This window comes from Nocardioides sp., assembly GCF_035576065.1.
GTDB lineage: Bacteria > Actinomycetota > Actinomycetes > Propionibacteriales > Nocardioidaceae > Nocardioides.
Genome location: NZ_DATLWX010000024.1, coordinates 1 through 115,021, shown reverse-complemented (window position 1 = coordinate 115,021; position 115,021 = coordinate 1). Strand labels below are relative to the sequence as shown.

At 68.5% G+C, this 115,021-nt stretch carries 103 protein-coding genes, 4 tRNA genes and 1 pseudogene (1 of these 108 cut by a window edge); 75 read left to right on the top strand and 33 right to left on the bottom strand.

The genetic code is table 11. From position 1 onward, the window contains the following. The 5 genes in view from VNJ48_RS12385 to VNJ48_RS12365 are tightly spaced (at most 6 nt apart) and all read left to right on the top strand, a layout consistent with a single transcriptional unit that may run on beyond the window. On the top strand, positions 1-935 hold the 3' portion of the coding sequence (locus VNJ48_RS12385; RefSeq protein WP_325602505.1) for a radical SAM protein. The gene continues 178 nt to the left of window position 1, outside the view; the window shows 935 of its 1,113 coding nt (coding positions 179-1,113); its start codon lies beyond the left edge, outside the window; its stop codon occupies positions 933-935. Beyond that, positions 928-1,944 carry an Rv1678 family membrane protein gene (locus tag VNJ48_RS12380; RefSeq protein WP_325602504.1) on the top strand — a complete coding sequence of 339 codons (1,017 nt, stop codon included), beginning with the start codon at positions 928-930 and terminating at the stop codon, positions 1,942-1,944. The genes VNJ48_RS12385 and VNJ48_RS12380 overlap by 8 nt, the downstream gene beginning before the upstream one ends. Then, positions 1,941-2,909 carry a putative selenate ABC transporter substrate-binding protein gene (locus tag VNJ48_RS12375; protein ID WP_325602502.1) on the top strand — a complete coding sequence of 323 codons (969 nt, stop codon included), beginning with the start codon at positions 1,941-1,943 and terminating at the stop codon, positions 2,907-2,909. Before VNJ48_RS12380 ends, VNJ48_RS12375 begins: the two co-directional genes overlap by 4 nt. Next, the gene (locus tag VNJ48_RS12370) at positions 2,906-3,652 is read left to right on the top strand and encodes a phosphonate ABC transporter ATP-binding protein (protein ID WP_325602500.1); all 747 of its coding nucleotides are present in this window, start codon (positions 2,906-2,908) and stop codon (positions 3,650-3,652) included. Before VNJ48_RS12375 ends, VNJ48_RS12370 begins: the two co-directional genes overlap by 4 nt. Positions 3,653-3,658: 6 nt before the next feature. Then, positions 3,659-5,350: a PhnE/PtxC family ABC transporter permease gene (locus VNJ48_RS12365; protein ID WP_325602498.1), complete on the top strand. Its 1,692-nt coding sequence runs from the start codon at positions 3,659-3,661 to the stop codon at positions 5,348-5,350. Between the two features lie 203 nt (positions 5,351-5,553). Here the strand turns inward: VNJ48_RS12365 and VNJ48_RS12360 are convergent, their stop codons facing one another. Continuing rightward, a complete protein-coding gene (locus VNJ48_RS12360) occupies positions 5,554-5,784 on the bottom strand; it encodes a helix-turn-helix domain-containing protein (protein WP_325602497.1) in 231 nt (76 codons plus the stop codon). Positions 5,785-5,892: 108 nt separating this feature from the next. On the opposite strand from VNJ48_RS12360, the gene VNJ48_RS12355 reads away from it, so the two are divergent. Beyond that, positions 5,893-6,540 carry a helix-turn-helix transcriptional regulator gene (locus VNJ48_RS12355; RefSeq protein ID WP_325602495.1) on the top strand — a complete coding sequence of 216 codons (648 nt, stop codon included), beginning with the start codon at positions 5,893-5,895 and terminating at the stop codon, positions 6,538-6,540. On the opposite strand, the gene mobF is transcribed toward VNJ48_RS12355, so the two are convergent. Next, on the bottom strand, positions 6,505-9,099 hold the full coding sequence (mobF, locus tag VNJ48_RS12350; protein WP_325602493.1) for a MobF family relaxase: 2,595 nt from the start codon (positions 9,097-9,099) through the stop codon (positions 6,505-6,507). The two genes, VNJ48_RS12355 and mobF, sit on opposite strands and share 36 nt — an antisense overlap. Before the next feature lie 552 nt (positions 9,100-9,651). Between mobF and VNJ48_RS12345 the strand changes: the two genes are divergently transcribed. Both VNJ48_RS12345 and VNJ48_RS12340 read left to right on the top strand, forming a co-directional pair. Then, entirely contained in the window at positions 9,652-10,755 is a 1,104-nt protein-coding gene (locus tag VNJ48_RS12345) for a radical SAM protein (RefSeq protein ID WP_325602491.1), read from the top strand. After that, positions 10,748-11,689, top strand: coding sequence for an Rv1678 family membrane protein (locus tag VNJ48_RS12340; RefSeq protein ID WP_325602489.1), 942 nt, complete (start codon positions 10,748-10,750; stop codon positions 11,687-11,689). The genes VNJ48_RS12345 and VNJ48_RS12340 overlap by 8 nt, the downstream gene beginning before the upstream one ends. Positions 11,690-11,937: 248 nt before the next feature. On the opposite strand, the gene VNJ48_RS12335 is transcribed toward VNJ48_RS12340, so the two are convergent. Next, on the bottom strand, positions 11,938-12,297 hold the full coding sequence (locus VNJ48_RS12335; protein ID WP_325602487.1) for a DsrE family protein: 360 nt from the start codon (positions 12,295-12,297) through the stop codon (positions 11,938-11,940). 155 nt (positions 12,298-12,452) lie between these two features. Between VNJ48_RS12335 and VNJ48_RS12330 the strand changes: the two genes are divergently transcribed. Together VNJ48_RS12330 and VNJ48_RS12325 are read left to right on the top strand one after the other, a co-directional pair. After that, on the top strand, positions 12,453-12,617 hold the full coding sequence (locus VNJ48_RS12330; RefSeq protein ID WP_325602485.1) for a hypothetical protein: 165 nt from the start codon (positions 12,453-12,455) through the stop codon (positions 12,615-12,617). A gap of 649 nt (positions 12,618-13,266) precedes the next feature. Further along, the gene (locus VNJ48_RS12325; RefSeq protein WP_325602483.1) at positions 13,267-14,505 is read left to right on the top strand and encodes an IS256 family transposase; all 1,239 of its coding nucleotides are present in this window, start codon (positions 13,267-13,269) and stop codon (positions 14,503-14,505) included. 226 nt (positions 14,506-14,731) lie between these two features. Here VNJ48_RS12325 and VNJ48_RS12320 read toward each other — a convergent pair whose 3' ends face one another. The 5 genes from VNJ48_RS12320 to VNJ48_RS12300 all read right to left on the bottom strand — a co-directional run bounded on the left by VNJ48_RS12320 (position 14,732) and on the right by VNJ48_RS12300 (position 18,445). After that, positions 14,732-14,905 (bottom strand): hypothetical protein, encoded by a 174-nt coding sequence (locus VNJ48_RS12320; RefSeq protein WP_325602481.1) that lies wholly within the window; start codon positions 14,903-14,905, stop codon positions 14,732-14,734. Between the two features lie 313 nt (positions 14,906-15,218). Next, a complete protein-coding gene (locus VNJ48_RS12315) occupies positions 15,219-15,695 on the bottom strand; it encodes a helix-turn-helix transcriptional regulator (RefSeq protein ID WP_325602515.1) in 477 nt (158 codons plus the stop codon). Between the two features lie 154 nt (positions 15,696-15,849). Further along, complete coding sequence (locus VNJ48_RS12310) at positions 15,850-16,614, bottom strand: GAF and ANTAR domain-containing protein (protein WP_325602479.1); 765 nt, start codon at positions 16,612-16,614, stop codon at positions 15,850-15,852. After that, positions 16,611-17,372, bottom strand: coding sequence for a GAF and ANTAR domain-containing protein (locus VNJ48_RS12305; protein WP_325602477.1), 762 nt, complete (start codon positions 17,370-17,372; stop codon positions 16,611-16,613). The genes VNJ48_RS12310 and VNJ48_RS12305 overlap by 4 nt, the downstream gene beginning before the upstream one ends. Positions 17,373-17,512: 140 nt before the next feature. After that, on the bottom strand, positions 17,513-18,445 hold the full coding sequence (locus VNJ48_RS12300) for an STAS domain-containing protein (protein ID WP_325602475.1): 933 nt from the start codon (positions 18,443-18,445) through the stop codon (positions 17,513-17,515). A 534-nt stretch (positions 18,446-18,979) separates the two neighbouring features. On the opposite strand from VNJ48_RS12300, the gene VNJ48_RS12295 reads away from it, so the two are divergent. Then, positions 18,980-20,152 (top strand): site-specific integrase, encoded by a 1,173-nt coding sequence (locus VNJ48_RS12295; protein ID WP_325602473.1) that lies wholly within the window; start codon positions 18,980-18,982, stop codon positions 20,150-20,152. 7 nt (positions 20,153-20,159) lie between these two features. On the opposite strand, the gene VNJ48_RS12290 is transcribed toward VNJ48_RS12295, so the two are convergent. Next, complete coding sequence (locus tag VNJ48_RS12290; protein WP_325602471.1) at positions 20,160-20,651, bottom strand: YajQ family cyclic di-GMP-binding protein; 492 nt, start codon at positions 20,649-20,651, stop codon at positions 20,160-20,162. Positions 20,652-20,754: 103 nt separating this feature from the next. On the opposite strand from VNJ48_RS12290, the gene VNJ48_RS12285 reads away from it, so the two are divergent. Further along, a tRNA-Tyr gene (locus VNJ48_RS12285) sits at positions 20,755-20,837 on the top strand. Positions 20,838-20,888: 51 nt separating this feature from the next. Here VNJ48_RS12285 and VNJ48_RS12280 read toward each other — a convergent pair. Further along, positions 20,889-22,298 (bottom strand): tannase/feruloyl esterase family alpha/beta hydrolase, encoded by a 1,410-nt coding sequence (locus tag VNJ48_RS12280; protein ID WP_325602469.1) that lies wholly within the window; start codon positions 22,296-22,298, stop codon positions 20,889-20,891. Positions 22,299-22,402: 104 nt separating this feature from the next. On the opposite strand from VNJ48_RS12280, the gene VNJ48_RS12275 reads away from it, so the two are divergent. Continuing rightward, the gene (locus VNJ48_RS12275; RefSeq protein WP_325602467.1) at positions 22,403-23,743 is read left to right on the top strand and encodes an MFS transporter; all 1,341 of its coding nucleotides are present in this window, start codon (positions 22,403-22,405) and stop codon (positions 23,741-23,743) included. A gap of 83 nt (positions 23,744-23,826) precedes the next feature. Further along, the gene (locus tag VNJ48_RS12270; RefSeq protein ID WP_325602465.1) at positions 23,827-24,570 is read left to right on the top strand and encodes a hypothetical protein; all 744 of its coding nucleotides are present in this window, start codon (positions 23,827-23,829) and stop codon (positions 24,568-24,570) included. Between the two features lie 50 nt (positions 24,571-24,620). Here the strand turns inward: VNJ48_RS12270 and VNJ48_RS12265 are convergent, their stop codons facing one another. Genes VNJ48_RS12265 through VNJ48_RS12255 form a run of 3 tightly spaced genes read right to left on the bottom strand, consistent with a single transcriptional unit; the run spans position 24,621 to position 27,640 of the window. After that, positions 24,621-25,550, bottom strand: a complete 930-nt coding sequence (locus VNJ48_RS12265; protein ID WP_325602463.1) for a phosphodiesterase — start codon at positions 25,548-25,550, stop codon at positions 24,621-24,623. A 9-nt stretch (positions 25,551-25,559) separates the two neighbouring features. Further along, the gene (gene fahA / locus VNJ48_RS12260; protein WP_325602462.1) at positions 25,560-26,777 is read right to left on the bottom strand and encodes a fumarylacetoacetase; all 1,218 of its coding nucleotides are present in this window, start codon (positions 26,775-26,777) and stop codon (positions 25,560-25,562) included. Further along, on the bottom strand, positions 26,774-27,640 hold the full coding sequence (locus VNJ48_RS12255) for a hypothetical protein (RefSeq protein ID WP_325602460.1): 867 nt from the start codon (positions 27,638-27,640) through the stop codon (positions 26,774-26,776). Before VNJ48_RS12255 ends, fahA begins: the two co-directional genes overlap by 4 nt. A gap of 71 nt (positions 27,641-27,711) precedes the next feature. On the opposite strand from VNJ48_RS12255, the gene VNJ48_RS12250 reads away from it, so the two are divergent. Both VNJ48_RS12250 and VNJ48_RS12245 read left to right on the top strand, forming a co-directional pair. Continuing rightward, positions 27,712-28,944 (top strand): homogentisate 1,2-dioxygenase, encoded by a 1,233-nt coding sequence (locus VNJ48_RS12250; RefSeq protein WP_325602458.1) that lies wholly within the window; start codon positions 27,712-27,714, stop codon positions 28,942-28,944. Between the two features lie 22 nt (positions 28,945-28,966). Continuing rightward, the gene (locus VNJ48_RS12245; RefSeq protein ID WP_325602456.1) at positions 28,967-29,509 is read left to right on the top strand and encodes an NUDIX hydrolase; all 543 of its coding nucleotides are present in this window, start codon (positions 28,967-28,969) and stop codon (positions 29,507-29,509) included. Between the two features lie 36 nt (positions 29,510-29,545). On the opposite strand, the gene VNJ48_RS12240 is transcribed toward VNJ48_RS12245, so the two are convergent. From VNJ48_RS12240 to VNJ48_RS12230, 3 genes are all read right to left on the bottom strand, one after another. Further along, positions 29,546-31,465, bottom strand: coding sequence for an ABC transporter ATP-binding protein (locus VNJ48_RS12240; protein WP_325602454.1), 1,920 nt, complete (start codon positions 31,463-31,465; stop codon positions 29,546-29,548). Continuing rightward, entirely contained in the window at positions 31,462-33,351 is a 1,890-nt protein-coding gene (locus VNJ48_RS12235) for an ABC transporter ATP-binding protein (protein WP_325602452.1), read from the bottom strand. Before VNJ48_RS12235 ends, VNJ48_RS12240 begins: the two co-directional genes overlap by 4 nt. Before the next feature lie 67 nt (positions 33,352-33,418). Further along, positions 33,419-34,273: an SDR family NAD(P)-dependent oxidoreductase gene (locus VNJ48_RS12230; RefSeq protein ID WP_325602451.1), complete on the bottom strand. Its 855-nt coding sequence runs from the start codon at positions 34,271-34,273 to the stop codon at positions 33,419-33,421. Positions 34,274-34,356: 83 nt separating this feature from the next. Between VNJ48_RS12230 and VNJ48_RS12225 the strand changes: the two genes are divergently transcribed. Together VNJ48_RS12225 and VNJ48_RS12220 are read left to right on the top strand one after the other, a co-directional pair. Then, the gene (locus VNJ48_RS12225) at positions 34,357-34,950 is read left to right on the top strand and encodes a CGNR zinc finger domain-containing protein (RefSeq protein ID WP_325602448.1); all 594 of its coding nucleotides are present in this window, start codon (positions 34,357-34,359) and stop codon (positions 34,948-34,950) included. Positions 34,951-35,001: 51 nt separating this feature from the next. After that, positions 35,002-36,249: a multidrug effflux MFS transporter gene (locus tag VNJ48_RS12220; protein ID WP_325602446.1), complete on the top strand. Its 1,248-nt coding sequence runs from the start codon at positions 35,002-35,004 to the stop codon at positions 36,247-36,249. Here VNJ48_RS12220 and nemA read toward each other — a convergent pair. Then, positions 36,231-37,331 (bottom strand): N-ethylmaleimide reductase, encoded by a 1,101-nt coding sequence (nemA, locus tag VNJ48_RS12215; RefSeq protein ID WP_325602444.1) that lies wholly within the window; start codon positions 37,329-37,331, stop codon positions 36,231-36,233. The genes VNJ48_RS12220 and nemA overlap by 19 nt on opposite strands. Before the next feature lie 89 nt (positions 37,332-37,420). On the opposite strand from nemA, the gene VNJ48_RS12210 reads away from it, so the two are divergent. Both VNJ48_RS12210 and VNJ48_RS12205 read left to right on the top strand, forming a co-directional pair. Beyond that, positions 37,421-39,823, top strand: coding sequence for an FdhF/YdeP family oxidoreductase (locus tag VNJ48_RS12210; protein ID WP_325602442.1), 2,403 nt, complete (start codon positions 37,421-37,423; stop codon positions 39,821-39,823). Between the two features lie 43 nt (positions 39,824-39,866). Beyond that, complete coding sequence (locus tag VNJ48_RS12205; RefSeq protein ID WP_325602440.1) at positions 39,867-40,580, top strand: flavodoxin family protein; 714 nt, start codon at positions 39,867-39,869, stop codon at positions 40,578-40,580. Between the two features lies 1 nt (position 40,581). Here the strand turns inward: VNJ48_RS12205 and VNJ48_RS12200 are convergent, their stop codons facing one another. Further along, the gene (locus VNJ48_RS12200) at positions 40,582-41,148 is read right to left on the bottom strand and encodes a TerD family protein (protein ID WP_325602438.1); all 567 of its coding nucleotides are present in this window, start codon (positions 41,146-41,148) and stop codon (positions 40,582-40,584) included. Positions 41,149-41,220: 72 nt separating this feature from the next. Here VNJ48_RS12200 and VNJ48_RS12195 point away from each other — a divergent pair, with 72 nt between their 5' ends. Then, positions 41,221-42,708: a GGDEF domain-containing protein gene (locus tag VNJ48_RS12195; RefSeq protein WP_325602437.1), complete on the top strand. Its 1,488-nt coding sequence runs from the start codon at positions 41,221-41,223 to the stop codon at positions 42,706-42,708. 20 nt (positions 42,709-42,728) lie between these two features. On the opposite strand, the gene VNJ48_RS12190 is transcribed toward VNJ48_RS12195, so the two are convergent. Continuing rightward, on the bottom strand, positions 42,729-43,628 hold the full coding sequence (locus VNJ48_RS12190; protein ID WP_325602435.1) for an alcohol dehydrogenase catalytic domain-containing protein: 900 nt from the start codon (positions 43,626-43,628) through the stop codon (positions 42,729-42,731). A 127-nt stretch (positions 43,629-43,755) separates the two neighbouring features. Here VNJ48_RS12190 and VNJ48_RS12185 point away from each other — a divergent pair, with 127 nt between their 5' ends. From VNJ48_RS12185 to VNJ48_RS12140, 10 genes are all read left to right on the top strand, one after another. Next, positions 43,756-44,172: a helix-turn-helix domain-containing protein gene (locus VNJ48_RS12185; protein ID WP_325602433.1), complete on the top strand. Its 417-nt coding sequence runs from the start codon at positions 43,756-43,758 to the stop codon at positions 44,170-44,172. 44 nt (positions 44,173-44,216) lie between these two features. After that, the gene (locus VNJ48_RS12180) at positions 44,217-44,810 is read left to right on the top strand and encodes a DNA-3-methyladenine glycosylase I (RefSeq protein ID WP_325602431.1); all 594 of its coding nucleotides are present in this window, start codon (positions 44,217-44,219) and stop codon (positions 44,808-44,810) included. A 183-nt stretch (positions 44,811-44,993) separates the two neighbouring features. Continuing rightward, complete coding sequence (locus VNJ48_RS12175) at positions 44,994-46,403, top strand: amidase (RefSeq protein WP_325602430.1); 1,410 nt, start codon at positions 44,994-44,996, stop codon at positions 46,401-46,403. Positions 46,404-46,463: 60 nt separating this feature from the next. Beyond that, a tRNA-Thr gene (locus tag VNJ48_RS12170) sits at positions 46,464-46,536 on the top strand. Between the two features lie 43 nt (positions 46,537-46,579). Beyond that, a tRNA-Met gene (locus VNJ48_RS12165) sits at positions 46,580-46,653 on the top strand. Between the two features lie 42 nt (positions 46,654-46,695). Continuing rightward, entirely contained in the window at positions 46,696-46,866 is a 171-nt protein-coding gene (gene rpmG / locus VNJ48_RS12160) for a 50S ribosomal protein L33 (RefSeq protein WP_325602428.1), read from the top strand. Between the two features lie 69 nt (positions 46,867-46,935). After that, positions 46,936-47,400 carry a group II truncated hemoglobin gene (locus VNJ48_RS12155; protein WP_325602426.1) on the top strand — a complete coding sequence of 155 codons (465 nt, stop codon included), beginning with the start codon at positions 46,936-46,938 and terminating at the stop codon, positions 47,398-47,400. 25 nt (positions 47,401-47,425) lie between these two features. Beyond that, a complete protein-coding gene (locus VNJ48_RS12150; protein WP_325602424.1) occupies positions 47,426-47,824 on the top strand; it encodes an FAS1-like dehydratase domain-containing protein in 399 nt (132 codons plus the stop codon). After that, on the top strand, positions 47,821-48,210 hold the full coding sequence (locus VNJ48_RS12145) for a MaoC/PaaZ C-terminal domain-containing protein (protein ID WP_325602422.1): 390 nt from the start codon (positions 47,821-47,823) through the stop codon (positions 48,208-48,210). The genes VNJ48_RS12150 and VNJ48_RS12145 overlap by 4 nt, the downstream gene beginning before the upstream one ends. After that, on the top strand, positions 48,203-49,276 hold the full coding sequence (locus tag VNJ48_RS12140) for a UDP-N-acetylmuramate dehydrogenase (protein ID WP_325602420.1): 1,074 nt from the start codon (positions 48,203-48,205) through the stop codon (positions 49,274-49,276). Before VNJ48_RS12145 ends, VNJ48_RS12140 begins: the two co-directional genes overlap by 8 nt. Here the strand turns inward: VNJ48_RS12140 and VNJ48_RS12135 are convergent, their stop codons facing one another. The 3 genes from VNJ48_RS12135 to VNJ48_RS12125 are packed head-to-tail and all read right to left on the bottom strand — an operon-like array spanning position 49,277 to position 51,425. After that, the gene (locus VNJ48_RS12135; protein ID WP_325602418.1) at positions 49,277-49,750 is read right to left on the bottom strand and encodes a hypothetical protein; all 474 of its coding nucleotides are present in this window, start codon (positions 49,748-49,750) and stop codon (positions 49,277-49,279) included. 8 nt (positions 49,751-49,758) lie between these two features. Continuing rightward, a complete protein-coding gene (locus VNJ48_RS12130) occupies positions 49,759-50,391 on the bottom strand; it encodes a DUF4190 domain-containing protein (RefSeq protein WP_325602416.1) in 633 nt (210 codons plus the stop codon). After that, the gene (locus VNJ48_RS12125; RefSeq protein ID WP_325602414.1) at positions 50,388-51,425 is read right to left on the bottom strand and encodes an adenosine deaminase; all 1,038 of its coding nucleotides are present in this window, start codon (positions 51,423-51,425) and stop codon (positions 50,388-50,390) included. Before VNJ48_RS12125 ends, VNJ48_RS12130 begins: the two co-directional genes overlap by 4 nt. A gap of 127 nt (positions 51,426-51,552) precedes the next feature. Between VNJ48_RS12125 and VNJ48_RS12120 the strand changes: the two genes are divergently transcribed. The 6 genes from VNJ48_RS12120 (at position 51,553) to VNJ48_RS12095 (ending at position 55,164) form a co-directional block, all read left to right on the top strand. Further along, positions 51,553-51,625 (top strand) — tRNA-Trp (locus VNJ48_RS12120). Between the two features lie 44 nt (positions 51,626-51,669). Beyond that, positions 51,670-51,927, top strand: coding sequence for a preprotein translocase subunit SecE (gene secE, locus VNJ48_RS12115; protein WP_325602412.1), 258 nt, complete (start codon positions 51,670-51,672; stop codon positions 51,925-51,927). A gap of 186 nt (positions 51,928-52,113) precedes the next feature. Further along, on the top strand, positions 52,114-52,866 hold the full coding sequence (gene nusG / locus VNJ48_RS12110; protein WP_325602411.1) for a transcription termination/antitermination protein NusG: 753 nt from the start codon (positions 52,114-52,116) through the stop codon (positions 52,864-52,866). Positions 52,867-52,939: 73 nt separating this feature from the next. Continuing rightward, entirely contained in the window at positions 52,940-53,368 is a 429-nt protein-coding gene (rplK, locus tag VNJ48_RS12105; RefSeq protein WP_325602409.1) for a 50S ribosomal protein L11, read from the top strand. A gap of 78 nt (positions 53,369-53,446) precedes the next feature. After that, positions 53,447-54,166: a 50S ribosomal protein L1 gene (rplA, locus tag VNJ48_RS12100; protein ID WP_325602407.1), complete on the top strand. Its 720-nt coding sequence runs from the start codon at positions 53,447-53,449 to the stop codon at positions 54,164-54,166. An 83-nt stretch (positions 54,167-54,249) separates the two neighbouring features. Then, entirely contained in the window at positions 54,250-55,164 is a 915-nt protein-coding gene (locus tag VNJ48_RS12095; protein WP_325602405.1) for a hypothetical protein, read from the top strand. Between the two features lie 4 nt (positions 55,165-55,168). Here the strand turns inward: VNJ48_RS12095 and VNJ48_RS12090 are convergent, their stop codons facing one another. Then, positions 55,169-56,167 (bottom strand): DnaB-like helicase C-terminal domain-containing protein, encoded by a 999-nt coding sequence (locus VNJ48_RS12090; RefSeq protein WP_325602403.1) that lies wholly within the window; start codon positions 56,165-56,167, stop codon positions 55,169-55,171. A gap of 270 nt (positions 56,168-56,437) precedes the next feature. Between VNJ48_RS12090 and rplJ the strand changes: the two genes are divergently transcribed. The 3 genes from rplJ (at position 56,438) to VNJ48_RS12075 (ending at position 58,512) form a co-directional block, all read left to right on the top strand. Then, positions 56,438-57,073 (top strand): 50S ribosomal protein L10, encoded by a 636-nt coding sequence (gene rplJ / locus VNJ48_RS12085; protein ID WP_325602401.1) that lies wholly within the window; start codon positions 56,438-56,440, stop codon positions 57,071-57,073. 74 nt (positions 57,074-57,147) lie between these two features. Beyond that, on the top strand, positions 57,148-57,534 hold the full coding sequence (gene rplL / locus VNJ48_RS12080) for a 50S ribosomal protein L7/L12 (protein WP_325602400.1): 387 nt from the start codon (positions 57,148-57,150) through the stop codon (positions 57,532-57,534). A 132-nt stretch (positions 57,535-57,666) separates the two neighbouring features. Next, the gene (locus tag VNJ48_RS12075; protein ID WP_325602398.1) at positions 57,667-58,512 is read left to right on the top strand and encodes a methylenetetrahydrofolate reductase; all 846 of its coding nucleotides are present in this window, start codon (positions 57,667-57,669) and stop codon (positions 58,510-58,512) included. Here the strand turns inward: VNJ48_RS12075 and VNJ48_RS12070 are convergent. Genes VNJ48_RS12070 through VNJ48_RS12050 form a run of 5 tightly spaced genes read right to left on the bottom strand, consistent with a single transcriptional unit; the run spans position 58,509 to position 63,441 of the window. Beyond that, positions 58,509-59,093 (bottom strand): DUF1638 domain-containing protein, encoded by a 585-nt coding sequence (locus tag VNJ48_RS12070; protein ID WP_325602395.1) that lies wholly within the window; start codon positions 59,091-59,093, stop codon positions 58,509-58,511. The genes VNJ48_RS12075 and VNJ48_RS12070 overlap by 4 nt on opposite strands. 13 nt (positions 59,094-59,106) lie before the next feature. After that, positions 59,107-61,077 (bottom strand): ASKHA domain-containing protein, encoded by a 1,971-nt coding sequence (locus tag VNJ48_RS12065; RefSeq protein WP_325602394.1) that lies wholly within the window; start codon positions 61,075-61,077, stop codon positions 59,107-59,109. Continuing rightward, positions 61,074-61,961, bottom strand: a complete 888-nt coding sequence (locus VNJ48_RS12060; protein ID WP_325602392.1) for a dihydropteroate synthase — start codon at positions 61,959-61,961, stop codon at positions 61,074-61,076. Before VNJ48_RS12060 ends, VNJ48_RS12065 begins: the two co-directional genes overlap by 4 nt. Next, the gene (locus VNJ48_RS12055; protein WP_325602390.1) at positions 61,961-62,626 is read right to left on the bottom strand and encodes a corrinoid protein; all 666 of its coding nucleotides are present in this window, start codon (positions 62,624-62,626) and stop codon (positions 61,961-61,963) included. Before VNJ48_RS12055 ends, VNJ48_RS12060 begins: the two co-directional genes overlap by 1 nt. Further along, positions 62,623-63,441, bottom strand: coding sequence for an IclR family transcriptional regulator (locus tag VNJ48_RS12050; protein WP_325602388.1), 819 nt, complete (start codon positions 63,439-63,441; stop codon positions 62,623-62,625). The genes VNJ48_RS12055 and VNJ48_RS12050 overlap by 4 nt, the downstream gene beginning before the upstream one ends. 80 nt (positions 63,442-63,521) lie before the next feature. Between VNJ48_RS12050 and VNJ48_RS12045 the strand changes: the two genes are divergently transcribed. Then, on the top strand, positions 63,522-65,000 hold the full coding sequence (locus VNJ48_RS12045) for a trimethylamine methyltransferase family protein (protein WP_325602386.1): 1,479 nt from the start codon (positions 63,522-63,524) through the stop codon (positions 64,998-65,000). Between the two features lie 30 nt (positions 65,001-65,030). On the opposite strand, the gene VNJ48_RS12040 is transcribed toward VNJ48_RS12045, so the two are convergent. Beyond that, positions 65,031-65,369, bottom strand: a complete 339-nt coding sequence (locus VNJ48_RS12040) for a rhodanese-like domain-containing protein (protein WP_325602384.1) — start codon at positions 65,367-65,369, stop codon at positions 65,031-65,033. A gap of 84 nt (positions 65,370-65,453) precedes the next feature. Here VNJ48_RS12040 and VNJ48_RS12035 point away from each other — a divergent pair, with 84 nt between their 5' ends. Both VNJ48_RS12035 and VNJ48_RS12030 read left to right on the top strand, forming a co-directional pair. Then, positions 65,454-65,909, top strand: coding sequence for a MarR family winged helix-turn-helix transcriptional regulator (locus tag VNJ48_RS12035; protein WP_325602382.1), 456 nt, complete (start codon positions 65,454-65,456; stop codon positions 65,907-65,909). 14 nt (positions 65,910-65,923) lie between these two features. Then, on the top strand, positions 65,924-66,700 hold the full coding sequence (locus tag VNJ48_RS12030) for a VOC family protein (RefSeq protein ID WP_325602380.1): 777 nt from the start codon (positions 65,924-65,926) through the stop codon (positions 66,698-66,700). Between the two features lie 52 nt (positions 66,701-66,752). Here VNJ48_RS12030 and VNJ48_RS12025 read toward each other — a convergent pair whose 3' ends face one another. Together VNJ48_RS12025 and purU are read right to left on the bottom strand one after the other, a co-directional pair. After that, positions 66,753-68,432 carry a formate--tetrahydrofolate ligase gene (locus VNJ48_RS12025; protein WP_325602513.1) on the bottom strand — a complete coding sequence of 560 codons (1,680 nt, stop codon included), beginning with the start codon at positions 68,430-68,432 and terminating at the stop codon, positions 66,753-66,755. An 8-nt stretch (positions 68,433-68,440) separates the two neighbouring features. Further along, positions 68,441-69,331 (bottom strand): formyltetrahydrofolate deformylase, encoded by an 891-nt coding sequence (gene purU, locus VNJ48_RS12020; RefSeq protein ID WP_325602378.1) that lies wholly within the window; start codon positions 69,329-69,331, stop codon positions 68,441-68,443. A gap of 88 nt (positions 69,332-69,419) precedes the next feature. On the opposite strand from purU, the gene VNJ48_RS12015 reads away from it, so the two are divergent. The 25 genes and pseudogenes from VNJ48_RS12015 to VNJ48_RS22675 all read left to right on the top strand — a co-directional run. Further along, positions 69,420-70,229: an IclR family transcriptional regulator gene (locus VNJ48_RS12015; RefSeq protein ID WP_325602377.1), complete on the top strand. Its 810-nt coding sequence runs from the start codon at positions 69,420-69,422 to the stop codon at positions 70,227-70,229. Positions 70,230-70,356: 127 nt separating this feature from the next. Continuing rightward, positions 70,357-71,832, top strand: coding sequence for an aldehyde dehydrogenase family protein (locus VNJ48_RS12010; RefSeq protein WP_325602375.1), 1,476 nt, complete (start codon positions 70,357-70,359; stop codon positions 71,830-71,832). A 2-nt stretch (positions 71,833-71,834) separates the two neighbouring features. Next, on the top strand, positions 71,835-73,553 hold the full coding sequence (gene betA, locus VNJ48_RS12005) for a choline dehydrogenase (protein ID WP_325602373.1): 1,719 nt from the start codon (positions 71,835-71,837) through the stop codon (positions 73,551-73,553). Further along, the gene (locus tag VNJ48_RS12000; protein WP_325602371.1) at positions 73,550-74,611 is read left to right on the top strand and encodes a glycine betaine/L-proline ABC transporter ATP-binding protein; all 1,062 of its coding nucleotides are present in this window, start codon (positions 73,550-73,552) and stop codon (positions 74,609-74,611) included. Before betA ends, VNJ48_RS12000 begins: the two co-directional genes overlap by 4 nt. Beyond that, positions 74,608-76,719: an ABC transporter permease gene (locus VNJ48_RS11995; protein WP_325602369.1), complete on the top strand. Its 2,112-nt coding sequence runs from the start codon at positions 74,608-74,610 to the stop codon at positions 76,717-76,719. Before VNJ48_RS12000 ends, VNJ48_RS11995 begins: the two co-directional genes overlap by 4 nt. A 46-nt stretch (positions 76,720-76,765) precedes the next feature. Then, a complete protein-coding gene (locus VNJ48_RS11990) occupies positions 76,766-77,770 on the top strand; it encodes an ABC transporter substrate-binding protein (protein ID WP_325602367.1) in 1,005 nt (334 codons plus the stop codon). Between the two features lie 136 nt (positions 77,771-77,906). Next, positions 77,907-80,432 carry an FAD-dependent oxidoreductase gene (locus VNJ48_RS11985; protein ID WP_325602365.1) on the top strand — a complete coding sequence of 842 codons (2,526 nt, stop codon included), beginning with the start codon at positions 77,907-77,909 and terminating at the stop codon, positions 80,430-80,432. Next, positions 80,429-81,232, top strand: a complete 804-nt coding sequence (locus tag VNJ48_RS11980; protein ID WP_325602363.1) for a hypothetical protein — start codon at positions 80,429-80,431, stop codon at positions 81,230-81,232. The genes VNJ48_RS11985 and VNJ48_RS11980 overlap by 4 nt, the downstream gene beginning before the upstream one ends. Beyond that, positions 81,229-82,212 carry an electron transfer flavoprotein subunit alpha/FixB family protein gene (locus tag VNJ48_RS11975; RefSeq protein WP_325602361.1) on the top strand — a complete coding sequence of 328 codons (984 nt, stop codon included), beginning with the start codon at positions 81,229-81,231 and terminating at the stop codon, positions 82,210-82,212. Before VNJ48_RS11980 ends, VNJ48_RS11975 begins: the two co-directional genes overlap by 4 nt. Positions 82,213-82,374: 162 nt before the next feature. After that, a complete protein-coding gene (locus VNJ48_RS11970; RefSeq protein WP_325602359.1) occupies positions 82,375-83,331 on the top strand; it encodes an ABC transporter ATP-binding protein in 957 nt (318 codons plus the stop codon). A gap of 7 nt (positions 83,332-83,338) precedes the next feature. Next, a complete protein-coding gene (locus tag VNJ48_RS11965; protein WP_325602357.1) occupies positions 83,339-84,124 on the top strand; it encodes an ABC transporter permease in 786 nt (261 codons plus the stop codon). Between the two features lie 4 nt (positions 84,125-84,128). Then, complete coding sequence (locus VNJ48_RS11960) at positions 84,129-84,956, top strand: ABC transporter permease (protein ID WP_325602356.1); 828 nt, start codon at positions 84,129-84,131, stop codon at positions 84,954-84,956. Between the two features lie 6 nt (positions 84,957-84,962). Next, positions 84,963-86,249 carry an MCE family protein gene (locus VNJ48_RS11955; protein WP_325602354.1) on the top strand — a complete coding sequence of 429 codons (1,287 nt, stop codon included), beginning with the start codon at positions 84,963-84,965 and terminating at the stop codon, positions 86,247-86,249. Continuing rightward, on the top strand, positions 86,249-87,289 hold the full coding sequence (locus tag VNJ48_RS11950) for an MlaD family protein (protein WP_325602352.1): 1,041 nt from the start codon (positions 86,249-86,251) through the stop codon (positions 87,287-87,289). The genes VNJ48_RS11955 and VNJ48_RS11950 overlap by 1 nt, the downstream gene beginning before the upstream one ends. Next, positions 87,286-88,248 (top strand): MCE family protein, encoded by a 963-nt coding sequence (locus VNJ48_RS11945; protein ID WP_325602350.1) that lies wholly within the window; start codon positions 87,286-87,288, stop codon positions 88,246-88,248. The genes VNJ48_RS11950 and VNJ48_RS11945 overlap by 4 nt, the downstream gene beginning before the upstream one ends. A gap of 1 nt (position 88,249) precedes the next feature. Continuing rightward, positions 88,250-89,410 carry an MCE family protein gene (locus tag VNJ48_RS11940; protein WP_325602348.1) on the top strand — a complete coding sequence of 387 codons (1,161 nt, stop codon included), beginning with the start codon at positions 88,250-88,252 and terminating at the stop codon, positions 89,408-89,410. Further along, positions 89,407-90,900 (top strand): MCE family protein, encoded by a 1,494-nt coding sequence (locus VNJ48_RS11935; RefSeq protein WP_325602346.1) that lies wholly within the window; start codon positions 89,407-89,409, stop codon positions 90,898-90,900. The genes VNJ48_RS11940 and VNJ48_RS11935 overlap by 4 nt, the downstream gene beginning before the upstream one ends. Further along, positions 90,897-92,180 (top strand): MlaD family protein, encoded by a 1,284-nt coding sequence (locus VNJ48_RS11930; protein ID WP_325602344.1) that lies wholly within the window; start codon positions 90,897-90,899, stop codon positions 92,178-92,180. The genes VNJ48_RS11935 and VNJ48_RS11930 overlap by 4 nt, the downstream gene beginning before the upstream one ends. A 23-nt stretch (positions 92,181-92,203) precedes the next feature. Next, entirely contained in the window at positions 92,204-92,764 is a 561-nt protein-coding gene (locus tag VNJ48_RS11925; RefSeq protein WP_325602342.1) for a hypothetical protein, read from the top strand. Continuing rightward, entirely contained in the window at positions 92,761-93,618 is an 858-nt protein-coding gene (locus VNJ48_RS11920) for a J domain-containing protein (RefSeq protein ID WP_325602340.1), read from the top strand. The genes VNJ48_RS11925 and VNJ48_RS11920 overlap by 4 nt, the downstream gene beginning before the upstream one ends. A gap of 233 nt (positions 93,619-93,851) precedes the next feature. Next, the gene (gene rpoB / locus VNJ48_RS11915; RefSeq protein ID WP_325602338.1) at positions 93,852-97,358 is read left to right on the top strand and encodes a DNA-directed RNA polymerase subunit beta; all 3,507 of its coding nucleotides are present in this window, start codon (positions 93,852-93,854) and stop codon (positions 97,356-97,358) included. A 110-nt stretch (positions 97,359-97,468) separates the two neighbouring features. Beyond that, positions 97,469-101,344, top strand: coding sequence for a DNA-directed RNA polymerase subunit beta' (locus tag VNJ48_RS11910; RefSeq protein ID WP_325602336.1), 3,876 nt, complete (start codon positions 97,469-97,471; stop codon positions 101,342-101,344). Positions 101,345-101,472: 128 nt separating this feature from the next. After that, positions 101,473-102,948, top strand: a complete 1,476-nt coding sequence (locus VNJ48_RS11905) for a virginiamycin B lyase family protein (RefSeq protein ID WP_325602334.1) — start codon at positions 101,473-101,475, stop codon at positions 102,946-102,948. Between the two features lie 45 nt (positions 102,949-102,993). Next, positions 102,994-104,238: a geranylgeranyl reductase family protein gene (locus VNJ48_RS11900; RefSeq protein ID WP_325602332.1), complete on the top strand. Its 1,245-nt coding sequence runs from the start codon at positions 102,994-102,996 to the stop codon at positions 104,236-104,238. Between the two features lie 16 nt (positions 104,239-104,254). Continuing rightward, positions 104,255-104,692 (top strand): annotated as a pseudogene (locus VNJ48_RS22675) (lysophospholipid acyltransferase family protein); the annotation flags it as partial. Positions 104,693-104,810: 118 nt separating this feature from the next. Here VNJ48_RS22675 and VNJ48_RS11895 read toward each other — a convergent pair. Beyond that, positions 104,811-106,031 (bottom strand): acyltransferase family protein, encoded by a 1,221-nt coding sequence (locus VNJ48_RS11895; RefSeq protein ID WP_325602330.1) that lies wholly within the window; start codon positions 106,029-106,031, stop codon positions 104,811-104,813. A gap of 63 nt (positions 106,032-106,094) precedes the next feature. Between VNJ48_RS11895 and VNJ48_RS11890 the strand changes: the two genes are divergently transcribed. Together VNJ48_RS11890 and VNJ48_RS11885 are read left to right on the top strand one after the other, a co-directional pair. Further along, positions 106,095-106,667: a hypothetical protein gene (locus VNJ48_RS11890; RefSeq protein ID WP_325602328.1), complete on the top strand. Its 573-nt coding sequence runs from the start codon at positions 106,095-106,097 to the stop codon at positions 106,665-106,667. A 17-nt stretch (positions 106,668-106,684) separates the two neighbouring features. After that, the gene (locus VNJ48_RS11885) at positions 106,685-107,575 is read left to right on the top strand and encodes an NUDIX hydrolase (protein ID WP_325602326.1); all 891 of its coding nucleotides are present in this window, start codon (positions 106,685-106,687) and stop codon (positions 107,573-107,575) included. Here VNJ48_RS11885 and VNJ48_RS11880 read toward each other — a convergent pair. Further along, positions 107,565-107,705, bottom strand: a complete 141-nt coding sequence (locus VNJ48_RS11880) for a hypothetical protein (protein ID WP_325602324.1) — start codon at positions 107,703-107,705, stop codon at positions 107,565-107,567. The two genes, VNJ48_RS11885 and VNJ48_RS11880, sit on opposite strands and share 11 nt — an antisense overlap. 194 nt (positions 107,706-107,899) lie before the next feature. On the opposite strand from VNJ48_RS11880, the gene VNJ48_RS11875 reads away from it, so the two are divergent. The 5 genes from VNJ48_RS11875 to VNJ48_RS11855 all read left to right on the top strand — a co-directional run bounded on the left by VNJ48_RS11875 (position 107,900) and on the right by VNJ48_RS11855 (position 114,327). Next, positions 107,900-109,174 carry a hydroxyacid-oxoacid transhydrogenase gene (locus VNJ48_RS11875; protein WP_325602322.1) on the top strand — a complete coding sequence of 425 codons (1,275 nt, stop codon included), beginning with the start codon at positions 107,900-107,902 and terminating at the stop codon, positions 109,172-109,174. Positions 109,175-109,275: 101 nt separating this feature from the next. Then, entirely contained in the window at positions 109,276-110,511 is a 1,236-nt protein-coding gene (locus tag VNJ48_RS11870; RefSeq protein WP_325602319.1) for an SAM-dependent methyltransferase, read from the top strand. After that, positions 110,504-111,517 (top strand): hypothetical protein, encoded by a 1,014-nt coding sequence (locus VNJ48_RS11865; protein WP_325602317.1) that lies wholly within the window; start codon positions 110,504-110,506, stop codon positions 111,515-111,517. Before VNJ48_RS11870 ends, VNJ48_RS11865 begins: the two co-directional genes overlap by 8 nt. A 47-nt stretch (positions 111,518-111,564) precedes the next feature. Next, a complete protein-coding gene (locus tag VNJ48_RS11860; protein WP_325602315.1) occupies positions 111,565-112,569 on the top strand; it encodes a DNA topoisomerase IB in 1,005 nt (334 codons plus the stop codon). A gap of 603 nt (positions 112,570-113,172) precedes the next feature. Continuing rightward, positions 113,173-114,327, top strand: a complete 1,155-nt coding sequence (locus tag VNJ48_RS11855) for a GDSL-type esterase/lipase family protein (RefSeq protein ID WP_325602313.1) — start codon at positions 113,173-113,175, stop codon at positions 114,325-114,327. Positions 114,328-115,021 lie beyond the last annotated feature (694 nt).

Genomic DNA, 115,021 nt, shown 5'->3' with positions numbered 1-115,021 from the left:
ACCTGCCGGTGTGGGCCGAGCTGGTCGGGCACGCGATCGCCGGCGAGCTGGCCGAGACCGGGGCCGGGCCCTGGTGGTTCGTGGTGCGCAAGGACGGCACCGGCGCCGACGGGGTGGTCGCACTCGAGGCCGGCACCGTTTTCAGCACCGGGGGTAGGACCCCTGTGGGGGAGCGACTGTGGGCCTACACCAACTTCGACTGCAACCTTGCCTGCCTCTACTGCTGCGCCGAGTCCTCTCCGCAGGCTGCCGCCCGACGCCTGGATCCCGAGGTCGTCGGCCCACTGTTCGCGCAGTTCCGGGAGCAGGGGGGTCGGGAGTTGCTGTTCACCGGCGGCGAGCCCTTCATGCACCCCCAGCTCGGGGAGCTGGTCGATGCGGCTGCCGGCCTCGAGCGAACGATCCTCACCAACGCGATGATCTTCGGGCGTGGGCGTCGGCGCGAACTGCTCGAGTCGATCGACCGCGACGTGGTGATGCAGGTCAGCCTGGACTCGGCGACACCGGAGATCCACGACAAGATGCGCGGCTCCGGGTCGTGGGCTCGAGCGCTCGACGGGATTGGATTGGCCCACTCACTGGGTTTCCGGGTCAAGATCGCAGCCACGCGTCTCGACGAGGATCCCGAAGGGGTGCGTCAATTGCACGAACGTCTCGATGCCGAGGGGATCGCCCAGGAGGATCGGGTCATCCGGCCGGTCGCGGCCGAAGGCTTTGCCGAGGGCGGCATCCATGTCTCCATCGACTCCTTGGAGCCTGAGCCGGTGATCACCGCTGACGGCGCGTGGTGGCACCCGGTCGCCGTGACCAACCCACACATGCGCATCGCCGAAGCGCCGCTCGAGTTGGAGGAGATCTTCGGGGTCGTACGCGACACGTTGAGGGTGCAGGATGCCGCCTCAGCGGCTGGTCGGGAGGTGTTCCGCTGTGCTTGAGTCCTTCACGACCAGTGCCCGGGCCAGACTGGGCTGGGCTCTGGACCCCACCCCTCACGAGGACGCTCGGGCCCAGCCCATCGCCTTCGCCGTGATGCGAATCCTGCTCGGCCTCATGTGGCTCTACAACGTGTCGTGGAAGCGGGCGCCGGACTTCGGGCAGGACGCCGGCAACGGGCTCTACAAGTTCACGTCGTACGCAGTCGACTACCCGGTCCTCCCACCGTACGCCTGGCTCACCGACCACCTGATCCTGCCGGTGTTCCCCGTCTTCGGCTGGGTGGTGCTCATCGCCGAGACCGCCCTCGCGGTGATGTTGTTGACGGGCACCCGTGTCCGCCTTGCCGCGCTCATCGGGCTCGCCCAGTCGCTGGCGATCGGGTTGTCAGTCGCCTACGCGCCCCACGAGTGGCCGTGGTCCTACTTCCTCATGATCGGTGCCCACCTCGTGCTGGTCTTCGCCGCCGCCGGGCGCGTCCTGGGCACCGACGGGGTCAGGGCAGGCAGCACATCAGCTCGAACCCTCGGTCAGGTCTGGGCCGGCGTGGCCCTCCTCGCAGGGGTGGTCTCGCTGGTCCGATCCTTCAGCGACCCGCTTGCGGCCCGCGGCGCGACCCTGGGTTCCAGCGATCCGTCAGTGTCGCTGGGCTCCTACAACCTCGTGGGGTCCCTCGTGCTCGTCGTCCTCGGCGTGCTGATGCTGGTGGGTGTGCGCTCCGCGACACCCAGGGCCCTCCAGGCAGCGGCCGCCCTGGGCGTGCTGGCCGCGCTCTCGCTTCATGCCCAACTGGGGTTCACCGACCCGATCCTCGGCGGCAACCCGACATCGGCTGCGGTCTTCATCTCCCTCGCGCTGGTCGCCTTCCACGTGGGACGCGCCCCGTCACGAGCGGCGGGCACCGGCACCGCCGATCCCACCGCCGATCCCACCGCCGCTCCCACCGCCGCTCCCACCGCCGCTCCCACCGCCGATCCCACCGCCGCCCCCACAGAGAGCAACAGCCCATGACCCGCACCCAGTGGCCGCACCCGTCGATCCCCAGCCTCGTCACGAGTCGACGGGCCCTGTTCGTCGGCGCCTCCGGCCTCGTGCTGCTCGCCGCCTGCGGCAACGACGACTCCCCGTCGGGTCGAAGCGGGGGTGCGGGCCAGTCGAGCGCGGGACCGCTTCGGATCTCGGCGATCCCGGACCAGGACCCCGAGGTGCTGAACCGGTTGTACGGCGACGTGGCCGCTCGCTTCGCCGAGGCCACCGGGATGGAGGTCACCTACACGCCGGTGACGGAGTATCCCGCGGTCGTGCGAGGGTTCGAGGTCGGCGACATCGCGATCGCGTGGATGGGGGGACTCACCGGCGTCCAGGCCGCGCAGCGCGTCGACGGCGCTACGGCGTTCGCCCAGCGCGACATCGACGCCGAGTTCACCAGCCTGTTCATCGCGACGAAGAAGTCTGGCCTGGCTGCGTTCGACGCCATCGACGGATTGAGCGAGCTCGCCGGCCACTCGCTCACCTTCGGTTCGGAGACCTCGACCTCCGGGCGGCTGATGCCGCAGTACTTCATGGATCAGGCTGGCCTGTCGATCGAGGACCTGAAGGGCCAGCCGGGCTACTCCGGCTCTCACGACGCGACCATCGAGGCCGTTGCTTCTGGCAGTTTCGAGGTGGGGGCCGTCAACGAGCAGGTCTGGACCGCGACGGTTGAGGCCGGTGAGGTCGACCTCTCCGACGTGGTCGTGCTCTTTCGGACCCCTGCCTACTACGACTACCACTGGCTGGCCCGCCCCGACATCGATGACGCCTACGGCGCTGGCACGCTCGACAAGGTCAAAGACATGCTCTTCGGCCTCGACCCCTCAGTCCCGGACGACGCCGCCATCCTCGACCTCTTCGGCGCGGCTTCGTTCGTGCCCACCGAGAACGACAACTACGACCAGATCCGCAAGGTCGCCGAGGAGTTGGGCCTGCTGGCGTGAACAAGGACGTCCTACGCCTGACCAGGGTCGGTCGCAGCTTCGGCAGCAACGTGGCGCTGAGGGGAGTCGATCTGTCGATCCGGGCCGGCGAGCGCGTAGCCGTGCTCGGCCCGAGCGGGGCCGGCAAGTCCACGCTCCTGGCGCTGCTCAACGGCTCGCTCCAGCCCTCGGAGGGCAGCGTGGAGCTCTTCGGGGTCGACACCGCCCACCTGTCGTCGCGGACCCGGCGTGAGTTGCAACGCCGCGTCGGAACGATCTCGCAGGGCCTGGACCTCATCGAGCAGGTGCGTGTGATGCACAACGTCAACGCCGGGCGACTCGCGGAGTGGGGCGCGCCCCGTTCCTTGGCCTCGCTCGTCTGGCCACGCCCCGACGCGCGATTGCTCACCGCCCTCGAGGCGGTAGGCATCGAGTGGGCAGTGCACGAACGCACCGAACGACTGTCGGGGGGCGAGCGTCAGCGCGTCGCGATCGCGCGACTGCTGATCCAGCGACCCGACCTGGTGCTGGCCGATGAGCCCGTCGCGAGCCTCGACCCCACCCGCGCCGCAGAGGTCATGGAACTGCTGGGTCGCGTGACGGACGCGGCCAGCACGGTCGTGGTGACCCTCCACCAACCTCAGCTGGCCAGAGACCACTGCACGCGAGCCATCGGGCTGCGCGAAGGTCGAGTCGTGTTCGACACCGCGGTCGCCGATCTCGCCCATGACAGTCTCGTCGAGCTCTACGCCGGCCGAGCCTGAGCTGCTGTGACTGACCTCCGGCACCTGCCGGCGCGTCGCGTGACCGGACGACAGATCGCCCTTCGTCGCGGTACGGGGGCGCTGATCGTGGTCCTGCCTCTCCTCTGGGCGCTCCAGCGCGCCCTTCCCCGGGGCGGCGAGATGGTCAACACAGGTGGGGTCCCGCTCATCGGCGACCTGCTGGGCACGGCATTGAGTCCCCGCCTCGACATCGAGTTCCTGCAGATCGTGCTCGAGGCCGCCGGCACCACCCTCGCTTTCGCAGCACTGGGCACCGCAGGTGCCCTCGTGATCGGTCTGCTGGGCGGGCTGGTGCTCAGTGACGTGGCCTGGTCGCGTCGTCCTCCGTGGATGTTGCGCCTGCTGCGGGCCGGGCTCCGCGCGATCCTGGTAGCCACCCGCTCGATCCACGAGGTGGTCTGGGCACTGCTGCTCGTCAGTGTGCTCGGCCTGGATCCGCTGGTGGCTGTGCTGGCCATCGCGTTGCCCTTCGGCGCTCAGACCGCACAGGTCTTCGGGGACATCTTCGACGCCCTGCCCACGCGCGCGTTGAGGGCATTGCGCGGTGCTGGCGCCCCGGCGCTGCCGGCGGTCGTGTACGCGCTGCTGCCTCCTGCCGGGCCGCTGATGCTGTCGTACTCCTTCTACCGCTTCGAGTGCGCGGTGCGTTCGACCGTGCTACTGGGCGCCGTCGGCGTGGGCGGACTCGGCCAGGAACTGGTGGTCAGTCTCAGCTCGCGCAACTGGAACGAGGTCTGGACCCTTGTCGCGGCGGTGATCATGCTGTCCGCGTTGGTGGATGCGTGGAGCGGGCGCCTGCGGAGCAACATGGCCATCGCCAGTTGCTCGGAGTGGTCGGCCGGCGACGCCCAACAGACTGGTGTACGGCGCACCGGCTCGAGGTGGGCTCGATGGTCAGTGGCTGCCGTGGTTCCCGGTCTGCTCCTGGCGTGGATCACGTCGGGGGTGTCACTCTCCGGCCTGACCAACGACCGCACCCGGGTGCTGGCCAGCCGGCTCCTCGACGACCTGATCCCGCCGGCGCTGCCCCGCGGCGGCGCCGGCGAGGTCGCCACTGCGGTGCTGGACACGATGGCCATGGCAGTGCTGGCCATGGCCATCGCAGTGCTCATCACCGTCGTCGTCTCCCCCTGGGCGGTAGGAGCTCGTCCTGGCGTCGGCCCACCCGCGACATTCCCCGTCCGCGCGGCACGGTGGGGCGCCTGGGGGCTCGCGCGGATCGTCCTGCTCGTGCTGCGCTCAGTGCCGCCCACAGTCTGGGCAGTCATCGCCCTGCTCGCCCTGTTCCCAGGCGTGCTGCCCGGGGCGCTCGCCCTCGGGGTCTACACGGGCGGGGTGCTGGGTCGGCTCGTCGCGGAGTCGTGGGAGAGCGTGAACGCCGGGCCGCGTGAGGCACTCGTGCGCGCTGGAGTGTCGGGCCCCGTCGCCACCGCCGCTGCTGTGGTCCCCGCCTCGGCCCAGCAACTGGTGACCTACACGCTCTACCGGTTCGAGATCTGCGTGCGAGAGACGGCGGTCGTCGGAATCGTCGGTGCCGCCGGGCTCGGCCGCCTGCTCGCGGAGAACCTCACCTTCTTCCGCTTCCCCGTCGTGACGACCCTGTTGATCGCATCGTTCGCAGTGAGTGCCGCCAGCGAGATGCTCAGCCGCCGCCTACGGCGTGCGATCCGGGCCTGACGAGGTCACGCGTCGGCCCGTACCGCTGCGGGATCGGACTCAGCGGTAGTTGGTGAATCGCACCCGCGTGGACGGCCATCGTTGGTAAAGAACGGAAATGCGGTCTGACCTGCGGGAATGCGTTGACAACGATTGGGCGTGGTCGAGCGTCTTGCGGACTTTTTGCGGACTCGCAAGACCTCACTTGGCGACGACCGGAGCCTCTACTGGTGGCTGCTGCCCCGCTTGGTCTGCTCGGCGAGCCAGAGGATGAGGTCGGTGCGCCAGTAGCGCACGTGGCGGCCGACCTTGAAGCTATGGGGTCCGCAGCCGAGGTGGCGCCAGTAGCGCAGGGTGCCTTCGGGGACGCGGAGGAAGGCGCAGGCTTCTTGCAGGGTGAGCATCTCGTCGCCGGGGTTGCGGCGCGGGGTCGGGATGGTGGGTTGTGCGGTCATGGGATGACTCCTGGTGATCGCGACCGAGAGGGTCGGGAAGCAGGACGGCCCTGCCTCACCAGGCAGGTGTGCATGGCGCCCCAATCGATGATGGGCGATAATTCAGGGGTGGCCGATGCGAAGACGGTGATCGAGGTGGCCCGCAAGGCGGCGGGTATGTCGCAGCGTCAGTTGGCGTACTGGGCCAGAACTCAGCAGTCGTCGGTCTCGGAGTACGAGTCGCGTCGAAAGTCGCCGACGCTGGCGGTGGTCGAACGGCTTCTCGATGGTGCCGACCACGACCTCATCGCGAAGCCCCGGGTCTTCTTCGAGTACGTGGAGGATCCGGTCGTGGGCGGGTACTTGGTTCCGGACCGGCTCTGGCAGGTCCCGATCCCAGACTGCTACTCACGCGTGGTGGTGTTCTACCTCCGAGGGATCACCGGCTACGACGTCTGGGACCTCGCGGTCCTCGAAGAGCGCATCGAGTTCTACGGGCTGGCGGTGCACCACGGCAACGATGAGATTTTGCTCAACGCCGTCGATGGGGCGCTGTTGATCGAAGCGTGGCCAAGCCTGGACCTCCCTGAGGTCATCCGAGCTGCGTGGCAACCACTGATCGATGCCGCCAAGGGTGTTGGTCCCAAGCGGAGACGACCGCGTGATCCGGGTGGCGTCTCTGCGAGGCTGGCCGCCGAGATGGGCATGCGCTGGCCGGTGCCCACCAAGTCCCGTCCTCGCTCACAGGCCCAGCGGGACGCCCTTCGCCGGCGTTGACGGGCGCTGCCCCGGCACTGGGCGGCGCTGCTGTGGGCCGTACACCTCGATCGCGTCGATGGCCTGGCGTCGAGCATGTGCCGGTCCGAGGTCTGCGCGGTCGTGGCTGAACACGTCGATCCACTGCTTGCGGGCGTCCTCGACGGACTCGGCGACGACGTGGGCAGTGTTGGATTCACGGCCTCGGGTCATGGCGACGTACGCCGCTGCGGCACCGGTGTGTTCACCGATGACGACGTGCGCGGAGTCGACGGTCTCGCCCTGGGCGCCGTGCACGGTGGTGGCGTACGCGAGTTCAAGGAACCGTGCCGCGTAGTCGGGCGTTATCTCTCGATCTCGTCCATGGCCGCGCAAGACGAGGCTGCCGTCCTGCCCGATCTCCGCGACGGTCCAGGTCTGCCGGTTCGCGACCTGAAGGTCGCGATTGTTGCGGCGGGTGGCGACGTGGTCACCGAGCCCGATCTGTTCACCACGAGCGGTCGTGACGACCTGTTCACCATGGGCGGTCGACTGCGAGGCGTGGCGATGGTCGCGGATGGCGGCGTTGAGATCGGCGACTTGTTCGCGGGTGTCCGCGATGACGATAGCGCCCGCCGCGCCGGCTTCGGCGAGGGCTGCTGTGCGTTCGACCTCGCTGGGGTGAATCACGATGTGATCGCGCCGTGAGAGTTCGTCGAACACGTCGGCGGGGTTGCTGCCTGTGCGCATGCGCAGGCTGAGGGCCGCGTAGTCAGCATCGGCGAACCGGTGGACAGTATCCAGCGACACCACTGCGCTGGGGTGTGCCCAGGCGATCGCGTGGTCCAGGACGCCACCGCGTCCGACGGCCGGCAACTGGTGCCGGTCTCCAACTAACGCCACCCGAGCACCGGCCTTGTCGGCGATCGTGAGCAGGGCGCGGGCGGTGTCCTGGTCGAGCATCCCTGCCTCGTCGACCAGCAGCAGGTCACCGGGCCGCAGTTGGGCACCTGTTGCGGGTGTTGGGTCGGGTCGACGGATCCAGTGGCCCTCGTTGTCCCACCGCCAGCCGTGCTGGTGGATCAGCCACGCGGCCGAGTGCCCTTCGGCTCCGGTCTCGACGGAGGCGACCTCGGCGGCCTTCAACGTCGGGGTCACCACCACCATCCGGCGTCCTTGCCGTGCGAGCAGCGTCTGAACGGAACGCAGGGCGGTGGTCTTGCCGGCTCCGGCCGCGCCTTCGACGACGAGCAGTTGTCCGTCGCCGCACAGGGTGCCGACCACAGCAGCCTGTGTGGGGTCGATCCGCACCAGTCCGCGACCAACGATGCGAACGCGTCGAGCCGGCCGGTCTGCACGCCCTGCCATCCGAGCGATGATCTCGGCCTCGACGTCCAACACGTGTGGCGAGGTGTACGCGCGGACATGTTCGGGCACATCCGGTCGCAGCAGCAGCGGGGCGCATTGCTCGAGGGCGCGGGCGGTGATGTCTTCGGCGAGCTCGATCCGGGCGGCGGGCTCAGCCACGAGTCCGGTCTCGGCGAGCAGGACTTCGACGTGGCCTCGGATGTCGGCGGTGTTCCACGCCGACCGCTTCGCACCCAACTGCGAGATCACCCAGTCCGCCGCACCGTCACGATCGATCCAGCCCACCCGCGTCGCGTCCAGGAGCACCGGGTGGTCGGGGTCCCGGTAGCCGAGGTCGCGCAGTTCTTCGGTCCAGCGGGCGACTAGCTCGGCGCCATCGCGAGGGACGATCTTGTCGGGACGGGCATCGGCCCACGCACGTTGATCCCAGGCCTCGCGGAGCCGTGGCCCGGGCTCCTCGCCCGGGTGCTCGGACCGCCATCCGGCCTCGTAGCGGTCGACATTGCGGCGGATCTGCGCGGTCCGGGCACTGAAGGCACCAGCGTAGGGAGCGAGTTCGCGGATCTCCCCGGACTCCGGGTCGAGGGTGAAGCCATGCGCGGCAAGCACGGACCGAAACTCCGGGTTGGCAGCGACCGCGGCGTGCCCGATGCCGTTGATCGCCTCGATCGAGTCGCGGATCCCGACGGAGTGCAGTCCCCGCCAGGCGCCGGCGGCCCAGACGCGGGCGTTGATCTGGAGGTGAAGATGCCGGTGCGGGTCGCCGGCCCGAGAGGTGTAGTGCCGGATCACAGCGGCCTCTATCCGCTCCACCGGCACCTGCACTTGACGGTCCCTTGGTCCGACCCGGGTGGTGGCGTGCTGGGCGACCCAGCCGACGATCTCGGCGGCCGCTCTGTCCTGCGCGGCGTCCAGCGCCGCTGAGATCTCGGGGTGCAGGGCGGCGGCCAGCGACCAGGTCTTGGGTCCGTTGATGGTGACCTCGACGAACCGCAGCGCATTCGGGTCCTTGCGGAGTCGGCCCTTCGGTTTACCAGTTTCGATGTCGATTCCGGCAACCCATTTCTCGTAGGTGTCGCCGTCCATGGCGCCCACCCGCGCGACGCCGTCGGGCGACGCGACCAGGCGCTCGGCGATGCCGCTGCCCTCGGTGAGGTAGTAGTCATCGGCGCGCGACCGGTCGCGCTCGACATAGGCGCGTGCCGCGTTCGCTGCGCCGCGGTAGAACTTCACCCCACCGTGCACCCCGGATCACCCGCCTCAACGGTGTCCGCCGCCAACCAACGGACCCCTAGAAATGCCGCGTGGGCCGCCCGACCACGGGCAACCCATCTACGAACATTCGTAGCATGCGTGCCGCTCGAAAAGGGAGGGGTTGAGAGAGCAGGACGGCAGGTATCGGGATGGGAATCTGGGGACCGTCGATGGTCAACGAGAGTCGATCATTCGAGGAAACGGGCGGCGATGTCGGGGATCGGCGGCATCAGATAAATGGCAGCGAACCTGAGGTTCCGTAGAAGGCGCCCGTCCCGGTTAGGTGACCGGGCGGGTCATACGGAACGAGCGTGTTCCCACACACCGTCCCCGGTCTCCCAGTTCCGAGAGCGGTTCGGCTGTTGGGACAGTCGGCGGCCTTCGGTGCCCTGTGGACGGACCGGGGCTTCAGTGGGTTCTGTGCTCGCGTCCCTAGCCCGGTGACCACCCGGTGCCGGCCCTGAGCAGGTTTCGTGTTGCTTCGTCATTGTTGAGGTGGGTTGCCGGGGCCAAGGCGCGTACGTTTCTAGGATGGCCATAACGAGCACGCCCCCGACCAGCACGCCGCTCGGAGATGTCGCCCACCTCATCGACGGTGGCGACATGGACTGTGGCAGCGGTCTGTTGCTCCTCATCACCCGCGCCATGCGCCGCCTCGAGGCCGGCGACCTGCTCGCGCTCCGCAGCACCGAAGCCAGCGTCGTCACCGATCTGCCGGTCTGGGCCGAGCTGGTCGGCCACGAGGTGGCCGCTGAGCTCGCCGAGACCGAGTCGGGGCCGTGGTGGTTCTCGGTCCGCAAGGACGGCGCCGAGCTGGCCGCACCGGACGCAGGCACCGTCTTCAGCATCGGGGACCGCACACCGGTCGGTCACCGGCTCTGGGCCTACACGAACTTCGACTGCAACCTCGCCTGCCTCTACTGCTGCGCCGAGTCGTCCCCGAAGGCCGATGCCCGGCGCCTCGATCCGGCTGTCGTGGGTCCGCTCCTCGACCAGTTCCGCGAGCAGGGCGGCAAGGAACTGCTGCTCACCGGCGGTGAGCCCTTCATGCACCCCCAGCTCGGCGAGCTGGTCGACGCCGCCGCCGGCCTTGAACGCACCATCTTGACCAACGCGATGATCTTCGGCCGTGGTCGTCGCCGTGAGCTCTTGGAGTCGATCGATCGTGACGTGGTGATGCAGGTGAGCCTCGATTCGGCGACACCTGAGATCCACGACAAGATGCGCGGCGCCGGATCGTGGGCCAAGGCCCTCGACGGGATTGCCTTGGCTAGCTCGCTGGGTTTCCGAGTGAAGATCGCGGCCACGCGCTTCGACGAGGATCCGAACGGGGTGCGGGAGCTGCACGAACGACTCGACGCGGAAGGCATCGCCGCCGAGGACCGGGTGATCCGCCCGGTCGCGGCCGAGGGTTTCGCCGACGGCGGCATTCACGTCTCCCTCGACTCCCTCGAGCCCGAACCCGTCATCACCGCCGACGGCGCCTGGTGGCATCCGGTCGCGGTGACCAACCCGCACATGAGGATCGCCGACGCGCCCCTCGACCTCGAGGAGATCTTCGGGGTCGTGCGCGACACGCTGAAGGTCCAGGACGCCGCCTCCGCGGCCGGAAGAGAGGTGTTTCGCTGTGCCTAGCTCCATCGGCACCATCGCCCGCGACAAGCTGGGTTGGGCGCTCGAGCCCACGCCCGGCGACAACGCGCGCGCCCAGGCGGTCGCCTTCGCCGTGCTGCGCATCCTCCTGGGCCTCATGTGGCTCTACAACGTCGCTTGGAAGCGGGCGCCGAACTTCGGGCAGGACGCCGGCAACGGGCTCTTCAAGTTCACTTCGTACGCCGTGGAGTACCCCGTCCTGGCGCCGTACGCCTGGATCACCGACCACCTCATCCTCCCCGTTTTCCCGGTCTTCGGCTGGGTCGTGCTCATCGCCGAGACCGCGCTCGCAGTGCTGCTGCTGACCGGCACCTACGTGCGCCTCGCCGCCTTGATCGGGCTGGCCCAGTCAGTGGCGATCGGACTCTCGGTCGCCTACGCACCCGAGGAGTGGCCCTGGGCGTACTTCCTGATGGCCGGCGCCCACATGGTGCTGATCTTCGCCGCGGCCGGTCGGATCCTTGGCACCGACGGAGTGCGTGCCGGCACGACCTCGCCCCGCACACTGGGTCAGGTGTGGGCCGCACTGACCATCCTCGTCGGCGCGGTCTCGCTGGTCCGCTCTCTCAGCGACCCTTTCGCAGCCAGGGGCCCGTTGCTGGGCGACAGCGACCCGTCGCTGTCGCTCGGGGCCTACAACCTCATCGGGTCCGTGGTGCTGATCGCTGTCGGTGTTCTACTCCTGGTGGGCGTGCGCTCCACGATGTCCCGCCCCCTGCAGGCCGCTGCTGTGCTCGGCGTGCTTGCCGCTGTCTCGTTGCACGCCCAGCTGGGCTTCACCGACCCGATCCTCGGGGGCAACCCGACCTCGGCCGCAGTCTTCCTCTGCGCCGCGGTCGTCGCCCTCATCGTGGGCCGTGCGCCATCGCAAGCCGCGCGCCTCGACGCCTCTGCCCGTAACGAGAGCGATCACTGACGAGGCGCGCCACCCGGACACGCCATCCCCAGACTCTCGAGCCTCGTGACGAGTACGCGGGGCTTTTCCCAAGCGCCACCTGCCCGAATGATCCTCACCTCGGGCGGCACCGTCGCTGTCACCGGATGCGCAAGCACCTTGGCCGACGCGGCAACGGCGTACCGGGGAACGAACCGGCAGAGATCTCGGCCATCCCCCACCAGGACCTCGAGGTGCTCAGCGGGCTGTGCGGCGAAGCAACCCGGTCCTCAAAACGACAGCGAAGAGGCACCGTCGACGAGGAGCTTCACCAGCGAGGCTCCGCCAACAATGCTAGCCCCCTCAATGAGGTCTGCCTCGCCGATGCCGCGCTTCTTGGCACACGGGCTGCACACGAGGAAAGTCCCCCCTGCCTCGACATAGTCAGCGACCAACTGCGAGAGGGGGGCGAAACCCTCCTCATGGAGGTCGTCGGCAACACCGCGGGCGGCCAGTCTGGTCCCCTCGGAGGACAGGAACACGGTGGTCGTCTGATTCGAGGCGACCGAGGCGCCAGCCACGACCATGGCGACGCTGGTGCGGTCGACGTCATCGATGGAATGCGTCAGGTTGATCACGATGCCGGTCATGCGTGTTCCTCTCACTGATGTGTACCTGCTGCCTCGGAGTCGAGGCGCCAGGGGTGGATCTGGTCGGTCGGGACGGCTTGAGCCGCCATCTCGATGTCGTAGTAGACGCGTCCGGAGGCGTCGCTACCACGACCCCGGTAATAGTGCCCGGTCAGGTGACACCACGCAGGGAGGTCGAGTGGTGCGGCGGGGTCGCTCGCCAGGAGCCGTATCCGACTACCCGGCGCGAGTCGCCGCGCCTGAGCCGCAAGAACGAGGAGCAGTTCCCCGCAGGCGCGATCGCCACCGTCGATCACCTGAAGACCCAGCCCGTCACCTGATACCAGGGATCTTTGCCCGTCCACCTCGGCAGTCTCGCACGACAAACGCCTGCGGGCCCTCGTCAGCAAGTCAGACACTTCGTCCCGTGACCGTGGCGTCGCCGCAACGGGATCCTGCACTGGCGAGCTCCGCTAGCCGATCCTGCACTGGCGAGCTCCGCTAGCCGATCGTCACGCGGAGCGTGACCGTGCGGGGATCGTCACGCGGAGCGTGACATCTGATCTGCGTCGATGTGTCGGCGCTGGAAGAATGTGCGCCTATGCCGAAGGCGTTTCCCAAGGAGTTCCGCGGCGATCGGGGTCCGGGAAACCGGTTACAGATCACGAGCTTGTGGTGGGTGAGGCGTCATGAGTGGATGAAGGATGGGACCAGAGGAGCAAGGGCCGGACGTGGCGCGAGACGTTTCGCCCCCAGGTCGCGGCCGTTCAACCTGGAAGCGGCGCGACCGCCTCCAGGTTTGTGGACCCACCCCTTCGGCTAGGCAATCGTTCCCACCACACCCGTTCGGCGCTTACCGTGGCAGTTCTAAGGAGAGTCCCGTGGAGTGGTGGGGTTTGAGGTCAATCGGCGGGGCTGCGTGAAGTAGGCGGCCATCGGCGGGATCTTCGGTGTGAAACGACCAAGTCACGCACTGAAGGAGACCCACCGATGGCCTTGTCCCAGTCTGCCCTGTCCGAGTTGCTCGAGGCGTTCCGCACCGGCGACGGCGTCGACATGATCCGTGAATCTGTCCGCACCGTCTTGCAGGAACTCGTCGAGTTCGAAGCAGCCGGTGTGATCGGCGCGGAGCGCTACGAACGCACCGAGGACCGCGTCACCGAACGCAACGGCACCCGTCCCAAGCTGCTGGCAACCAAGGCCGGCGACGTCGAAGTCCGGATCCCGAAGCTCCGCAAAGGATCGTTCTTTCCCTCGATCCTGGAGCCCCGCCGACGCATCGACCAAGCGTTGTACGCGGTCGTGATGGAGGCCTACGTCCACGGCATCTCGACCCGCAGCGTCGACGACCTCGTCGTCGCGCTCGGCGCGGACTCCGGGATCTCCAAGTCCGAGGTCTCACGGATCTGCGAAGGCCTCGATGAGGTCGTCGGTGCGTTCCGCACCCGACCTCTGGACCACACCGCCTTCCCCTACGTCTACCTGGATGCGACCTACCTCCACGTCCGTAACAAGCCCGGCAAGGGCGGCCAGGTCGTCTCGATGGCCGTCGTGGTCGCGACCGGGATCGCCGCTGACGGCACGCGTGAAGTCCTCGGGCTCGACGTCGGGGACAGTGAGGACGAGACGTTCTGGCGGGCCTTCCTGCTCAGCCTCAAACAGCGCGGCCTGGGCGGGGTGCAGCTGGTCATCTCAGACCAGCACTCAGGGCTCGTGAAGGCACTCAGGCGGTCCTTCCAGGGCTCTGCCCACCAACGCTGCCGGGTCCACTTCGCCCGCAACCTGCTCGCGCACGTGCCCAGGACGCACGCGGACATGGTCGCGGCGGTGTTCCGCACGATCTTCGCCCAGCCCGACCCTGAAGCGGTCAGCAAGGCCTGGGACGAGGTCCGCGACCAGCTCGTGGGCTCGTTCCCGAAGATCGGTCCGCTCATGGACGAAGCCAAGGCCGAGGTCCTCGCGTTCACCGCCTTCCCCAAGGCCCACTGGCGCAAGATCTGGTCGACCAACCCACTCGAGCGCGTCAACAAGGAGATCAAGCGCCGCAGCCGCGTCGTAGGGATCTTCCCCAACCCCGCCGCGGTCATCCGACTCGTCGGCGCGGTCCTCATCGACATGCACGACGAATGGATCGCCGGCGACCGCCGCTACCTCTCAGAGGAGTCCATGGCGATGCTCAACGAGACCATGGATACTGGTGATCACGCCGCGATCGAGAGCGGCGAGTAGGGCACCGAGAACCACCTCAAAGCCCACCACCCCGCGGGGCTCTGTCCAGTTCTACCTCCGATCGCGGGAGGGCCGTGCCTTCAGTTTGATGGCCGGTATGGAGGATGGCGAGTTTTGGGTGGCCAAGGCCCGACCCTTTACCCCGGCCACGAGGGTCGCGACTCGCCACGTCAGCAGTGACCCGTGTGGGGCGCCGCTGGCGTGGTCCCTCGCGTAGCCGGCGGGGCTAGGGCAGCTGGGTGCTGTCTGTCCCTCGGTCCTCGTTGGTCTCGCAGACGGCGTTCAGGCAGACCCGCGTGGCGATCTCTCGGAGGATGCGGACTGGGCCACCGTAGATGTGACAGGAGTCGACCATGTCGTCGCCCTCCCAACCGTTGGCGTGATCGTGGAGGTCGCTCATCCCTGGGGTCAGGTAGCGGGTCTGCCAATCCGAAGCCGGGTCGAAGCGCGCGACGGCGGTCTCGGTCTGCTGGACGCGCGAGCGAGACGCCTGAGAGTGTCTGTCGCGGGACTTCCGGTGGCCTCCACCAACTGCGCGATGCGATGTGCCCGTGCAGCGTGCCTGTACTCCCGCCCTCAACGCATGTCGGAGCTCGACTTGCTCCGGGACGAGAAGTCACTGCCTACGCCCGATCCGCAAGCGCTCAGTATCGCAACTCACCACAGCGAGCGCGATTAGGGCCAGCTCATAGCCCTTCGTCGTAGCGACAAGGCTATGAATGCTCGACGCCGAAACCCTGTTCGAGGCCCCACAAGACCGCTTGCGAGCGGCTGCTCACGCCAATCTTGCGGTAGATCGACCGTATGTAGCTCTTCACGGAGTTTGGGCTCAGACAGAGAAGGTTGCCGACCTCGCGATTGCTCGCAGCGGAAACGATCAGGCCCAGGACCTCCGACTCGCGGCGAGTCAGCCCCTCGTCATAGGCGACCCAGCCGGCCGGCCGCGCTACGCGAGGTGCCGATGTGAATCCCACGGAATGACCGCTAGCTGCCGCTCCCCGAACCACGCTCCACGTAACCGCCCGATCGTCCAGCCCCAGGAGTCCGGCGCGAATCCGCGCATGCGAAGAATCGGAGTCACCAAGCCCGTCGGTGACAGGTACTCGCCCCGCTCCAGTCGCAGCGTTGGACGAGATCGCCCGCCACGTCTTGGCCCCGTTGAAAATTCGGTCAACCTTCAACTGTGGCATGAACACCCCTAACTGCATGGGTTGCCGGGTCCGGGGCAACGATGACGGCCTCAAACGGAGACCTGTTGACAATGGATAGCCGGCGCCAAGCTACCCCTCGCTCGAGCCAGCGAGGATCACTCCAAAATTGTGATCGACGAACGAGCCCGAGCGATCAGCGAGCGTTGTTTGCCGCTCGAGAGTGCTTCAGGAGCGTCTCCGCGCGGAGCCTGCGGCTGACCACGTCGGCGGCCACCGCTCCGAGCTTCAACCCGTGCTCTCGGGCATAGCGTCGAAGCACGGTGAAAGCCTCGTCGATCTCCAGGTTGCCAGAGTGCGCGATGACGCCCTTGGCTTGCTCCAGGACGATTCGGCTCGTGAGCGCATGTTGAAGTTGGGTGTTGACTGTCGTGCGGTCCGCTGCTGACTTCTCGTTGACGATGGCGACGCAGGCAACGTGCGCCAATGCTTGCGCGAGATCGAGGTCGTCGTCCTCAAGCGTTCCTACGCTGTCGCCGAACAGCCCGAGACCGCCAAGGCTATCGCCGCGGAGGAGCATGGGAACGGCATGAACGGACTTGAATCCTGCGTCGAGGGCCGCCCTCGAGAACTGGGGCCAACGCTCCTGCTCCGCCTCAAGGTCCGGGACTGAGACGGCCGCGCCGTCCCGGTAACAGTCCAGGCACGGGCCCTCGTCTCGCTGCAGCTGGAACAGCTCCAACTGCTGGGTGCGCTCAGAGGACGCAGCAGCCAATTGCAGCACGCCCCGGTCATCGGCCAGCAGTAGGCCCGCTGACCCGACATCTAGAAGGGAGACACAGTGAGTCGTAAGGTTCGCGAGCATCTCCAGCATGTCGTAGTCGTTGACCAGCTCGGTGGACAGGTCGACGAACGCTCGAACCACATCGCGTTCTCTTCGATCAGCGCGGTCGGTTGTCATCGACTACTCCTGTTGATTCCATCGTGGTCGTCTCGCTCCAGCATCAGTATGCGCTCCAGGATGGCAACCGCGACTTGGCGAGCGGTCTGGTTGGTGGCAATGGCGTGAGCTCGTAGGCGAACCAGCGCTTCGGCGGGCCCCACGTCGAGCTGGGAGATCAGCATGCCTGTCGCTTGGTAGACCTCGATCCGGTCCATGTCGGCAAGCAGCCCGAATGCGTCCTCGTCGCCGGACGTCACGTCGTCGCTGTTCGGGGATGAGGGGCTTGAGTCAGAGGCATCGTTTGCGATGAGGTCGAGCAGGGTCAGCGAAGCCAGTTGAGCGGCTATGGCGGCCCCCGCAAGTTCGTCCTTGCCCAGGGGTCCGGGCGTGTCGCGGAACAGGTCGAGCGCACCGACACAGACGGAGCTGATCATGATCGGCAGCGCGAAGACGCTCCGAACCCCTTCGTCCAGGGCCGCTTCAGCGAAGGCGGGCCACCTACGTTCCTCGGACGAATCAAGGTCGGTCACCAATACCGCCTCGTGGGTGGCCACCGCGTCGAGGCACGGCCCTTCGCCAAAGGTGAACTGGTATTCGTCAAGTCGACGGCTGGCCTCGCTGCTCGAGCCGAAAGTCCCGCGCGAAGACCCTTCATAGATCACGGACACCGCGGCGCCGTCCACCCCAAACAGCTCGACGCTGGCAAGGCATAGCTCGTTCGCCGCCGGGACACCAGCGACGGAACCCACCACTGCGGCGTTGAGCTGCTTCCTCATCTCTTGAGGCGACACCGTCATTGGACCCTCACATTCAAGATTCGCTTTGGTGGACCGGGACGTTATGCGTTCCTGTGGAATCGGGAGGTGGGCCGCAGCGCCGATGCTCTGGGCGGGATCCCAACGAAACAACTCGCAGATCATGTTGGGGCTCCCTCCATGCCCGGGGTCTGCAGGGGCCTTCTCAGATCGCCGAGCGCCATGAGGGCCTCGCGGATCTGAGTCCCCCCGTCCCCGATAGGCAGATCGAGCATCTCCTCGGCCTCCGTGTGGGTGTACCCCCCGAAGTAGACCAGATCGACGACCCGCCGCTGGATCGGGGGGAGCATCCCCAGTGCTGGGGATGCTGGACCGATCAGAATCGGGATCTTCAAATTCGTCGGCATGCGGACGACCGTCGGAGGCATTCTGGCGACCGAGCATCGTCGGACGGTCAACAGGATCCACGAGATGGCGCTGCGGTGCGTCGGCTGGAAGCGCGCCGACTGCTCCCATAGGTGCAGGTATGCCGTCTGGACGGCATCCGATGCAAGGGCGGGATCGTGAAGAAGACGCTCACTCAAGCCATAAGCTCGAGCAGCGGTGGCGTCGTAGACGGCCGCGAAGGCGGACTCATCACCCTCCCCCGACCGCTTCAACAGAGCAGGGAGCTGTTCGTCGCGAGCGAGGTCGCTCCCCTCATCGACCGATCCGGCGCGATTGGCATGGACGGCACCGGCTTGCTCGCGAGTGAGCAGCGTTTCCGATGGTAGGCCTCGTAACTGGGGAGCGGCGGTCAGGAGTCCCTCGGTCACGTTGACGCGGTGCGTCTCGCACGTCAGCTTGAGCAAGGCCATGAAGCGGGGGTTGTGGGTCACTAAGAGCCTGCCACCCGCCAGGGCTGCAGCGCACGTCGCAGTGATCACTGCGTCGATCGCGCGCCCGTCGAAGAACGTGACCGCATCGAGGTCCAGAACGATGCGGCTGCGGCCCTGAATAAGCTGCCGGTCGATCGCGGACGACATCGCGGGCGCCGTCGCTATGTCCAGCTCGCCAGCCAGGACAACGACGTCGATGTCACCGTCGGGACGCACAGTAACGTGCAGTCCACCCACGGCATCGGGCGGAGGGGACCATGCCGCAGGGTCAGGGATCGTCGACGGACGGTTCGAGTCGGACTGGAGCGGGCGAGCTACTCTCGGTGCCGGCATTTCGGCTCCCCGGAAACCTCAGGGTTACCGGGTCTAGGGCAACGATTGTCGGCCTACAAAACACGGCCGCATTTACAGCGTACGCGTGGCAGGGATGCCCGTCCATCTTTGCGGCCCCCACACGAGCGTCGTCGAGCGGCTGAGCGCGCACGGATCTCGGCTACTTGTTCCATTGACCCAGGAAGGGTGCCTGGCGAGGCTCGGTCCAGGCGCCCGGGTCGTCCCGTATGCCGATCCGCTTGCGGTGATCGGAGCCGGCGGCGGCCGCGGTGTCGTAGACCACCGCAAGGACCCAAGGATCCCGTTACGGCGACCAGAAAGTCAGGCCCGTTCGCAGTCAGCGATTGTCGGTCATGGCCAACCTTGGAGGCAGTCGTCGCCCTGTGAATTGTCGGTGGACCGGGCGCATGATGAGACATGGCCAGCATCAGCAAGCGCATCTCGACGCGCGTCGTGTTGGACAAGAAGTCCGGCAGGGAGACGACGGTCACAATCGAGCGCTATCGCGCCCGCTACCGCGACGAGGCAGGCAAGGAGCACGCCCGGCACTTCGTCAAGAAGGCCAATGCCCAACGCTGGCTCGATGAAGTCACGGCCGCTGTTGTCCGAGGTGACTATGTCGACCCGGCGGCTGGGAAGGTCACCTTCGGGCAGTGGTTCAGGCGTTGGTCGGAGGCGCAGACTTGGACTGACGGCACCGCCGAGACGGCAACCATGACGCTGGCGTCGGTCACCTTCGCCGACGTGCCGATGAGCCGGATCACCGAGCTTCACGTCGAGGCCTGGATGAAGGCCATGACCAAGCCGGGGCCGAAGCGAAAGAAGGGGCTCGCAGCATCGACCAGGCGCACCCGCTACAACTACGTCCGCATGGCCTTTCTCGCGGCCGTCAAGGCGCGGGTGATCCGGCAGGACCCGACGGCGGGGATCTCCCCGCCGCGTGTCGCCAAGTCTGAGGGAAGGATCAAGCTCCCGACGCCTGAGCAGGTCGGCGCGGCGCTCCAGGAGGCGCCGGATAGCTTCCACGGCTTCGTCGCCGTGTGCGCCTTCGCCGGCCTTCGACTGGGGGAGGCGGCAGGTCTCCAGTTGGGTGACGTCGACTTCCTCCGACGGACCTTGTCGATCCAGCGTCAGATCCAGGGCCAGGTCAACGCAAAGACTGTCGAGGTCTCGCCCAAGTACGAGTCGGCTCGGACGGTCTACCTCCCCGACGATCTCGTGACGGTATTGGCCGCTCACCTCGAGAAGTGCCCGCCGATGGGGGAGGAGCGGTGGGTGTTCTCCCTCAACGGCTACGTGTACAACCGCAACAGTGCCGGCAACCAGTGGCGAAACCTGCGGGCGAAGGTAGGCATGGACGCGTTCACGCTGCACGACTTACGGCACTTCTTCGCGTCCGGGTTGATCGCCGACGGCTGCGATGTCGTGACCGTTCAGCACGCGCTGGGTCCCTCCTCGGCGTCGATCACCCTGAATGTGTACAGCCACCTGTGGCCGAAGGCGGAGGACCGCACCAGGGCTGCGGCCGCCAACCTGATGGCGGCCACGGCCGATCCTGCGGACTCTGTGCGGACTCTGGCCAGTTCCTGAGCGTGAATCAGCGGTAGTTGGTGAACTGCACCGCGAACTCGTAGTCCTGCGACTTCACCAGCTGCTGGATCGCCTGCAGGTCGTCGCGCTTCTTGGAGGTCACCCGGAGCTCGTCGCCCTGGACCTGCGCCTTGACGCCCTTGGGCCCCTCGTCGCGGATCAGCTTGGAGATCTTCTTGGCGTCCTCGGAGCTGATGCCTTCCTTGAGGGCGATGTCGATCTTGGAGACCTGTCCGGACTGGCGGGGCTCGGAGGCGTCGAGGATCTTCAGGCTCTGGTTGCGCTTGATCAGCTTGTCCTGGAAGACGCTGAGCACGGCGCTGGCGCGGTCGTCGGCGGAGGCGGTGATCTCGATCGCCTGCTCGCCCTTCCACTCGATCGATGCGCCGGTGCCCTTGAAGTCGAACCGGTTGGCGATCTCGCGGGCCGCCTGGCTCAGCGCGTTGTCGACCTCCTGCCGGTCGAGCTTGCTCACGATGTCGAAGCTCGCGTCAGCCATGGTGGTTCCTCCTCGGCCGGCTTCCCGGCGGTTTTCGTCTGGTGTGGTGCCTGCGCTATTGTTTCGTCTCGCCTGCGGCCGACTCAAGTCGGGTCCTGGCACCGGCAGATTGCCCGAGCGGCCAATGGGAGCGGACTGTAAATCCGTCGGCTTATGCCTTCGAAGGTTCGAATCCTTCATCTGCCACAACCAGGACGGCCGGACCCGCGGGTCCGGCCGTCCTGCGTCACCCACGCATCAGAGACTGCAGGTGTTCACCAGGTCGCCGCCGGTCGGCCGCGGGACGAAGCGGTCGGGCGCCGGAGCCTGTCCTTCCTCGACCCAGGCCGTGAGCAGGTCGAAGCCGTCCCTGGCGCAGGGAAGGAGTGGCCGCAGGCGGTCCGGGTATGCCGCGTACAGGCCGTCGACGTGGGTGCCGTCCTCGACGAGGTAGTAGCGGTGCAGCCGGGACCGACCGGCGTCGTCGATGAGCTGGTCGTACACGTCGGAATCGACCGCTGGCGGCAGCAGGGTGTCCAGGTCGCCATGGACGGTGATCATCGGACGCTTGATGTTCCCGGTCAGCGAGATGGAGCGGACCGCGTCCTCGACTTCCGCGGGACGGTCGTCATAGTCGTAGTCAGCGTCGCAATGAGGGGTCCCGCTGGTGCAGAACGGCACGCCGGCGTCGAGGGCTCCGTCCCACTCCGGGTCCAGCTCCTCGCGGTAGATCCGCTGGGTCAGGTCCCAGTAGTAGGCGTGGTGGAACGGCCAGAGGAACTCTGAGCCGGGTGTGAAACCAGCCTCGATCATCGCGTCGTGCGCCTGCTGGTCTCCCGTGGCGGCATACGCCGGGTAGTGCTTGAGCGCAGTCGGCAGGAAGGTGAGCAGATTCGGCCCCTCGGCCCGGAACAGGGTGCCTTCCCAGTCGAGGCCGCCGTCGAAGAGCTGGGGGTTGTTCTCCAGCTGCCACCGGGTCAGGTAGCCGCCGTTGGAGATGCCCGCCATGTACGTTCGGTCGGCCTTGTCGCCGTACGCCGAGCGCACGACGCGCGCGGTGGCGCGGGTCAGCTCGGTGACTCGGCGGTGCCACTCGCGGATGGACCCGCCGGGCGCGGATCCGTCGCGGTAGAACGAGGCACCCGTGTTGCCCTTGTCGGTGGAAGCGAACGCGTAGCCCTTGCTGAGCACCCAGTCGCTGATGATGAAGTCGTTGGCGTACTGGCCGCGCACGCCGGGTGCCCCCGTGATGACGAGGCCACCGTTCCACTCCTCGGGCAGGCGGATCACGAACTGCGCGTCGTGCTGCCAGCCGTTGTTGGTGTTGGTCGTCGAGGTGTCGGGGAAGTACCCGTCGATCTGGAGGCCCGGGACGCCGGTGGGGTTGGTCGTGCCGGGGGCATGAAGTCCCCGCCAGTCCGCCTGGTTGGTGTGCCCCGAGACGACCGTGCCTGCAGTGGTGAGGTCGTCGAGGCACGCGAACGTCTGCTTCTCGGCGCCGCGGACCTCGAGGCGGTCCGCTCGGGCGCACGGTCCCACGCCCTCGAGGCCCGAACCCCAGGACGGGACAGGTGCAGCAGGCCCTGCGGCGAGGCCGAGGAGCGTGGTGCCGGTCAGCAGCACGAGAACCGCTCCGCGAGTCGCCATCATCTTCGTGGTGGATGTCATGGCTCTACCTTCCTGCCAGCGATCACAAGGGGACAATGTCCCGGCGGCACACTCCTGGACGGTCCACCTGTGGGTCGGAACCATCCGCCCAGCACACTGCTCCCATGAGCCCCACCCAGCTCCACGACATCGGCAGGCGCCGAGCCTGGGTGATCTGGTCGGTGGCGCTCGCGATCTACGGGCTGGCGATCTTCAACCGCAGCTCGCTCGGCGTCGCGGGACTCATCGCGGCCGACCGGTTCCAGATCACCGCCGCGCAGCTCTCGCTCTTCACGGTCCTCCAGCTCCTCGTGTACGCCGCACTGCAGGTCCCCGTCGGCGTCCTGCTCGACCGCTACGGCTCCAAGAAGCTGCTGCTCGCCGGGCTCGTGATGATGACGGCCGGTCAGCTCTGGTTCGCCTTCGCCACCACCTTCTCGTCTGCCGTGTGTGCCCGGGCGCTCCTCGGCGCTGGCGACGCGATGATCTTCGTCAGCGTCATCCGCCTCGTCACCGCCTGGTTCCTGGCTCGTCAGACACCCTTCGTCATCCAGCTGACCGCGATGACCGGCCAGCTCGGCGCGATCGTCGCCGCGGCTCCGCTGTCGCTGGCCCTGGACCGCCTCGGTTGGACGAAGGGCTTCGCCCTCAGCTCGACGGTCGGCATCTTCTTGATGGTGGCCCTGCTGGTCCTGGTCAAGGACTCGCCGTACCTCAGCGAGGGTGTGGTGCGCGTGAAGCTGCGGGCGCTGGCCGAGTCGGTGCGGGTGGTGTGGGGCAACCCCGGCACGAAGCTCGGGATGTGGTTGCACTTCACCTCGCAGTTCGCGGTCAACTCGTTCGCCCTGCTGTGGGGCTTCCCGTTCCTGGTCCGCGGCGAGGGGTGGAGCAGCGGCGAGGCCAGCCTGCTGATCACCGTCATGGTGGTCTGGGTGGTGGTCACCGGTCTCGTGCTGGCCGGACTGGTCGCGCGATACCCCTTCCACCGCTCGATGATCGTCCTCACGATCGTGGTGGTGATGGCAGTGAGCTGGGCGGCCGTGCTCTCCTGGAGCGGACCCGCTCCGAAGCCGCTCGTCGTCTTCATGGCGCTGGCGACCGCGACCGGTGGACCGGCGTCGATGGTCGGCTTCGACCTGGCGCGCACCTTCATCCCGTTCCAGGTCGCAGGTCGCGCCAACGGGCTGGTCAACGGCGGCGGCTTCTTCGGCGCGCTCCTGGTGATGGCCCTGGTGGGCGTCGTCCTCGACCTGCGTGAGCAGGGCGGCATGAGCAGCTACGACCGCGACGACTTCCGGGCGGCCATGAGTGTCCAGTTCGTCTTCTGGGCTCTCGGGATCGTCCAGATCCTCCGCTACCGCCGCCGCGCCATCAGCCATCTGGACCGGCACCATCCCGGCGCCACCGACGAGCTGCGCGCCGGTCGGCAGTGGACGCATCCGGGTCTGTCGGACTCCGGGTTGTGATGCGCACCAATCCGTGACGAGGGTCACTCCGAACCCTCTGAGGTGCTCACCCGGCGCCCACACCTCCGAGAAGGGTTTATCTCATGCGTCTTCCGCAGCTCCGGCGTCCATCGCCGTCCATGGCCGTGTCCATCCTCGCCCTCGTCATCGCCACCGGTGGCACCTCCGTCGCGGCGGCCGGGCTCATCAGCTCTGAGAACATTCGCAACAACTCCGTCAAATCCGTCGACGTCAAGGACCAGAACCTCAAGGGCCGTGACATCAAGAACGGCTCCTTGGGCTCGATGGACGTCCGCGACAAGTCGCTCAAGCCTCGCGACTTCGCCAAGCTTCCCACTGGCCCGCGGGGCCCGGCCGGCATCCAGGGCCCGGCCGGTGTCGGTCGCTGGGCGCTCGTCAACGCAGCCGGCGCCATCGTCGCTCAGTCGGGTGGCTTCGAGGTCGAGGCCGCCTACCCGGTTCTCGCACCCACCGCGGCCGACCCGGCGGGCCTGCGAGCCAACGGCAACGTCTACATCGAGACCAACGAGGACCTGACCAACAACGGCATCATCTCCACGATCGCCCTGCAGAACTCCGTTGACCAGGACGGCGGCGGGATGGGCGGTCGGACGCCCCCGCCCAACATGAACGCGGAGTTCTCCGGTGAGATCTCGGTGAGCCAGTGCGGCCTGCCGGGCACCACCTGCGCCCCTCCGGGCACCAACTTCCCGGAGTACGTCGTCGTCAGCCCCCGCAACAGCGACGGCAGCGTCACCCAGGACGGCGTCCGCAAGCGCTTCTACGTCGTCATCACCGGCGACTCGAGCGACTTCGTCGCTCCCTGATCCGCGAACTCTCGACACATGGCTGGACCTCCACGCAAGCGCGTGGAGGTTCAGCTGTCCTCGAGCTCGTGCTGGGCGTTGAACGGTGACGTCTTGTTGGACGCCAGCTCCCGCGCCTCTTCGGGCGTGAGGTCCTCGACCGCCGCCATGATGTCGAGGCCCACGGCGGTCACCTCGACCCCGGTGTCGAGGGGCACGATCGTGTGGACCAGCCGGTCGGCGTACGCATGGACCATCGTGAAGGCCTGGCCCGTGCTGACCCCGGACACGAAGCGGTCCACCGGTGCGGGGTCGCTCGTGTAGCAGCTGGCCGACGCGACCGAGACCGGGATGCCGGCGAAGAGGGAGTACGTCGAGAAGTGCAGGTGGCCCGCGAGGATCCCCCGCACGTCGGAACCCTCGAGGACGGCCGCCAGGCGGTCCTGGTCGAGCAGCTCGATGAGCTCGGCCGCTCGGAGCATCGGCAGTGGGATCGGTGGGTGGTGCACCGCCAACAGGGTGCCGTGCTCGGCAGGCGTGGCGAGCACGTCAGCCAACCACGTCAGCTGGTCGTCGGAGAGCGCGCCGTGGTGGTAGCCCGGCACGCTGCTGTCGAGCGAGATGATCCGCAGGCCGTCGACCTCGTGCACGCGGTCCTGGGGGGCGTCGGACGCCTCGTCGAAGAGTCCCAGTGCGTAGTCGGACCGCTCGTCGTGGTTGCCCATCACCCAGACCACCTCGGCGCCCATCGCCGCCGCGGCAGGCTCGACGATCTGGCGCAGGCGCGCGTAGGCGGCGGGTTCGCCCTTGTCCGCGAGGTCACCGGTGAAGACCAGCGCCTGCGGCGGCGGGTCGACCGCTGCGAGCCGCTCGAGGGACAGGCGCAGCCCCGCCTCGGTGTCGATCGCTCCGTATTGCAGGGCGCCCCCCGCCAGCAGGTGCGGGTCGGAGAGGTGCGCGATGACGTGCCGGGGCGGTGGGTACTGACCGAGCTGCTTCACAGGCACAGACTAGGGCTGTTTCGGCTCCGTCGCGGGAAGGACCAGACCCGTCACCTCACCGAGCGCGATCCGCCCGCCCGACGTCCCAGGAGCGGTGTAGCGCAGCGTCACGGTGTCGCCGTCCTCGAGGAAGGAGCGCTCGACGCCGCCGACGGTGAAGGGCTCCGCGCCGCCCCAGGAGAGCTCGAGGAACGAGCCGCGCTGCTCCGGCTCGCCGCCGGAGATGGTCCCCGATCCCCACAGGTCGCCGGTGCGCACACTGGCGCCGTTGACGGTGGTGTGGGCGAGCATCTGCGCCGGCGACCAATACATCGAGGAGTACGGCGGCCGGGAGACGACGGTGTCGTTGAGCAGCACCTCGACCTCGATGTCGAGGCCCGAGCGCCGGTCCACGCGGAGGTAGTCGAGCGGCTGCGGGTCCTGCACCGGGAGGTCGGTCCAGGCCGCGTCGAGTGCGGCCAGCGGGGTGACCCAGTGGCTGATCGAGGTGGCGAAGGACTTGCCGAGGAAGGGGCCGAGCGGGACGTACTCCCAGGCCTGGATGTCGCGCGCCGACCAGTCGTTGAGGCCGACGACCCCGAAGGTGTGCTCGGCGAAGGCGTCGGTGCCGACGCGCCCGCCGAGGGCCGAACCGACACCGACCACGAAGCCGAGCTCGGCCTCGATGTCGAGTCGCCGGCTCGGGCCGAACGTGGGGGTGTCTTCCGTGGGTGCCTTGCGCTGCCCGCACGGGCGCACGATGTCGGTGCCGCTGGGCACCACCGTGCCGGAGCGGCCGTGGTAGCCGACCGGGAGGTGCTTCCAGTTGGGCAGGAGCGGCTCCTGGTCGGGCCGGAACATCCGGCCGACGTTGGAGGCGTGCTGCAGGGAGGCGTAGAAGTCGACGTAGTCGCCGATCTCGATCGGGAGGTGGAGGTCGACCGCGTCCAGCGGGTGGAGGTGGGGGGCGGTGCGTTCCCGGTGTGAGTCGTCACCCAGCGCCTCGGTGATCCACGCACGGGCGGCGGCCCACTGTGCGGGGCCTGCCGCCATGAAGGCGTTGAGCGACGGCGAGCGCCACCAGAGGTCCTCACTGATGCCCGCCAGGTCGAGCACGAGGTCGCCGATCCGCACCCCCACGCGCGGACCGTCCTGCGAGTCCCGGGGCGTGAACACGCCGTAGGGAAGGTTGTCCAGGTCGAAGAGGGAGCCGGCAGCTCCCTCCACCCAGGTCGTCGACGCCGTCATGGTCGCTCCATCAGTCCGAGTGCGGTCAGGTCGGTCAGGGGTTCGAGGATCGAGCAGGAGCCGATGCCGGTGAACCACCGGCGGGCCTTGGCGAGGTCCACCTCGGCCGCGCGGTCGAGCAGCGCGTGCGGGTCGCGCTCCTCGAGGTCCGCGACCGGATCGGGCGTCCCGTCGGAGAGTCGCTGCGTCGCGACGAGCACGTTGAGGAAGCCGTGGTGCTCGAACCCGGTCTCGGGGTCGCGATGGCGTACGGCGTTGTGCAGGCCGGCGGTGCACTTGAACGCCACCTCCCGGTCGAGCGCGGCGTTGATCCACGCCACGACCTGGGCCGCGCGGGGGAAGAGATGTGCCTCCATCCCGCCGGTGCGGAACTTCAGTCTCAGCTCCGCGGCCGCCACCTCGTCGGCCGCGGACTCCCAGCCGTGCGTGACGTCGGCCGCAGGCAGCTCGACGAAGACCGGCGTCTCGTCGTCGAGCAGTCCGTCGGCGCGAGCGGCGTCGACGGCCGCCACCACCCGTCGGGCGTTGCCCGCCAGGTCGTCCGGGTCGCGCAGCGCGATCTCGAGTCCGGCGACCGGGTTGCCGGCCTTGGCGGCGAGCCGCAGGGCACCGGCGATCGCCCCGGCGCCCCCGGTGACCACGATGGAGAGCGGGATCTCGGGGTCCGCCACGGCCGGCACGCGCTCGTCCGTGACGACGAGGGAGGCCACCAGGTCGGCGTACCACTCGTCCTGGCGAGCCCGGAAGGCAGCGACCGCATCAGGCAGGGCGGCGTTGCCGGGTGGGAAGACGGCGGCATCGTCGAAGAAGCCGGACCACAGAGGCGGGACCCCAGAGACATTGGCTGGCAGCTCGGTGCTCACGGGGCTACTCTAGTCAGAACGCGCATAACGGACGAGTTAGTCCGATTATCGGACGACCGGAGGGATGGCTGATGGCCTACTACCGCAGTGTCGGGGCAGTCCCGCCCAAGAGGCACATCCAGCACCGCGACCCCGAGGGGCGCCTCTACTACGAGGAGCTGATGGGGGAGGAGGGCTTCTCGTCCGACTCCGCGCTGCTCTACCACCGCGGGGTGCCGTCGGCGCTGGTGGACAGCCAGGTCTGGGAGCTGCCGGACCAGAGCCGTACGCCCAACCACCCGCTCAAGGCGCGGCACCTGAAGCTCCACGACCTGACGACGGATCCCTGTCCCGTCGAGGGACGTCGATTGGTGCTGGGCAACAACGACGTCCGCATCGGGTACGTCGTGACGGGCCCGGCGTCGATGGGGCCGAGCCCGCTCTACCGCAATGCCATCGGCGACGAGTGCGTGTACGTCGAGTCGGGAGCCGGCACCGTCGAGTCGGTCTTCGGCGTGGTGCCCTACCGCGCCGGCGACTACGTCGTGATCCCGCGTGCGACCACTCACCGGTGGGTGCCGAGTGAGGCCTCTCAGCTGTTCGCGATCGAGGCGAACAGCCACATCCACCCGCCCAAGCGCTACCTCTCGCGCTTCGGGCAGCTCCTCGAGCACGCGCCCTACTCCGAGCGCGACCTGCACGGCCCCGGCGAGCCGCTGCTGGCCGATGGGGTCGACGTCGACGTGCTGGTCAAGCACCGCACGAGTGCTGGGATCGTCGGCACCCGGATGACCTACGCGACGCACCCCTTCGACGTGGTCGGCTGGGACGGTTGCCTCTACCCCTACACGTTCAACATCGACGACTACATGCCGATCACCGGCAAGATCCACCAACCGCCGCCGGTGCACCAGGTCTTCGAGGGCTGGAACTTCGTGATCTGCAACTTCCTGCCGCGCAAGGTGGACTACCACGAGCTCGCCATCCCGGTGCCGTACTACCACTCCAACGTCGACAGCGACGAGGTGATGTTCTACGTCGGCGGCGACTACGAGGCACGCAAGGGATCGGGGATCAACCTCGGCTCGATCTCCCTGCACCCGGGCGGCTTCGCCCACGGGCCTCAGCCGGCCGCCATCGAGGCGTCGCTCGGCGCGGACTACTTCGACGAGTCGGCCGTCATGGTCGACACCTTCGCGCCGCTCGACCTCGGTGAGGGCGGGCTCGCCGTGGAGGACCCCGCCTACGCGTGGACCTGGGCGGGGCGCGGACCCGCTGTCGGGGACACCGGGGCCGGCGGGCCGGCGGTCCACAGCACCGACTGAGTGGTGGCCTAGGGTCACCCGCATGGCGTGGCCGGTCGTGTCGAGCAGGGTTGTCTACGAGAACCCGTGGATGCGGGTTCGCGAGGACACCGTCGAGCGACCCGGCGGGGGCCAGGGCATCTACGGCGTGATGAGCGTGCGCCACCCCGCCGTGTTCGTCGTCGCCCTCACCGACGACGACGAGGTCCTGCTCGTGCAGGTCGACCGCCACACCGTCGGACCCTCGCTGGAGGTGCCGGCCGGCGGCACCGACGGCGAGGACCCGCTTGCGGCCGCCCGTCGCGAGCTGCTCGAAGAGACCGGTCATGAGGCTGCGGAGTGGCTTCCGCTCGGCGCGCTGCAGGCGCTGAACGGGATCTGCGAGGCGCCCGAGCACTTCTTCCTCGCGCGAGGCGTCACCCGCGTCAGCGAGGACCGGGCCGAGCAGGCGGAGGAGGGCATCTCGGCCGTTCGCCGGGTGCCCGTCGCGGACGTCCTCGCCATGGTCGGGCGGGGCGAGATCACCGACGCCGAGTCCGTCGCGGCGCTGATGCTGGCACTCCTCCACCTTGGCCGGATCCGCTGACGCGGATCAGGCGAGGCGGGCTAGGACGGGCGACGCTTAGCTGGTCCAGGCTCGCCAGAGGGCGGCGTATTCGCCGTCGAGCTCGACCAGCTCGTCGTGGTTGCCGAGCTCGACGATGCGGCCCTCGATGACGACGGCGATGCGGTCGGCGTCGTGGGCGGTGTGCAGCCGGTGGGCGATCGCGACGACGGTGCGACCCGCGAGCAGGTTGTTCATCGACCCCTCGAGCGTGCGGGCGGTACGGGGGTCGATGAGCGAGGTCGCCTCGTCGAGGACCAGCGTGTGGGGATCAGCGATGATCAGCCTCGCCAGCGCCACCTGCTGGGCCTGCGCGGGGGCGAGGGCGTAGCGGCCGGAGCCGATGACCGTGTCGAGCCCCTGGGGCAGGCGCTCGACCCACAGCAGCGAGCCGACCGCGCTCAGCGCCTGGCGGACGGCGTCGTCGTCGGAGTCCTCACGCGCCAGCACGATGTTGTCGCGGACCGAGCCGATGAAGACGTGGTGTTCCTGGGTCACCAGCGCCACCTCGGTGCGGAGGACCTCGAGCGGCAGGTCGACCAGGTCCACGCCGCCGATCGTCGCCGAGCCGGTCCGGGGCCGGTTGATGCCCGAGAGCAGGCGGCCCAGGGTGGACTTGCCCGACCCGCTCGGTCCGACGATCGCCAGCCGCTCGCCCTCGGCCAGCCGGAGGTCGACTCCGTGGAGCACGTCGTGACCGGGCCGGTAGGCGAACCTGAGGTCCTCGGCGACCAGCTCGACCCCCTCGGGCAGACGGTCTCCGGGCGTCCGGTCCGGCTTCACCTCGGCGATGCCGAGGAGGCGGCTCGTCGACGCGGCACCGACCTGGAGCCGGTCGACCTCGCTGATCAGCCGGTCGAGGGGATCGGACAGCGCTTCGACGTACAGGACGGCTGCGGTGATCTGACCGAGGTCGACCCAGCCGCGGTGGTAGGCGTAGGCGCCGACGAGGAGGGTGACCACGCGCGGTGTGCCGAAGGCGAAGTTGAGCGCGACGAACAAGATGTTGCGCAGCGACATCGTGTAGCGCTCGGCCTGCGCCGAGACCTCGATGTCGTCGTTGCCGGCGCGCACGCGCACGCGGGACAGTCCCAGCGCCTCCAGGGTGCGGGCACCCTCCACGGTCTCGGTGAGCGTGGTGTTGATGCGTGAGTAGGTGGCGCCCTCGGTGATGTAGGCCTTCGGCGCACGCCGGAGGTAGCCGCGCACGGCCCAGGCCGACGTGGCGAAGGTGAGCAGGGCAGGCACCGCCAGGATGACGGAGTTGAGGAGCATCGCGCCGACCGAGAGCACGACCGTCAGCAGCGAGATGATCGCCATGGGCAGGCCGTACTGGACCGAACGGCTCATCGTGCCGACGTCGCGGGTGACGCGGGTGACCAGGTCGCCGGTGCTGGCGCCCTCGACCGCTCCGAGAGGAAGCCGCAGGATCGTGCGGACGATGTATTCGCGCGCCGTCGAGAGGAGGTCCTGGCCGAAGTATGTCGAGGTGCGCTGAGCCACGAAGGTCAACGCCGCCTGGGCCAGCACCACGCCGATGATGACCAGCGCAAGCGTGTCGAGAGGCAGCCCGCCTCCGCCCTCCACGGTGGTGTTGACCAGCTCGCCGAGCAGCCGCGGCACGACCAGCCCGGTGGCAGCAGCCAGGGCGTTGAGCACGACCAGGGCCGTGAACATGCGGCGTCGGCTGACCAGCAGGTCGCGGAAGAAGGCGAAGACGGCACGGTTGCCGGACACCGGCCAGCCGCGCTCGGGGTTGCGGGACGCGGCATAGACGTCTTCTGCGCGTTGACGACGCAGGTCGTGGCGCTGCCAGAAGGCGGCGTTGCGCTCCCTCCACGAGGCCCTGTCGGGCGGCAGCAGCTCGGGGGGGATCACGGGTGGGTCGAGGTCGCGATCACGCCAGGTGTCCGGCGACGTGGCGAGCAGGTCCGTCATCGCAGCACCGCCTCGTCCACGTCGTCCAGCGACCGGACGACGACGTCTCGGTAGACGGGGTCGTTGGCGAGCAGGGTGGCGTGCTCGCCGTCGGCGACGACCTGGCCGTCCTTCAGCAGCACCACGCGGTCGGCGTGGTGCAGCCACAGCGGAGAGACCGTGCAGACCACCGTCGTGCGGCCGTGCCGCAGTGCGGTCACCCGCTCGGCGATGCGGGCCTCGGTGTGGGCGTCGACGGCGGACGTGGGCTCGACGAGCACCAGGATCGGTGCGTCGGCGGCCAGCGCCCGTGCGAGCACCACGCGCTGTCGCTGGCCGCCCGAGAGCCCGCGCCCGCGTTCGTCCAGCTGCCCCTGCCACCCCTCCGGGAGCGCGTCGTAGACGTCCTCGGCGTTGGCCACGCGCAGCGCCGCCTCGGCCTCGTCGCGAGTCAGCCGGCCGTGGGGGTCGATGGCATCCTGGAGGGTGCCGGCGAACAGCCCGCTGCCGGTGTCGCTGACCAGCACCTGTCGGCGTACGTCGTCGAGGCGAGCCGCCGACAGGTCGATGCCACCGAGGCGCACGCCCCACTCGCGGGTCGCCACCTCTTCGTCACGCGCAGCGATGCGGGCGCGGCGGCGCTCCCGGTCGGCACGGGCCCGGCGGGCGGCACGACCCTTGAGGCCGTCGCCGTCATCCTCGCCCACGGGGTCGGTGTCGGGGGGCAGGTAGCGACCCAGCCGGTCGGCCAGGGCGGCGCTCTGCTCCGGCACTGCGCTCACCACGACGGTGAGCTGGCCGGGCCGGGCGGTGAAGCCGCTGAGGTCGTCGTGGATCTCGGCGTTGCCGTCGAGGGCCTGGGGGTCGCTCGGCTCACGCCACGGTGGACGCTGCTCGAAGATCGCGATCGCCTTGCGGGCGCTCACCAGCGCCCGGGTCGTCTTCTGGGCGAGCTCGAAGAAGGTGCGGATGGGTCCGACCATGAAGAGGCCGTAGCCCAGGAATGCCACCAGCTCGCCGACACTCAGCTCGCCCGAGTTGACCTGCCGGGTGCCGAGCCAGACGAGGCTGACCATGAAGACACCGGAGAAGAGGACGCCGATCGCCTCGACGGCCGCCTGCCACACACCGGAGGAGACCCCGGCCAGCCGAGCCTGCTGGGACTGGAGGGCGTAGTTGCGACCGAAGGTCTCCTCGCCACCGATCCCGCGAAGGATGCGCAGCCCGGCGACGATGTCGGTGGCCATCGAGGTCAGCTCGGAGCTGCGACTGCGCTCGACCTGCTGACGACGGTGCAGTGGGCGGAGCAGCGGGAGCGCGGCGCCCAACAGTACCGGAGCCGCCACGAGCACGAGCACGCCGAGCTGCCACGACATCGACAGCACGATCGCGGCGACGGTGAGGTAGGAGACGAGCTGGGCCGCCGAGCGCGCCAAGATCTCGGTGAGGGCTCCGAACTCGTCGGAGTCGCTGGACGAGACGCTCAGGATCTCGCCGGTGGGGGAGCGACGCGGCAGCACGTGCCCCATCTGGGCGATCTTGCGGGTCACCATCTGGGTCGTGCCGTAGAGGCTGATCAGCCAGCTGCGCACGATCAGGGTGTGGAACACGACGCCGAAGGTGCCGCCGACCAGCACCACGGCGAGCATGATGCCCGACCACATCAGCAGGTCGGGCGTGGAGCCGTCGAGGATCCCCTCGTCGACCGCCCGTCCGAAGATGTAGGGGCCGAACGTCATGGGCATCAGCCAGAGCAGGCAGGCGAGGGACGACAGCACGATGACCTGCCACTGCTGGCGCATCATCCATCGCAGGAACGCCGCGGGAGAGCGGGTGTCAGGGTCGGAGGTGGGGGCGTCGTCCGTCCCCGTGAAGAACGTCGCGATCCGTGGTGGGAAGTCCTGCATTTGCTGAAAGCCTAGGTCCTCGCACCGACATCACGCGAAGCGTTATCGGTGCGAGGCCCCCCCCGGCTCAGGCTGCGGCTGTCGTGCCGGTGCCGTGCAGCTGGGCCAGCCGGTCGGACAGTGCCTGACCGATGGTCTCGACTGCACCGGTGCCGACCGCGAATCGCACCGGAGGGGCACCTGAGCCGACGAGGCCGAGCACGAGCGCGGCGACGTCGGCAGGGTTGGAGAACGCCGACGCCGGGGCGCTGGCGATGGCTTGCTGTGCGACGCGCACGGTCTGGTCGTAGTCGCTGATCGGAGCGGCGACGTCCAGGTTGGCCAGGAAGGCAGTCGCAGTGAAGCCGGGTTCGACGAGCGTGACGGAGATGCCGAGCGGCGCCAGCTCGGCGGCGAGGGCGTCGGAGAGCCCTTCGACGGCGTGCTTGGTTGCGGACAGGAGTCCCACGCCGGGGTGTGCCGCCTGACCGTAGACCGACGAGCCCTGCAGGACATGTCCGGAGCCCTGGCTCCGCAGGATGGGCAGGGTGGCTCGCAGGACGTTGAGGACGCCGAAGACGTTGGTGTCGAAGATCGCCCTGGCCTGCTCGTCGGTCACCTCCTCCACGGACCCGAACAGGCCGTAGCCGGCGTTGTTCGCGACGACGTCGATGCGTCCGTACGCCGCAACAGTGAGATCGACCGCACGTTGCACGGCTCCCGCGTCACGCACGTCGACGTCGAGCACCAGGACCTGTGGCCCGAACTCGTCGACGAGCTCGCGTGACGACCCGCCGGTCCGGCTCAGCGCCGCAACGCGGTCGCCTTGTCGCAGGGCCAGCAGAGCGAGCTCGCGGCCGATCCCGGAGGACGTGCCGGTGATGAACCAGACGGGGGCGTCGGTGGTTGATGGGGTGGACGAGGATGCCTGCGTGTTGGTCATGTTGTGACCGTAACGCGTTTGCTCGTAACCTGCAAGTGAAAGACACGTCTCATGTGGTGGGTAAAGCGGGGTAGCATGCATCCATGACGTTCACCACGGCACTCGGACCGCCTGTGCTGGGACCAGCCGCGCTCGTCCTGGGCTTCGTGAACACACGCAGTGACGGAAGCGGCCGGGTCGAGCGGCTCGCGGACGGCAACGCGTTCGTGACATGGGCGCAGGACGCCGAGCTGACCGGGCCAGGACTGGCGGCCACCGCTGCGGACGCGGCGAGCGCGCGTGAGCTGCGGGAGGCGCTGGTGACGGTCCTGCTCGCGCACAGTGACCCCGATGACGACGGTCGGGCCGAGCTCGACGCGGCCGAGCACTTCCTGCGTCGAGCGGCGTCGCGTCACCCGCTGGTTGCCGTCGTCACGGCGGACGAGCTGACCCTGGTCTCCGAGCAGCCGGGCGTGCCCGGAGTCCTGGGGACTGTCCTTGCTGCAGTGGCCGAGCTCGCATCGTCGGATGTCTGGTCGCGACTCAAGGCCTGTCAGAACCCGCCGTGCCACTTCGGCTTCGTCGACCGCACCCGCAACGGCTCGGGAAAGTACTGCAGCACCGGCTGTGGCTCCCAGGTCTCGATGCGGACCATGCGGAGCCGCCGCAGGGCCGAGAGCGCCGGGCCCTCGAGCTAGACGGCTCCCCGCGTTTCACGCCCACGTGACCGCGGGTGGTCTGATGGCGAGATGACCGGAGCGGGACGAGTCGACGAGGCAGCTCCACCGCGTTTCGTCGTCTTCATCCCCCTCGTGCTGGCGATGCTCTCGATGATCGGCCCCTTCAGCATCGACACGCCGTTCCCGGCGTTCCCGCACATCCGGGACGAGTTCGCCATCAGCACCGGGGAGCTGCAGCTGATCGTCACCGTCTACATGCTGGCCTTCGCGGCGATGAGCATCTTCCACGGGCCGCTGTCGGACTCGCTGGGTCGGCGCCCCGTCATGCTGTGGTCGGTCGGAGTGTTCGCCCTCGGCTCGGCTGTCTGCACATTCGCGCCCACCTTCGAGGTGCTGCTGCTCGGCCGGGTCGTGCAGGGACTGAGTGCCGGCGGTGCCACGATCGTGAGCAGGACCGTCATCCGCGACATGTTCGAGGGCGAGCAGGCGCAGCGGCTGATGAGCCGGGTGGCACTGATCTTCGGTGTCGCCCCCGCCATCGCCCCGGTCGTCGGCGGCGGACTGTTGCAGGTCGGACCGTGGGAGCTGGTCTTCGCCTTCCAGATCCTGCTGGGCGTCGTCCTCATCGCTGCCACCGCGATCGTGCTGCCCGAGACGCACCCGGTCTCGGCCCGCGTGCCGCTCCGCGTGAGCGAGATCGTGCGCGGACTCACCGAGGTCGCTCGCCTGCCAGCCTTCCACCGCCTGGCGTGGGCCGGTGCTCTGGGCTTCGGCGCCCAGTTCCTCTACATCGGCGGGGCCGCGATCTTCGTCGTGGACCTGCTCGGCCTCGGCGAGCTCGACTTCTGGAAGCTCTTCGTCCCCATGATCGGGGCCATGATGCTGGGCTCCCTGATCAGCGGCCGCGCCGCCGGCCTGATCACGCAGCGCACCCTCGTCTCGATCGGCTACAGCCTCACCCTCATCGGCGCCGTCATCGGCGTCGCCATCGCCGCGTCCCCGCTCGCGACCGACCTGCCGTGGGCGATCATCGGCCCGAGCCTGCTCGGGCTCGGCAACGGCCTGGCCTACCCGTCGATCCAGCTGATGACCCTGGACCTGGTGCCGACGCGTCGTGGTGCGGTGATGTCGTGCGCGTCCTTCCTGGCGCTCGCGTTCAACGCCGTCGCGGCGGTGGCCGTGACCCCCTTCGTCGCCGTCACGACCCTGGGGCTGGCGATCGCTGCCCTCGTGGTCGCTGCCCTGGGATCTCTGTGCTGGGCCTGGCACTGCTCAGCCACGAAGGCGCCGCTGCAGGATCAGGCGTACGCCGGATAGTCCGTGTAGCCGGCCTCGTCGCCACCGTAGAACGTGTCCGGGTCGGGTGCGTTGAGCTGCAGGTCGTCCTCGAGGCGGCGGGGCAGGTCAGGGTTGGCGATGAACGCGCGCCCGAACGCCGCCGCGTCGATCAACCCGGCATCGAGCAGCCGCTGCGCCTTCTCGGCGTCATAGTTGCCGGCTCCGATGATCGGGCCTGCGAAGGCGGCCCTGAGCTCGCGCCGGAAGCCGTCGTCGAGCTGCGGTCCGCCGGCCCAGTCGGGCTCGGAGAGGTGGAGGAAGGCGAGGTTGCGCCCGGCGAGCTCGCGGGCGACGTACAGCCCTGACTCGGTGCCGTCCGGGTCCTCGGTGCCGTTGAAGGAGCCGATCGGCGAGATGCGGATCCCGACGCGGTCGGACGACCACGCACCGGCGACGGCGTCGGTGACCTCGAGCATCAGCCGCGCGCGGTTCTCGAGCGAGCCGCCATAGACGTCGTCGCGCTGGTTGCTGTCCGGCGAGAGGAACTGGTGGAGCAGGTAGCCGTGGGCGCCGTGGATCTCCACGAGGTCGAAGCCTGCTTCGCGAGCGTTGACGGTGGCGCGACGGTAGTCCTCGAGCAGGCGGGGCATCTCGTCGAGCTCGAGGGCGCGCGGGGTGGGGCAGTTGGCGCGGGTCGGCCGACCGTCCTCGCCCCGGATCGTCGTGCGGTTGCGGTACGGCGAAGCGCTGGCCGACACCGGGAGGCCCTCGCCGTCGGGGGAGGCGTGGAAGGACTCGTGGGAGACCCGCCCGACATGCCACAACTGCGCGGCGATGAGGCCGCCGCCGGCGTGGACCGCGTCGGTGATCGTGCGCCAGCCCTCGACCTGCTCGTCGCTGTAGATCCCGGGGGTGTCCATGTAGCCCTTGCCCTCGGGACTGATCTGGGTGCCCTCGGAGATGACCAACCCGGCGCTGGCGCGCTGGGCGTAGTAGTCCCGCATCAGCTCGTTGGGGACATCGCCGGGCACGGTCGCCCGCATGCGGGTCAGCGGGGCCATGAAGACGCGGTTGGGCGTCGTCACCGCACCGAGGGACAGGGGCTCGAAGAGAGTGGGCACGTGGGGCCCAACCGGCCTTCGCGACCGACTATTCCGGCAAACCCCTTCGGCCCCTGTCGTGTGCTGGCTCCCCGAGGCAGGATGAGGGAGTGACTCTTCTCTCCCACCTGCGGGATGCACCTGCCCGACTCCGCAACGGGGCTCGGCAGGTGCCGCAGCACGACATCGACGAGAGCCAGGTGGAGGTCGAATCGACGGCGCACACATCGGCCGGGCTCACGGCGGTCACGGTGGCGATGCGGCGGGCCATCGGCCAGATGGGCGTACGCCGTACTGCGTCCTCGCTGCTCCGGCTCAACCAGGTCGACGGCTTCGACTGCCAGGGCTGTGCCTGGCCCGACCCGGCGCCGGGGCACCGGCACACGGCCGAGTTCTGCGAGAACGGGGTCAAGGCAGTCGCCGAGGAGGCCACGCAGCAGCTGCTGGACCGTGACTTCTTCGCCACCCACTCGATCTCCGACCTCAGCGAGCGCACCGAGTTCTGGTTGGGCAAGCAGGGCCGGATCGTCGAGCCGATGGTGCTGCGTCCGGGGGCCTCGCACTACGAGCCGATCTCCTGGGACGACGCCTTCGTCACGATGGCCGGTCACCTCCATCGACTCGAGAGCCCCGACCAGGCGATCTTCTACACCTCGGGCAAGACCTCCAACGAGGCCGCGTTCGTCTACCAGCTCTTCGTCCGGGCCTTCGGCACCAACAACCTGCCTGACTGCTCCAACATGTGCCACGAGTCGTCGGGCGCGGCCCTGAACGAGACGATCGGTATCGGCAAGGGCTCGGTCAGCCTCGAGGACATCCACCAGGCCAAGCTGATCGTGGTCGTCGGGCAGAACCCCGGCACCAACCACCCCCGGATGCTGTCCGCGCTCGAGGAGGCGAAGTCCAACGGAGCTCGCATCATCGCGATCAACCCGCTCAAGGAGGCGGGGCTGGTCCGCTTCAAGAACCCCCAGCACGCCAAGGGCCTGACCGTCGGCACCGCCCTGGCCGACCTGCACCTGCCCGTCCGGCTCAACGGTGACCTCGCGCTCTTCCAGGCGATCGGTGCGCTCCTGGTCGAGTGGGACGCGGTCGACCGCGACTTCCTCGCCGAGTTCACGACCGGCTTCAGCGACTACGCCGAGCACGTCGCGGAGCTGGACTGGAGCAAGGTCGAGGCGTCCACGGGGCTCACCCGCGAACAGGTCACCGAGGCGGCCCGGATGTTCGCCGAGTCCCCGGCGACCGTCACCTGTTGGGCCATGGGCATCACCCAGCACCACAACGCCGTGGCCACGATCAAGGAGATCGTCAACGTCGCACTCCTGCGCGGCGACATCGGCAAGCCGGGTGCCGGGTTGTGCCCGGTGCGCGGACACTCCAACGTGCAGGGCGACCGGACGATGGGCATCTGGGAACGGGTTCCCGAGCACTTCCTCGACGCGCTCCGCGACGAGTTCGGCTTCGAGCCGCCCCGGGAGCACGGCTACGACACGGTGGGCGCCATCGGGGCTCTGCGCGACGGCAAGGCGCGCGTCTTCATGGGCATGGGCGGCAACTTCGTCGGTGCGGCACCCGACACGGCGGCCACCGAGGCGGCGATGCGCAACGCCGCCCTCACCGTCCACGTCTCCACCAAGCTCAACCGCTCGCACGTCGTCCACGGCGGAGAGGCGCTCATCCTCCCCGTCCTCGGGCGCAGCGAGAAGGACCGCACCGGCGGCCGCGTCCAGCGCGTGACCGTGGAGGACTCCATGTCGGCGGTGCATGCCTCCCAAGGTCCTTTGGACCCTGCCTCGGAGCACCTGCGTTCCGAGGTCGACATCGTCTGCTCCCTGGCGCTCGCCACCCTCGGTGCTGACTCGCCCGTGCCTTGGGCGACGTTGCGCGACGACTACACCGAGATCCGCCGGCGCATCGCCCGGGTCGTGCCCGGTTGTGCGTCGTACGACGACAAGGTCGACCAACCGGGCGGCTTCGTGCTGCCCCATCCGCCCCGCGACAACCGGGTCTTCGAGACCGCGAGTGGCAGGGCCGTCATCACCTCCACCCCGCTCGAGGTCCTCGACGTGCCACCCGGCCGCTTCCTGCTGCAGACCATGCGCTCGCACGACCAGTTCAACACCACCATCTACGGCCTCGACGACCGCTACCGCGGGGTCAAGGGCGGGCGCCGGGTCGTCTTCGTCCATCCCGACGACCTGGGTGACCTCGGTCTGGTCGACGGGGACGTCGTCGACCTGGTCAGCGAGTGGCGCGACGGCGTCGAGCGCATCGCGCGGTCCTTCCGCGTCCTGCCCTACGACCAGCCGCGCGGCTGTGTGGCGGCCTACTACCCGGAGGCCAACGCCCTCGTGCCGCTCGAGTCGACCGCGGAGAAGAGCAACCAGCCTGTCTACAAGTCCATCGTCGTGCGGCTGGAGCGTCCTCCGGCGCAGCCCGGATCGTCGACCGGCTCTCCGGACCAGGGGCCCGGTTCCTCGCGCACCGACCACCCGCACCACCTGAGCTGACGAGGGGGTGGCGCACCGACCGTTCGCCGTGTTGAGTGAAGAGGTGACCGACCCCGACTTCTCCGGCCTCAAGGCCCTCTTCATCAACGCGACCCTCAAGAGGAGCCCCGAGCCGAGCAACACGCAGGGGCTGATCGATGCCAGCGCGGCGATCATGACCAAGCACGGTGTCGAGGTCGACCAGATCCGGGCCGTGGACCACGACCTGGCCACCGGTGTCTATCCCGACATGACCGACCACGGCTGGGACACCGACGAGTGGCCAGCCATGTGGCCGCGGGTGCGGGACGCCGACGTCCTCGTGCTGGCAGGCCCGATCTGGCTCGGGGACAACTCCTCGGTGATGAGGCGTGTCGTCGAGCGGCTCTATGCGATGTCGGGCGAGCTCAACGACAAGGGGCAGTACGCCTACTACGGCCGGGTCGCCGGATGCCTGCTCACCGGGAACGAGGACGGCATCAAGCACTGCGCGATGAACCTTCTCTACTCTCTGCAGCACCTCGGCTACACCATCGCGCCGAATGCCGACGCCGGCTGGATCGGTGAGGCCGGTCCGGGGCCGTCCTACCTCGACGAGGGCAGCGGCGGCCCGGAGAACGACTTCACCAACCGCAACACGACGTTCATGACCTGGAACCTCATGCAGCTCGCCGCCCTCCTCAGGTCCGCCGGCGGGTTCCCAGCCCACGGCAACTCGCGGGCGCAGTGGGATGCGGGCGCGCGGTTCGACTACGAGAACCCCGAATATCGCGCCTGACTCAGACGTACGGCAGCAGCGACTCGATCGACTCGGTCGGCGTCTTGAGGGCGATGCCGGACCCGATCGCCCGCAGCTTCCAGCCCCCGCCGTCGCGGACGAGCTTCGCCATGACCAGTCCGGTCTCCCGGACGCCCAGTGTGATGGTGATCCGGGCCAGCTCGGCGCCGTGGTCGTCGCTGAGGCGGCAGTAGGCGTTGCGGACGTATTCGAGCGAGTGGCCCTGATAGCTGCTGACGAGGAAGAGGATCGTGTCCACCCTGGCGTAGACCGTCGTCAGGTCGACGCTGATCGTCTCGTCGTCGCCCTCGCCCTGGCCGGTGGTGTTGTCACCGAGGTGGACCACGGAGCCGTCGCGGGTGGCCAGGTTGTTGAAGAAGGCCAGGTCGAAGAGCGTGCCACCGGCGAACTGGACCGCCGAGGCGTCGAGGTCGACAGGGGCGGCGCCGCTGCCGGCGAAACCGGCGGTGGGGACGTGCTCCCAGCCGACACCCATCTGCACCCGGGTCAGGGGCTGACCCTCCGGCCCGACCACCGCGAAATCCTGGCCCTGACTCAGCTCGATCACGGGTGCTCCTCGGGAGTGACGTGGCGGGTCGAAACGGCCTCGGTCGGGCTGCGGCAAGCGTATCTTCGAAGCATGGTGGACGAGTCCTGGCTGTCGCGCAGCGCGCGCGCCGTGCAGACACGCCACCTCCACGGCACCCCCCAGGAGGACGAGCGCACGCGGCACGGACGCGCGGGCGGCCTGCTCCTGGTGCTGGGAGCCGGGACGGGCATGGGCCTGCTGCCGGTGCTGCCGGCGCGCATCGACCACCTGCTCGCCTTCCTGCTGTCCGTCGGCTGTCTGGCCCTCGGCCTGGTCGTGCCCTGGCTGCCGTGGGAGCGGCTGCCGCGGTGGACCCTGCTGACACCTGTCGTCGCCACGCTGCCGGTCGTCTTCGGCGGGGGCGGCTTCGTGGATGGCACGCTGGACTTCTACGCGTTGTTCCTGCCGCTGGTCTTCATCTACCTCGGCCTCGTGTTCCCACCGGTCTACTCATGGTGGACCTTCGTCGTCTGCATGGTCGGGCTGGCGCTCTCGCTGACGGGCGCCCAGTCCGCCGAGGTCGTGCCGTTCGTGATCATGACCGCGATCCTGGCCTCGGTCTGTGGCGGCGTCCTGGCGATGCAGCGCCGCACCGAGGCACGGGGCTACCAGGCGATGCGCGCCCTCGCCGAGGCGGCGACGCTGCTCGGCGCCGCCAACGACCGGCAGCAGGTGGCCGACGTCGTCGCCGTGGCCACCGCCGACCTGCTCGACGTGGAGGACGTCGAAGTGCTGTTGCTCTTCGACACCGAGCCGACCGCCGTCGTCTCGCGTCGCGGCGCAACGCCCGCTCCCGAGGTCGAGACAGGGTCCGTGCTGGCGCGGGCGCAGGCGGTCCTGGCATCGCTCGCGGTCGGCCAGTCGTCCTCGTCGCTCCAGCTGGTCGTGGCCATCCCCGGTCCGGCGGGTCCCCGAGGCGCCATCGTGGTCGAGCAGCATCGCCGTGTGCAGGGTTCGGACCGCTTCGCCGCCCGGTCGCTCGACGTCCTTGCGGGCGAGGCCGGCCACGTGCTCGACCGCATCCGTCGGACCGAGGAGCTGGTGACGTCCTCGCGCACCGACGCGTTGACCGGGCTGGGCAACCGGACCGTCCTGAAGGAGGCGCTGGAGGCCTCCACGCCGGGCGACGTCTTCGTGCTCATGGACCTCGACCACTTCAAGCGCGTCAACGACACGCTCGGGCACGCCATGGGCGACCAGGTCCTGGTCGCCTTCGCCGGCGTGCTGCGGAGCGCCGTCCGGCTCAACCAGGTCGTCGCCCGCTACGGCGGCGAGGAGTTCGCGACGATCCTTCCCCAGGCCGACGACTTCGTGATCGAGAGGCACTTGCAGAACGTGCGCCAGGCCTGGGCCGACCTCAACCCCTTGGTGACCTTCTCGTCCGGCATCGCCGTCCGCCTCGAGGGCGAGTCCCACGAGGCCGCCATGGCTCGCGCCGACAACGCGCTCTACCTCGCCAAGAACGGTGGACGCGACCAGGACGTCCGCGACCCGGGGGTAGTGCTGAGCGAGGCAACATCCCTGCCCGGCTCGACCTAGTCGCGCACCGCTCTGCGCGCTCAGACTTCGAGAACCCAGCGACCCCGCTGGCCTCCACCGCCGACCTTGGCGTAGACCGCGGCCGCCTCCTCGAGCGACCCGGTCCCGGCGACCCTGATCTCGAGCTCGCCGGAGACAGAGCGGGCCAACAGCTCCGAGAGCCGTGATCCGTCGGCCTGCACGCTCACGGCGCCCGTCCGCACGCCCCGCTCGGAGTCGGGCACGGCGGGCGGCATCACTCCGACGTAGTCGCCCCCGTCACGGGTGGCAGCCACTGCGACCGAGCCGAGGACGGCGGTGTCGAACACCACGTCGTACGCCGCAGGCTCGAGCGAGGTGACGAAGTGCGTCGCCCCCGCTCCGCGGACCCATTCCTCGTCCGCTGCGCGGGCCAGGCCGGTGACCTCCCAGCCTGCTGAGGCGGCCAGGGCGACGGCATACCCGCCGACCGCGCCGGCCGCGCCGGTGACCAGGAGCGTACGGCCGGCGGGCTCGCCCAGGGGGCGGAGCGCCTGGTCGGCGGTGAGCGTGTTGAGGGGGACGGTGGCGGCCCCTACCGGGGTGAGACCGGCAGGGACCAGCGCCAGCGCGGTCGCAGGCAGAACCACCTGGTCTGCGTGGGCTCCGCTCGGCGCCGCGAGGTCATCATGCAGCCCAGCGACCAGGTCGCCCGGGGTGAACGAGTCGACGCCGGCGGCGACGGACTTCACTCGGCCAACGACGTCCCAGCCGAGCCCGACCTGCTCGGGGAGTCCGAAAACAGGGTGCGCGGTGCCGCTGGCGACAAAGAGGTCGATGGGGTTCACGGCCGAGGCAAGGACGTCGATCAAGACCTCGCCGGCGGCGAGCGGGCGTTGGAGATCCGGACTGACAATCAGGGTGGGCTCCGCAGCGTGCTGGCGGGCGACGAGTGACTTCATGGTGTGTCCTTTGTTCGTGTGGTGGGTGACAAGATCACTGTCGGGGAGTTAGTCTCTGTTGGGAAGTAGGCACTGTGAAGTCGGGTAGGCACGTGGAGGTGCCTGCCCTCGGGACGAAGGAGCAGCCATGACGATGACCGCAGCCCAGCGCCGGCAGGCCGAACGCGAGGTGTTCGACGCCTATCTGGCCGCGTGTCCGAGCCGCAAGCTGCTCGACCGGATCTCCGACAAGTGGGTCACGCTGGTCGTCTGCGCCCTCGCGGACGGGCCCATGCGGTTCTCCGCGTTGTCCCGGCACCTCGCTGGCGTCAGCCAGAAGATGCTCACCCAGACCCTACGGACGCTCGAACGAGACGGGCTGGTCACCCGCCAGGTCACCCCGACGGTCCCGGTGCGGGTCGACTACGAGCTCTCGGCGCTCGGTCGCTCGTTGCTCGGCCCCATCCAGCACATCAAGGACTGGGCCGAGTCCCACATGCCTGACGTCTCGACGGCCCAGCTCGCCTACGACGCCGCGCGTGAGCAGGACGGGGCGCGAGCATGACAGCACCCGCCGGATCTGCTTCGCTCGTCAGGAGGGATGGGGACGTGGGTGGACCTGCTCTCGGTGACGACGGTGTCGCGCGCTGCCCCTGGGGGGCCGGTGACCCGGTCAACCTCGCCTATCACGACAGCGAGTGGGGGATGCCGGTCGAGGGCGAGGCCGCTCACCTCGAGCGGCTGACCCTGGAGGCCTTCCAGTCGGGCTTGTCCTGGCTGACGATCCTCAACAAGCGCGAGGCCTTCCGCGAGGTCTTCGCCGGCTTCGACGCAGACGTCGTCGCTGCGTACGGCGAGGGCGACGTCGAGCGACTCATGGCCGAACCCCGCATCGTGCGCAACCGCCGCAAGATCGACGCCGCCGTGGCCAACGCCCGGGCCACCGTCGCCCTCCGCGACCGTGGCGGACTGGCGGCCCTCCTCTGGTCGTTCCGTCCCGACACGACGCCCGCGCCGCACGACACTGCGGAGCAGGCCACCACCAGCCCCGAGAGCATCGCCTTGTCGAAGGAGCTCAAGAGGATCGGCTTCGCCCACGTCGGTCCAACGACGATGTATGCCCTGATGGAGGCGATCGGGATCATCGACGACCACCTCGTGGGGTGCCATCGACGCGGCGCCAGCGGCGTGTGGTCAGGCTGAGGTGCCTCGAGGCTGGTGGGAGGACTCACCGGCGCGACTGAACAGCCAGGCGGAGCCGGCGAACAGCGCGGCATACATGCCCGAGATCATGAGTACGTCGAAGGCCGACCGTCCTCGTGGAGCCCGAGGTTCGGGTGAAGATTGGCTATTGCCGAGCACGGGGAACCCGTTAGGTTCGCCGCCATGACCCGCGTGCACGCCTTCGCCGACGACGTCCTGCAGGATCTCGACGCGGTCGGCCTCGTGGAGGCCTATCGACAGGGTCTCTCGATCCCGGAGGTCATCGAGGCGGCGATCGCACGAGCCCAGTCAGTCGATGAACACCTGGGCGCGCTGGCGTACGAGGCATACGGCCGGGCGCGGGTCGAGGCGAAGGCGCCGCGCCCCGGGTTCTTCGCCGGGGTGCCGACGTTCCTCAAGGACAATGTCGACGTGGCTGGGATGCCGACGCAGCACGGCAGTGACGCCTTCGTGGCTGCCCGGGCCAAGCGCGACGGCGACTTCGCCCGGATGTATCTCGCCACCGGGCTCCTCCCGCTCGGCAAGACCCGGCTCTCGGAGTTCGGCTTCAGCGCGGCGGTCGACCACCCGCGCCTGGGGCCGGTCCGGACGCCGTGGCACACCGACCACTACGCCGGCGCCTCGTCGGCCGGGTCGGCCGCGTTCGTCGCCGCCGGGGTCGTGCCGATCGCCCACGCCAACGACGGCGGCGGCTCGATCCGGATCCCGGCGAGCGTCAACGGCCTCGTGGGCCTCAAGCCGACCCGCGACCGCCTGGCGCAGGACAAGCTGATGCGGGACATGCCCGTCCGGATCGTCTCCGACGGCGTCCTGACCCGCAGCGTCCGCGACACGGCGGCGTTCTACCGCGAGGCCGAGAAGGTGTTCCGCAACCCCCGGCTGGCGCCGATCGGTGACATCAGCCGTCCCGGGCGCTCCCGGCTCCGGATCGCGGTGGTCACCACTGGGATCGGCCGCGACGCCTCGCCCGAGGTGCGCGAGCTGACCTTGGAGACCGCGGCCCTGCTGGAGTCGCTCGGCCACCGGGTCGAGGAGATCGAGCCGCCCGTGCCGGGGCGCTTCGCCGACCAGTTCGTCCTCTACTGGTCGATGATGGCGATGTTCATCGTGAGGACCGGCAGGCGGCAGCACGGCCCGACGTGGGACCCGGCCCAGCTCGACAGCCTGACCCTGGGGCTGGCCCGCCACTGCCAGCGCAACCTCCACAAGCTCCCGCTCGCCATCGCCGGCCTCGGGGCCAGCAGGCGCCTTGCGGCCAAGCACCACGCCACCTACGACGTGACCCTGACCCCTACCGTGGCCACTGCCACCCCTACCGTGGGCCACCTCGACCCGACAGCCGACTACGAGCAGGTGATGGACCGGCTGATGGACTGGGTCGCCTTCACCCCGCTGCAGAACGCGACCGGCGAACCCGCGATCTCGCTGCCCTTGGCGACCACCTCGACCGGCCTGCCGCAAGGGATGATGTTCGGCTCGGGAGAAGGGCGCGAAGCACGCCTGATGGAGCTCGCCCTGGAGCTGGAGGAGGCCGCTCCTTGGCCGCGCATCCAGGACCAGATCCAGGCGTGACGCAGGCGCGGTGACGCGATTTCTGTTCCCGCTCGGGCCTGTGTATTCTTCTCCGTCGTTGCCCCTTTAGCTCAGTCGGCAGAGCGTCTCCATGGTAAGGAGAAGGTCTACGGTTCGATTCCGTAAAGGGGCTCTGGGTCGGAGCATCGTCTAGTCTGGCGAAGCGCCTGCCTGGCGGCGGGGTAGCTCAGGTGGTTAGAGCACACGGCTCATAATCGTGGTGTCGCGGGTTCGAGTCCCGCCCCCGCTACCGAACAGCCTCGATCGATTCAAACCTACAAAGGACTTTCCCGTGGCCAGCAAGAGCTCTGACGTTCGCCCCAAGATCACGCTCGCGTGCGTCGATTGCAAGGAGCGGAACTACATCACCAAGAAGAACCGCCGCAACGACCCCGACCGCATCGAGCTGTCGAAGTTCTGCCCGCGTTGCCGCAAGCACGTCGCGCACCGCGAGACCCGCTGATCTGATCCACGCCGTCGACCCGCCAGACATCTGGCGGGTCGACGGCTTTTGTGCGCCATCATGTGATCCATGGATGACGCACCGACCCTCATCGACTGGGCAGGCGGCCCAGCCGCGTTCCGTCGGCTGATCGACGCCTTCTACGACCGGGTCGAGACCGACGACCTGCTCTCAGCCCTGTTCCCGGGCGGCGTGCACGAGGAGCACCGCGACCACGTCACCACGTGGTGGATCGAGGTGTTCGGCGGCGCGGCCGACTACACCGAGCGGCACGGCGGCTACCAGCGGATGCTCGCTCACCACCGCGGCCTTGGCATCACCGCCGACCAGCGGCTCCGGTTTGTCACCCTGATGAGCCTGGCCGCCGCCGACGCCGACCTGCCAGCTGACCCGGAGTTCCGTGCGGCCCTCATGGGCTACGTCGAGTGGGGCACGCGGCTGGCGCTGCACAACTCCCAGGAGGGCGCAGAGGTGGTTGAGCAGGCGCCGGTTCCGCGCTGGGGATGGGGCGTCGCGCCGCCATACCAACCCTGAGCGGGCGGCCAGTAGGTTGAGTCCCATGCCAGTCGATGAATCGCTCGTGGGGCGAGAGTTCGCCCCGACCGCCGTGCTGGAGGTGACCGAGGACAAGGTCGCCTCGTTCGCTCGCGCCCTGGGGGCGCCCGCCGAGGGAGAGGTCCCGCCGACCTTCCCGATCGTCCTCGCCTTCGATGCGATGCAGGCCTTCCTGACGGCCGAGCAGCTCGACCTGTTCCGGATCATCCACGGCGAGCAGCGGTTCACCTACGAGCGCCCCATCCGCGTCGGCGACACCCTGAGCGCCACGCTGAGCGTTGCCAGCCTGCGCCAGATCGGTGGTGCCGACATCATCGGCACCACCAGCGCCATCCACGACGCCGACGGGTCCTTGGTCTGTACGGCGAAGGCCACCCTGGTCCACACGGGAGGCGAGTCATGACCCCGGGCGACGCGTTCGATCCGATCACCTACGAGCTGACGCGCGCGGACCTCGTCGCCTACGCGGAGGCGGCCGGGGACCCCAACCCGATCCATCAGGACGAGGACGTCGCCCGCAGCGTGGGTCTGCCCGGTGTGATCGCCCACGGCATGCTCACGATGGGGCTGGCCGGCCGCGCGGTGTCGACGTGGACCGACGGGGCCGAGGTGGTCGAGATCGGCTGCAAGTTCACCAACCCGGTCGTCGTCCCCGCGGACGGCTCGGTCGAGGTGTGCGTCTCGGGCACGGTCAAGAAGGTGGAGGACGGCCTGGTCACCATCGCCCTCGAGGTGACGTGCGAGGGCACCAAGGTGCTGGGGATGCCCAAGGCTGTCGTGCGTGCCTGAGCCATCGTCCGGGTCATCGCGCAGGCTGCTCTCCGACCACACGACCCTGCGGCTGGGGGGACCGGCCCGGCAGTGGGTGCGCGCCACCACCGAGGCCGAGCTCATCGAGGCGGTCTCGTCCGCCGACGCGAGCGGCACCCCGGTGCTGGTGCTCGGCGGCGGCTCCAACCTCGTGGTCGCCGACGAGGGCTTCGACGGGGTGGTCGTCGAGGTGGCGACCTCCGGTGTCACCCCGGACACCGATGACAGTGCGGCCGCCTGCGGCGGGGTCATGGTCCGAGTGGCGGCCGGTGAGGGCTGGGACGACCTCGTGGCCACTGCGGCCGACCGGGGCTGGGTCGGCGTCGAGGCGTTGTCGGGGATCCCCGGGAGCGTCGGCGCCACTCCGATCCAGAACGTCGGTGCCTACGGCCAGGACGTCTCGCAGACCATTGCCTCGGTCCGGGTGTGGGACCGGACCCTACGGGGTCCCCGCACGTTCGCCGCGGCCGACTGCGGCTTCGGCTACCGGCACTCGCGGTTCAAGGCCGACCCCGCGCGCCACGTCGTGCTCACTGTCGACTTCCAGCTCCGCACCGGAACGATGGGCGCGCCGATCGACTACGCCGAGCTCGCCCGCACCCTCGGCGTCGAGACCTCCCAGCGCGCGCCGATCACCGAGGTGCGCACGGCTGTCCTGGGGCTGCGAGCCAGCAAGGGCATGGTCCTCGATGCGGGCGACCACGACACCTGGAGCGCGGGCTCGTTCTTCACCAACCCGCACCTCACCCCGGAGCAGGCGGCGGCCCTGCCGACCGACGCCCCGAGGTGGCCCCAGGTCGACGGCACGGTGAAGTCGAGCGCGGCCTGGCTGATCGAGCGGGCCGGCTTCAGCAAGGGCTACGGCCTCGACCTGCGAGGCGGGCGCGCGAGCCTGTCGACCAAGCACACGCTGGCGCTGACCAACCGGGGCGAGGCCAGCACCGAGGACCTGCTCGCCCTGGCGCGAGAGGTCCGCGACGGGGTGGAGCAGGCCTTCGGCGTACGCCTCGTCAACGAGCCGGTGCTCGTGGGTTGTGAGCTCTGACTAGAAGTCGTAGCGGTACGACGTGCTGCCGGTGCCGTCATCGTCACCGTCGTCGGAGCCCGAGTCGGCTCCGACGATGAAGACGATGCCCAGGAGCAGGAGCACCGTCCCTGTCATGCCCATGGTGCGCCCGGTGTAGGCCCGTTCACGGCCGGAGAAGCGAAGCGGGTCGGCGTCGATCTGTTTGAGGGTGCGCTGACCCAGGAGCCAGGCCAGGGGTGACAGCAGGAGCGGGAGGCCACACAGGAAGATGCCGCCCAAGGACACGACGCCCAGCACCATGGCAGTGGTCGCCGACGGGTGCATCACGACCGAAGGCCCGGTGCCGTACGACGGCGCGCCACCAGAGATCACGGGCCCGACCGGCACCCGATCGACCTCCTCGAAGGGCTGGGGCCGTCCGTAGGGCGCGTAGGGCGCGTACGGCGCGGGCCGGTCGGCGTCGTCGGGAGTGCTGGGCGGCTCTGGCGTCACCCGGGCGCTCAGTACGTCGGGTTGCTGTCGTAGGCCGTGTCGGCGGCCATGCCGAGGCTCACGATGAGGAGGAAGATGCCGATCAGGCCCAGGACGAGCAGGGCGGTGCCGATCATGCCCATGATCCGACCGGCCTGTGCCTGCTCGCGACCGGAATAACGTCCCGGCTGGGCGTCGATCTCCTTGACCGCCTTGCCGCCCATGAACCAGGCGAACGGCGCCAGCAGGATCGGGAGCACACAGAAGAACATGCCGGCGAGGGAGCAAATGCCCAGGACCATGGAGGTGGTCGCCGACGGGTGCGGAGGGGCGATGGCGCCGCCGTACGACGGCGCGCCGAAGGGCGCCTGGCCGTAGGGCTGCGTCTGGCCGTAGGGCTGGGTCTGGCCGTACGGCTGCTCCTGGCCGTAGGGCTGCTCCTGGCCGTAGGGCTGGTACGGCGCCTGGCCGGCCGGGGGCTGGCCGTACGGCTGCTCCGGCGGCTGCTGCCCGTAGGGCGTCTGCCCGTAGGGCGTCGCGCCCGTCGGGGGCTGGTCCTGGGGCTGGCCCTGGGACTGGTCCTGGGGCTGGCCCTGGGGCTGCTCCGGCTTGGGCCAGTTGGGGTCGTAGGGGTTGCTCGGCGGCTCGTCAGGTGGTGTCACGGGCGCAGTATCTCAGGAACTCGTGCCAGCCAGTCGTCGATGGCTGCATTTGCCGCCGCGACCACCTCGGTCGGAGCCCGGGACGCGGCGAACGAGCCGCGCGCCAGGTGCGCCAAGGTCGCGTCGTCCAGATCGTGCGCCGCGCGCATCGTGGCGTACTGGCCGGCCAGCCGGGAGCCGAAGAGCAGGGGGTCGTCGGAGCCGAGGGCGATGGTCGCGCCGGCCTCGATCAGCTGGGGGAGGGGCACCGACGTGAGGTCGGAGTAGACGCCCAAGGCCACGTTGGAGACCGGGCACACCTCCAGGGCCACGCCGGCTTCAACGATGCGCGAGAGCAGTGCCGGGTCCTCCGCGACGCGCACCCCGTGCCCGAGACGGTCGGCGTGCAGCTCGTCGAGGCACACACGGACGTGCTCGGGTCCGCGCAGCTCGCCCCCGTGGGGCGCGAGCAGCAGGCCTGCGCGTTCGGCGATCGCGAAGGCACCTGCGAAGTCACTCGTCCGTCCGCGACGCTCGTCGTTGGACAGCCCGAAGCCCACCACCCCACGTCCGGCGTACTGACCGGCCAGCCTGGCCAGGGTGCGGGCGTCAAGCGGATGCCTGGTGCGGTTGGCCGCGATCACGACGGCGATGCCCAGCCCGGTGCGCCCGGCCGCGTCCCGCACGGCGTCGAGGACGAGCTCGGTGAAGGCGGTGATGCCTCCGAAGCGAGCCGCGTAGCCGCTGGGGTCGACCTGGATCTCGAGCCAGCGGCCACCGTCCGCCACGTCGTCCTCCGCGGCCTCGAGCACCAGTCGGCGTACGTCATCGGGGGTCCGCAACACCGAACGGGCGACGTCATAGAGGCGCTGGAACCTGAACCAGCCCTTCTCGTCGGCCGCGGAGAGCTGCGGGGGCCAGTCGGCCACGAGGCTGTCGGGCAGGGCGATCCCGTCTCGTCCGGCGAGCTCGAGCAGCGTCTCGTGTCGCATCGACCCGGTGAAATGCAGGTGGAGATGGGCCTTGGGCAGCTCGCGCACGTCCCGGTGACCCATGCGAGGCATGGTAGGCCGCCGGTTCGACGCCGCTGGGGCCGTCCCCGTATGCTTCGGGTTTGGTGGTCCTGCCACATGCTTCGTGCTGCCCGTCCGCGGGTGGCGCAGGTGCTGGGTCGGACCACGAAGGGCACTAGCTCAACTGGCAGAGCATCGGTCTCCAAAACCGAAGGTTGGGGGTTCAAGTCCCTCGTGCCCTGCAAGACCAGAACATTCAGCAGTCAACGAAGAGAAGGTGGCAGACGTGTCGGACTCCAGCGCAGTCCACGAGTCGCGTGAGGACTCACGTGGCGGCGACGGCAAGCGCACCAGCCCGGCCACGTTCTACCGCCAGGTGGTCGCCGAGCTCCGCAAGGTCGTGTGGCCGACGCAGGAGCAGCTCATCACCTACTTCCTGGTCGTCATGGTGTTCGTGCTCGTGATGATGGCGTTCGTCTCGGTGCTCGACCTGGCGTTCGGCAAGCTCGCCTTCGCCGTGTTCTCGGGCGGCTCGACCCAGTGACTGCCTGCCGGCCCCCGTGGGCTGGCACTCAGTCGCAGCGCAGAAGACCAAAGACCACAGTCCAGTGCGATCGAGGCCCCAGGCCATCGCACCCAGCAAGTGAGAAGTTCGGAGCATCACGTGTCGGATCAGCTCGACTCATCAGTTGAGGACTCGCCCACGGACGAGTCGTCAGAGGACTCGTCCATGGCGCAATCGTCCGCCGAGGACCAGCCCACTGACGACGCCTCCGAGGCAAACCCCGAGGACCCCGAGATCCCCGAGGACCCGGAGGACTCCGAGGCCGAGGAGACCCCCGAGGTCGAGGAGGACGGGCCGCTCGAGGCCTTCCGCCGTGAGCTGTGGGCCAAGCCCGGCGACTGGTTCGTCGTGCACACCTACTCCGGCATGGAGAAGCGGGTCAAGCAGAACCTCGAGAACCGCATCATCTCCCTCAACATGGAGGACTACATCCACGAGATCGTGGTCCCCACCGAAGAGGTCGCGGAGATCAAGAACGGCCAGCGCAAGATGGTCACCCGCACCGTGCTCCCCGGTTACGTTCTCGTCCGCATGGACCTCACCGACGAGTCGTGGTCGGCCGTACGCCACACGCCGTCGGTCACCGGGTTCGTCGGTCACAGCCACCAGCCCGTGCCGTTGAGCATGCGCGAGGTCGAGGACATGCTCGCCCCCGCCGTCGTCGCCGTGGCCGAGGCCGAGGCCGCTGCTGCTGCCGGTGACAAGTCCGGTGGCGGTGGCGCCACCGCCAAGAAGCCGGTCGAGGTGGCCGACTTCGACGTGTCCGACTCCGTCATGGTCGTCGATGGTCCGTTCGCCACCTTGCACGCGACGATCACCGAGATCAACGCCGAGTCCCAGAGGGTCAAGGCCCTCGTCGAGATCTTCGGCCGGGAGACCCCGGTCGAGCTGAGCTTCGGCCAGATCCAGAAGGTCTGAGCTCACCAGCACCACCCAGTAGCAGTGGCAGGGGGTCCGACCCCCGTCATGACCACACGAGAGAGAGAAAGAAATGCCTCCCAAGAAGAAGATCGCTGCGCTCGTCAAGGTGCAGCTGCAGGCTGGCGCAGCAACTCCGGCTCCGCCGGTGGGAACCGCCCTCGGTCCCCACGGTGTGAACATCATGGATTTCTGCAAGGCCTACAACGCGCAGACCGAGTCGATGCGCGGCAACGTGATCCCTGTCGAGATCACGATCTACGAGGACCGGTCCTTCGAGTTCATCACGAAGACGCCGCCGGCCGCAGAGCTCATCAAGAAGGCCGCTGGCCTGAAGAAGGGCTCGGGTGTCCCGCACAAGGAGAAGGTCGGCAAGCTGACCAAGGACCAGGTGCGTGAGATCGCGACCACGAAGCTTCCCGACCTCAACGCCAACGACATCGACGCCGCGATGCTGATCGTCGAGGGCACCGCCCGATCAATGGGCGTCACCACCGACTGAGTCTCGCATCCCGGCGAGCAACACCCGTGGCAGAGCCGCGCTGGCTCTCACGACCACACTCCAGATAAGAGGATTCCCATGCAGCGCAGCAAGACCTACCGCGCAGCGGCCGAGACGTTCAACCAGGACGAGCTCTACGCCCCGCTGACCGCCATCAAGCTGGCCAAGGCCGGCTCGAAGAAGAAGTTCGACGAGACCCTCGACGTCGTCATGCGTCTCGGCGTCGACCCCCGCAAGGCCGACCAGATGGTGCGCGGCACCGTCAACCTTCCCCACGGCACGGGCAAGACCGCCCGCGTCCTCGTGTTCGCCAACGGCGAGAAGGCCGAGGCCGCCCGTGAGGCCGGCGCCGACTACGTCGGTGGCGACGAGCTCATCGAGAAGGTCAACGGTGGCTGGCTCGACTTCGACGCCGTCGTCGCGACCCCCGACATGATGGGCAAGGTCGGTCGCCTCGGTCGCGTCCTCGGTCCCCGCTCGTTGATGCCCAACCCGAAGACCGGCACCGTCACCCCTGACGTCGCCAAGGCCATCTCCGACATCAAGGGCGGCAAGATCGAGTTCCGCGTCGATCGCCACTCCAACCTGCACTTCATCATCGGCAAGGCGTCCTTCTCCGAGGCACAGCTCGCCGAGAACTACGCCGCCGCCCTCGAAGAGGTGCTGCGACTCAAGCCGGCCAGCTCCAAGGGCCGCTACATCAAGAAGGTCACCGTCTCCACCACCATGGGCCCCGGTGTCCAGGTCGACCCCAACCGCACCAAGAACGTCGCCAGCGAGGACGAGGCCCAGGCCTGAGTCTCGCCAGCAACGCACGCCCGACTGCCTCTCGAGGTGGTCGGGCGTGCTTTCATTTGATCGTCCCTATCGAAGGAGCCCTCATGGCCCGCTCGTCCCTGCCCCGCCGTCTCGGCGTTGCCTCCCTGCTCGCCACCCTGGTGCTGTCGGCCGCCGCGTGCGGTGGCGACGACACCTCGGCAACAGACACCACGAGCAGCGAGACGTCCACCGAGGACTCCGAGGACTCCGAGCAGGCCGAGGAGACCGAGGAGACCGAGGAGACCGAGACCGACGGCGAGGAGACCGGTGACGACACCGAGATGGCCTCGGGCGACCTCGAGGAGCTCTCGGCCGAGGAGCTCTACCCCGCGGTCACCGCAGCGCTGATGGAGGCCGAGACGATGGGCTTCACGGTCAACACGACCGGCGGGCCCGCTCCCATGGAGCTGACCGGGCAGCTGCGCTACCAGGATGACGGGATCGAGATGACGGCCGCCACCAGCGGGGCCCAGGCCTTCGAGATGGTGATGCTCGACAAGACCCTCTACATCGCGGGTGCGGGGATGCCGCTGCCGGACGGCAAGAAGTGGCTCAAGGTCGACCTGAGCGATCCCAACAGCCTCTTCGGGCAGCTGGGCAAGTCGACCGACCCCAGCGCGATGTTCAAGGCCATGGAGGCGCCCAAGGAGTTCGAGCTGATCGGCACCGAGGAGGTGGACGGCGTCGAGACCAACCACTACAACGTGGTGATGGCGACGGCCAGCTACTCCAAGGCGATGGACCTGCCGGCCGAGATGATGGGGGCCATGCCCAAGGAGATCGCCATCGAGATGTGGATCGACGCCGACAACCGGCCGCGCAAGTTCCGCCAGGAGCTCGAGCTGCCCGACATGACCGGCAGCGGCCAGAAGACGAAGACCACCACCGAGGGCACCTACTACGACTTCGGCAGCGACGTCGACATCTCGGCCCCGCCTGCTGCTGACGTCGCCGACAACGTGCCCGGGATGAGCTGACCCGCTACTCGGTGTAGATCCGCTCGTCGACCAGCTTCTCGGCGACAACCTGGCCCTGGGCCACGAAGCGTCCGCAGTCGAGGTGCTTGCGGAACTCCACCTCTGCGCCGGATCGGCCCGATCGGTTCTTCTCGATGGTCACGACCGACCAGTCCTTGAAGTGCTCGCCGTTGTTGGCGCCGTACATGAGGTGATGGCGCGCGACGACGTCGCTCTTGTTGCTCATGATCAGCACGACGTCGGCTTCGTAGGCCAGCGAGGTGGAGCCGCGCATGTTCCGGGCCCGCATCCGGGTGCCTGGCTCGAGGCCTGCGCGGTCCGAGGCCGAGATGGCGATCACTGGGCACTCGAACTCGATGCTGAGGTCCTTGAGGCCCTCGGTGACGCGCGTGACCCTCTCCTCCTCCAACAGGTGGTCGGGAGCGCAGACCTTCTGGAGGTAGTCCACCACCACGAGAGGCGGCGTGCCGTGCTCGATCAGGACGTCCTTCACGGTCGCGGCGATCACGTCGAGTGTCGTCTGGGTCGTCGTCGAGCGGTGGATGTACAACCGGTGGGCGTAGGCGCTCACGGCGGTCAACGCCTCGATGCCGCCGGAGTGCTCACCGAGCCGTTCGAAGAGACCGCGGCCGTTGTTGTCGGAAGACTCGAACGCGGCGCGCACCTGCGCCACGTTGAGGGGCGCGGGATGGTTGGACTGCTCTGCGGCTTCCGCCGAGATGGCCTTCTGCAGCAACGCCTCGGCCTCGATCTCGAAGGACAGGAACACCACCGGCCGGCCGGAACGGGCGCTGTGGCGTGCCATCTGCAGCGCGAAGGTCGTCTTGCCCTCACCTTGGGCGCCGGCCAGCAGGTTGAGGGTCCCCGCCCGCAAACCGCCGCCCAGCTCAGCGTCGAGCAGGGGGAATCCAGTCGGCCACACGGCTGCTTCCGACGCGGGGTCGAGCAACCGGCGGTCGACGCGCTCCAGCACGTCGATCGCGAGGCTCAGTTTTGGGTCCATGTTCGGATTTGAGCATGTTCGGTCGACTCGCGCGGTCGAACGCAAGGATTTGGCCCGTTCGTGCACGGCGCCGTAGTCTCTCCCTTCGAAACCAGAGACCGCCGGTTGTCGACGGGCATCAGCCCCGAGATCGAAGGTTCCGCCTGACAGCGGACGGCCAGCGCAGGTGGAGCAGCTCCGCATGATTGCGGATCACGCCCCGAGCCTGCGCTCGGGGCGTTCGTCGTCTCGGTGGGATCGACGCCGGTGGTCGACATCGGAAGGAGACCCATGGCGCGGCCAGAAAAGACTGCCGCCGTAGCGGAAATCGTTGAGTCGTTCAACGATGCCGCCGGTGCTGTGCTGACCGAGTACCGCGGGCTCACCGTGAAGCAGCTGCAGGACCTGCGGCGCTCCCTCGGCGAGAACGCCAACTACGCCGTGGTCAAGAACACGCTTGCCAAGATTGCCGCCACTGAGGTGGGCATCGAAGGCTTCGACGACCTGCTCAAGGGCCCCACGGCCATCGCCTTCATCAATGGAGACGTGGTCGAGGCAGCCAAGGGTCTGCGTGACTTTGCCAAGGCAAACCCCGCTCTTGTCATCAAGGGCGGCGTCCTGGACGGGAAGTCCCTCGACGCCTCGGAGATCGCCAAGCTGGCGGACCTCGAGTCGCGTGAGGTGCTCCTCGGCAAGCTCGCGGGCGGCATGCTCGCCACGCTGTCCCAGGCTGTCTACCTCCTCAACGCCCCGCTCGCCCAGGTTGCCCGGCTCGCCGGCGCCCTGGAGGCGAAGGCGACCGAGGACCCCTCGATCCTCGCAGGTGGTGCCGGCGTGCCGGCCGCTGCCGAGGAGACCCCGGCTGCTGAAGAGGCTGCCGAGGAGACCCCGGCCGCCGACGAGGCTGCCGAGTCCACCGAAGCCTGACCGGGCCGACGTACACCACCTGAAACCCATCGGCCGGGGAACACTCCCGGCCACCAACGGAAGGAAACGCCATCATGGCGAAGCTCACCACCGACGAGCTGCTCAGCGCGTTCAAGGAAATGACCCTCATCGAGCTCTCTGAGTTCGTCAAGCAGTTCGAGGAGACCTTCGGCGTCACCGCGGCCGCTCCCGTTGCCGCTGCTGCTGCCCCCGGCGCCCCCGGCGCTGCTGCCGAAGAGGCCGTCGTCCAGGACGAGTTCGACGTCATCCTCGAGGCCGCTGGCGAGAAGAAGATCAACGTCATCAAGGAGGTGCGCGCCCTCACCAGCCTGGGCCTCAAGGAGGCCAAGGACCTCGTCGAGGCCGCCCCGAAGCCCATCCTCGAAGGCGTCGACAAGGCTGCTGCCGACAAGGCCAAGGACGCCCTCGAAGCCGTTGGCGCCACCGTCACGGTCAAGTGACCCACCCGATGTCGGTCTGACCGACAGCACCCGCTCAGGGCGGCCACCTCCGGGTGGCCGCCCTGATGCCATTTCGTGGCGTAGCCAGTAGAGTGAGCGCCATCTAGTGCGCATCACGAAATGAGTTGCTTCATGCGCAACAAGCGATCGGCGGCGACGCTCGTCCGTCTGTTGGAGCATGCGCGCTATGAGGTGCTACCGACTGCCACCACCGAGGACAAGGTCCTTCAGCACGTCCCGCGCGAGCAGACCATCACCGTGACCGCTTCGCCGAGCAAAGGGCTCGAGGCGACCCTGGACCTCGCCGAACGGTTGGCCGGGCACGGGTATGACGTCGTGCCGCACCTCGCCGCCCGGATGGTCACCGGGCGGTCCGAGCTGAGTGAGATCGCCGATCGCCTGGTCGGCAAGGGGATCTCCAGCATCTTCGTGCCCGGTGGGGACGCCGAGCCCGCAGGCGACTACCACGACGCGCTCGCCCTCCTCCAGGACCTTGCCGAGCTCGGCCGCCCCTTCGCCCAGGTGGGCATCACCGGCTATCCGGAGTCCCATCCCTCGATCCATGACGACCTGACCGTCCAAGCCATGTGGGACAAGCGTCACCACGCCTCCCACATCGTCAGCAACCTGACCTTCGACCCGTCGGTCGTGCGCGACTGGCTGCACCGTCTGCGAGCCCGCGGCGTGAAGATGCCTCTGCTCCTCGGCATCCCCGGCCCGGTCGAGCGCACCAAGCTGCTCAGCATGGCGACAAAGATCGGTGTCGGCGAGTCCACCAAGTTCCTGGCCAAGAACAAAGGCCTGTTCGCTCGGCTCGCCGCCCCCGGTGGCTTCACGGGGGAGTCCTTCCTGGAGAAGTGCGCGCCGGCCTTGCGCGAGGAGGGGGCGCTGGTGGAGGGACTGCACGTCTTCACGTTCAACCAGATCGCTGAGACGGAAGCGTGGCGGACCAATCTCCTCGAGGCGCTGCGTCGCTAGGAGTGACCTGCGACGAGGCCTGCAAGGGCGCGCTCGAGTCCGTCATGACCGGTCTCGACGACGGTGAGCGGCAGCCCGATGCTCGCCGCCGCCTGCGCCGCGAGCGCCCTGAGCTCGTCGTCGGGCTCCTGCGCCAGCCACACCATCCGCGTGTAGTGACCGAAGTAGGTGTCGCGCAGCTCGGGGTGACGATCGAGCCCCAGCTCCTGGATGACCGTGCGCGTGAACGACCGGGCGAGGAAGTCGGTCAGGAGATAGGTCCCAGGCTGGTCGTCGAAGAACTGCGCCAAGCGCGGTGCGCCGGCATAGACGTCGTAGCAGTGCAGACCGGGCAGGCGAGCCAGGCCGAGCTCGTCGCACACGGCGTCCAGCGCTCCGTAGGTGCCGCAGTCGGCATACCCAACCACCACCTGCTCGTACCTCGCCGCGAGCCGGAGCGCCGTCGCGCGCACCTCGCCGGCGATCTGGTCGGGGCGGTTGTGCAGCAGCGGGGGGAGCGGATGCACATCGACCGGCCAGCCACGACGCGCGATGACCTCCGCGCAGGGTTGTGCGATCGCCCCGCATGCGATGAGTGCCACGCGGTGGGTCGGGTCAGAACGAGAGCTGCTCGACGAACTTGTCGTTGAAGTCGGTTCGGTCCGAGAGCTCGACATAGGTCACCTCCTCCAGGAGAGCAAGGGCCCCCGCGCGCTCCCGCACCGAGAGCAGCGCCATCTTGGCGCCCTCCCCGGCGACGTTGCCGGCCGCCACGATGCGCAGGACCGGGAGCTTCGGAACCAGGCCGATCCGGATCGCCGACGCGGGGGAGAGATAGCTGCCGAACGAGCCGGCCAACAGCACCTGCTGGACGTCGCGGTGCTCGAGGCCGAGCTGATCGAGCAGGAGCGTCCAGCCCGTCGAGATCGCCGCCTTGGCGAACTGGAGCTCCCGGACGTCGCGCTGGGAGAGATAGACGCACTCGGCCGGCTCGGTCTCCGGACCGGGCCGGTGGAGGAGGAAGATCCTTTCCTCCCCGATCCTCGACATCCGGTCGGCAAGCGCTGGGGCGATCTCCTTGGCTGCCTCGTCGGGCACGAGCCGACCGGTCGCGTCGAGCAGACCGACCCGCACCAGCTCAGCCACGGCGTCGACCAGACCGGAACCACAGAGCCCTCGCGGCTCGACATCGCCGATGACCCCCAGGGTGACGGCCGGGGCCTCGTCGAGCGCGTGCGCGTCGAGCTTGATGACCTCGATGGCTCCGTCAGCCGCGCGCATGCCACAGCGGATCGCGCCACCCTCGAAGGCCGGCCCTGCCGGAGCTGCCGTGGAGAGGATGGTCTCGCCGTCGCTCAGCACGATCTCGCAGTTGGTGCCGACGTCGATGAAGAGTCGGGTCCGCTTGTCCCGGTCCATGCCGGTGGCCAGCATCCCGGCGACGATGTCGCCGCCGACGTACGCCCCGAGGGCGGGGAAGAAGTAGGCGCGCGCCCGCGGATGCAGCGTGAGGCCGATCTCCGAGGCGAGCACCGACGGCGGCTGGGTGGTCGACATCACGAACGGCGCCACACCCAGCGGCTCGGGATCGATGCCGAGGGCCAGCGCGGTCATCGTGGCGTTGCCCGCGACGGCCACCTCGTAGACCTGGCCGGGGTCGATCCCGGCCTCGCGACATACCTGGCCGGCGAGGTCAGCCAGGGTGGCGCCGGCGAGGTCCTGCAGGCGGCCGAGGGCTTCGGGGTCCATCATGGTGGCGCTGATGCGGGTGATCACGTCGCCACCGAAGGGCTGCTGCTTGTTCAGCATCGAGGTGACCGCGAGCGGGGTGCCGGTGCCGACGTCGAGAAGGGTGCCCACCACCGTCGTGGTGCCGAGGTCGAAGGCGATGGCATATCGCGCAGCCGTGGTGTCGCCCGCCTCCACGTCGATGAGGGCCTCGTCGAGGATGACGGCGGTGACCTTGTGGTCGGCCTCGCGGAGCACCGTGGCCAGCCGGCGCAGCACGTGCAGGTCGGCCGTCAGCTCGAGGTCAGCGATCGCGTCGGTCAGGCGGACGAGGTCACTCCGCTGGTCGGCGAGCGTGGCCTCGGCCAGCTCCACGTAGCGCTTCTGCAGCGCTGGGCGAAGGATGACCTGGCGGCCGATGCCGACCGTGGCAGCCTTGGGGCGCGTCGTCAGCGGAGGCACCTCGACCGTCAGGTCGCGGGTCGCCTGCACCAGGCAGCCCAGGCGCCAGCCGTCCGCGATCTGCTCGCCGGAGAAGGTCCGCACGTCATGCCGGGTGACGGGCACGTCGCCCCCCTCGACCCGGACCTTGCACTTGTGGCAGGTGCCGTGTCCGCCGCACGTCGAGTCGATGGCGATCCCGTTCCAGGACGCCGCGTCGAAGACGGTGACGCCGGGCGGGACGCGGACGCCCCGCTGGGTCGGGGGTACGGCGGCACCGTCCTCGGCCAGGGTGTGCACCGTGAACGCCAGGTCGACCCGACCGCTCCCGTCGTGGACGGCCGGTCCGGTGCCGGGGCGCTCGATGAGTCCCTCACGGGCCACGTCCGCCAGGGAGAAGTCGGGTCCGTCGCTCACGTGAGGGCTGCCGCTTCCCTCGCCTGTCGGGCGCGGTGGGCGGCGATCCAGCTGCCACCCCACTCGTCGTGGCCGAGGAGCAGGTCGGCCGCTTTGACGGACTCGACGATCTGCGGAGTGCGGGTGTCCATGATGGCCGAGGTGAGACCAGCGGTCATGGCCATCGGCAGGAACGCTGCACCGAGGCTGTGCCGCGACGGCATGCCGAACGAGACGTTGGACGCTCCACAGGTCATGTTGACGCCGAACTCGTCGCGGATCCGGCGCATCGTCTCCATGGTGATGTTGACGACGTCCTGGTCGGCACCGATGGGCATGGCGAGCGGATCGATGACGATGTCGGCGGCGGCGATGCCGTATTCCTTCGTCGCCACCTCGATGATCTTGCGCGTGAGCACGATCCGCTTCTCCACCTCCATCGGGATCTCGTCGGCGTCGTTGGGCAGCGCGATGACCGCGGCGTCGTACTTCTTGACCAACGGCAGGATCTGCTCCATCCGTTCGTCCTCGGCCGTGATGGAGTTGACCAGCGCGCGGCCCTGGTAGACCGAGAGCCCGGCTTCCAGGGCCTCGACGACGGAGGAGTCGATGCAGATCGGCTTGTCCGTCAGCGTCTGGACCATGGTGATCGCGCGGGCGAGCAGATCGGCCTCGTCGGTCAGTGGGACGCCCATGTTGATGTCGAGGACGTCTGCCCCGCCCTCGACCTGCGCGATCACGTCCCGCTCGATGGCCGACAGGTCACCGGCCCGGAGCTGATCTTGGAAGATGCGCCTGCCCGTGGGGTTGATGCGCTCGCCGATCAGGCAGAAGCGCGTGTCGTGCCCGATGACGACCTGTTGGGTGGCGGACCGGAGGACCGTCTCCAGCCGGGGAGCCGGCATCAGGCAGGCACCTTCGACCGCTTCTCGCCCATCAGTCGCTTCGCGTGCTTGACGGTCTGCGAAGCGTCGGCGGCATAGCCGTCGGCACCGACCGCGTCGGCGTACTCCTGCGTGACGGGGGCACCGCCGACCATCACGATCACGTCGCCGCGGATCCCGGCCTTCTCGAGCGCGTTCATGTTGGCCTTGAACATCGGCATCGTGGTGGTGAGGAAGGCAGAGAACCCGACGATGTCGGGTTGGTGCTCCTCGATCGCCTGCACGAACTTCTCGGGCGCGACCTGCACGCCGAGGTCGATCACCTCGAATCCGGCGCCCTCGAGCATGATGTTGACGAGGTTCTTGCCGATGTCGTGGACGTCACCCTTGACGGTCCCCATCAGGAACTTGCCGACCGTCTGGACGCCGGTCTCTGCCAGGAGCGGGCGGAGCCGCTCCATGGCCCCGGCCATCGCCCGACCAGCAATCAGCATCTCGGGGACGAAGAAGTCCCCCCGCTCGAAGCGGGCGCCCACCTCCTCGAGCGAGGGGATCAGCGCATCGAACAGGAGCGTCTGCGGCTCCATGTCGAGCGTGAGGCCTTCGTTGGTGAGCTCGAGGACGCGGGGGGCGTTGCCGACCAGCGTCTCGTCGTACAAGGCCTGCAGGATCTCCTCGGGAGTCATGCGACCACCTCCTCGTGATGTGTGCCATGGGTCATGTCGGGTGTCGATCCGTGGGTGCTGCCGCGCAGCAGGGCCGAGAGCTGGGTGGCGTGGTCGTGCAGCTGGCGCCCCAGCTCGTCCAGGCGGCCTACCAGCCGCGGGCTGGGGCCGGAGATGCCGAGCGCGGCCGCGACGTCGCCGCGCATCCCGAAGACCGGGGTAGCCACCCCCGTGAGGCCGAGCTCGAGCTCGTCGACGGTGATGGCCCAGCGTCGGTCCCTCGTGCGGACCGCGTCACGACGCAAGGCCTCGAGGGTCGTGATCGTCGCGTCAGTGAGCCGCTCCAGTGGACCCTCGCCGAGGACCAGGGCGTCCCAGGCGATGAAGACCTTGCCGAGGGCTGAGCAGTGCGCCGGCACGTCGATGTCGGTCCAGTCGCGGGTCCCGAGGAGGTACGTCGAATCGACCTGCGCGACCTGGACGACCCGGTCGCCCCGGGTGACGCTGAGGTGCACCGTCTCGCCGGTGTCACGACCGATCGCCTCCATCGCCGGACGCGCGAGTCGCACGAGCTCGTCCCACGGGTCGTGCCGAGCGGCATAGAGCCAGAAGAGGCGCCCGGCGACGTAGGAGCCCGCAGCATCGCGCTCGAGGAGGCCGGAGCGCTCGAGCGCGGTGAGCATCCGCGAGGTCGTCGACTTGGCGAGGCCACTGGCGTCCTGGAGCTCGGCGAAGCTCAGCGGCTCGTCGGCGCGGACCACCGTGGCGACCAGGTCGGCGGCACGGTCGACGGCGCGCGTGCCGGTGCTGCCGGCGTTCGCAGGCGCGTCGCTCACGATGGCTCCTCGTCTGGGGGGTTCCCACGCGTTCCATGATGTGGAACCGTAGTCCCACATCATGAGGTTATGAGTCGACGATGCCTGAGGTCAAGCGCCTCGGCAGAGCAGGAGGAGCCGTGTTCCAGAACTCGATGCCGCGCTACGAGGTGCTGTCGGAGGACGCGATGGCCACCCTTGACCGGGGCTGGCGCAAGCTGATGACCGAGATCGGTGTCGAGTTCATGGACGAGCGGGCACTCGAGCTGTTCCGCCAGGCCGGTCAGCGGGTGGAGGACAACACGGTCTTCCTGGACCCCGACTTCGTCCTCGAACAGGTCGCGAGGGCTCCGCGCGAGTTCGACGTCCAGGCCCGCAACCCCGAGCACAACATCCACATCGGCGGAAACTCGATGGCGTTCGGTGCGGTCTACGGACCGCCCTTCGTGCGCCAGGGCGAGGTGCGACGCGACGCGACGATGGATGACTTCACCAACTTCACCAAGCTGGCCCAGTCGTTCCCGGTGCTCGACTCCGCCGGCGGCGTCATCTGCGAGCCCAACGACACCCCGCTCGACAGCCGTCACCTCGACATGACGTTCGCCCTGCAGACGCTGACCGACAAGGTCTACATGGGCAACGTGGTCTCGGGCGTCAACGCCGCCGACACCCTTGCGATGACCTCGATCCTGTTCGGCTCGCGCGAGGCGATCGAAGACGTCCCGGCGACGATCTCGCTGATCAACTGCAACTCACCGTTGCGCTGGGACGACCGGATGTTGGAGGCACAGTTCGAGTACTCCGCTGCTGGCCAGCCTGTCGTGCTGACCCCCTTCATCCTGATGGGCGCCATGTCGCCCGTGACGATCCCGGCCGCCCTTGTGCAGCAGATCGTCGAGGCGCTCTCGGGCATCGCGCTGTCCCAGCTGATCCGACCGGGGTGCCCGGTGATCTTCGGGTCGTTCCTGTCCAACATCGACATGCAGTCGGGATCTCCGACCTTCGGCACGCCGGAGTCCGGGATCGGTCTGCTCTGCACTGGCCAGATCGCGCGCCACTTCGGGCTGCCGTTCCGCACCGGGGGCGGGTTGACGTCGTCACAGGTGGCCGATGCCCAGGCCGGCTACGAGGCGTTGATGACCCTCATACCGACGTTCCTGGCCGGTGCCAACTGGGTGATGCATGCGGCTGGCTGGCTCGAGGGCGGCCTGGTCGCGGGCTATGAGAAGTTCATCGTCGACATCGAGCTGTTGCAGATGCTGCGCCACGAGTTCACCCCGCTGGAGATCGACGAGGACTCGATGGCCTTCGGCGCCCACGAGGAGGTGGGCCACGGCGGACATTTCCTCGGCGCGATGCACACCATGGAGCGCTTCCGGACCTGCTTCTACCGACCTCTGCTGTCCTCCTCCGACAACTACGAGAAGTGGATGCGTGGCGGCGGTCACGACGCCAACGCCCGGGCCGAGCAGATCTACCGCAAGAAGCTCGACGAGTACGAGCAGCCGCCCCTCGACGACGCGATTCGCCAGGAGCTCCAGGAGTACGTCGTCCGCAGGCGGGCCGAGCTGGGCGACTGACGCGCTCGTTGTCGACTCTGCACCGGCGCGTCAGCGGGCAACCGATCCGGACTCGGTCGGGAGACCTGCGTCGACCCAGTCCTGAATGCCCTCCTTGTACTTGCGGACGTTCGTGTAGCCGATCTTCGTGAGGAGGGTGGCGACGTTTCCGCTGTTGGGGCAGGCCTCATTGGAGCAATACGTGACGATCGGGGCCGCCTTGTCGGGGAGGAGCTCGGACGCGCGGTCGGCGACATCGTCGGCAACCAGGGGGACAGCACCGGGCAGGTGCTGCTTCTCGAAGTACATGCCGCCCAGGGCGTCGACGACGTAGACGTCGCCTTCCTCCATGAGGGCCTTCAGTTCGGTGCGAGTGACTAGTTCGGTCATGGGGGTGCTCCTCAGTAGAGAGTGAACGTGCGTGCGCACACAACTGTATGCGTGCGGACGCACATATTCAAGTACGCTGGTCGTATGCCTTCACCACGCCGCAAGCTCGCCGCCGACACCTGGGGGGCACTCCTCCAGGTCCACGCAGGTCTGGTGCCTCTGATTGACCGAGAGGTCAGGGAGCAGACCGGGCTTCCGCTCGCGTGGTACGACATCCTGCTCGAGTTGTCCTCGGCGTCGGAAGGCCGATTGAGGATGAGCGAGCTCGCTGAGCGGGTGGTCCTGAGCCGGACCCGGGTGAGTCGGCTGGTCGACGAGATGGATCAGGCCGGCCTGGTGTGTCGAGTCGAGAACCCGGACGACCGGCGGTCGGCGTACTGCCTGCTCACGGACGCCGGTCTGCGCCGGTTCAAGGCCGCGGCGCCGATCTACCTCGCCGCCATCGAGTCACGGTTCGCCGAGGGGCTGACCGATCGGCAGCTCAAGGACTTGCAAGAGAGCCTGCTCTGCGTCAAAGGACGGCTGGATCGCCAACCGTAGGCGGATCGGCTTGCGTGTGCTCCGGAGACCGTGTCCACGATGATGGGGTCGTGACTGCGACCCCTGTTTGGATCCACGCGTTCTTGGACGTGCCCCGTGCACAGTGGACAGGATCGGTTGCGTTCTGGTCATCGGTCACCGGATGGGCCGCCTCCGAACCGCGCGGTGAGGCACGGCAGTTTGTGACTCTCCGTCCTGGCGCGGGTGATGCCTGGCTCGACCTACAGGCCATCGATGGACCGCCGCGCATCCATCTGGACCTGGACTCCGCCGATCGATCCGCTGCCGTCGAGCGCTCGATCGAGCTCGGGGCACGTCCCGTCGAGCGCTATGGCGAGGTCGCCGTCATGCGGTCGCCCGGCGGTCTGCTCTTCTGTCACACCATCAGGGAGCATTCGTGCCGGTTCGCTAGAGATGACGCGGAGAGCGTGCTCGACCAGGTGTGCGTGGACATCCCCACACCTCTGTGGGACGAGGAGGTTGCGTTCTGGACCGCCCTGACTGGTCGTGAGCTCGAGCACGGACTGCGCACGGAGTTTGCCTTTCTCGGCGACCCTGACCCGTCCGGAGGGCTTCGGATTCTGCTGCAACGCCTGGACTCTGGTCACGGACAGGTCCGCGCGCACCTCGATTTCGCTGTCGCCGACCGGGCCGCCCAAACGGCACGGCACGCTGCCCAGCGGGCTCGGGTGATTCGAGTGATGGATCGGTGGACCGTGATGCGTGCGCCAGACGGGCACGTGTACTGCCTCACTGACCGCGACCCCTTGACCGGCCGGGTGCGCCGCTGACCCGACGCGCACCCCGACCACCTATGGCTCAAGCCGATCGTCGACACGCCCGTCAGGACAGGCCGAGGATCGTCCCGTCGGCGGCCAGGTCGATGCGCGACGACGACGGGTTTGCCGGCAGACCGGGCATCGTCATCATGTCCCCGCAGACGACGACCACGAAGCCTGCCCCGGCCGACAACCTGACCTCCCGGACGTGCAGCTCGTGGTCTGACGGGGCGCCGAGCGAGGTGGGGTCGGTGGAGAACGAGTACTGCGTCTTCGCGATGCAGACCGGCAGGTGTCCGTAGCCGTCACGCTCGAAGCGCTGCAGCCGCCGGCGGGCCTTCGCGTCCCAGGTGACGAGCCCTGCGGCGTACACCCTCGTCGCGATCGCCTCGACCTTCTCGGTCAGGGTCTGGTCGTCGGAGTAGGTGAAGGAGAGCTCGTGGGAGGACGGCTTCTCGAGCGTCTCGAGCACACCCCGCGCCAGGTCGTGGGCGCCGGCCCCGCCGTCCGCGAAGTGCGTCGCTGGGTATGCCGCGACTCCCTCGGCCGCAGTCAGCTCGACCACAGCGTCGACCTCCCGGTCGGTGTCGGTGGGGAAGCGGTTGACAGCGACCACGCAGTCGATGCCGTAGACGTCGCGGATGTTGTGGAGGTGCCGTCGCAAGTTGGCCATCCCGGCCTCGATCGCGCCGAGGTCCTCCGCGGCGAGGTCCTTCAGCGCGACACCACCGTGGTACTTCAGGGCTCGCACCGTCGCCACCACCACCGCGACGTCCGGACGGAGGCCGGACTTGCGGCACTTGATGTCGACGAACTTCTCCGCGCCGAGATCCGCGCCGAAGCCCGCCTCGGTCACGACGAAGTCGGCGAGCCGCAGGCCCGCGCGGGTGGCGGTCACCGAGCTGCACCCGTGCGCGATGTTGGCAAACGGGCCGCCGTGCACGAAGGCAGGAGCACCCTCGAGCGTCTGGACCAGGTTGGGAGCGAGCGCGTCGCGCAGGAGGACCGCCATGGCGCCGTCCGCCTCGAGGTCGCGTGCGGTGACCGGCGACGTGGCCCGGGTGTAGCCGATCACGATGTCGCCGATCCTCTTCTTCAGATCCGCCCACGACTCGGTCAGGCAGAAGATCGCCATCAGCTCGGAGGCCACCACGATGTCGAAGCCGTCTTCGCGCGGGAAGCCGTTGGCGTGGCCGCCCATCGCCACGACCACCTCTCGTAGGGCGCGGTCGTTGGTGTCGAGCACGCGCTTCCACGTCACGCTGCGGACGTCGATGTCGAGGGCGTTGCCGTGGTGGACGTGGTTGTCGATGAGTGCGGACAGCAGGTTGTTGGCTGCTGCGATCGCGGCGAAGTCACCGGTGAAGTGGAGGTTGATCTCCGTCATCGGGACGACCTGGCTGTAGCCACCGCCGGCGGCACCGCCCTTCATGCCGAAGACGGGTCCCATCGACGGCTCGCGCAGGCAGGCGACGGCGCGGTGCCCCAAGCGGTGCAGGGCGTCGGTGAGGCCCACCGTCGTGGTGGTCTTGCCCTCCCCGGGGGGAGTGGGCGACAGGGCCGTGACCAGGACCAGGCGCCCGAGCGGCCGGTCCTCCAGGGTCGCGAGGTAGGTCAGGTCCACCTTTGCCTTGTGGTGGCCGTAGGGGACCAGGTGCTCCTCCGCGATCCCCAGGGTCGACCGGGCCACGTCCCGGATCGGCTGCAGGGTCGCTGCGTTGGCGATCTCGATGTCCGACGGCATGGGGGTCCTCACCGGAACACCACGGTCCTGTCGCCGTTGAGGAGGATCCGGGACTGGGAGTGCCAGCGCACGGCCCGCGACAGCACCTGCGCCTCGACGTCACGACCTGCGGCGACGAGCTGGTCCTGGTCGTAGGTGTGGTCGACCCGGACGACGTCCTGCTCGATGATGGGCCCCTCGTCGAGCGCAGCGGTGACGTAGTGCGCGGTCGCGCCCACCAGCTTGACGCCGCGGTCGAAGGCCTGGTGGTAGGGCCGGGCACCCTTGAAGCTGGGCAGGAACGAGTGATGGATGTTGATCGCTCGGCCCGACAGCTGGCGGCACAGGTCGTCGGAGAGGACCTGCATGTAGCGCGCCAGCACGACCAGGTGGGCTCGCGACTCGTCCACGACCTCCATGAGGCGCTTCTCCGCGTCGGCCTTGGTGTCGACGGTCACGGGGATGTGGTGGAGCTCGAGGCCGTAGGACCGGACGAGCGGCTCCGCGTCGAGGTGGTTGGACACCACGGCCGCAACCTCGATCTGGAGGGCACCGGTGCTGGCCCGGAAGAGCAGGTCGTTGAGGCAGTGCAGGTGCTTGGAGACCATGATCACCGTGCGGTACGGCGCAGCGGCCCCCCACAGCTCGAAGTCCATCTCGAAGCGCTTGGCCACCGCGGCGAAGTCGGCGCGCAGCGAGTCGGCGCTCGTGGGTTGGTCGACGACGAAGTCGATGCGCATGAAGAAGCGATCGGTGAGCTGGTCGCCGAACTGCTGGCTCTCCACGATGTTGCCGCCGCGCTCCAGGAGGAAGCCCGAGACGGCATGCACGATGCCGGGGCGGTCGGGGCACGACAGGATGAGCACGAAGTCACCGGACGGCGCGTCGGCCGTGTCGGACGCGGTGGGGGCCAGCAGCATGGTTCTCCTCGAAAGTTGGTGCGACTCGTGTTGCGCCCAGCGATTCGCAGTCTGCGATACGCAACACGCGCTGCGCTAGTGTCTCGCCATGGGCAAGGCGGTCGCGTCGGGGGGCAGTGGCGCAGGTGTGACCTCTGCCGTGACCGGCCAGGGCGTCCAGTCCGTCGACCGGGCACTCGGCATCCTCGAGGTCCTGGCACGCGTCGGCGAGGCCGGCGTGACGGAGATCGCCGTTGAGCTCGACGTGCACAAGAGCACCGCCTTCCGTCTGGTCGCGACCTTGGAGGCGCACCGCCTCGTCGAGCAGACCGTCGATCGCGGCCGCTACCGCCTCGGGGTGGGCATCCTGCGCCTCGCAGGCGCCACCACGGCGCGGCTGGACCTGGTGCAGGAGGCCCGTCCGTTGTGCCGCCAGCTCGCCGCCGACACGGGCGAGACCGTCAACATCGCCGTCCTCTCCGAGAGCTCGGCGCTCTACCTCGACCAGGTGGCGGGGTCGTCCGCCCTCCAGCCCCACAACTGGGTCGGCCAGCACATCCCGCTCCACGCGACGAGCAACGGCAAGGTGCTGCTGAGCGGCCTGGACGCCGCCAAGCTCGAGACCGTCCTCGGCACGCTGGCGCCGTACACACCCCAGACCATCACCAGGCGGGCGCTCCTCCGACAAGAGCTCGACCGGGTCCGAGAGCAGGGATATGCGCTCGCCGTCGACGAGCTCGAGGTCGGGCTCACCGCGGTGGCCGCGCCGATCCGCAACGCACACGGCGACGTGATCGCATCCATGAGCGTCTCCGGGCCGTCGTTCCGACTGCCTGCGGACCGGCTCGACGACGTCGTCAGGCTCGTGGTCGAGGCCGCCGTCGAGGTGTCGCACCGCCTCGGCTGGGGTCACCGCTAGGTCACGCTGGCGCCGGGCCTCTTGACGACGGGGCGCCCACGGCAGCATCCTCGGGGGGTCTTGTGGTTGCGCTCGGAGCATCCGGTTGCGACATACGCAACAACTTCAGCCCAGGGTGGTCTCACCAGTGCCAGATCTCTACATCGACGGGTCATGGGTGGGAGCGCGCGCCGGAGGGCTGCGGACCATCTGCTGCCCGGCCGACGGCGAGCTCGTGGCCGAGGTGGACGAGGCCGGCGCCGAGGACACCGAGGTGGCCATCGAGGCGGCGCACCGCGCCTTCCACGACGGCGGCTGGTCCGCCACCTCCAGCCGCGATCGAGGGGACCTCCTGCTGCAGGTGGCTGACCTGCTGGAGCGCGACACCGACGTGATCGCCCGCATGGAGTCACTCGACACGGGCAAGAGGTTCGTGGAGAGCCAGTACGACGTCGCTGACGTCGTCTCGGTGTTCCGCCACTACGGCCGGGTGGCCGCCGAGGACTCGGGGCGGGTCGTGGACACGGGCAACGCCGATGTCGTGAGCCGGATCGTGCACGAGCCGATCGGAGTGTGCGGCCTCATCACCCCGTGGAACTACCCCCTGCTCCAGGTCTCGTGGAAGGTCGCGCCCTGCCTCGCAGCGGGCAACACCTTCGTGCTCAAGCCCAGCGAGCTGACGCCGCACTCGGCGATCCACCTCATGCGGGTGTTCGAGGAGGCCGGCCTGCCTCCCGGGGTGGGCAACCTCGTCCTCGGCTCGGGAGCGGTGGCGGGCGCGCCGCTCTCGACCGACCCGCGGGTCGACATGGTGTCCTTCACCGGCGGTGTCGAGACCGGTCGACGGATCATGGCCGCGGCGGCGCCGACGGTCAAGAAGGTCGCCCTCGAGCTGGGTGGCAAGAACCCCAACGTGGTCTTCGCCGACGCCGACCTCGAGGTCGCGCTCGACTACGCGCTGACGGCCGTCTTCCTGCACTCCGGTCAGGTCTGCTCGGCTGGCGCGCGGTTGCTGGTGGAGGAGTCGATCCACGACTCCTTCGTCGACGCGCTGGTCGAGCGCGCGCAGGAGATCAGGCTGGGTGGACCCTTCGACGACAGCGCCGAGACGGGCCCGCTGACCAGCGAGGCCCACCGCGACAAGGTCGAGGCGTACGTCGCCCGCGGGCTCGCCGAGGGCGCAGTGCTGCGCTGCGGGGGCGCCCGCCCGGACGACCCGGCCCTCGGCACCGGGTTCTACTACCTGCCGACCGTCCTCGACGGCTGCACGAGCACGATGTCGGTGACCCAGGACGAGTCGTTCGGCCCGGTGCTGACGGTCGAGACGTTCCGGGACGAGGACGAGGCGGTCACCATCGCCAACGACAGCATCTACGGCCTCGCCGGCGCGGTGTGGACCCAGGACGCCGGGAGGGCTCAGCGCGTCGCAGCCCGGCTGCGGATGGGCACGGTGTGGATCAACGACTACCACCCCTACGTGCCTCAAGCCGAGTGGGGCGGCTATAAGCAGTCCGGCACCGGGCGCGAGCTCGGGGCCGCCGGCCTCGACGAATATCGGGAGACCAAGCACGTCTGGCACAACATCCGACCCGCCGTCCAGCGCTGGTTCGGGTCCGGGGAGTAGACGTGCGCAAGGACCGGTACGACGTCGTCATCGTGGGGGGAGGCTCGGCCGGGTGCGCCCTCGCCAACCGGCTCTCGGCCGATCCCGGCACCACCGTCCTCCTCCTCGAGGCGGGCCACTCCGACTTCCGCTTCGACCCGCTGGTGCACATGCCAGCGGCGCTCCCGATCCCGATCGGCAACCGGCTCTACGACTGGAAGTACCGCACCGATCCCGAGCCGCACATGAACGGACGCCGTGTCGTCCACGCCCGCGGCAAGGTGCTCGGCGGGTCGAGCAGCATCAACGGGATGATCTTCCAGCGCGGCAACCCGCTGGACTACGAGCGGTGGGGTCGTGAGACCGGCATGTCCGAGTGGGACTACGCCCACTGCGTGCCCTACTTCAAGAAGATGGAGAACTGCCTCGCGGGCGCCGACGACTGGCGAGGTGGGGACGGGCCGCTCAAGCTCGAACGCGGCCCCGCGACCAACCCGCTCTTCGACGCGTTCTTCCGGGCCACGGTTGAGGCCGGCTACCCCGCGACGGACGATGTCAACGGCTATCGCCAGGAGGGCTTCGCGCGGTTCGACCGCAACGTCTATCGCGGTCGGCGACTCTCCGCGGCCCGTGCCTACCTGCACCCGGTGATCCATCGGAAGAACCTGCGGGTGGAGACGCTGGCGATGGTGACCGGCGTCCGGTTCTCAGGGAAGCGAGCGACCGGGGTCGACTACCTGCGCGGGGGGCGGCTGAAGCGACACGTGGCGGCGGACGAGGTGATCCTGTGTGGCGGCGCGATCAACACCCCGCAGCTGCTGCAGCTTTCCGGAGTCGGTGACGAGGCACTGCTTCGTCGGCACGGCGTCGAGGTCGTTCACCACTCGCCCGGCGTCGGGGAGAACCTCCAGGACCACCTCGAGGTCTACATCCAGCACGCCTCCAAGCAGCCTGTCTCGATCGCACCCGGGCTCCGGTGGCGGATGCGGCCCAAGATCGCCTACGACTGGCTGTTCCACCGCCGCGGACTCGGCGCCACCAACCACTTCGAGGGAGGCGGGTTCGCGCGCAGCAACGACGACGTCGACTACCCCAACCTGATGTTCCACTTCCTCCCGGTGGCCATCCGCTACGACGGGTCGTCCCCCATCGAGGGGCACGGCTACCAGGTGCACATCGGACCGATGTACGCCGACACCCGGGGTTGGGTCCGCATCCGGTCCCGCGATCCCAAGGTGCACCCGTCGATGCAGTTCAACTACCTCTCCACACCGACCGACAGGCGGGAGTGGGTCGAGGCGGTACGGGTGGCCCGCGACATCCTTCAGCAGCCCGCCTTCGCGGACTACAACGACGGCGAGATCTCCCCCGGTCCCGGCGTTGAGACCGACCAGGAGATCCTCGACTGGGTTGCCGCCGACGCCGAGACGGCGTTGCACCCGTCGTGCACGGCCAAGATGGGCGTCGACGAGATGGCGGTGATCGATCCGAGCACCATGCGGGTGCATGGGATCGAAGGGGTGCGGGTCGTCGACGCGTCCGTCTTTCCCTACGTGCCGAACGGCAACATCTACGCTCCCGTGATGATGGTGGCCGAGAAGGCGGCCGACCTGATCGTCGGCAACACCCCGTTGCCGCCGTCGGACGTACCCTTTTACCGCCTGCGGGAAGGAACTTCGCTGTATCCGCCGGGCGACCGCCGCAACGGCCTCACCAACCACGTAGGGGAGGAGCACTCATGACGGCAACCCCAGCACGACCCCGATCGACAACCCAGGTACCAGCGCTCTCTGTCGACGGTCTCTGGAAGATCTTCGGCCCGCGTGCCGACAAGATCATCGGGACTCCCGACGCCGAGCTCTCGCGAGCGGAGCTGAAGACCAAGAGCGGCTGCGTCGTCGGCGTCAAGGACGTCTCCTTCGAGGTCGCCCCGGGCGAGGTCTTCGTCGTGATGGGGCTGTCCGGCTCGGGCAAGTCCACCCTGGTCCGGCTGCTGACGCGCCTGATCGAGCCCACGGCCGGCACGGTGACGCTCAACGGGATGGACATCACCTCGGCCTCCGCGAGCGAGCTGCGCGACGTACGCCGCAAGCAGGTCTCGATGGTCTTCCAGCACTTCGGGCTGCTGCCGCACCGCCAGGTGATCGACAACGTCGCCTACGGCCTCGAGGTGCGCGGCGTCGGCAAGAAGGAGCGGCGCGAGAAGGCGGGGGAGATCATCGAGCTCGTCGGGCTGACGGGCTATGAGAACTCCTACCCCGACCAGCTCTCCGGTGGCATGCAGCAGCGCGTCGGCCTGGCACGGGCGCTGGCGGGCGACCCGGAGATGCTGCTCTTCGACGAGCCCTTCTCAGCGCTCGACCCGCTGATTCGGCGCGACATGCAGAACGAGGTCATCCGGCTGCACCACGAGCTCGGCAAGACGATGGTCTTCATCACCCACGACTTGGCCGAGGCACTGAAGCTCGGCGACCGCATCATGATCCTGCGCGACGGCGCCATCGTGCAGATCGGCACACCTGACGAGGTGGTGGCGAAGCCGGCCGACGACTACGTCAAGGACTTCGTCTCCGAGGTGCCCAAGGCGCACGTGCTCACCCTGAAGTGGGTGATGCGCGATCCGCGACCGGGCGAGTCCATGGACGGTCCGGCGCTGCCCGTCGGCACGATCGTGCGGCACGCGGCGCGCGCAGCCATCGCCTCCGAGGCCCCGATCCGCGTGATGGAGGGCGACACGCTCCTCGGCGTCGTCGACGAGGAGGACATCATGCGGGTCGTCGTGGCTGAGGAGCAGCTATGAGCGATCTCGGCCCGGGCGCAGGCGCAGGGTTGAGGGCGAGGGGATACGTCGAGGGTGAGAAGCTCAAGAACTCGAGGTCGTCGCGACCCGTCGAGCCCGGCGTCGAGCCGCCCGCCGCCGAGAAGCCCTCGGTCAGCCGGTTGATCCCCGCTGCTGCCGTGGTCGCCGTGTGGGTCGCGGTCTATCTCTTCACCAAGGGCAACGACACGCTGCCATTGCCCGGCGGGGCGCGCACCGACCTGCATGACCAGTTGACGGAGTTCCAGAACGGGCTGCTCGCGAGCCGCGACACCAACCCGATCATGCAGGTCAGCAACGGCATCGCGGAGTTCTTCCGCGGCTGGGTCGACTGGCTGCAGCGGATGCTGGTCAAGCCGAACCTCCCCCGCCCGGTGCCCGAGATCGGCTGGCTGGGGGTGACGGCCCTGGCGACCTACCTCGGGCTGGTGATCGCCAACTGGAGGATCGCGATCCTGGTCTGCGCGTCGTTCCTCTCCTTCGGTCTCCTCGGCTTCTGGGAGGACTCGCTCGACCTGCTCATCATCACCGGCATCGCGGTGACGATGGTGATCCTCATCGGCATGCCGCTCGCCGTGCTGGTGGGCACGAACGCCCGCGCCAACCAGGTGGTCACGGTCTTCCTGGACCTGATGCAGACGATGCCGACCTTCGTCTACCTGCTGCCGATCGTGCTGTTCTTCGGCATCGGTACGAGCGCCGCGGTCGTCGCGACCCTGATCTACGCCCTGCCACCCCTCATCCGCATCGCCGGCTTCGGCATCCGCGAGGTGAGCACGACGACGATCGAGGCGACCGACTCGGCTGGGCAGACCTATTGGCAGCGGCTGGTCAAGGTGCAGGTCCCGATGGCCCGCAAGACCATCATCGTGGGGCTCAACCAGACGACGCTCGCTGCGCTCTCGATGGCCACCCTCGCGGCGTTCGTCGACGGGCCGGGTCTCGGTCAGCCGGTGCTGGCCGGTCTGCGCATCAACGACGTCGGTGCCGCCTTCGTGCCCGGCGTGCTGATCGTGGTGATGGCCGTGATGCTCGACCGCACCACGACGGCGGCCAGCGAGCGGGCCGAGAAGGTGGCGCGCGGGGGCGGCGACAACCCGAAGGCGCGCCTCGCCATGCTGATCGGCGGCGGTGCGCTGGCACTGGTGGCGGTCTACCTCTCTCGCACCAACATCGCGCTCGCCGAGTTCCCGACGTACTCCCTCGGCGACACGATCGCCGCGCGCGTCAGCGACGGGGTCGACAGGTTCACCGACACCTTCGGCGGGGTCACCGGGACGATCAAGGACGAGCTCACCGAGTGGTTCCTCAACCCCATGCAGTCACTACTGGCCGAGTCGCCCTGGTACGTCTCCTTCTTGGCGATCGCTGCGCTCGCCTTCGTCTTCGGCGGACCGCGCGCGCTCGCCTCGACCCTCGTCTGCCTGGCCGGCATCCGCTATCTCGACCTGTGGCACGACACGATGATCACGCTCACCATGACGCTGGTCGCCACCGTGCTGGTGATGGCCCTGGCCCTGGTGTTCGGGGTGTGGATGGCCCGGGACCGACGTGTCGACCTCGGCATCCGGCCTCTTCTGGACGGGGGCCAGACCATCCCGCCGTTCGTCTACCTGATCCCGGTGCTGGCGCTGTTCGGCCCGTCCCGGTTCACCGCGATCGTCGCCGCCATCGTCTATGCCGCACCGGCGGCAATCAAGCTGGTGGCGGACGGGGTCAAGGGCGTCTCTCCGACGACCATCGAGGCGGGACGTTCGACCGGTCAGACCGCATGGCAGGAGATCACCAAGGTCCAGCTCCCCATGGCCCGGGGGTCGCTGGTGCTGGCGACCAACCAGGGTCTGCTCTACGTGTTGTCGATGACGGTGATCGGCGGTCTCGTGGGCGCTGGCGCGCTGGGCTACGACGTGGTCTTCGGCTTCTCGCGCAGCGAGGCGTGGGGCAAGGGAGCAGCTGCCGGGCTGACCATCGTCCTGCTCGGCATCATGCTCGACCGGATCACGCGCGCCGCTGCCGACAGACGCCGCGACGACGGGCCCGGTCCGCGCCGGGCCTTCAACGTCCGACTGCCCATCGGACCACCCAGCTAGGTCGCACCGAGCGTTGCCACCCACCAGTTTTCGGAACAACGAGGAGATGAGGAGCACGATGATGAGGATTGCCAGAAGGAAGGGGGCTCGGCTGGGGGCACTCGCCGTCGTCGCCACCATGGCCTTGTCCGCCTGCGGTGACGGGTCCATCGAGGCCGAGACCGAGGCCAACGAGTCGCAGGCGGCTGAAGGCGGGGACGAGTGCGGCGAGCTCAACATGGCCGTCAACCCGTGGGTCGGGTTCGAGGCCAGCGCCTACGTCGTCGGCACGGTCGCGCAGGACGAGCTCGGCTGCACGGTCAACTACAAGGACCTCAAGGAGGACGTCTCCTGGCAGGGCTTCGGCACCGGAGACGTCGACGTCGTGATCGAGGACTGGGGTCACCCGGACCTGGAGAAGAAGTTCTTCGAGGGCGAGGGCGACGGCACAGCCATGGACATGGGTCCGCAGGGCAACGTCGGGATCATTGGCTGGTACGTCCCGCCGTGGCTCGCTGAGGAGAACCCCGACGTCCTGGAGTGGGAGAACCTCAACAAGTACGCCGCCGACTTCGCGACCTCGGAGTCCGGCGGACAGGGCCAGTTCCTCGGCGCCGACCCGTCCTACGTGCAGTTCGACGAGGCGATCGTCAGCAACCTCGACCTCGACTTCAAGGTCGTCTTCTCGGGTTCGGAGGCCGCGAGCATAGAGGCGTTCCGCAAGGCCGAGGAGAACAAGGAGTTCCTGATCGGCTACTTCTACGAGCCGCAGTACTTCATGGCCGAGGTGCCGCTGGCGAAGGTCGCCCTGCCGGCGTACGAGGAGGGCTGCCAGGACGAGCCCCAGGACGTCGACTGCGACTACCCCGAGACGGAGCTGAAGAAGATCGTCGGCACGGAGTGGGCCGAGTCGGACTCCACCGCTGTCGGGCTGGTGGAGAACTTCTCGTGGACCAACGAGGACCAGAACGTCGTTGCTGGCTACATCGCCGATGAAGGCATGTCGCCCGAGGAAGCGGCCACGAGGTGGATCGAGGAGAACCCGGACAAGGTGGAGGCCTGGTTGGGCTGAACCGTCGGCCCTGAGCTCCACGGAATATCCCGCACCGCCGTCCCCGACCTCCTTGACACAGGTCGGGGACGGCGGCGTACATTTCGACTGACGCACATAGCGCAACTCATTGCGCACTACGCAACAGGAGATCCGTATGGCAGAGGTTCCAGCGTCCGCGGACGTGGTGGTCATCGGCGCCGGGATCGTCGGCAACAGCCTCGTTCACCACCTGACGCGGCTCGGATGGCGCAACGTCGTGCAGATCGACAAGGGAGCCCTGCCCAACCCGGGCGGCTCGACCGGTCACGCCTCCAACTTCATCTTCACGGTGGACCACTCGCGCGAGATCACCGACCTGACGCTCGACTCGGTCCGGCAGTACAAGGAGATGGGCGTCTTCACGCAGTCGGGCGGCTTCGAGATCGCCCGGACGCCGGAGCGGATGGAGGAGCTGCGACGACGGATGTCCAGCGCCAAGGCGTGGGGTATCGAGGCCGAGCTGGTCACGCCGGAGTTCGTCAAGGAAAGGGTCCCGTTCATCGAGACCGACCAGTTCATCGGCGCCTTCTGGACTCCCGGCGTCGGTGTCGTCGACTCGCTGCGGGCGGGCACCCTCATGCGCGAGCAGGCCCTGGCGACCGGGGAGCTCACGGTCGTCCCGACCGTCGAGGTCGTCGGCCTCGACACCGAGGACGGCCCGCACGGTCGTCGCCGCATCACGCGCGTGCGCACCACGGGTGGCGACATCGAGGCCGGGACGGTCGTCATCGCCGCCGGTGTCTGGAGTCCCAAGCTCGGCGACATGGCCGGGATCAGCATCCCGTTGACGCCCGCCGTGCACCAGATGATCAGTGTCGGTCCCTGTCCGCAGCTCGCCGAGACCGACGGTGAGATCAGCTTCCCGATCATCCGCGACATGGACACCTTCTGCTACGAGCGTCAGCACGGTGCCGACATGGAGGTCGGGTCCTACGCCCACCGCGCGATCCTCCACGAGCCCGAGGACATCCCCTCCATCGAGCAGTCCAAGCTGTCGCCGACCGAGATGCCCTTCACCTCCGACGACTTCGACCCCCAGCTCGAGCAGGCCTACGAGCTCATGCCGGACCTGCTCGGCGCCGAGGGCGCCGAGATGCGCTACGCGATCAACGGCCTGCTCTCGCTGACGTGTGACGGCAACCCGATCCTGGGGGAGAGCGAGGTCACCGGCCTGTGGACCGCGGCGGCGGTGTGGATCAAGGAGGGCCCGGGGGTCGGTCGGGCGTTGGCCGAGTGGATGACGCACGGCCATCCCGAGATCGACGTGCACCACAGCGACATCGCCCGCTTCCACGAGCACCAGAAGCGCCGCGAGCACACCCGCCTGCGCACCACTGAGTCCTTCATCAAGACCTACGGCATCATTCACCCGGCCGAGCAGTACGCCTCGGATCGCGACCAGCGCCTCTCGCCCATGCACGACTCGCAGGAGAAGCTGGGAGCGGTCTTCTTCGAGACCGCGGGCTGGGAGCGGCCGTTCTGGTACGAGTCCAACGCACCTCTCCTCGAGCAGTACGGCGACGCCGTGATGCCACGCGAGCACGAGTGGGACTCGCGCTGGTGGAGCCCGATCATCAACGCCGAGCACCTCCGCATGCGCGAGGCGGCAGCGGTGATCGACCTGTCGGCGTTCTGCATCTTCGACGTCACCGGCCCGGCCGCGCTCGACGTCGTCCAAGGCACCTGCGTCGCGCAGTGCGACGTCGCGATCGGCAAGGTGGTCTACACCCCGGTCCTCGACGCCAAGGGAGGCTTCCGGTCGGACCTCACCGTGATGCGCCTCGGGGCCGACCACTTCCGCGTCGTCACCGGCGGCGCGCACGGCATGGCTGACCGGGCCTGGTTCGCCGGCCGGTTGCCGGACGACGAGCACACCACGCTGACGGACCTGACCAACGACGTCTCCACGATCGGGATCTGGGGCCCACGGGCTCGAGACATCCTGTCCTCCTTGACCGAGGACGACGTGTCCGACGGCGGCTTCAGCTTCCTGTCCTGCAGCGAGATCACCGTGGGCGGCACCACCGTGCTGGCCTCCCGCATCTCCTACGTCGGGGAGCTCGGCTGGGAGCTCTACGTCCCCATGGGCGACGCCGCCACGCTGTGGGAGACGCTCCTCGAGGCAGGCGCCCCGCACGGCGCCGTACCAGCCGGCATCGGGGTCTATGGCACCACCGGACGCATCGAGAAGGGCTATCGGGCGTATGGCGCCGAGCTGGACGGCGAACGATCGATCATCGAGGCCGGCATGCAGCGACCGAAGGTCAAGCAGGCCGACTTCGTGGGCAAGGAGGCCTACCTCGCCCAGCGGGAGCAGGAGCCGGCAGCTGTCCTGTGCACACTGACCGTCGACGACCACACCTCGGCGAGCGGCGCCAAGCGATACATGATCGGAGGCGAGCCGATCCTCACGCCGGACGGCGGGCTCCTGACCGACGGTCACGGACACCACTCGTATGTCACGTCGGCCGGCTCCGCGCCGTCGCTGGGCAAGCATGTGCTGCTGGCCTACCTCCCGCCGGACCAGGCGGTCCTCGGCAACCAGCTCGCCGTGTCCTACATGGAGGAGCTCTACCCGGTCACGGTCGGCTCGGTGGACGCCACGCCCCTCCTCGACCCGGCCAACGAGCGCATCAGATGAATCACCCCATGACCGGCGTCAACGTCCTCGTCTGCGTCAAGCGGGTCCCGGACGCGTCGAGCGAGGTCGTGCTGACGGACGACGGCCAAGGCGTCGACGGGCGCTTCTCCGGCTACGCGACGAGTCCGCACGAGGAGTGCGCAGTCGAGCTCGCCGCCCGGGCCGCCACCGCCACCGGCGGCGAGGCCACCGTCCTGACCCTCGGGGACGCCGAGGCCGTCGAGCAGCTGCGCGCCGCCCTGGCTGTGGGCTGCACTGCGGCGACGCACGTCGTGGCCGACGGCCAGCAGTTCGGCCCGGCCGACGTGGCCCGCGAGATCGCCGCGGTGGTGCGTGACCACGAAGTGGCGGGCCGCCCGCACGACCTGGTGCTGCTCGGCAACGACGCCGCCGACACCGGGGACTTCCAGGTCGGCATCCGCCTCGCCTACGAGCTGGGTCGTCCGGTCGTCAGCGGGGTCACCACGGTCGACGTCTCCGAAGTGGACGGGCGGATGAGCGTGACCGCCAGCGGCGACGGGCCTGACGGCCACGAGACCTACGTCGTCCCCCTCCCGGCCGTCGTCACGGTGATGGAGGGCGGCGTTGAACCTCGCTACCCCACCATCCCCGGCCGGATGAAGGCCAAGAAGGTCCCGATCGAGGAGCGTGCACCGGTCGGCACCCCATCCGGCGCCGGTCGGCTGCGGTGGTCGTTGCCGCCGGCGACGCCGAGCGACGTCCAGGTCCTGGGCAAGGGGCCGGAGGCCGCCCCGGCCGTGGTCGACCTCCTCGAGCAGCTGGGGGTGCTGAGCCGATGATCCTCGTCCTGGTCGAGAAGGACCTCCACGGTGCCGCCGTCGAGGTGTCGTTGGAGGCGCTGACCTTCGCGCGCTCGCTCGCCGACGCGGGTGGCGGCGTCCCGGTGGACGCCGTGGTCGTCGGTGAGGTGCCTGCACGCCTGCGCGAGCAGCTGGCGGCGTACGGCGCACGAGAGGTCCACCGCCTGGCTGGTGACGCCTTCGACTCCTTCGCCGGAGCTGCGTGGGCCGCGGGGATCGAGACGGTGCTCGCCACCACGCGATCGGTCGTGGTGATGGCCGCCGGGACGCCCCGCGGCGGCGAGGTGCTGGCGCACCTGTCAGCGCGTGCGGACGTGCCGATGGCGGCCAACGCCGTCTCCTTCGACGGCCTCTCACCCTTCGTGGTGCACCGTCAGGTGGTGGGTGGACAGGCGTTGGAGGCGATGCAGGTCTCCGGCCGTCCCACGGTGTTCACCGTCGCCGGGCACGCGGTCGAGGCCCGCCCTGCTGCCGCGCCCGCCACGGCCGCGGTCGTGGAGCACGTTCCTGACGTTGCGGCCGCCGACCTCGTGGCCCGCGTGATGTCCACCGAGGAGCCCGAGCCCGACCGGTCCGGCAGTCTCAAGACGGCTCGTGTCGTGGTCGGCGCGGGTCGAGGTGCGGGCGGCGAGGACGGTTTCGATGGCCTGCTCGAGCTGGCCGACCTGCTCGGTGCCCCGCTCGGTGTCTCCCGAGTCGTCACCTCGCTCGGTTGGCGCCCGCACCACGAGCAGGTGGGGCAGACAGGGAGCCGGATCTCGCCCGATCTCTACATCCCGTGCGGCATCAGCGGTGCCATCCAGCACTGGGCCGGCTGCAGCAGCGCGAAGGTCATCCTGGCGATCAACACCGACGCCGACGCTCCGATGGTCACGAAGGCCACGCACGCGGTGATCGGCGACCTGCACGAGGTGGTGCCGGCCATCAACGCCGAGATCCGTCGCCGCCGCTCTGGCTGATGGGTCCGGGTCTTGCGCCGCCCGACGTCACACCGAGTGACACCAGGTGTCCATCTGATGACGTCGCGGTGATTTGTGCGTAACCTCACGCTCAGTGCCGCGTTGGTACTCAGTAGTAACGCGGGGGACAGGTAGCGGAGCGCGCAAAGGGAGATTCTTCGCATGGGTGTAGAGATCAAGGTCGACGACCTCACCAAGTCGTTCGGCAAGCAGTTGATCTGGGGCGACGTCACGCTGACCATCCCTGCCGGCGAGATCTGCGTGATGCTCGGACCCTCCGGGACGGGCAAGTCGGTCTTCCTCAAGACCCTCATCGGCCTGCTCAAGCCCGACCGCGGCTCGATCATGATCGAGGGCACCGACATCGCGTCCTGCTCCGAGAAGGACCTCTACGAGATCCGGAAGCTCTTCGGCGTCCTGTTCCAGGACGGCGCCATGTTCGGCTCGATGAACCTCTACGACAACGTGGCCTTCCCCCTGCGCGAGCACACCAAGAAGTCCGAGTCGGAGATCCGCAGCATCGTCATGGAGAAGATGGACCTCGTCGGCCTCCTCGGCGCCGAGGACAAGCTCCCCGGTGAGATCTCAGGCGGGATGCGCAAGCGGGCAGGCCTGGCGCGTGCGCTCGTCCTCAACCCCGAGATCGTGCTGTTCGACGAGCCGGACTCCGGTCTCGACCCGGTGCGCACCTCGTTCCTCAACCAGCTCATCATCGACCTGAACGCCCAGATCGACGCGACCTTCCTCATCGTCACCCACGACGTCAACACCGCCCGTACCGTCCCCGACAACATCGGTCTGCTGTACCACCGGCACCTCGCGATGTTCGGGCCGCGCGAGATGCTGCTGAGCTCCGAGGAGCCGGTGGTCCGGCAGTTCCTCAACGCCCAGCGCGTCGGCCCGATCGGGATGTCGGAGGAGAAGGACGCCGACGAGCTCGCCGCTGAGAGCGACCAGGAGCTCCCGCCCCTGCCGCCGATCCCGCTCCAGCAGGAGCCCTCCAACGGGATCCCGCGACGCAGCCAGCGTCCGCCCGGCGAGTGGTGCCGCGAGAACGGCGTCACGCCACCTGCCGGCTCGTTCGAGACCGCCAACGCCGGCCTGGCGCCGGGGGCCTGAGCAGCCGATGTCCTCCCTGACCTCCTCCCGGGCGCTCGCCCCCATCGGGGCCGCGGGCAAGCTCTTCGCCTTCGCCCTCGATGTGCTGCGCGGGCTGTTCCGGCGCCCCTTCCAGCTGCGGGAGTTCATCCAGCAGGCGTGGTTCATCGCCTCGGTGACCATCGTCCCCACGGCTCTGGTCGCCATCCCCTTCGGTGCGGTCATCGCCCTGCAGGTCGGTGGGCTCATCAAGCAGTTCGGCGCCCAGTCCTTCACCGGCTCGGCGTCGGTGCTGGCGGTCGTCCAGCAGGCCGCTCCGATCGGGACCGCACTGCTCATCGCCGGCGCCGGCGGGTCGGCCATCGCCGCCGACCTCGGCGCCCGGAAGATCCGTGAAGAGCTGGACGCGATGATGGTGCTGGGCATCGACCCGATCCAGCGCCTGGTCGTCCCGCGGGTGCTGGCGTGCATGCTCGTCGCGTTCTTCCTCAACGGGATGGTGAGCGTCGTCGGTGTTGCAGGTGGCTACGTCTTCAACGTGGTCCTGCAGGACGGCACACCCGGCGCGTACATCGCGAGCTTCACCGCCCTGGCGCAGCTGCCCGACCTCTACATCGGTCTGCTGAAGGCGATCGTCTTCGGCCTCATCGCGGCCATCGTGGCCTCCTACAAGGGAATGAACGCCGACGGCGGTCCGAAGGGGGTGGGCGATGCAGTCAACGAGGCGGTGGTCATCACCTTCCTGCTGCTGTTCATCGCCAACTTCGTGATGAGCCTGATCTACCTCCAAGTCATTCCACCGAAGACGGGTTGAGGTCATGGCCAACGTCAAGAGCATCTACCAGAAGCCGATCGGGTCCCTCGACAACTTGGGCAGCCAGCTCGGCTTCCACCTCGCCGTCCTGCGGGCCATCCCGCGCTCGATCACCCGCTACCCCAAGGAGATCCTGCGGATCCTGGCCGAGGTCACGCTCGGCTCCGGCGCGCTGGCGGTCATCGGCGGCACGGTCGGTGTCATCCTGGGCATGACGTTCTTCACCGGGGCCCAGGTCGGGCTCTCGGGATACGCCGCGCTCAACCAGCTCGGCACCGCCGCGTTCTCCGGATTCGTCTCCGCCTACTTCAACACCCGGGAGATCGCCCCGCTCGTCGCGGGTATCGCCCTCGCAGCGACGGTCGGCTGCGGCTTCACCGCCCAGCTCGGCGCGATGCGGATCTCCGAGGAGGTCGACGCCCTCGAGGTGATGGCCATCCCGTCGATGCCCTTCCTGGTCGCGACGCGGGTCGTCGGTGGCCTGATCGCGATCATTCCGTTGTACGTCGTGGGGTTGCTGTCGTCATACTTCGCGAGCCGGGTCGTGGTGACGCAGTTCTACGGTCAGTCGACCGGCACCTACGACCACTACTTCAACGCCTTCCTCCCCCCGGGTGACGTGCTGTGGTCCTTCGGCAAGGTGCTGGTGTTCGCAGTCACGGTGATCCTGATCCACTGCTACCACGGCTACACCGCCTCCGGCGGACCCGCAGGTGTGGGCGTCGCCGTCGGCCGGGCCGTGCGGACCAGCATCGTGGCGATCAACGTGATCGACCTGTTCTTGTCGATGGCCATCTGGGGCACCAACGCGACCGTCAGATTGGCTGGGTGAGCGGCGATGAACCCGTTCAAGAACAATTTGTTCCTCGGTGTGCTGTTCCTCGCGCTGCTCTTCTCGGGCGTGTGGGCCTCCTACGGCGTCTTCACCAAGAGATGGACCGAGTACGACGAGGTCGCCCTGAAGACCTCCAAGATCGGTCTCCAGATGCCGCTGCGGGCAGACGTGAAGATCCGCGGCGTGCAGGTCGGAGAGGTCATCGCGATCGATGGTGACGCCGACGGCGCCACCCTCACGTTGGGGCTCTACCCCGACATGCGCGACACGATCCCGGCCAACGTGACCGGGTCGATCGTGCCGAAGACGCTCTTCGGGGAGAAGTACGTCTCGCTGATCATCCCCGAGGCGCCCGCCAAGGACGCGATCGCAGTGGACGCGGTGATCGATCGCACCGCGATCTCCACCGAGGTGGAACAGGTCCTCAACGACCTCTACCCGCTGCTGCGAGCCGTCCAGCCGGCCGAGATCAACAAGACCCTCAACGCCATCGCCACCGCCCTGGAGGGCCGCGGCAACCAGCTGGGCGAGAACCTCGAGACAGTCGACAGCTACCTCAAGCGTCTCAACCCGGAGATCCCCGCGCTGGTGGAGGACCTCCGGCTGACCGGAGAGGTCGCCGACATCTACGTCGACGTGCTGCCCGAGATCGCCACGATCCTGCGCAACTCCATCACCACGAGCCAGACCCTCGAGGGTCGCGAGGAGAAGCTCACAGCGCTCTACCAGGATGTCGGCGCCTTCTCCAACACCACCGAGCGGTTCCTCGACGAGAACGGCGACAACCTGATCCGGCTCGCCGAGCTGAGCCAGCCGCAGCTCGAGCTGTTCGCGAAGTACGCCCCGGAGTACCCCTGCCTCCTCGGTGGCATCGTCACGGCCGGAGACATGCAGGCCGAGGCCTTCCGTGGCTTCACCCTGCACATCATTCTCGAGACGCTGCCCAACCAGCCGCGCGGCTACGGGCCGCAGGACGCGCCGACGTTCGGCGACAAGCGCGGCCCCCACTGCGGCAACCTCCCCGCCCCCACGGGTGGACAGACGACCCCGGCCACCCAGCCCAACTTCGTCGACGGCGTGGACGAGGGGACCGGCAAGGGGACCTCGCGCGCGGCCACCGGCTGGTCGAGCGGCGCGGGCTATCCCGGCAGCCGGGAGGAGTCCGCGCTCGTGAAGGGGCTGTTGGCGCCGGCGATCGGCACCAGCGTCTCGGACGTGCCAGACCTCGGCGTGTTGTTGATCGCCCCGATGGCTCGCGGAGCCACCGTCTCTTTGGGAGCTGATGACTGATGGCTCGCATGGGCTTGGACAAGAAGACCAGCGGCGACCTGGTCAGGCTGCTCGTCTTCATGATCGTCACCACGATGCTGACCGGCGTCCTCGTCGTGCTGATCGGCAACCTGAGCTTCGCCTCCACCCGCAACTACAAGGCCGAGTTCCTCAACGCCACGGGTCTCGTCAAGGGCGACGACATTCGGGTGGCCGGCGTGAAGGTCGGCACGGTCAAGGACGTGGAGATCACCGATCGCACCCGCGCCCTGGTGAGCTTCACCGTCGCCGACGCGACCCAGGTCAACGGCGGGACCTTCGCCACGATCAAATACCGCAACCTGGTCGGGCAGCGCTACGTCTCCCTGACCCAGGGGGTCGGTGACGCCGAGCGGCTGCCCGAGGGTGGGACGATCCCGCTGGGCCAGACGACGCCCGCGCTCGATCTGACCGTGCTCTTCAACGGCTTCAAACCCCTCTTCCAAGCACTGTCTCCCGCCGACCTGAACAAGCTCTCCTACGAGATCGTGCAGGTGTTCCAGGGCGAGGGCGGCACCCTCGAAGGACTGCTCCAGCACACCGCCTCGGTCACGACGACCCTGGCCGACCGCGACCAGATCATCGGTGACCTCATCGAGAACCTCAACCAGGTGCTCGACCACATCGGCGACAGGGACGAGCAGCTGTCCCGGCTCATCGTCTCGTTCCGCCAGCTCATCGGTGGCCTGAAGGACGACCGACAGGCCATCTTGACCTCGCTCGACGACATCTCGGAGCTCTCGGTCGAGACGGCCGGCCTCCTCCAGGGGATCCGCAAGCCCTTCGTTGAGGACATCAAGCAGCTGCGGACAGTGGCGGGCAACATCGACAAGAACAAGGCAGAGCTCGACCGGGCCCTCCAAGTGCTGCCGATCAAGCTCGAGAAGGTCGGCCGGACCGCGATCTACGGCTCCTACTTCAACTTCTACCTGTGTGAGTTCCAGGGGCGGATCAAGCTCCCCGCCGGCGTCAACGTGCCCGTCAACTACCAGACCGGCTCTGATAGGTGTGATCTGGGATGATTCCTTTCCGCGAGCGCAATCCCGTCATCATCGGCGCGATCAGCCTCACGCTGCTGGCCGGCTCGCTGGCCGTGGCTTTCAAGGCCAGCGACCTGCCGGTGATCGGCGGCGGTGACACCTACTACGCCGCCTTCAGCGAGGCCGGTGGCCTGAAGGCCAACGACGAGGTGCGGATCGCCGGCGTGCGCGTCGGCAAGGTCGACTCCGTCGAGCTCGACGGTGACCAGGTCAAGGTTTCCTTCAAGGTCGACGAGGCGGAGTCCTTCGGCCCGAGCACCAGCGCCTCGATCGAGGTCAAGACCCTGCTCGGTGCGATGTTCCTCTCCCTCGAGCCCGCCGGCGCGGGTCAGATGAAGGAGGAGGCGACGATCCCGGTCGAGCGGACCACCTCGCCGTACGACGTCGTCGAGGCCTTCGAGGGATTGGCGGCGACCTCGGAGCGGATCGACACCGACCAGCTCGCCGAGGCCCTGACCACTTTGGCCGACCTCACGCGCAACACTCCTGAGGAGTTCAAGGCGGCGCTCGACGGGGTCAGCCGGCTGTCCGGGAACATCGCTGCCCGTGACCAGCAGATCGGCACCCTGCTGACCAACCTGGAGAAGGTCTCGCGGGTGCTCGACGAGCGTGACCAGGACATCGTCGCCCTGATGGAGGACGCGGACATCTTGTTCCGGGCGCTGGTGAGCCGCCGAGAGGCGATCCACAACCTGCTCGTCTCCACCACGAAGCTCTCGCGCGAGCTCACCTCGCTGGTGCGCGAGAGCCGGGATGACCTGAAGCCCGCCCTCGACCACCTGGAGAACGTCGTCGACGTGCTAAACAAGAACGAGGACAACCTCGACAACAGCCTGCGACTGATGGCGCCCTTCTACCGCGTGTTCGCCAACACGCTGGGCAACGGGCCCTGGTTCGACACCTACATCCAGAACTTCCCACCCGTCCCCCAGGTTGGCTGACATGGACCTCATCAGGAAGTACGCCGTCCCGCTCGTCGTCCTTGCGCTGGTCGCGGCCGCGGCCATCACGATGTTCAGTGGCGAGAAGACCAAGCGACTCGTCGCGCACTTCCCGCGCGCGATCTCGATCTACGAGGGCAGCGAGGTCCGGGTGCTCGGTGTGCCGATCGGCACCGTCGAGAAGGTCACGCCATCAGGCACCGACGTGGTCGTGACGATGGTCTACGACGCGGACATCAAGCTGCCGGCGGACGCCAAGGCGGCCATCGTGGCGCCATCGATCGTGGGCGACCGCTTCGTCCAGCTCACTCCGGTGTTCCGGGAGGGCGACGAGGTGATGGCCGACAACACCGAGCTCGCCGCGACCCAGACAGCCACGCCGATCGAGCTCGACGAGATCTACGACAGTCTCAACACCCTCAACGTGGCCCTCGGTCCCAATGGCGCCAACGCCAACGGCGCACTGTCGGACCTGTTGGCGGTCACGGCCGACAACTTCGGTGGGCAGGGCGCCAACTTCAACACCACCCTCGAGAACTTCGCACGGTTCACCGACACCTTGGCCAACAACAAGGAAGAGCTGTTCGGGAGCACCGAGCAGCTGGGCAAGTTCGTCGAGACACTGGCCGCGAACGACCAGACAGTCCGACGCTTCAACCGCTCGCTCGCCGACGTCTCGGGCCTGCTCAGGGGCGAGCGGGAGGAGCTGGCGGCGACCTTGAAGAACCTGTCCACGGCGCTGACCGAGGTCTCCGCGTTCGTCACCGAGAACCGCGAGGTCCTCGGGCGCAACATCGCCGGCCTCAACCGGTTCTCCAAGGTGCTGGTCAAGCAGCGCGACTCGCTGGACGAGATCCTCCGGACCGCCCCGCTGGCGCTCAACAACCTGGCGCTGACCTACAACCCGCAGACGGGCACGCTGGACACGCGGGCCAACCAGGGGCAGGTCGAGGGCGACATCGAGGCGGATCCCGCGCTGTTCCTGTGCGGGCTGACCAACCAGGTCAAGGGTGCCGACCAGGTCTGCGACACGATCAAGGAGATCTTGCCCAAGCCTCGGAGCGGAGCGTTGTCCCGCAAGGGGAGCAGCAGCACGCTGCCGGCTCCCGCGCACCTCCAGTTCGACCCGACGCTCGGCGGACTCGTGGGAGGCCAACGATGAAGAAGCTCAAGGCGCTCGTCCTGGTCACGCTGTCATCGCTGCTGCTGACGGGCTGCGACTTCGACATCTACAAGCTGCCCCTCCCGGGTGGCCCCGACGCCGGGGACAACCCGATGACGATCAAGGTCGAGTTCGCCGACGTGCTGGACCTGGTGCCCAAGTCGACCGTCAAGGTCAACGACGTCAGTGTCGGCACCGTCACGGACGTCGCTCTCAACGGCTACACCGCCGTGGTCACGCTCGAGATGCGGGGCGACGTCAAGCTCCCCGACAACGCGGAGGCCGAGATCCGGCAGACGAGCCTGCTGGGGGAGAAGTTCGTGTCCCTCAAGGCTCCGGACGAGGGTGCCAGCCCGAACCCGCTCGAGAGCGGCGACAACATCCCCTTGGACCGCAGCGGGCGCAACTCCGAGGTCGAGGAGGTCCTGGGCGCGCTCAGCCTGCTGCTCAACGGAGGCGGCATCGGCCAGCTCCAGACCATCAACCGCGAGCTCAACCTGGCTCTCGAGGGTCGGGAGGGCGCTGCCAGGTCGGTGCTGGAGCAGATCCGGTTGTTCATGGGCCAGCTCGACGAGAACAAGGAAGAGATCCTCACCGCGATCGAGAAGCTCAACGAGTTGGCGCTCGCCATCCAGAAGGAGCAGCCGACCATCGACGCTGCGCTCGAGGAGCTGCCCAGCGCGCTGGAATCCATCGATTCCCAGACCGACGACCTGGTCAAGATGCTCAAGGCGCTCGACGACCTCAGCGAGGTGGGGGTCGAGGTCATCACTGCCTCCAAGGCCGCCACCATCGACTCGCTCGAGGCGCTCAACCCGGTCCTGACCCAGCTCGCGGCGTCCGGTGACAACTTCACCAAGGCCTTCCACGTGTTCTTGACCTACCCGTTCGTCGACGAGGTCGTCGGCCGGGACCCGCAGGTCGCACGCAACCTGCACATGGGTGACTTCACCAACCTCTCCGTCACCCTCGAGATCGACCTCAGCAAGGGTCCGATCGAGCTGCCGACACTGCCCACGCTGCCCACCGGGCTGCCCACGTTGCCGACCAACCTGCCCACGGTGATCGATCCCACGGTGATCATCGACAACGTGCTCAAGTGCCTGCAGAGCGGCAGCCTGACGAGCCCGGAGTGTCAGAAGGTCCTCCAGACCCCGGCAGAGCTGGCCAAGCTCAAGGAGGAGTGCAAGAAGGACGAGAACAAGGACAAGGACGTCTGCAAGCAGCTGAACGCGATCCCGCCGGGGCCCGTGCCGACGACACTGCCGCCCGTCCCGCCCGTCCCGCCCGTCCCGACTGTCCCGCCGGCGCCCACGGGCACCACTCTGCCGCCGGTGCCGACCCCGACCGTCACCCTGCCGCGGCAGGGAGCTCCCCGGGCAGGCACTGGACAGAAACCAGCCGCCAGCGGACCCACGCTGGGTGAGCTGATGGAGACCTACGATGCCGACCTCGTCAACCTGCTGATCCCCGGGATGGTGCTGCGATGATCACCCGCCGGACCAAGCTCCAGCTGCTCGTGTTCGCCATCATCACGATGGTGGGCGTGACCTTCGTCGGGGCACGATATGCCCGCCTCGACCGCGTCTTCGTCGATGACGCCTACACCGTGGTGGCCCACTTCTCCGACTCCGGCGGCGCCTTCGCCGGCGCCGAGGTGTCCTATCGCGGCGTCCGGATCGGTGAGGTCTCCAAGATGGTGCTGACCCGTGACGGTGTCGACATGCATCTCGACATCGACAACGACCAGGACAAGATCCCGGCCGACACGCTCGCGCTGGTCGGCAACCGGTCTGCGGTGGGCGAGCAATATGTGGAGTTGCAGCCCCAGAGCGACAAGGGCCCCTACCTGAAGGACAACTCCGAGATCGACCTCGACAACACCGCCCTCCCGATCTCGACCGACACCCTGCTGACCAACCTCTCGGAGACGGTCCGCAGCGTGGACGAGGACGACCTCCAGACCGTCACGACGGAGTTCGGTGCCGCCTTCGGTGGCGCGGGTGACGACCTCCAGACGATCATCGACTCCGGCAACGAGTTCCTCAACGCCGCCGATGCCAACTTCGAGGTCACCACCAAGCTGATCCGCGACGGCAACGTCGTGCTTCGCGGCCAGATCGCCTCCGAGACCCCGCTTCGCGCCTTCGCCCGCGACCTGAGTGTCTTCTCCACCACGCTGGCCGACAGCGACAAGGACCTGCGGGGGGTGATCGACAACGGCAGCGCGACGGCCAACCAGCTCCGGCGCTTCCTCGAGGACAACGAGGTGGAGCTCGCGTCCCTGGTCAACAACCTCGTGACGACGGGAGAGGTGGTGGTCGCCCGGCTCGACGGGATCGAGCAGATCCTCGTCCTCTACCCCTACGTCGTGGAGGGCGGCTTCACCGTCGTGTCGAAGACACCGGAGACAGGCAACTTCGACGCCCACTTCGGGATGGTCCTGACCATGGAGCCGCATGTGTGCAACGCGGGATATGAGGGCACCGATCGCCGGGTCCCGCAGGACGGCTCCAACCGGGCGATGAACGTCGACGCACGCTGCACCGAGCCGGCATCCAAGTCGAACGCCCGGGGTGCGCAGCACGCTCCGCCACGTCCGGCCGCGACCTACGGCGACCCGGTGGCGGCCTACGACCCGACGACCGGCAAGATGATCTGGGGCGAGAAGGAAGCCGCAGCGCTGCAGTCGGTCGGTAGCGTCGCCCCCCGGACCCTGGGAGAGGAGTCGTGGAAGTGGTTGTACCTCCAGCCCCTGCTGGCGCAGTAGCCAATGCTCGTCTGCGTCTTGCGGTGCTGGTCGGACTCCTCGTCACGCTCGTCCTCGCGCTGCTCTCGACGCTCGTCCTCGTGCTGTCCACGACGTCCCCGGAGACCGGCAACCCGCTGCGCCGGGTGAGCGAGGTGGTCACGGGGTCCACGGAGACCCAGGAGACGCGCGAAGAGGTGATGGCCCAGACCGAGCAGTTCATGCTGCGCCTGGGCAGCTACAGCCCCAAGCTGCTCGATGAGCAGGGCGGGATGCCTGAATACCGCGACAAGGTCAAGGAAGTCATCACCCCCAAGTTCGCCGCGTCCTTCGACACCGAGGCCGGCACCGCCGAGCAGCTGGTGGCCCAGGCGGGCGTGTCGCGCGTCCCGGACGTCTTCGCGACCGGGGTGACAAGCCTCGACGACGACTCGGCCCAGACGCTCGTCGCCGGCTCCTTCAGCGACACCTACGACGTCGACGGGGAGGAGATCAAGCAGGAGCCGATCCCCTTCCGGATCTCGGTGTCGCTGGTGAAGATCGACGGCGAGTGGCTCGTCGACGACTTCGGTCCGGTCAACGCAACCGCCGAGGAAACACCGTGAACCCGAGCTGGTACGACGTCCTGGACATCGAGCCCACCGCGAGTCACGATGAGGTCCGTGCTGCCTGGCGGGCCGGGATCGCTGACCTCGAGCCCGGCTCACGCCGGTTCCAGCGGCTCAACGAGGCTGCCGAGGTCCTGTTGGACAAGGATCGGCGGGCGGCGTACGACGCAGAGCTGGCCGCCCAGCGCCCCGAGCCCGTGCTCGCCCCGACACCTGACGCCAGTTCCGACGCACGTTCCGACGTACGTTCTGGTGACAAGTCCGTCGGCAGCACCGAGGGCGAGCACGACGCCGGCGCCACGGCGACCCGGCCCGAGCCTCGTCGCGTGGTGCCGCTGTGGCTGATCGCGGCCGTCGCCTTGGTGACCTTGGCGGCCGTCGCCGTGGCTGCGTTCGCCTGGAGTCGGCCGCAGGACCGCCTGGAGACGCCGAGCCTCGAGGCCATCTCGATCCCGAACGCGTCAGAGGTTGCTGCCCGGGAGGCGCAGATCGCCGCGGAGCAGGCGATCGTGCCTGTCCTGTCCTACGACTACAGGACGCTCGAGGCGGACCAGAAGCGCGCGACCGCCTACCTCACCGGCGACTATCGCAAGAGCTATGACGAGCTCTTCGGGGTGATTGCCGACAACGCCCCGTCGACCAAGACCCAGGTCAGCGCCGAGGTGATCGCGTCCGGGATCGTCCGGTCCGGAGAGGAGCGCGTCGACGTGCTCATCTTCGTGGACCGGCCCACCGTCAACAAGCTCTCGGCACAACCGGTCCTCTCCAAGGACCAGGTCACGGTCACCATGCAGAAGGTCGGCGACGAGTGGCTCGTGGACAACCTGGTGACCTCGCCAGCCGCACCCTGACAGACGTCCCCGGCCGAGGTGCTTGACCTGACGGCCCCGGGCGTTCATCATCATCCGCAACGCGGACGTGGCCATCTCTCAAGATGTTGACCCCGCGTTTGAGACGCGCGTGCATCTGGGGTAGGCTTCTTCTTTGCGCCTGCTCTCAAATGCCCTTCACCCTGTCCGGACGGGTGTCGTCGGTGGTCGGCTGGCAGCGATTCGATCGTCCCTGATCATTCGAAGGAAAACTCTTGGCCGCGCGCAGCTCCGCTGGTATCCCCCGTCGCACCTCTTTCGCAAAGATCACCGAACCACTTGAGGTTCCCCCTCTCCTGTCTCTCCAGACCGCCAGCTTCGAATGGCTGGTCGGCGGCGAGAAGTGGGAAGAGACGGTCGCAGCGCGCCGCGCCGCGGGTGAGGACGTCTCCGAGAAGTCGGGTCTGCAGGAGATCTTCGAGGAGATCTCCCCGATCGAGGACTTCTCCGAGACGATGATGCTCTCGTTCGACAACCCTGTGTTCGTCGATCCCAAGTACACCGAGGAGGAGTGCAAGGAGAAGGACTTCACCTTCTCCCGGCCCCTCTACGTCTCGGCCGAGTTCATGAACCACGAGACCGGCGAGATCAAGGGCCAGACGGTCTTCATGGGCGACTTCCCCATGATGACCCGCAAGGGCACCTTCATCATCAACGGCACCGAGCGCGTCGTCGTCTCGCAGCTGGTGCGTTCGCCGGGCGTCTACTTCGAGCGGACCGCCGACAAGACGTCCGACAAGGACATCTACACCTCGAAGATGATCCCCTCGCGCGGCGCCTGGCTCGAGTTCGAGGTCGACAAGCGTGACTTCGTCGGCGTGCGTCTCGACCGCAAGCGCAAGCAGAACGTCACCGTCCTGCTCAAGGCGCTCGGCTGGACCCCGGAGCAGATCCGTGAGGAGTTCGGCGAATACGAGTCGATGATGCTCACCCTGGACAAGGACACGCCCCAGACCCAGGACGAGGCGCTTCTTGACATCTACCGCAAGCTGCGCCCGGGCGAACCGCCCACCCGTGAGGCCGCGCAGACGCTGCTGAACAACTACTACTTCAACCCCAAGCGTTACGACCTGGCCAAGGTCGGTCGCTACAAGATCAACAAGAAGCTCGGTGTGACCGAGGCCTTCGACCAGCAGACGCTGACCGTCGACGACATCGTCGCGGCGATCCGCTACATCGTGCAGCTGCACGCTGCCGGCGCGCCTGTCGACGCACCTGATCTCGTCGACGCCAAGGGCGCCGTGGTGATGGGCCCCGACGAGAAGCCGATCAAGGTCCAGGCCGACGACATCGACCACTTCGGCAACCGCCGCATGCGCACCGTGGGTGAGCTGATCCAAAACCAGCTCCGCACCGGTCTGGCACGCATGGAGCGTGTGGTCCGCGAGCGGATGACGACCCAGGACGTCGAGGCCATCACGCCGCAGTCCTTGATCAACATCCGTCCCGTGGTCGCGGCGCTGAAGGAGTTCTTCGGCACCTCGCAGCTCTCGCAGTTCATGGACCAGACCAACCCGATCGCCGGGCTGACGCACAAGCGTCGTCTCTCCGCGCTCGGCCCGGGCGGTCTCTCCCGTGACCGTGCCGGCATGGAGGTCCGTGACGTCCACCCCTCGCACTACGGCCGCATGTGCCCGATCGAGACCCCGGAAGGCCCGAACATCGGCCTGATCGGCTCGCTGGCGTCCTACGGTCGGATCAACCCGTTCGGGTTCGTCGAGACGCCGTACCGCCGCGTCGTGAAGGGCACCGTCACCGACGAGGTGGACTACCTGACCGCCGACGACGAGGACCGCTACGTCATCGCGCAGGCCAACGCTCCGCTCGACAAGAAGAACAAGTTCGTCGAGGAGCGTGTGCTGGTCCGCCAGCAGCGAGGCGAGGTCGACGCGATCCTGGCCGAAGAGGTCGACTACATGGACGTGTCGCCGCGACAGATGGTCTCGGTCGCCACGGCGCTGATCCCCTTCCTCGAGCACGACGACGCCAACCGCGCGCTCATGGGCGCCAACATGCAGCGTCAGGCCGTCCCGCTGATCACCAGCGACAGCCCGCTCGTGGGCACCGGCATGGAATACCGCGCCGCGGTCGACGCCGGTGACGTGGTCATCGCCGAGAAGGCCGGTGTCGTCCAGGAGGTCTCCGCGGACTCCGTCGAGACGATGAACGACGACGGCACCTACCAGACCTACAAGATGGCCAAGTTCCGTCGCTCCAACCAGGGCACCTGCATCAACCAGCGTCCGCTGGTCGTGGAGGGTGACCGCCTCGAGGTCGGCTCGCCGATCGCCGACGGTCCCTGCACCGACAAGGGCGAGATGGCGCTGGGCACCAACCTGCTCGTCGCCTTCATGCCGTGGCACGGTCACAACTACGAGGACGCGATCATCCTCAGCCAGCGCCTGGTGCAGGAGGACGTCCTCACCTCGATCCACATCGAGGAGCACGAGGTCGACGCCCGCGACACCAAGCTCGGGCCGGAGGAGATCACCCGGGACATCCCGAACGTCTCCGAGGAGGGCCTGGCCGACCTCGACGAGCGCGGCATCATCCGCATCGGCGCCGAGGTCACGACCGGTGACATCCTGGTCGGCAAGGTCACGCCCAAGGGCGAGACCGAGCTCACCCCCGAGGAGCGCCTGCTCCGCGCGATCTTCGGCGAGAAGGCGCGCGAGGTGCGCGACACCTCGATGAAGGTGCCGCACGGTGAGTCCGGCACGGTCATCGGCGTCCGCGTCTTCAACCGCGAGGAAGGCGACGAGCTGCCCCCGGGCGTCAACGAGCTCGTCCGTGTCCACGTCGCCCAGAAGCGCAAGATCTCGGTCGGTGACAAGCTCGCCGGTCGTCACGGCAACAAGGGCGTCATCGCCAAGATCCTTCCGGTCGAGGACATGCCCTTCATGGAGGACGGCACCCCCGTCGACGTCGTGCTCAACCCGCTGGGTGTGCCGCGACGGATGAACATCGGGCAGATCCTCGAGCTCCACCTCGGCTGGCTCGCGAAGCAGGGTTGGGACCTCAACCTGCACGCGGACACCGGCAAGGCGGAGTGGAAGGACCGGCTGATCTCGATCAACGCCGACAAGTCCGAGCCCGGCACCAAGCTGGCCACCCCGGTCTTCGACGGTGCGCGTGAGGACGAGATCACTGGCCTGCTCGGGGCGACGTTCCCGACGCGCGACGGCGACCGCCTGATCGACGAGACCGGCAAGGCTTCGCTGTTCGACGGCCGCTCCGGCGAGCCGTTCCCGGCGCCGGTCTCGGTGGGCTACATGTACATCCTCAAGCTCCACCACCTCGTGGACGACAAGATCCACGCGCGGAGCACCGGCCCCTACTCGATGATCACGCAGCAGCCCCTGGGCGGTAAGGCCCAGTTCGGTGGACAGCGGTTCGGCGAGATGGAGGTCTGGGCCATGGAGGCGTACGGCGCCGCCTATGCCCTGCAGGAGCTGTTGACCATCAAGTCCGACGACGTGCCCGGTCGCGTCAAGGTCTACGAGGCCATCGTCAAGGGCGAGAACATCCCCGACTCCGGGATCCCGGAGTCGTTCAAGGTCCTCGTGAAGGAGATGCAGTCGCTGTGTCTCAACGTCGAGGTCCTCACCCATGACGGGTCGGCCATCGAGCTCAAGGACGCCGAGGAAGACGTCTTCCGGGCGGCCGAGGAGCTCGGCATCGACCTGTCGCGACGCGAGCCCAGCAGCGTCGAAGAAGTCTGACCGGCTGGCCGCGAGCGCAAGCGAGCCTGGCCAGCCGGAACAGACATAGCCGTCGGGCGAAGCCCGGCCGAGCACCCTAGTGACTCAAACAGCAACCAAAGGACCACACCTTGCTGGACGTGAACTTCTTCGAGCAGATTCAGATCGGCCTGGCCACCGCGGAGGACATCCGCGGATGGAGCCACGGCGAGGTCAAGAAGCCGGAGACCATCAATTACCGCACGCTCAAGCCCGAGCGTGACGGCCTCTTCTGCGAAAAGATCTTCGGTCCCACCCGGGACTGGGAGTGCTACTGCGGCAAGTACAAGCGCGTGCGCTTCAAGGGCATCATCTGTGAGCGCTGCGGGGTCGAGGTCACTCGCTCCAAGGTGCGTCGTGAGCGGATGGGCCACATCGAGCTCGCCGCGCCCGTCACCCACATCTGGTACTTCAAGGGTGTCCCGTCGCGACTGGGCTACCTCCTCGACCTGGCGCCGAAGGACCTTGAGAAGGTCATCTACTTCGCCGCCTACATGATCACCTCGGTCGATGAGGACGCCCGTCACAAGGACATGTCGACCCTGGAGAACAAGGTCGGCCTCGAGCGCGAGCGCCTCGAGAAGCGCCGTGACGGCTCCATCGACGACCGCGCCAAGAAGCTCGAGGAAGACCTCGCTGCTCTCGAGGCCGAGGGTGCCAAGGCCGACCAGCGCCGCAAGGTCAAGGACGGCGCCGAGCGGGAGATGAAGCAGCTCCGCGACCGTGCGCAGCGCGAGATCGACCGCCTCGACGAGGTCTGGAACACGTTCAAGTCCCTCAAGGTGCAGGACCTGCTCGGTGACGAGCTCCTCTACCGCGAGATGAAGAACTGGTTCGGCAAGTACTTCGAGGGCTACATGGGCGCCACGGCGATCCAGAAGCGCCTGCAGGACTTCGACGTCGAGGCCGAGGTCGAGTCGCTGCGCGACACGATCGCCAACGGCAAGGGCCAGAAGAAGGTCCGCGCACTCAAGCGCCTCAAGGTCGTCGACGCGTTCCGCAAGACCGGCAACCAGCCGATCGGCATGGTCCTCGACGCCGTGCCCGTCATCCCGCCGGACCTGCGCCCGATGGTGCAGCTCGACGGTGGCCGGTTCGCGACCTCGGACCTCAACGACCTCTACCGCCGCGTGATCAACCGCAACAACCGCCTCAAGCGTCTGCTTGACCTCGGTGCTCCCGAGATCATCGTGAACAACGAGAAGCGGATGCTGCAGGAGGCCGTCGACAGCCTCTTCGACAACGGTCGTCGCGGTCGACCTGTCACCGGCCCGGGCAACCGGCCGTTGAAGTCGCTCTCCGACATGCTCAAGGGCAAGCAGGGGCGCTTCCGTCAGAACCTCCTCGGCAAGCGCGTGGACTACTCGGGCCGTTCGGTCATCGTGTCGGGTCCGCAGCTCAAGCTGCACCAGTGCGGTCTGCCCAAGCAGATGGCTCTCGAGCTCTTCAAGCCCTTCGTGATGAAGCGTCTCGTGGACCTGTCGCACGCGCAGAACATCAAGTCCGCCAAGCGGATGGTCGAGCGTGCGCGCCCGGTCGTGTGGGACGTCCTCGAAGAGGTCATCACCGAGCACCCGGTGCTGCTCAACCGTGCGCCCACGCTGCACCGTCTCGGCATCCAGGCCTTCGAGCCCCAGCTGATCGAGGGCAAGGCCATCCAGATCCACCCGCTCGTGTGCGGCGCGTTCAACGCCGACTTCGACGGTGACCAGATGGCGGTCCACCTTCCGCTGTCAGCCGAGGCCCAGGCCGAGGCGCGGATCTTGATGCTGTCGACCAACAACATCCTCAAGCCCTCCGACGGTCGTCCCGTGACGATGCCCTCGCAGGACATGATCATCGGCCTGTTCTGGCTGACGACCGACCGTGAGGACGAGATCGGCGAAGGCCGCGTCTTCTCCTCCCCGGCCGAGGCGATCATGGCCTACGACCGCAGCGAGATCACCCTGCAGAGCAAGGTGCGGATCCGTCTGACCGACATCATCCCGCCGCTCGAGGATGGTGCCGGCGCCGACTGGGAAGAGGGCACGTCGGTCATCCTGGCCACGACCCTGGGCCGCGTGCTCTTCAACGACACGCTGCCGGCCGACTACCCGTTCGTGAACTACGAAGTGGGCAAGAAGGCCCTCGGTGCGATCGTCAACGACCTCGCCGAGCGCTACACCAAGGTCGAGGTCGCTGCCTCGCTCGACGCCCTCAAGGACGCCGGCTTCGCGTGGGCGACCCGCTCGGGTGTCACCGTGTCCATCGACGACGTGACGACCCCGGCCAACAAGATCGCGATCCTCTCCGAATACGAGGCGCAGGCCGAGAAGGTCCAGAAGCAGTTCGAGCGCGGTCTCGTGACCGACGACGAGCGTCGCCAGGAGCTCATCGAGATCTGGACCCAGGCCTCCAACGAGGTGGCCAAGGCCATGGAGGCCAACTTCGACCGCAAGAACCCGATCTTCATGATGGTCGACTCGGGCGCGTCCGGAAACATGATGCAGATCCGTCAGGTCGCCGCCATGCGTGGTCTGGTGGCCAACCCCAAGGGTGACATCATCCCGCGGCCGATCAAGGCCAACTTCCGCGAGGGCCTGTCCGTGCTGGAGTACTTCATCTCCACCCACGGTGCCCGCAAGGGTCTGGCCGACACCGCGCTGCGCACGGCCGACTCGGGTTACCTCACGCGTCGTCTGGTCGACGTGTCGCAGGACGTCATCATCCGTGAGGACGACTGTGGCACCGAGCGCGGTCTGCCCAAGGTGATCGGCGAGCGTGGCGAGGACGGCGTCGTCCGCAAGGCGGAGAACGCCGAGACTGCGGCGTACGCCCGTTCGGCTGCTGTCGAGATCGCTCACCCGGAGACGGGCGACGTGCTCGCCGCCGCCGGCGAGGACCTCGGCGACGTCAAGATCGGCGAGCTCATCGCTGCCGGCATCGAGGAGGTCAAGGTCCGCTCCGTGCTGACCTGTGACGCCAAGACCGGCACCTGCGCGAAGTGCTACGGCCGCTCGCTGGCCACCGGCAAGCTCGTCGACATCGGTGAGGCCGTCGGCATCATCGCGGCCCAGTCGATCGGTGAGCCCGGCACGCAGCTGACCATGCGTACCTTCCACACCGGTGGTGTGGCTTCGGCCGACGACATCACGCAGGGTCTGCCCCGCGTGGTGGAGCTCTTCGAGGCCCGTTCCCCCAAGGGACGGACCCCGATCAGCGAGGCCGCCGGTCGCGTGGAGATCGAGGACACCGACAAGGCCCGCAAGGTCCTCGTCACCCCGGACGACGGTTCCGAGGTCCAGGAATACCCCGTCTCGAAGCGGTCGCGCCTCAACGTCGAGGACGGCCAGCACATCGAGGTGGGTCACCACCTGACGTCTGGTACCCCCGACCCGCAGGACGTCCTGCGCATCCTGGGTGTTCGCAAGGCCCAGGAGCACCTGGTCGACGAGGTACAGAACGTGTACCGCTCGCAGGGTGTGTCGATCCACGACAAGCACATCGAGATCATCGTGCGGCAGATGCTGCGCCGGATCACGGTGATCGAGTCGGGTGACACCAACCTGCTGCCGTCCGACCTGGTCGAGCGGGTCCGCTGCGAGGAGGAGAACCGTCGTGTGGTCTCCGAGGGCACCCAGCCCGCCTCTGGTCGCCCGGTCCTGATGGGCATCACCAAGGCCTCGCTCGCCACCGAGTCGTGGCTCTCGGCCGCCTCCTTCCAGGAGACGACCCGAGTGCTGACCGATGCCGCCATCAACGGCCGCTCGGACTCGCTGCGCGGTCTGAAGGAGAACGTCATCATCGGTAAGCTCATCCCGGCCGGCACCGGCCTCGAGCGCTACCGAAGCATCCGGGTGGAGCCCACCGAGGAGGCCCGCGCAGCGGCGTACTCCGTCACCGGTTACGACTCCTACGACTACGACTTCGGCACCAGTGGCCAGGCCGTGGCGCTCGACGACTTCGACTTCGGTTCCTACCAGAACTAGGTCGAGAGCAGCACCAGCGAAGCCCCGGTCCGCTCCTGCGGACCGGGGCTTCACTGCTCCTCGAAGGCGGAAGGTTCCGGGCGCGTGGCCGTTGCCCGCTCCGAGCCGGCGTGGATAGTCTCGCCGCCGTGAGCCGCCTCCGAACGCCACTCGTCGCCAGCATCCTCGTGGCCCTGGGGGCCGGGCTCGTCGTGTCTCCCGCGGCCGCGGCTCCGGCTGCGGAGAGCGAGAGCGTTCGCCCGCTGGCGGAGCGAGCCCGCATCGCGGGCACCTTCGGGACTCCCCTCACGATCCAGGACTGGCCGCTCCCGACAGGCGACGCCGGCCTCGCGGCAGCCAACCAGGGTCCCCAGTTCGGACAGGGCGGGCTGGTCTCCTGGAACGGCGCGCTGTGGTTCGCCGAGGAGCAGGCCAACCAGATCGGGCGCATCGACGTCAACGGCGTGATCACCGAGCGCCGGATGCCAGCGCCCACCGGGTCCCCGGGGTACGGACCGCGCCAGCTCTCGCCCGGAAACGCTGATGCGTTGTGGTTCCTGGCTGACGGGGAGCCCCTGGACGGTCGTGCCGCCCGGCTCAACGGCGCCGGGACCGACATCGTGGGGTTCCACGACATCGACGGCTATCTCACGTTCGCCTCGATCTCCGCGACCCCGGACGGCGGCGCCTGGATCACCTACGGCGACGGCGAAGGGGTGTCCCGGCTTTCACCCACCGGCGCTCACACCTACTTCGAAGCTCCGAGATACTCCAACGAAGCCGAATCAACGTGGGGGCCCGATGGCGCGTTCTGGTTCAGCGACGGCTCCACGACGATCAAGCGCATCGACTCAGCCGGCAGTCTGACCAACCACCCGGCCACCGGCGATGCCGGCGGCCAGATCGTCTCGATGACCACGTCCGGGGGCTCGATCTGGTATGCCAAGTTCAACCCGGGATCGCTTGCCACCCGATCGACCGGCGGAGTCGTGGCACGCATGTCGACCTCGGGCGTCCCCACTCCCTACCCGTCGCCGTACGAGGACCTCATCCCGGCGGCACTCACGCCCGGGGTCGCCGGTGACGTGTGGTTCACGACCCACCACGGCAACGGGGTGGGCCACCTCGACTCCTCGGGTCGCTACCAGGTGGCGCTGATGCCCGAGGGCCACCACGCCGACTCCGTGGCCATCGGGCCCGACGGTCAGCTCTGGTACACCGACAGGGAGCTCAACCGCGTCGGCCGGATCTCCATGGTCAGCTTCGCCGCGTCCATCGCCTCGCAGACTGCGGCGCCCGCGCCCCCGCCCGGCGGCCAGACAGGACGTGCGCAGGTCGAGAGCGGCACCACCCGGGTGAAGAATGGCAAGGCGAAGATCGCCATCCGCTGCGTGGGCGACACCGCGTGCGCGGGCAAGGTCCGGGTCACGGACGGGAAGCGCAAGCTGTCGCTGGCCAAGGGCCGGTACGCCCTCGTCCCCGGACGGACCGCACACTGGGTCGTGAAGCTGACCCCGGCCGGCACGACGCTGTTCCGCAAGGCCCGGCGCGCCAAGCTCACGGTCACCCTCATCTCCTCGGCCGGTCACAAGTCGTCGCGGAGGGTGGTCTTCAAGCGCCGCTGAGCCCCGCGATTCCCGCCGTTTCGAGTCGCCTGAGAGAATTCACTCGTGACCCGACCGACCTCGACCGACGTCCTCGTCGTGGGCGCGGGCCCGGCGGGGTCCGCGGCCGCCGCGTGGTGCGCTCGTGCCGGGCTCGACACGTTGCTCGTCGATGCGCAGGTCTTCCCGCGCGACAAGACCTGCGGCGACGGACTCACGCCCCGCGCGATCGGGGAGCTCATGCGCCTCGGGCTGGAGGACTGGCTGCGAGCGCACACGGTCAACCACGGACTCCGGGCCCACGGCTTCGGGCAGACGCTGCTGCTGCCCTGGCCGACGCTGCCGGACAACGACCTGCCCTCGTGGGGCTCCGCAGTGGCCCGTACGGAGCTCGACGACCACCTGCGCACCGTCGCCATCAAGAGCGGTGCGCTGGCGCTGGAGGGTGCTCGGGCAGTCGGCGTGCGCATGGACGGGGCCCGCGTGGCCGCGGTCGACTTCACCTCGGGTGACGAGGCGTTCGAGATCGAGTGCCGGCGGCTGGTGGTGGCGGACGGTGTCCGGTCGCCCCTCGGCAAGCTGCTCGGTCGGGAGTGGCACCGCGACACGGTGTACGGGGTGGCCGGCAGGTCCTACGTCACCTCGGGGATGTCGGACGATCCGTGGATCAGCTCCCACCTCGAGCTGCGAGGCGAGGACGGCGAGATCCTCAGTGGCTACGGCTGGATCTTCCCGCTCGGCACCGGCGAGGTGAACGTCGGTGTCGGCACGCTCGCCACGTTGAAGCGACCCGCCAAGATCGCGGTCAAGCCGCTCATGAGCTTCTACGCCGACCAGCGACGCGACGAGTTCCAGCTCACCGGCCCCCTGCGGATGCCGACGTCGGCGCTGCTGCCGATGGGTGGGGCGGTGTCAGGAGTCGCAGGCGACAACTGGGCGCTGATCGGTGACGCCGCCGCCTGCGTCAATCCGCTCAACGGCGAGGGCATCGACTACGGCCTCGAGACCGGACGTTTCGTCGCCGAGATCATGGCGGCCGGCGGGGCGCTCGGCTCCGTGTGGCCGCAGGTCCTGCGCGAGCACTACGGCGAGTCCTTCTCCATCGCCCGCCGGCTGGCCGGCGTCGCCACGGTCCCGCAGATCGTCGCTGCGCTCGGTCCTGCCGGGATGCGCTCGGACTGGCTGATGACGCTGGCGCTGCGATGGATGGGCAACCTGGTCGACGACGCGGACCGCGACCGCGCTGCTCGCGTATGGCGCTGGGCCGGCCGGCGCTCGATCGCGCGCGACGCCCGTCCACCCTTTGCCTGATGGGCAGTCTCCCCAGATGACGGAGAGCTGGTATCGCCTGACCAACGCCCTGGGTCGGCTCACGCTCAAGGGCTTGGCCATCGACGTCCGTGGCACCGGGCTCGAGCGCCTGCCGACCCACGGACCTGCGCTGCTCGCCGCCAACCACGTCTCCTTCCCCGACTTCCTGTTCCTGGAGAAGGCGGCGGTGGAGCGTGGTCGCTACCTGCGGTTCATGTGCCGCCACGACGTCTGGCACCAACGATTGCTGGTCCGACCGATGGACCGCATGCAGCACATCCCCGTTGATCGCGAGGCTCCCGCTGCGGCATACCTCAAGGCCCGACGGCTGCTCCGCGAGGGCGAGGCGGTGTGCGTGTTCCCCGAGGCCGGGGTCTCGCACTCCTTCACGGTGCGCTCGCTGATGAGGGGTACGGCGGCACTAGCGCGCGAGACGCAGGTGCCGGTCATTCCCGTGGCGATCTGGGGCAGCCAGCGGATCTACAGCGTGAGCCGACGCCCGGACCTGACCCGGGGGCGGCGGATCGACGTGTCCTTCGGGCAGCCGATGGTGGTCGGCCCGGACGACGACCTCAGCGAGGCGACTCGGGCTCTCGGTGCTCGTCTGACGGAGCTGCTCGAGGAGGTGCAGGGGCTGCCGCACCACCGGCCGCGACCGGGGGAGTGGGCGCCGTGGCATCCGGGCCACCTGGGAGGAGCGGCACCATCGCGGCACGAGGCGCGTGAGCTGGACTCTGTTCCACGATCGGCGGTGCGGCCTGCGTGGGGACCGGCGCTGTGTGGGGCGCCGCACGACCTCGGTCCTTGCGACGCGACTCCCACATGCCGAGCGGATTGACGAGCCACGACAGGTGGCGACGCGACCACGGACTCGCCAGGGCGAGCGCGAGGGCGACGGAGCCGGCCGTGGTGACCAGCAGCGCGACGTAGGGACGCTCCGCGCTCCACTCGGGGAACCCGCGCAGCTGGGCGGTCTTGATGACGAAGCCGTGGAGGAGGTAGACGTTCATCGTCGCCGCGCCCATCGCGGTGAACCAGCCGCCACGTCGGGGGATCAGGGCCATCACGGCGAACGCGCCGACCAGCCCGATCGCCATCACCGACAGCCGCGTCTGGGCCGCATAGGCGACATCGGAGGCGATCCCCTCGTAGCCGGCGTCGTAGAGCAGGAACGCGGTGCGGGCCCAGTCGTCGAGATCGCGGGACAGGACGGCAATCAGGACCAGCGTGCCGAGGGAGGCGACCTTGACCCACGGGTCGTCGAGCCGGTGCAGGTGGCGCGGCTTCAGGTGGAGGCCGAGGACGAAGAACGGCAGCAGGCCGAGGATGCGCGGCAGCCCGAACGACTCCGGGTCCCAGAGGCCCGCAGCCAGGCTGACGACGACCGACAGGGGCAGGAACAGCCAGTGGCGCTTCAGGACCGGGGTCATCAACCGCCAGCAGAACAGGGCCGGGAGATACCACATCGTCCAGTGGGGCTGGAGGTAGAGCACCCAGCCGACGTCCTCGCCCAGCGCGATGCGGTAGTAGTACAGCGCCGGCTCGAAGATCAGGTAGGGAATGACCAGGACGTAGAGCAGTCCCTTGAAGTGGCGCCGCGTCCACTCGAACGAGGTCGAGAGATAGCCACTGATGAACACGAACGCCGGGACGTGCCAGAAGTAGAGGAAGTCGTAGGCCCAGTTGCTGAAGTGGGTGTCCGGGAGCAGCGCCCAGGAGTGGCCGACGACGACGAGCGTGACGAGCACCATCTTGGTGTTGTCGAGCCACGGGTCACGGGTCGGGGATGCCACCCGGCCACGTTACGACACTGCTGATCGATCGATGGTGCCGAGCAGGATGGTTGACTGGCTTGCATGAAGTTCCTCGCCGCGGTCGCTGTCACCGTCACGCTGGCATTGACCTCGAGTGCTGCGAGTGCCTCGACCAGCAGGATTCCCGACGCCGCTGGGGACGTCTGGGTCATCGTCGACTCGGGGGTCACCGCGGAGCAGCCGACCGATCACGTCACCAACGTCGACCTGCTCGGCGTCCGGGTGGAAACGGGTCCACGTGCGCTGACGGTCAGGGTGTCCTTTGTCGAACTGGTGCGCAACGATGACCGCATCCATCTCAGGACGACCTTCAGGACCGACCGCCAGATGCACCGGGTGGTGCAGTTCGGAATCTGGCCCCGCAAGCCTCGAGGCACCGCTGTGATCTCCCGGCTCCACCGCCGCAACGTGTCCTGCAGCGGCTTGGTGGCAACCATCGACCGGGTTGCGGACGTGGTGCGACTCGTCGTCCCACTGTCGTGTCTCGACCGTCCCCGGTGGGTGCAGCACAAGACGCTCGCGACGACCATCCGCGACCACGAATGGTTCCTCGACGCAGCCGGATCCGCCACAGCCAGGCCCGCAGGCTGGTCGGCCCGGCTCATCACCGGCTGAGCTGGACTCGCACCGCCATGGGATCCCTACCGAGACGACAGCGCGTTGCGGCGTACGCCGTCATCATGCGGGTGCGCGACGAGCCCGAGGTGCTGCTGTGCCGGCTGGCGCCCCGCATCAGCCGGAACGAGCTCTGGACGTTGCCCGGCGGCGGCCTCGACCACGGTGAAGATCCGCGAGACGCCCTGGTGCGCGAGATCGGCGAGGAGACCGGCCTCACAGCGACGGTCGGCACGACCGCTCGTGTCTATTCGGCGCACCTGCCCCGCGCCTCCCGCGACGGCGTGATGACCGACTTCCATGCGCTGCGCATCGTCTACGACGCCTGGGTGCCCGCGGATGCTCCTGCTCCGCGGGTCGTCGAGGTGGACGGCTCCACGATGGAGGCTGCCTGGCGACCCATGGCGTCGGTGCTCGACGGCACCGTGCCCGTGGTGGCGATGGTCGAGGAGGCGCTCGCCGACCATGCGCCCTTCCAGCTGCAGCGCGTGGCGGCGTACGCCCTCATCCGCCGCGGGTCGGCCGTGCTGCTGACGCGCCTGTCGAAGCGGGCGCACCATGCCGGCTCATGGACCCTGCCCGGCGGTGGCATCGACCACGGTGAGCCGCCGGCGACGGCGTTGGCTCGGGAGGTGACCGAGGAGTGCGGGATCGCGTGCGAGGTCGGCGTGCTCCTGGGTGTGCACGACACGCACTTCTCAGGTATGGCGCCGAGCGGCAGGGTGGAGGACTTCCACGGCGTCCACCTGGTCTTCGCCGCGGCGGTCGCTCCCGACGCTGAACCCGAGGTCGTCGAGGTCGATGGGACGACGGACGCGGTGGCGTGGGTGGAGCTCGACGACATCGAGTCCGGGGAGGTCTCGGTGCTGGACCTCGTCCATCACGCGCTGGGGTTGGTCAGCGGTTGATCTGGGCCGTGACCCCGGGGCTGTCGGTCGGTCGGCCACCGTCGGCGGAGGTGGGGGACGCGATGCCGAGGGCTGACATGACCAGCGCGACAGCAGCGACACCGGCGGCGATACGCACTCCGCCGGTCATGACCGGGATCCTGTGATGCTCATGGTTCGCTCCGTGGGGGTGGGGGGTTCTCGATTGGTGCGAAAACTTCGCCCCGAGATGTCCTCAGAGTAGGCAGCCTCCATCTGTGGAAACCGGCGGTTTGGTGCCTTGTGGGTGCTCTGTGCACCAACGGTGCATGCCGTGAGGATCCCGGCTGCGGATAGGCTGAAGCTGTGGCTGAGACCGTTTTCACCTATGCGGCTCCGGGGCTGAAGTTCGGCCGCGGTGCCTCCGCGGAGATCGGCTTCGACCTGCAGCAGCTCACCCGGGCCGCCGGCCGTCCGCGGGTGCTCGTGGTGACTGATCCGGGGGTGGCTGCGACCGGTCACCCGGCGCGGATCGCTGGCCAGATCGCCGATCGCGGCTTCGAGGTCACCACCTACGACCGCAGCCGGGTCGAACCCACGGACGAGTCGCTGGAGGACGCTGTCGCGTTCGCTCGGGACGGGGGACCGTGGGACGCCGTCGTAGCGATCGGTGGAGGCTCGGCCATCGACACGGCCAAAGCAGTCAACCTCCTGGTGACCAACGAGGGTTCCCTGCTCGACTACATCAACGCACCGGTGGGAGAAGGTCGTGCCCCGACGGCGCCGCTGCTGCCGATGGTGGCCGTGCCCACGACGACCGGCACGGGCTCGGAGTCCACGACCATCTGCGTCCTCGACGTCCTTGCCCTCAAGGTCAAGACCGGCATCAGCCACGCCCGGCTCCGGCCCACGCTGGCGGTCGTCGACCCCGACCTGACGATGAGCCAGCCCGCAATGGTCACCGCCAGTTGCGGCATGGACATCCTGTGCCACGCGCTCGAGAGCTACACCGCTCGGTGGTTCGCTCACTTCGACGCCAAGACGCCCGAGCAGCGAGTGCCCTACTGCGGCGCCAACCCCATCGCCGACATGTGGGCGGAGAAGTCGCTCTCGCTGCTGGCAGGGGCCTTCCGCACCGCCGTCCGCGACGGGGACGACAGCGAGGCCCGCGAGCAGATGGCGCTGGCGGCCACCTTCGCCGGCCTGGGGTTCGGCAACGCAGGGGTCCACATCCCGCATGCCAACGCCTACCCGATCGCCGGTCGCGTGCGCGCCTACCGACCCGAGGGCTACCCGCAGGAGGAGCCGATCGTGCCTCACGGCATGGCGGTCTCGCTGACCGCACCGGCAGCGTTCGCCCTGACCTTCGATGCGGCACCCGTTCGCCACCTGCGGGCGGCCTCGCTGCTCGGAGGCGAGAGCGGGGCTGCCGGTCCGGACGCCCTGCCCTCGGTGCTGCGTTCGTTGATGCGCGACATCCAGATCCCCAACGGCCTCGCGGAGGTCGGCTATCTCGCCAGTGACGTCGACGACCTGGTCGAGGGTTCGCTCCAGCAGCAGCGGCTGCTGGCGACGGCGCCGCGCCCTGTGACGGCGGATGACCTCGCGGGGGTCTTCCGCGGATCGATGGAGCACTGGTGACGCCCGTAGGATGAGCAGGTGAATCCCCGCCACCGCCGTCTCATCATCCCGGTCGCGTTGGGAGCTCTCATCCTGATCGTCGTCATCGCCCAGTTCATCTGATGGCCACCGAGTCGCTCGCGGAGGCGTTCAGGCACACCCGGGCCCAGCTCGTCGACCCCGAGACCCTCGTGCGAGCAGTCGCTTCCGGACGCCAGAAGGGCCGGACCGTGCCTCAGGTCGGGGGTCGCGACGTTCGTCGGGTCGAGCTGAGGTACGTCGACCTGAAGGCGGGCCGCCATCTGCAGCTCACCTCCTTCGACGAGACCCAGGCCCACACCGCGAACTTCACGGCCGGCGAAGAAGCGGCGGGCGCGGTCGACGCACTCCTCGACCAGCCGTTCGGCAACTGGCACGTGGACACGACGACGCAGACCCATCAGCTGCGGGTCACCAAGAAGCTCGAGGTGATGGTCCACACCACGGAGCGAGACCAACCCGTCGTCGCGGAGCGTGCCCATGACCGCGAGAAGCCGAGACTGCTCGCCGAGAGCGACCCCGTCCTGGTCGCCCTGGGGATCGCCGACGCCCACGGGCGGATCAAGCCCACCCGACAGGCGAAGTATCGACAGGTCGAGGAGTTCCTCCGCCTGCTCGACTCGTCCATCACCGACGCCCTCGACAAGGGGCACCTGCGCCGCCCGACGCAGGACGAGCCGCTGCGCATCGTCGACCTCGGCTGTGGCAACGCCTACCTGACCTTCGCCGCACAGCGCTACCTCACCCACGTGCGTGCCCTGCCGGTCCGGGTCACCGGTGTGGACGTGAAGCAGCAGTCGGCGGACCACAACACGGGAGTGGCGGCCACCCTCGGGATCGACGCCGATTTCGTCGTGGGCGCGATCGACGGGGCGGTCCTGCCCGAGCCGCCCGACGTCGTGCTCGCGCTCCACGCCTGCGACACGGCGACTGACGACGCGCTGGCGCGTGCCGTGGGGTGGGGCGCCAGCCTGGTGCTGGCCGCACCGTGCTGCCACCACGACATCGCGTCCCAGCTCCGGGCTGCGCCGACGCCTGCGCCGTACGCCCTCATCACCCGGCACGGGATCCTGCGCGAGCGCTTCGCCGACACCCTCACCGACGCGCTGCGCGCCGCCATCCTGCGTCTGGTCGGCTATCGCGTGGACGTCGTCGAGTTCGTGGGGAGCGAGCACACCCCCCGCAACACGCTGCTCCGTGCCACCCGCACCGGCTCGCGCGGCAGCGAGGACGCCGCTCAGCGGGAGTACGAACACCTGGTGACCACTTGGGCCGTCACGCCCAGGCTCGCGGACCTCTTGGGCGTCAGCGGTGGCTGAGCGCCTCCTGCGCGCACTCGGCGGCCTCGCCGTGGTGACGCCCTTCGTCGTCGGACTCACGGCGGCCGGGGTGGACCGGGAGGCTCGTGAGGTCTTCCGCTTCCAGGACCCCGAGATCGTGGAGTCCAGTGGCCTCGTCATCGAGGGCGACCTGGCCCACACGACCAACGACTCGGGTGACACCGGGCGGATCTTCACCGTCGACATCTCCACGGGCGAGACCGTGGGGGAGACCTTCTGGGCCGACGGCCCGGAGGACGTCGAGGCGCTGGCTCCTGCCGGCACTGGACACGTGTGGGTGGGCGACATCGGTGACAACGCCGCTTCGCGCGATTCGATCGAGGTGACGCGGGTGCCGGTCGGGCGGGGCGACCGGACGGTGTCGGAGGAGAACTTCGAGCTCGTCTACCCCGACGGCCAGCGCGACGCGGAGTCGCTGCTCGTCCACCCCGTGACCGGTCGGCTGTACGTCGCAACGAAGGGCTTCTTCGAAGGCTCGCTCTACGCCGCGCCGCCCGAGCTGGCCGATGATGCGCCGAACGTGCTCGGCCTGGTGGGAACGACCGCCGGCATCGTCACCGACGGCGCGTTCTTCCCCGACGGGGACCACCTCATCCTCCGGACCTACACGAACGCGGTGGTCTACTCCTTCCCGGCACTGGAACCCGTCGGGTCCTTCGACCTGCCCGAGCAGCAACAGGGGGAGGGGATCGCGGTCCTTTCGACCGACTTCGTCCATGTCAGCAGCGAGGGGCAGCGAGCGCCTGTGCTGCGAGTGCCGGTGCCCGAGCGGATCCGTCAGGTCCTCAGTCCCGTGCCGTCGCCTCCGGCGTCCGGCCAGGTGTCCTCGGCGCCGTCGGCCACTCCTGAGTCCACGGGTGGCACCACGTCGGTCAAGGACATCACCACCGAGGCCCGCGACCGCGACGCATGGCCGTGGATCGGGGGCTCCGTCGTCCTCCTGGTGTCGCTCGTCGTGCTGGTGCGTTCCCTCAAGCCTCGGTAGCCCCACGGGTGAGGGCGGCGCACCCAGCGCGCCGCTAGCGTGGGGGCATGCCTCGCTTGCGCCGTACCTCCCCGAACCAGCCGGGTTGGTCTCGGCGCCGCGCGGGCAAGGGCTTCGGCTACCTCGACCAGGGCGGTCAACCGCTCGGGCCCGAGGACAGGCAACGGTGCAAGGACCTGGTGATCCCGCCGGCGTGGAAGGACGTATGGATCACGCCCCATCCCAACGGCCATCTCCAGGCGGTGGGCACCGACGATGCGGGCCGGCGGCAGTACATCTACCACCCCGCCTGGCGCGCCAGCCGGGACGCGATGAAGTTCGAGCGGATCATCGACTTCGGTCGAGCGATGTCGAAGGCGCGCGAGCGCGTCCTGACCGACCTCGGGGCCGAGGGGATGGCCCAGGAGCGGGCGTGCGCCGTCGCCGTACGCCTGCTCGACCTCGGCTACTTCCGGATCGGCAACGACGTCTACACCGACTCCAACGGCAGCTTTGGGCTGACCACGCTGCTCCGGGAGCACGTCACCAAGCACGAGGACCGCCTACGCTTCTGCTTCGTCGGCAAGTCCGGGGTCGAGCACTGCATCGAGATCGATGACGGACCAACCATCGAGGGCCTCGACGTGATGCGCCGTCGCCGCGGCGGCGGGGACACACTGCTGGCCTGGAAGGACGGCAGCACCTGGCGCGGCCTGGACTCCGCGCAGGTCAACGACTACATCCGGGCGACCACCGGGCTGGACGCGACAGCCAAGGACTTCCGCACGTGGCACGCGACTGTGCTCGCCGCCGCGGCGCTCGCAGTGAGCGAGGAGCCCGGCGGGACCTTGGCCTCGCGCAAGCGGGCTGTCTCGACGGCGATGAAGGAGGTCTCCGACTTCCTCGGCAACACCCCGACGCTGGCGCGCTCCTCCTACGTCGACCCGCGCGTCATCGATGCCTACGAGAAGGGGCGGACGATCGGTCGCGCCGCTCGACGCTCGTTCAAGACGCCCGACGAGCGCCAGACGGTGCTTGAACGGGCGACCCTGAAGCTGCTGCGCGAGAGCTGAGTCTCGCTCAGCTCACAGCGCGAAGAACGACGAGAGGGTGCCGGCGACCGACGACATCTCAGCGCCTGCCTCCACTTCCACAACGACCGAAGCGCTCCACGTGTCGTCACTGTTCGACGTGACCCGGGATGATCGCATGCTGCTGAGACGGGCGCCTGGGCGTGCCTGTGGCCCCGCGCTTGGTTCTTGCGCGGGGTGTGGGGCGGTGTGGCTACTGGTCGGGCGGGTGGCCGGTGGGGCGTTGGGAGTGGAGTGGTCGGGAGCCGGTGTGGTCGCGGAGGAACTGGTCACCCAGGGGGCTGGTCCAGACGAACACCCCCGGGTCGGTCATGCGGTAGCGCCAGCGACCTCTGGTCTTGAGGCGGTGATGTCTTCGACACAGGGGTGCGAGGTTGCCCGCAAGTCATAAAGTAACCCCCCAACACTTTCAGCACCTCGCGCGTGGTCACACCCGTCCGAGAGCTCCGCGCCCCGCGAGACGCACGCGCGGGGGCGTGTGCCCGGAATCAAGGTTGAGGCGGAATGCGAGCCGGTCTAGTGGCGCGGGGACCGCCCAGCTGCCTTCTACATACAGATGGCCCTCGTAGCCCTTACTCTCGAATCATGAACCGGGGGCTAGGCACAGCGATGGCGGGCGTCTTCATGGCCGCGGGTCTCAGCATCCCCGCGGAGGCTGCCGACCCGGCACCGACCCGGATCCTTATTGTGGGCGACTCGGTGACGCAGGGTGACGCGGGCGACTACACCTGGCGCTACTTCTCCGCCTGCGGGCTCGAGAAGAGCGGCGCGGAGGTCGACTTCGTGGGCCAGCACACAGGGACGTTCGGCGGCGGGGGTGCCGAGAACTACACGGGTGGGTACGCGAACCCGAACTTCGACCAGGACCACGCCGCACGGTGGGGGCTGTTGATGTTCGAAATGCTGAACCAGCCCAGCGACTCAGCCCCGACGATCACCGACCTGATGACCGCCCAGCAGCCGGATGTGCTGGTCGAGATGCTGGGCTTGAACGACTTCATGTGGCTGAGCAACTTCGACGCGGCGAAGATGAACGGGCAGGTCCGCAGGTTCGTGGCCGATGCCCGTTCGGTGAAGCCGAACGTGGACGTGGTGCTGGCGTCACTGCCGCAGACGTGGGTCAGCAACGTGCCGGCGTACAACGAGGGTCTGCCTGCTCTGGCGGCTGAGCTGTCGACGGCAGATTCGCGTGTGGTGGCGTCCCCGGTGCCTGACTTCACGGAGGGGACGGACACCTACGACAGGGTGCACCCGACCACGGCGGGGCAGGTGAAGATCGCAGCGGCGGTGTCGGTCGCGCTTGAGGAGCTTGGTATCGGGCAGGCGCGGACGATGCCGCTGCCTGCGACGCCTGGACCGCACGACCCGCCGGCGCCGCCACCCCCGCCGCCACCCCCGCCGCCACCCACCCCCACGCCGGCGCCGCAGCCCGATCCGGTCGTGGAGCCGACGACCACCCCTCCGCCAGTTGTGCCCCCCGTTTCTGTCCCTGCGACTGTCCCTGCACCCGCGTTCCCGACCGAGCCGCAGGGACTCCGCGCGAAGCGCGTCGGTGAGCGCACGGTCGTGCGGTGGAGGGAGGCCACAGCGGCTACGTCCTACGTCGTCCGTTGTGCCACCCGCTCCAAGACCACCATCGCCACGACTGCGACGCTGCGAGCGACCCCGAGGCGCTGCAAGGTGCGGTCGGTCAATGCCGCGGGGTCGAGCGCCTGGGTGGTCGTCCGCGTCAGGGCATGACGAAAGCACCCGCCACTACGACGAGGGTGTCGGGCGCGGGCACCAACCTGCACCGTTCTGGACTGGTCGATCGGGACCGACATCGCCGGTGTCTCGTTTACCGCCACCGAGGGAACTGCACCGGCGTGGTCGGTAAAATCGTGGTCCCCTCGGTGGCTTGATATAGCGATGCTGCCCACCAACTAGCGATGCCACGGACCTTCGATGTGTTTCTTCACAGTCACCCCCCGCCGAGTACACACTCGTGACCTCACAGCCTGCGTGGTGACCCAGACCCGCCCCCTCAAGGCTGAAGCCGGGCCGAGTGGACTAGACCAATGCTTCGGGTTCTGAAGTCCTCCCCCGCCCGCGGGCGCGTCCAAAGAACCGGGTCCTGCCAAGGCCGGTGACAATCGCTGGACGGGAAGAGATCCCCGGTGTTGAGCGGGTTCGCAGGTCGCTAAGAAGTCCGGAGGGCTCAAAATTCGAGGTTAGCCCGGATCGTTCACGAGGCAGCGGCCTGATCGGCGTGTAGAAACACGGAAGTGCCTACCCAGCAGGGGAAACTTGGGATTGCGACGTCACAAGATTCTCGAACTGGAAGGCACTCCGTAGGTGAAGCGTACTTCGTGGTCTGCTGGCTTGTCCGTAACCTCTGATGGTGTCGGCGTGGTGGCCCACGCGGGCAGCGTCGGGCTCCGTCTTCTGGCCGATC

Bases quoted from the DNA above. Each gene is read 5' to 3' on its own strand.
- VNJ48_RS12375 (WP_325602502.1), top strand. From the start codon at position 1,941: ATGACCCGCACCCAGTGGCCGCACCCGTCGATCCCCAGCCTCGTCACG.
- VNJ48_RS12360 (WP_325602497.1), bottom strand. From the start codon at position 5,784: ATGACCGCACAACCCACCATCCCGACCCCGCGCCGCAACCCCGGCGAC.
- VNJ48_RS12345 (WP_325602491.1), top strand. From the start codon at position 9,652: ATGGCCATAACGAGCACGCCCCCGACCAGCACGCCGCTCGGAGATGTC.
- VNJ48_RS12335 (WP_325602487.1), bottom strand. From the start codon at position 12,297: ATGACCGGCATCGTGATCAACCTGACGCATTCCATCGATGACGTCGAC.
- VNJ48_RS12325 (WP_325602483.1), top strand. From the start codon at position 13,267: ATGGCCTTGTCCCAGTCTGCCCTGTCCGAGTTGCTCGAGGCGTTCCGC.
- VNJ48_RS12320 (WP_325602481.1), bottom strand. From the start codon at position 14,905: ATGAGCGACCTCCACGATCACGCCAACGGTTGGGAGGGCGACGACATG.
- VNJ48_RS12315 (WP_325602515.1), bottom strand. From the start codon at position 15,695: ATGCCACAGTTGAAGGTTGACCGAATTTTCAACGGGGCCAAGACGTGG.
- VNJ48_RS12310 (WP_325602479.1), bottom strand. From the start codon at position 16,614: ATGACAACCGACCGCGCTGATCGAAGAGAACGCGATGTGGTTCGAGCG.
- VNJ48_RS12305 (WP_325602477.1), bottom strand. From the start codon at position 17,372: ATGAGGAAGCAGCTCAACGCCGCAGTGGTGGGTTCCGTCGCTGGTGTC.
- VNJ48_RS12295 (WP_325602473.1), top strand. From the start codon at position 18,980: ATGGCCAGCATCAGCAAGCGCATCTCGACGCGCGTCGTGTTGGACAAG.
- VNJ48_RS12290 (WP_325602471.1), bottom strand. From the start codon at position 20,651: ATGGCTGACGCGAGCTTCGACATCGTGAGCAAGCTCGACCGGCAGGAG.
- VNJ48_RS12280 (WP_325602469.1), bottom strand. From the start codon at position 22,298: ATGACATCCACCACGAAGATGATGGCGACTCGCGGAGCGGTTCTCGTG.
- VNJ48_RS12275 (WP_325602467.1), top strand. From the start codon at position 22,403: ATGAGCCCCACCCAGCTCCACGACATCGGCAGGCGCCGAGCCTGGGTG.
- VNJ48_RS12270 (WP_325602465.1), top strand. From the start codon at position 23,827: ATGCGTCTTCCGCAGCTCCGGCGTCCATCGCCGTCCATGGCCGTGTCC.
- fahA (WP_325602462.1), bottom strand. From the start codon at position 26,777: ATGACGGCGTCGACGACCTGGGTGGAGGGAGCTGCCGGCTCCCTCTTC.
- VNJ48_RS12250 (WP_325602458.1), top strand. From the start codon at position 27,712: ATGGCCTACTACCGCAGTGTCGGGGCAGTCCCGCCCAAGAGGCACATC.
- VNJ48_RS12245 (WP_325602456.1), top strand. From the start codon at position 28,967: ATGGCGTGGCCGGTCGTGTCGAGCAGGGTTGTCTACGAGAACCCGTGG.
- VNJ48_RS12240 (WP_325602454.1), bottom strand. From the start codon at position 31,465: ATGACGGACCTGCTCGCCACGTCGCCGGACACCTGGCGTGATCGCGAC.
- VNJ48_RS12235 (WP_325602452.1), bottom strand. From the start codon at position 33,351: ATGCAGGACTTCCCACCACGGATCGCGACGTTCTTCACGGGGACGGAC.
- VNJ48_RS12230 (WP_325602451.1), bottom strand. From the start codon at position 34,273: ATGACCAACACGCAGGCATCCTCGTCCACCCCATCAACCACCGACGCC.
- VNJ48_RS12225 (WP_325602448.1), top strand. From the start codon at position 34,357: ATGACGTTCACCACGGCACTCGGACCGCCTGTGCTGGGACCAGCCGCG.
- VNJ48_RS12220 (WP_325602446.1), top strand. From the start codon at position 35,002: ATGACCGGAGCGGGACGAGTCGACGAGGCAGCTCCACCGCGTTTCGTC.
- VNJ48_RS12195 (WP_325602437.1), top strand. From the start codon at position 41,221: ATGGTGGACGAGTCCTGGCTGTCGCGCAGCGCGCGCGCCGTGCAGACA.
- VNJ48_RS12190 (WP_325602435.1), bottom strand. From the start codon at position 43,628: ATGAAGTCACTCGTCGCCCGCCAGCACGCTGCGGAGCCCACCCTGATT.
- VNJ48_RS12185 (WP_325602433.1), top strand. From the start codon at position 43,756: ATGACGATGACCGCAGCCCAGCGCCGGCAGGCCGAACGCGAGGTGTTC.
- VNJ48_RS12175 (WP_325602430.1), top strand. From the start codon at position 44,994: ATGACCCGCGTGCACGCCTTCGCCGACGACGTCCTGCAGGATCTCGAC.
- VNJ48_RS12155 (WP_325602426.1), top strand. From the start codon at position 46,936: ATGGATGACGCACCGACCCTCATCGACTGGGCAGGCGGCCCAGCCGCG.
- VNJ48_RS12150 (WP_325602424.1), top strand. From the start codon at position 47,426: ATGCCAGTCGATGAATCGCTCGTGGGGCGAGAGTTCGCCCCGACCGCC.
- VNJ48_RS12145 (WP_325602422.1), top strand. From the start codon at position 47,821: ATGACCCCGGGCGACGCGTTCGATCCGATCACCTACGAGCTGACGCGC.
- VNJ48_RS12125 (WP_325602414.1), bottom strand. From the start codon at position 51,425: ATGGGTCACCGGGACGTGCGCGAGCTGCCCAAGGCCCATCTCCACCTG.
- nusG (WP_325602411.1), top strand. From the start codon at position 52,114: ATGGCGCAATCGTCCGCCGAGGACCAGCCCACTGACGACGCCTCCGAG.
- rplK (WP_325602409.1), top strand. From the start codon at position 52,940: ATGCCTCCCAAGAAGAAGATCGCTGCGCTCGTCAAGGTGCAGCTGCAG.
- rplA (WP_325602407.1), top strand. From the start codon at position 53,447: ATGCAGCGCAGCAAGACCTACCGCGCAGCGGCCGAGACGTTCAACCAG.
- VNJ48_RS12095 (WP_325602405.1), top strand. From the start codon at position 54,250: ATGGCCCGCTCGTCCCTGCCCCGCCGTCTCGGCGTTGCCTCCCTGCTC.
- VNJ48_RS12090 (WP_325602403.1), bottom strand. From the start codon at position 56,167: ATGGACCCAAAACTGAGCCTCGCGATCGACGTGCTGGAGCGCGTCGAC.
- rplJ (WP_325602401.1), top strand. From the start codon at position 56,438: ATGGCGCGGCCAGAAAAGACTGCCGCCGTAGCGGAAATCGTTGAGTCG.
- rplL (WP_325602400.1), top strand. From the start codon at position 57,148: ATGGCGAAGCTCACCACCGACGAGCTGCTCAGCGCGTTCAAGGAAATG.
- VNJ48_RS12075 (WP_325602398.1), top strand. From the start codon at position 57,667: ATGCGCAACAAGCGATCGGCGGCGACGCTCGTCCGTCTGTTGGAGCAT.
- VNJ48_RS12060 (WP_325602392.1), bottom strand. From the start codon at position 61,961: ATGCCGGCTCCCCGGCTGGAGACGGTCCTCCGGTCCGCCACCCAACAG.
- VNJ48_RS12055 (WP_325602390.1), bottom strand. From the start codon at position 62,626: ATGACTCCCGAGGAGATCCTGCAGGCCTTGTACGACGAGACGCTGGTC.
- VNJ48_RS12045 (WP_325602386.1), top strand. From the start codon at position 63,522: ATGCCTGAGGTCAAGCGCCTCGGCAGAGCAGGAGGAGCCGTGTTCCAG.
- VNJ48_RS12040 (WP_325602384.1), bottom strand. From the start codon at position 65,369: ATGACCGAACTAGTCACTCGCACCGAACTGAAGGCCCTCATGGAGGAA.
- VNJ48_RS12035 (WP_325602382.1), top strand. From the start codon at position 65,454: ATGCCTTCACCACGCCGCAAGCTCGCCGCCGACACCTGGGGGGCACTC.
- VNJ48_RS12025 (WP_325602513.1), bottom strand. From the start codon at position 68,432: ATGCCGTCGGACATCGAGATCGCCAACGCAGCGACCCTGCAGCCGATC.
- purU (WP_325602378.1), bottom strand. From the start codon at position 69,331: ATGCTGCTGGCCCCCACCGCGTCCGACACGGCCGACGCGCCGTCCGGT.
- VNJ48_RS12015 (WP_325602377.1), top strand. From the start codon at position 69,420: ATGGGCAAGGCGGTCGCGTCGGGGGGCAGTGGCGCAGGTGTGACCTCT.
- VNJ48_RS12000 (WP_325602371.1), top strand. From the start codon at position 73,550: ATGACGGCAACCCCAGCACGACCCCGATCGACAACCCAGGTACCAGCG.
- VNJ48_RS11995 (WP_325602369.1), top strand. From the start codon at position 74,608: ATGAGCGATCTCGGCCCGGGCGCAGGCGCAGGGTTGAGGGCGAGGGGA.
- VNJ48_RS11990 (WP_325602367.1), top strand. From the start codon at position 76,766: ATGAGGAGCACGATGATGAGGATTGCCAGAAGGAAGGGGGCTCGGCTG.
- VNJ48_RS11985 (WP_325602365.1), top strand. From the start codon at position 77,907: ATGGCAGAGGTTCCAGCGTCCGCGGACGTGGTGGTCATCGGCGCCGGG.
- VNJ48_RS11980 (WP_325602363.1), top strand. From the start codon at position 80,429: ATGAATCACCCCATGACCGGCGTCAACGTCCTCGTCTGCGTCAAGCGG.
- VNJ48_RS11975 (WP_325602361.1), top strand. From the start codon at position 81,229: ATGATCCTCGTCCTGGTCGAGAAGGACCTCCACGGTGCCGCCGTCGAG.
- VNJ48_RS11970 (WP_325602359.1), top strand. From the start codon at position 82,375: ATGGGTGTAGAGATCAAGGTCGACGACCTCACCAAGTCGTTCGGCAAG.
- VNJ48_RS11965 (WP_325602357.1), top strand. From the start codon at position 83,339: ATGTCCTCCCTGACCTCCTCCCGGGCGCTCGCCCCCATCGGGGCCGCG.
- VNJ48_RS11960 (WP_325602356.1), top strand. From the start codon at position 84,129: ATGGCCAACGTCAAGAGCATCTACCAGAAGCCGATCGGGTCCCTCGAC.
- VNJ48_RS11955 (WP_325602354.1), top strand. From the start codon at position 84,963: ATGAACCCGTTCAAGAACAATTTGTTCCTCGGTGTGCTGTTCCTCGCG.
- VNJ48_RS11950 (WP_325602352.1), top strand. From the start codon at position 86,249: ATGGCTCGCATGGGCTTGGACAAGAAGACCAGCGGCGACCTGGTCAGG.
- VNJ48_RS11945 (WP_325602350.1), top strand. From the start codon at position 87,286: ATGATTCCTTTCCGCGAGCGCAATCCCGTCATCATCGGCGCGATCAGC.
- VNJ48_RS11940 (WP_325602348.1), top strand. From the start codon at position 88,250: ATGGACCTCATCAGGAAGTACGCCGTCCCGCTCGTCGTCCTTGCGCTG.
- VNJ48_RS11935 (WP_325602346.1), top strand. From the start codon at position 89,407: ATGAAGAAGCTCAAGGCGCTCGTCCTGGTCACGCTGTCATCGCTGCTG.
- VNJ48_RS11930 (WP_325602344.1), top strand. From the start codon at position 90,897: ATGATCACCCGCCGGACCAAGCTCCAGCTGCTCGTGTTCGCCATCATC.
- VNJ48_RS11890 (WP_325602328.1), top strand. From the start codon at position 106,095: ATGAAGTTCCTCGCCGCGGTCGCTGTCACCGTCACGCTGGCATTGACC.
- VNJ48_RS11885 (WP_325602326.1), top strand. From the start codon at position 106,685: ATGGGATCCCTACCGAGACGACAGCGCGTTGCGGCGTACGCCGTCATC.
- VNJ48_RS11880 (WP_325602324.1), bottom strand. From the start codon at position 107,705: ATGACCGGCGGAGTGCGTATCGCCGCCGGTGTCGCTGCTGTCGCGCTG.
- VNJ48_RS11870 (WP_325602319.1), top strand. From the start codon at position 109,276: ATGGCCACCGAGTCGCTCGCGGAGGCGTTCAGGCACACCCGGGCCCAG.
- VNJ48_RS11860 (WP_325602315.1), top strand. From the start codon at position 111,565: ATGCCTCGCTTGCGCCGTACCTCCCCGAACCAGCCGGGTTGGTCTCGG.
- VNJ48_RS11855 (WP_325602313.1), top strand. From the start codon at position 113,173: ATGAACCGGGGGCTAGGCACAGCGATGGCGGGCGTCTTCATGGCCGCG.